Source organism: Paracoccus mangrovi, assembly GCF_042648425.1.
In the GTDB taxonomy this organism is placed as follows: domain Bacteria; phylum Pseudomonadota; class Alphaproteobacteria; order Rhodobacterales; family Rhodobacteraceae; genus Paracoccus; species Paracoccus mangrovi.
In genome coordinates this window covers 1-113,092 of record NZ_JBHRXJ010000002.1, presented here as the reverse complement: position 1 = coordinate 113,092, position 113,092 = coordinate 1, and the positions used below count along the sequence as shown (strand labels likewise).

Annotated in this window: 106 protein-coding genes and 1 tRNA gene (1 of these 107 cut by a window edge); 59 read left to right on the top strand and 48 right to left on the bottom strand. The window is 65.7% G+C overall.

Annotation, left to right across the window (positions count from 1 at the left end):
- The 4 genes in view from ACFOMH_RS02925 to ACFOMH_RS02910 are tightly spaced (at most 23 nt apart) and all read left to right on the top strand, a layout consistent with a single transcriptional unit that may run on beyond the window.
- Positions 1-1,662, top strand: the 3' portion of a protein-coding gene (locus ACFOMH_RS02925; protein WP_377742517.1) for a TonB-dependent receptor plug domain-containing protein. It extends 240 nt beyond the left edge of the window; 1,662 of the gene's 1,902 nt are visible here — the last part of the coding sequence; the start codon falls outside the window, past its left edge; it ends in the stop codon at positions 1,660-1,662.
- A 23-nt stretch (positions 1,663-1,685) separates the two neighbouring features.
- The gene (locus ACFOMH_RS02920; RefSeq protein ID WP_377742515.1) at positions 1,686-2,573 is read left to right on the top strand and encodes an ABC transporter substrate-binding protein; all 888 of its coding nucleotides are present in this window, start codon (positions 1,686-1,688) and stop codon (positions 2,571-2,573) included.
- A complete protein-coding gene (locus tag ACFOMH_RS02915) occupies positions 2,560-3,570 on the top strand; it encodes a FecCD family ABC transporter permease (RefSeq protein ID WP_377742514.1) in 1,011 nt (336 codons plus the stop codon). Before ACFOMH_RS02920 ends, ACFOMH_RS02915 begins: the two co-directional genes overlap by 14 nt.
- Positions 3,567-4,322, top strand: a complete 756-nt coding sequence (locus ACFOMH_RS02910; protein ID WP_377742512.1) for an ABC transporter ATP-binding protein — start codon at positions 3,567-3,569, stop codon at positions 4,320-4,322. The genes ACFOMH_RS02915 and ACFOMH_RS02910 overlap by 4 nt, the downstream gene beginning before the upstream one ends.
- A 59-nt stretch (positions 4,323-4,381) precedes the next feature.
- Here ACFOMH_RS02910 and ACFOMH_RS02905 read toward each other — a convergent pair whose 3' ends face one another.
- Complete coding sequence (locus tag ACFOMH_RS02905; protein WP_377742510.1) at positions 4,382-5,608, bottom strand: argininosuccinate synthase; 1,227 nt, start codon at positions 5,606-5,608, stop codon at positions 4,382-4,384.
- A 146-nt stretch (positions 5,609-5,754) separates the two neighbouring features.
- Between ACFOMH_RS02905 and ACFOMH_RS02900 the strand changes: the two genes are divergently transcribed.
- Positions 5,755-6,576 carry a hypothetical protein gene (locus tag ACFOMH_RS02900; protein WP_377742509.1) on the top strand — a complete coding sequence of 274 codons (822 nt, stop codon included), beginning with the start codon at positions 5,755-5,757 and terminating at the stop codon, positions 6,574-6,576.
- A gap of 38 nt (positions 6,577-6,614) precedes the next feature.
- Complete coding sequence (ilvA, locus tag ACFOMH_RS02895; protein WP_377742508.1) at positions 6,615-7,853, top strand: threonine ammonia-lyase IlvA; 1,239 nt, start codon at positions 6,615-6,617, stop codon at positions 7,851-7,853.
- 95 nt (positions 7,854-7,948) lie between these two features.
- On the opposite strand, the gene ACFOMH_RS02890 is transcribed toward ilvA, so the two are convergent.
- Entirely contained in the window at positions 7,949-8,293 is a 345-nt protein-coding gene (locus ACFOMH_RS02890) for an Hpt domain-containing protein (protein ID WP_374422260.1), read from the bottom strand.
- Positions 8,294-8,411: 118 nt separating this feature from the next.
- Between ACFOMH_RS02890 and ACFOMH_RS02885 the strand changes: the two genes are divergently transcribed.
- Positions 8,412-9,683, top strand: a complete 1,272-nt coding sequence (locus tag ACFOMH_RS02885) for a PP2C family protein-serine/threonine phosphatase (protein ID WP_377742506.1) — start codon at positions 8,412-8,414, stop codon at positions 9,681-9,683.
- 24 nt (positions 9,684-9,707) lie between these two features.
- On the opposite strand, the gene ACFOMH_RS02880 is transcribed toward ACFOMH_RS02885, so the two are convergent.
- Complete coding sequence (locus tag ACFOMH_RS02880) at positions 9,708-10,151, bottom strand: NUDIX domain-containing protein (RefSeq protein ID WP_377742504.1); 444 nt, start codon at positions 10,149-10,151, stop codon at positions 9,708-9,710.
- 576 nt (positions 10,152-10,727) lie between these two features.
- Here ACFOMH_RS02880 and ACFOMH_RS02875 point away from each other — a divergent pair.
- Positions 10,728-11,120 carry a hypothetical protein gene (locus ACFOMH_RS02875; RefSeq protein ID WP_377742503.1) on the top strand — a complete coding sequence of 131 codons (393 nt, stop codon included), beginning with the start codon at positions 10,728-10,730 and terminating at the stop codon, positions 11,118-11,120.
- A 407-nt stretch (positions 11,121-11,527) separates the two neighbouring features.
- Here ACFOMH_RS02875 and ACFOMH_RS02870 read toward each other — a convergent pair.
- A tRNA-Leu gene (locus tag ACFOMH_RS02870) sits at positions 11,528-11,612 on the bottom strand.
- A gap of 258 nt (positions 11,613-11,870) precedes the next feature.
- On the opposite strand from ACFOMH_RS02870, the gene ACFOMH_RS02865 reads away from it, so the two are divergent.
- The 10 genes from ACFOMH_RS02865 to ACFOMH_RS02820 all read left to right on the top strand — a co-directional run bounded on the left by ACFOMH_RS02865 (position 11,871) and on the right by ACFOMH_RS02820 (position 25,724).
- Entirely contained in the window at positions 11,871-13,454 is a 1,584-nt protein-coding gene (locus ACFOMH_RS02865; RefSeq protein ID WP_377742501.1) for a GMC oxidoreductase, read from the top strand.
- Between the two features lie 48 nt (positions 13,455-13,502).
- On the top strand, positions 13,503-14,498 hold the full coding sequence (locus ACFOMH_RS02860; RefSeq protein ID WP_374422252.1) for a complex I NDUFA9 subunit family protein: 996 nt from the start codon (positions 13,503-13,505) through the stop codon (positions 14,496-14,498).
- Positions 14,499-14,531: 33 nt separating this feature from the next.
- On the top strand, positions 14,532-15,326 hold the full coding sequence (locus ACFOMH_RS02855; protein WP_377742500.1) for an undecaprenyl-diphosphate phosphatase: 795 nt from the start codon (positions 14,532-14,534) through the stop codon (positions 15,324-15,326).
- A gap of 210 nt (positions 15,327-15,536) precedes the next feature.
- Positions 15,537-17,024, top strand: coding sequence for an NAD(P)-dependent oxidoreductase (locus tag ACFOMH_RS02850; protein WP_377742499.1), 1,488 nt, complete (start codon positions 15,537-15,539; stop codon positions 17,022-17,024).
- Between the two features lie 11 nt (positions 17,025-17,035).
- Positions 17,036-17,794, top strand: coding sequence for a hypothetical protein (locus ACFOMH_RS02845; protein WP_377742498.1), 759 nt, complete (start codon positions 17,036-17,038; stop codon positions 17,792-17,794).
- An 81-nt stretch (positions 17,795-17,875) separates the two neighbouring features.
- A complete protein-coding gene (gene gltB, locus ACFOMH_RS02840) occupies positions 17,876-22,423 on the top strand; it encodes a glutamate synthase large subunit (protein WP_377742496.1) in 4,548 nt (1,515 codons plus the stop codon).
- 78 nt (positions 22,424-22,501) lie between these two features.
- Positions 22,502-22,843 carry a hypothetical protein gene (locus ACFOMH_RS02835; protein WP_374425261.1) on the top strand — a complete coding sequence of 114 codons (342 nt, stop codon included), beginning with the start codon at positions 22,502-22,504 and terminating at the stop codon, positions 22,841-22,843.
- Between the two features lie 11 nt (positions 22,844-22,854).
- Positions 22,855-23,124 carry a hypothetical protein gene (locus ACFOMH_RS02830; RefSeq protein ID WP_377742494.1) on the top strand — a complete coding sequence of 90 codons (270 nt, stop codon included), beginning with the start codon at positions 22,855-22,857 and terminating at the stop codon, positions 23,122-23,124.
- Positions 23,125-23,214: 90 nt separating this feature from the next.
- A complete protein-coding gene (locus tag ACFOMH_RS02825) occupies positions 23,215-24,102 on the top strand; it encodes a cation diffusion facilitator family transporter (RefSeq protein WP_377742493.1) in 888 nt (295 codons plus the stop codon).
- A gap of 275 nt (positions 24,103-24,377) precedes the next feature.
- The gene (locus ACFOMH_RS02820) at positions 24,378-25,724 is read left to right on the top strand and encodes a dicarboxylate/amino acid:cation symporter (RefSeq protein WP_374425258.1); all 1,347 of its coding nucleotides are present in this window, start codon (positions 24,378-24,380) and stop codon (positions 25,722-25,724) included.
- A 74-nt stretch (positions 25,725-25,798) separates the two neighbouring features.
- On the opposite strand, the gene ACFOMH_RS02815 is transcribed toward ACFOMH_RS02820, so the two are convergent.
- The 6 genes from ACFOMH_RS02815 to ACFOMH_RS02790 all read right to left on the bottom strand — a co-directional run bounded on the left by ACFOMH_RS02815 (position 25,799) and on the right by ACFOMH_RS02790 (position 31,399).
- Positions 25,799-26,179 (bottom strand): DUF6180 family protein, encoded by a 381-nt coding sequence (locus ACFOMH_RS02815; RefSeq protein ID WP_377742490.1) that lies wholly within the window; start codon positions 26,177-26,179, stop codon positions 25,799-25,801.
- A 135-nt stretch (positions 26,180-26,314) separates the two neighbouring features.
- On the bottom strand, positions 26,315-27,325 hold the full coding sequence (locus tag ACFOMH_RS02810; protein ID WP_377742489.1) for an ABC transporter ATP-binding protein: 1,011 nt from the start codon (positions 27,323-27,325) through the stop codon (positions 26,315-26,317).
- Positions 27,326-27,350: 25 nt separating this feature from the next.
- Positions 27,351-28,190, bottom strand: coding sequence for a carbohydrate ABC transporter permease (locus tag ACFOMH_RS02805; protein WP_377742487.1), 840 nt, complete (start codon positions 28,188-28,190; stop codon positions 27,351-27,353).
- A gap of 12 nt (positions 28,191-28,202) precedes the next feature.
- Positions 28,203-29,120: a carbohydrate ABC transporter permease gene (locus tag ACFOMH_RS02800; protein ID WP_377742485.1), complete on the bottom strand. Its 918-nt coding sequence runs from the start codon at positions 29,118-29,120 to the stop codon at positions 28,203-28,205.
- 96 nt (positions 29,121-29,216) lie between these two features.
- Complete coding sequence (locus ACFOMH_RS02795) at positions 29,217-30,473, bottom strand: ABC transporter substrate-binding protein (protein ID WP_377742483.1); 1,257 nt, start codon at positions 30,471-30,473, stop codon at positions 29,217-29,219.
- Positions 30,474-30,520: 47 nt separating this feature from the next.
- On the bottom strand, positions 30,521-31,399 hold the full coding sequence (locus ACFOMH_RS02790; RefSeq protein WP_377742482.1) for an N-acetylmuramic acid 6-phosphate etherase: 879 nt from the start codon (positions 31,397-31,399) through the stop codon (positions 30,521-30,523).
- A 153-nt stretch (positions 31,400-31,552) separates the two neighbouring features.
- Between ACFOMH_RS02790 and ACFOMH_RS02785 the strand changes: the two genes are divergently transcribed.
- From ACFOMH_RS02785 to nagA, 4 genes are read left to right on the top strand one after another with little or no spacing between them, the layout of a single operon-like run.
- Entirely contained in the window at positions 31,553-32,389 is an 837-nt protein-coding gene (locus ACFOMH_RS02785; RefSeq protein ID WP_374425251.1) for a BadF/BadG/BcrA/BcrD ATPase family protein, read from the top strand.
- On the top strand, positions 32,389-33,159 hold the full coding sequence (locus ACFOMH_RS02780; RefSeq protein ID WP_377742479.1) for a GntR family transcriptional regulator: 771 nt from the start codon (positions 32,389-32,391) through the stop codon (positions 33,157-33,159). Before ACFOMH_RS02785 ends, ACFOMH_RS02780 begins: the two co-directional genes overlap by 1 nt.
- The gene (locus tag ACFOMH_RS02775; protein WP_377742477.1) at positions 33,156-34,181 is read left to right on the top strand and encodes an SIS domain-containing protein; all 1,026 of its coding nucleotides are present in this window, start codon (positions 33,156-33,158) and stop codon (positions 34,179-34,181) included. Before ACFOMH_RS02780 ends, ACFOMH_RS02775 begins: the two co-directional genes overlap by 4 nt.
- A complete protein-coding gene (gene nagA / locus ACFOMH_RS02770; protein ID WP_377742475.1) occupies positions 34,181-35,299 on the top strand; it encodes an N-acetylglucosamine-6-phosphate deacetylase in 1,119 nt (372 codons plus the stop codon). Before ACFOMH_RS02775 ends, nagA begins: the two co-directional genes overlap by 1 nt.
- A 10-nt stretch (positions 35,300-35,309) precedes the next feature.
- Here the strand turns inward: nagA and qhpG are convergent, their stop codons facing one another.
- A complete protein-coding gene (qhpG, locus tag ACFOMH_RS02765) occupies positions 35,310-36,578 on the bottom strand; it encodes a flavin-dependent monooxygenase QhpG (RefSeq protein ID WP_377742473.1) in 1,269 nt (422 codons plus the stop codon).
- Positions 36,579-36,780: 202 nt separating this feature from the next.
- On the opposite strand from qhpG, the gene peaA reads away from it, so the two are divergent.
- From peaA to ACFOMH_RS02735, 6 genes are read left to right on the top strand one after another with little or no spacing between them, the layout of a single operon-like run.
- On the top strand, positions 36,781-38,322 hold the full coding sequence (gene peaA, locus ACFOMH_RS02760; RefSeq protein WP_377742471.1) for a quinohemoprotein amine dehydrogenase subunit alpha: 1,542 nt from the start codon (positions 36,781-36,783) through the stop codon (positions 38,320-38,322).
- Between the two features lie 9 nt (positions 38,323-38,331).
- A complete protein-coding gene (gene peaB / locus ACFOMH_RS02755) occupies positions 38,332-39,801 on the top strand; it encodes a quinohemoprotein amine dehydrogenase maturation protein (RefSeq protein WP_374425245.1) in 1,470 nt (489 codons plus the stop codon).
- On the top strand, positions 39,798-40,124 hold the full coding sequence (gene qhpC, locus ACFOMH_RS02750) for a quinohemoprotein amine dehydrogenase subunit gamma (protein ID WP_374425244.1): 327 nt from the start codon (positions 39,798-39,800) through the stop codon (positions 40,122-40,124). The genes peaB and qhpC overlap by 4 nt, the downstream gene beginning before the upstream one ends.
- A 4-nt stretch (positions 40,125-40,128) precedes the next feature.
- A complete protein-coding gene (gene peaD / locus ACFOMH_RS02745) occupies positions 40,129-41,205 on the top strand; it encodes a quinohemoprotein amine dehydrogenase subunit beta (protein WP_374425243.1) in 1,077 nt (358 codons plus the stop codon).
- A gap of 1 nt (position 41,206) precedes the next feature.
- On the top strand, positions 41,207-41,881 hold the full coding sequence (gene qhpE / locus ACFOMH_RS02740) for a subtilisin-like serine protease QhpE (RefSeq protein ID WP_377742468.1): 675 nt from the start codon (positions 41,207-41,209) through the stop codon (positions 41,879-41,881).
- A 5-nt stretch (positions 41,882-41,886) separates the two neighbouring features.
- Positions 41,887-43,608: an ABC transporter ATP-binding protein gene (locus ACFOMH_RS02735; protein ID WP_377742466.1), complete on the top strand. Its 1,722-nt coding sequence runs from the start codon at positions 41,887-41,889 to the stop codon at positions 43,606-43,608.
- Here the strand turns inward: ACFOMH_RS02735 and qhpR are convergent.
- On the bottom strand, positions 43,512-44,405 hold the full coding sequence (gene qhpR / locus ACFOMH_RS02730) for an AraC-like transcriptional regulator QhpR (protein WP_377742464.1): 894 nt from the start codon (positions 44,403-44,405) through the stop codon (positions 43,512-43,514). The two genes, ACFOMH_RS02735 and qhpR, sit on opposite strands and share 97 nt — an antisense overlap.
- Positions 44,406-44,801: 396 nt before the next feature.
- Between qhpR and ACFOMH_RS02725 the strand changes: the two genes are divergently transcribed.
- On the top strand, positions 44,802-46,205 hold the full coding sequence (locus ACFOMH_RS02725) for an aldehyde dehydrogenase family protein (RefSeq protein WP_374425239.1): 1,404 nt from the start codon (positions 44,802-44,804) through the stop codon (positions 46,203-46,205).
- Positions 46,206-46,346: 141 nt separating this feature from the next.
- Here the strand turns inward: ACFOMH_RS02725 and ACFOMH_RS02720 are convergent, their stop codons facing one another.
- Genes ACFOMH_RS02720 through ACFOMH_RS02700 form a run of 5 tightly spaced genes read right to left on the bottom strand, consistent with a single transcriptional unit; the run spans position 46,347 to position 51,898 of the window.
- Complete coding sequence (locus tag ACFOMH_RS02720) at positions 46,347-47,117, bottom strand: enoyl-CoA hydratase-related protein (protein WP_377742462.1); 771 nt, start codon at positions 47,115-47,117, stop codon at positions 46,347-46,349.
- Positions 47,118-47,127: 10 nt separating this feature from the next.
- Positions 47,128-48,255, bottom strand: coding sequence for an acyl-CoA dehydrogenase family protein (locus ACFOMH_RS02715; RefSeq protein WP_374425237.1), 1,128 nt, complete (start codon positions 48,253-48,255; stop codon positions 47,128-47,130).
- Positions 48,255-49,442: an acetyl-CoA C-acyltransferase gene (locus ACFOMH_RS02710; RefSeq protein ID WP_377742461.1), complete on the bottom strand. Its 1,188-nt coding sequence runs from the start codon at positions 49,440-49,442 to the stop codon at positions 48,255-48,257. Before ACFOMH_RS02710 ends, ACFOMH_RS02715 begins: the two co-directional genes overlap by 1 nt.
- Positions 49,443-49,452: 10 nt before the next feature.
- Positions 49,453-50,220: a 3-hydroxyacyl-CoA dehydrogenase gene (locus ACFOMH_RS02705; protein WP_377742459.1), complete on the bottom strand. Its 768-nt coding sequence runs from the start codon at positions 50,218-50,220 to the stop codon at positions 49,453-49,455.
- A 10-nt stretch (positions 50,221-50,230) separates the two neighbouring features.
- Positions 50,231-51,898 (bottom strand): acyl-CoA synthetase, encoded by a 1,668-nt coding sequence (locus ACFOMH_RS02700; protein ID WP_377742457.1) that lies wholly within the window; start codon positions 51,896-51,898, stop codon positions 50,231-50,233.
- A 145-nt stretch (positions 51,899-52,043) separates the two neighbouring features.
- Here ACFOMH_RS02700 and ACFOMH_RS02695 point away from each other — a divergent pair, with 145 nt between their 5' ends.
- Positions 52,044-53,072, top strand: a complete 1,029-nt coding sequence (locus ACFOMH_RS02695; protein ID WP_374425233.1) for an AraC family transcriptional regulator — start codon at positions 52,044-52,046, stop codon at positions 53,070-53,072.
- Here ACFOMH_RS02695 and ACFOMH_RS02690 read toward each other — a convergent pair.
- Complete coding sequence (locus tag ACFOMH_RS02690) at positions 53,017-54,705, bottom strand: AMP-binding protein (protein ID WP_377742456.1); 1,689 nt, start codon at positions 54,703-54,705, stop codon at positions 53,017-53,019. The genes ACFOMH_RS02695 and ACFOMH_RS02690 overlap by 56 nt on opposite strands.
- A gap of 259 nt (positions 54,706-54,964) precedes the next feature.
- On the opposite strand from ACFOMH_RS02690, the gene ACFOMH_RS02685 reads away from it, so the two are divergent.
- Positions 54,965-56,557 (top strand): solute:sodium symporter family transporter, encoded by a 1,593-nt coding sequence (locus ACFOMH_RS02685; RefSeq protein WP_374425231.1) that lies wholly within the window; start codon positions 54,965-54,967, stop codon positions 56,555-56,557.
- 340 nt (positions 56,558-56,897) lie between these two features.
- Here the strand turns inward: ACFOMH_RS02685 and ACFOMH_RS02680 are convergent, their stop codons facing one another.
- The 3 genes from ACFOMH_RS02680 to ACFOMH_RS02670 form a co-directional block, all read right to left on the bottom strand.
- Positions 56,898-58,382 (bottom strand): NCS1 family nucleobase:cation symporter-1, encoded by a 1,485-nt coding sequence (locus ACFOMH_RS02680; protein WP_377742454.1) that lies wholly within the window; start codon positions 58,380-58,382, stop codon positions 56,898-56,900.
- 516 nt (positions 58,383-58,898) lie between these two features.
- Entirely contained in the window at positions 58,899-60,140 is a 1,242-nt protein-coding gene (locus ACFOMH_RS02675; protein WP_377742452.1) for a Zn-dependent hydrolase, read from the bottom strand.
- A gap of 893 nt (positions 60,141-61,033) precedes the next feature.
- A complete protein-coding gene (locus tag ACFOMH_RS02670; protein WP_377742451.1) occupies positions 61,034-61,474 on the bottom strand; it encodes a hypothetical protein in 441 nt (146 codons plus the stop codon).
- Between the two features lie 322 nt (positions 61,475-61,796).
- Between ACFOMH_RS02670 and ACFOMH_RS02665 the strand changes: the two genes are divergently transcribed.
- Positions 61,797-62,438 carry a TetR family transcriptional regulator C-terminal domain-containing protein gene (locus ACFOMH_RS02665; protein WP_377742450.1) on the top strand — a complete coding sequence of 214 codons (642 nt, stop codon included), beginning with the start codon at positions 61,797-61,799 and terminating at the stop codon, positions 62,436-62,438.
- Between the two features lie 6 nt (positions 62,439-62,444).
- Here ACFOMH_RS02665 and ACFOMH_RS02660 read toward each other — a convergent pair whose 3' ends face one another.
- Entirely contained in the window at positions 62,445-63,122 is a 678-nt protein-coding gene (locus ACFOMH_RS02660; RefSeq protein ID WP_377742449.1) for a L,D-transpeptidase family protein, read from the bottom strand.
- A complete protein-coding gene (locus tag ACFOMH_RS02655) occupies positions 63,119-64,333 on the bottom strand; it encodes a MalY/PatB family protein (RefSeq protein WP_377742448.1) in 1,215 nt (404 codons plus the stop codon). Before ACFOMH_RS02655 ends, ACFOMH_RS02660 begins: the two co-directional genes overlap by 4 nt.
- A 61-nt stretch (positions 64,334-64,394) precedes the next feature.
- On the opposite strand from ACFOMH_RS02655, the gene def (ACFOMH_RS02650) reads away from it, so the two are divergent.
- The 5 genes from def (ACFOMH_RS02650) to ACFOMH_RS02630 all read left to right on the top strand — a co-directional run bounded on the left by def (ACFOMH_RS02650) (position 64,395) and on the right by ACFOMH_RS02630 (position 67,339).
- Positions 64,395-64,916 carry a peptide deformylase gene (gene def, locus ACFOMH_RS02650; protein WP_377742447.1) on the top strand — a complete coding sequence of 174 codons (522 nt, stop codon included), beginning with the start codon at positions 64,395-64,397 and terminating at the stop codon, positions 64,914-64,916.
- 29 nt (positions 64,917-64,945) lie between these two features.
- Positions 64,946-65,185, top strand: a complete 240-nt coding sequence (locus ACFOMH_RS02645; RefSeq protein ID WP_377742445.1) for a DUF1272 domain-containing protein — start codon at positions 64,946-64,948, stop codon at positions 65,183-65,185.
- Positions 65,182-65,682 (top strand): peptide deformylase, encoded by a 501-nt coding sequence (gene def, locus ACFOMH_RS02640; RefSeq protein WP_377742444.1) that lies wholly within the window; start codon positions 65,182-65,184, stop codon positions 65,680-65,682. Before ACFOMH_RS02645 ends, def (ACFOMH_RS02640) begins: the two co-directional genes overlap by 4 nt.
- Positions 65,683-65,747: 65 nt before the next feature.
- Positions 65,748-66,641, top strand: coding sequence for a methionyl-tRNA formyltransferase (gene fmt / locus ACFOMH_RS02635; protein ID WP_377742443.1), 894 nt, complete (start codon positions 65,748-65,750; stop codon positions 66,639-66,641).
- A gap of 149 nt (positions 66,642-66,790) precedes the next feature.
- Positions 66,791-67,339, top strand: a complete 549-nt coding sequence (locus ACFOMH_RS02630) for an HdeD family acid-resistance protein (RefSeq protein WP_374425220.1) — start codon at positions 66,791-66,793, stop codon at positions 67,337-67,339.
- Positions 67,340-67,417: 78 nt separating this feature from the next.
- On the opposite strand, the gene ACFOMH_RS02625 is transcribed toward ACFOMH_RS02630, so the two are convergent.
- A complete protein-coding gene (locus ACFOMH_RS02625) occupies positions 67,418-67,909 on the bottom strand; it encodes an ABZJ_00895 family protein (protein ID WP_377742441.1) in 492 nt (163 codons plus the stop codon).
- A gap of 112 nt (positions 67,910-68,021) precedes the next feature.
- Positions 68,022-70,430 carry an ATP-dependent helicase HrpB gene (hrpB, locus tag ACFOMH_RS02620; RefSeq protein ID WP_377742439.1) on the bottom strand — a complete coding sequence of 803 codons (2,409 nt, stop codon included), beginning with the start codon at positions 70,428-70,430 and terminating at the stop codon, positions 68,022-68,024.
- A gap of 67 nt (positions 70,431-70,497) precedes the next feature.
- On the opposite strand from hrpB, the gene ACFOMH_RS02615 reads away from it, so the two are divergent.
- The 7 genes from ACFOMH_RS02615 (at position 70,498) to ACFOMH_RS02585 (ending at position 78,733) form a co-directional block, all read left to right on the top strand.
- Positions 70,498-71,334, top strand: coding sequence for a hypothetical protein (locus tag ACFOMH_RS02615; protein ID WP_377742438.1), 837 nt, complete (start codon positions 70,498-70,500; stop codon positions 71,332-71,334).
- A gap of 299 nt (positions 71,335-71,633) precedes the next feature.
- Positions 71,634-73,001, top strand: a complete 1,368-nt coding sequence (locus ACFOMH_RS02610) for a YcjX family GTP-binding protein (RefSeq protein WP_377742436.1) — start codon at positions 71,634-71,636, stop codon at positions 72,999-73,001.
- Positions 73,002-73,018: 17 nt separating this feature from the next.
- Positions 73,019-74,203: a YcjF family protein gene (locus ACFOMH_RS02605; RefSeq protein WP_377742434.1), complete on the top strand. Its 1,185-nt coding sequence runs from the start codon at positions 73,019-73,021 to the stop codon at positions 74,201-74,203.
- A gap of 89 nt (positions 74,204-74,292) precedes the next feature.
- Positions 74,293-76,344 carry a penicillin-binding protein 1C gene (gene pbpC / locus ACFOMH_RS02600; protein WP_377742433.1) on the top strand — a complete coding sequence of 684 codons (2,052 nt, stop codon included), beginning with the start codon at positions 74,293-74,295 and terminating at the stop codon, positions 76,342-76,344.
- 66 nt (positions 76,345-76,410) lie between these two features.
- Positions 76,411-76,842: an alternative ribosome rescue aminoacyl-tRNA hydrolase ArfB gene (arfB, locus tag ACFOMH_RS02595; protein ID WP_377742430.1), complete on the top strand. Its 432-nt coding sequence runs from the start codon at positions 76,411-76,413 to the stop codon at positions 76,840-76,842.
- Positions 76,839-77,297: an NUDIX hydrolase gene (locus tag ACFOMH_RS02590; RefSeq protein ID WP_377742428.1), complete on the top strand. Its 459-nt coding sequence runs from the start codon at positions 76,839-76,841 to the stop codon at positions 77,295-77,297. The genes arfB and ACFOMH_RS02590 overlap by 4 nt, the downstream gene beginning before the upstream one ends.
- A gap of 8 nt (positions 77,298-77,305) precedes the next feature.
- Positions 77,306-78,733 (top strand): inorganic phosphate transporter, encoded by a 1,428-nt coding sequence (locus ACFOMH_RS02585; RefSeq protein WP_377742427.1) that lies wholly within the window; start codon positions 77,306-77,308, stop codon positions 78,731-78,733.
- Positions 78,734-78,827: 94 nt separating this feature from the next.
- Here ACFOMH_RS02585 and ACFOMH_RS02580 read toward each other — a convergent pair whose 3' ends face one another.
- On the bottom strand, positions 78,828-80,489 hold the full coding sequence (locus tag ACFOMH_RS02580) for a thiamine pyrophosphate-binding protein (RefSeq protein WP_377742426.1): 1,662 nt from the start codon (positions 80,487-80,489) through the stop codon (positions 78,828-78,830).
- A gap of 101 nt (positions 80,490-80,590) precedes the next feature.
- Between ACFOMH_RS02580 and ACFOMH_RS02575 the strand changes: the two genes are divergently transcribed.
- A complete protein-coding gene (locus ACFOMH_RS02575; protein WP_377742424.1) occupies positions 80,591-81,055 on the top strand; it encodes a low molecular weight protein-tyrosine-phosphatase in 465 nt (154 codons plus the stop codon).
- Positions 81,056-81,093: 38 nt separating this feature from the next.
- Here ACFOMH_RS02575 and ACFOMH_RS02570 read toward each other — a convergent pair whose 3' ends face one another.
- Entirely contained in the window at positions 81,094-81,525 is a 432-nt protein-coding gene (locus tag ACFOMH_RS02570; protein ID WP_374425208.1) for an ion channel, read from the bottom strand.
- Between the two features lie 326 nt (positions 81,526-81,851).
- On the opposite strand from ACFOMH_RS02570, the gene smpB reads away from it, so the two are divergent.
- From smpB to ACFOMH_RS02555, 3 genes are all read left to right on the top strand, one after another.
- Complete coding sequence (gene smpB, locus ACFOMH_RS02565; RefSeq protein WP_374425207.1) at positions 81,852-82,325, top strand: SsrA-binding protein SmpB; 474 nt, start codon at positions 81,852-81,854, stop codon at positions 82,323-82,325.
- Between the two features lie 122 nt (positions 82,326-82,447).
- A complete protein-coding gene (gene sseA / locus ACFOMH_RS02560; protein ID WP_377742422.1) occupies positions 82,448-83,299 on the top strand; it encodes a 3-mercaptopyruvate sulfurtransferase in 852 nt (283 codons plus the stop codon).
- Positions 83,299-84,483, top strand: a complete 1,185-nt coding sequence (locus tag ACFOMH_RS02555) for an amino acid aminotransferase (protein ID WP_377742421.1) — start codon at positions 83,299-83,301, stop codon at positions 84,481-84,483. The genes sseA and ACFOMH_RS02555 overlap by 1 nt, the downstream gene beginning before the upstream one ends.
- A gap of 56 nt (positions 84,484-84,539) precedes the next feature.
- Here ACFOMH_RS02555 and ACFOMH_RS02550 read toward each other — a convergent pair whose 3' ends face one another.
- The 3 genes from ACFOMH_RS02550 to ubiA all read right to left on the bottom strand — a co-directional run bounded on the left by ACFOMH_RS02550 (position 84,540) and on the right by ubiA (position 88,251).
- Positions 84,540-84,872 (bottom strand): hypothetical protein, encoded by a 333-nt coding sequence (locus tag ACFOMH_RS02550; RefSeq protein ID WP_374425204.1) that lies wholly within the window; start codon positions 84,870-84,872, stop codon positions 84,540-84,542.
- A gap of 68 nt (positions 84,873-84,940) precedes the next feature.
- Positions 84,941-87,232 carry an OmpA family protein gene (locus ACFOMH_RS02545; RefSeq protein WP_377742419.1) on the bottom strand — a complete coding sequence of 764 codons (2,292 nt, stop codon included), beginning with the start codon at positions 87,230-87,232 and terminating at the stop codon, positions 84,941-84,943.
- A 62-nt stretch (positions 87,233-87,294) separates the two neighbouring features.
- A complete protein-coding gene (gene ubiA / locus ACFOMH_RS02540) occupies positions 87,295-88,251 on the bottom strand; it encodes a 4-hydroxybenzoate octaprenyltransferase (protein WP_377742417.1) in 957 nt (318 codons plus the stop codon).
- 16 nt (positions 88,252-88,267) lie between these two features.
- Between ubiA and ACFOMH_RS02535 the strand changes: the two genes are divergently transcribed.
- Positions 88,268-88,987: a 16S rRNA (uracil(1498)-N(3))-methyltransferase gene (locus ACFOMH_RS02535; protein ID WP_377742415.1), complete on the top strand. Its 720-nt coding sequence runs from the start codon at positions 88,268-88,270 to the stop codon at positions 88,985-88,987.
- Positions 88,988-89,223: 236 nt separating this feature from the next.
- Positions 89,224-89,418: a DUF1127 domain-containing protein gene (locus tag ACFOMH_RS02530; protein WP_374425200.1), complete on the top strand. Its 195-nt coding sequence runs from the start codon at positions 89,224-89,226 to the stop codon at positions 89,416-89,418.
- A 262-nt stretch (positions 89,419-89,680) separates the two neighbouring features.
- Here ACFOMH_RS02530 and ACFOMH_RS02525 read toward each other — a convergent pair whose 3' ends face one another.
- Positions 89,681-90,550 carry a 50S ribosomal protein L11 methyltransferase gene (locus tag ACFOMH_RS02525; RefSeq protein WP_374425199.1) on the bottom strand — a complete coding sequence of 290 codons (870 nt, stop codon included), beginning with the start codon at positions 90,548-90,550 and terminating at the stop codon, positions 89,681-89,683.
- The gene (gene msrA, locus ACFOMH_RS02520; RefSeq protein WP_377742412.1) at positions 90,550-91,134 is read right to left on the bottom strand and encodes a peptide-methionine (S)-S-oxide reductase MsrA; all 585 of its coding nucleotides are present in this window, start codon (positions 91,132-91,134) and stop codon (positions 90,550-90,552) included. Before msrA ends, ACFOMH_RS02525 begins: the two co-directional genes overlap by 1 nt.
- A 117-nt stretch (positions 91,135-91,251) precedes the next feature.
- On the opposite strand from msrA, the gene ACFOMH_RS02515 reads away from it, so the two are divergent.
- Together ACFOMH_RS02515 and ACFOMH_RS02510 are read left to right on the top strand one after the other, a co-directional pair.
- Positions 91,252-92,250, top strand: coding sequence for a P1 family peptidase (locus ACFOMH_RS02515; protein WP_377742410.1), 999 nt, complete (start codon positions 91,252-91,254; stop codon positions 92,248-92,250).
- 219 nt (positions 92,251-92,469) lie between these two features.
- Positions 92,470-93,942: an NAD-dependent succinate-semialdehyde dehydrogenase gene (locus ACFOMH_RS02510; RefSeq protein WP_374425196.1), complete on the top strand. Its 1,473-nt coding sequence runs from the start codon at positions 92,470-92,472 to the stop codon at positions 93,940-93,942.
- A 21-nt stretch (positions 93,943-93,963) separates the two neighbouring features.
- Here ACFOMH_RS02510 and ACFOMH_RS02505 read toward each other — a convergent pair whose 3' ends face one another.
- Both ACFOMH_RS02505 and ACFOMH_RS02500 read right to left on the bottom strand, forming a co-directional pair.
- Entirely contained in the window at positions 93,964-94,113 is a 150-nt protein-coding gene (locus ACFOMH_RS02505) for a hypothetical protein (protein WP_377742408.1), read from the bottom strand.
- A gap of 200 nt (positions 94,114-94,313) precedes the next feature.
- Positions 94,314-95,063 carry a DUF1013 domain-containing protein gene (locus tag ACFOMH_RS02500; protein WP_374425194.1) on the bottom strand — a complete coding sequence of 250 codons (750 nt, stop codon included), beginning with the start codon at positions 95,061-95,063 and terminating at the stop codon, positions 94,314-94,316.
- 158 nt (positions 95,064-95,221) lie between these two features.
- On the opposite strand from ACFOMH_RS02500, the gene ACFOMH_RS02495 reads away from it, so the two are divergent.
- Entirely contained in the window at positions 95,222-95,869 is a 648-nt protein-coding gene (locus ACFOMH_RS02495; RefSeq protein ID WP_377742407.1) for a ribonuclease T2 family protein, read from the top strand.
- A gap of 235 nt (positions 95,870-96,104) precedes the next feature.
- Here the strand turns inward: ACFOMH_RS02495 and ACFOMH_RS02490 are convergent, their stop codons facing one another.
- Together ACFOMH_RS02490 and ACFOMH_RS02485 are read right to left on the bottom strand one after the other, a co-directional pair.
- Positions 96,105-97,097: an NAD(P)H-quinone oxidoreductase gene (locus ACFOMH_RS02490; protein WP_377742406.1), complete on the bottom strand. Its 993-nt coding sequence runs from the start codon at positions 97,095-97,097 to the stop codon at positions 96,105-96,107.
- Complete coding sequence (locus ACFOMH_RS02485; RefSeq protein ID WP_377742404.1) at positions 97,094-97,777, bottom strand: COQ9 family protein; 684 nt, start codon at positions 97,775-97,777, stop codon at positions 97,094-97,096. Before ACFOMH_RS02485 ends, ACFOMH_RS02490 begins: the two co-directional genes overlap by 4 nt.
- Positions 97,778-97,897: 120 nt before the next feature.
- Between ACFOMH_RS02485 and rpsU the strand changes: the two genes are divergently transcribed.
- Positions 97,898-98,104, top strand: a complete 207-nt coding sequence (rpsU, locus tag ACFOMH_RS02480; RefSeq protein ID WP_010398727.1) for a 30S ribosomal protein S21 — start codon at positions 97,898-97,900, stop codon at positions 98,102-98,104.
- Positions 98,105-98,218: 114 nt separating this feature from the next.
- On the opposite strand, the gene ACFOMH_RS02475 is transcribed toward rpsU, so the two are convergent.
- Both ACFOMH_RS02475 and ACFOMH_RS02470 read right to left on the bottom strand, forming a co-directional pair.
- A complete protein-coding gene (locus tag ACFOMH_RS02475; RefSeq protein ID WP_377742402.1) occupies positions 98,219-99,190 on the bottom strand; it encodes an alpha/beta hydrolase family protein in 972 nt (323 codons plus the stop codon).
- Positions 99,191-99,321: 131 nt separating this feature from the next.
- Positions 99,322-99,783 carry an Lrp/AsnC family transcriptional regulator gene (locus ACFOMH_RS02470; RefSeq protein ID WP_374425188.1) on the bottom strand — a complete coding sequence of 154 codons (462 nt, stop codon included), beginning with the start codon at positions 99,781-99,783 and terminating at the stop codon, positions 99,322-99,324.
- Positions 99,784-99,914: 131 nt separating this feature from the next.
- Between ACFOMH_RS02470 and ald the strand changes: the two genes are divergently transcribed.
- Positions 99,915-101,030 (top strand): alanine dehydrogenase, encoded by a 1,116-nt coding sequence (ald, locus tag ACFOMH_RS02465; RefSeq protein ID WP_377742401.1) that lies wholly within the window; start codon positions 99,915-99,917, stop codon positions 101,028-101,030.
- Positions 101,031-101,104: 74 nt separating this feature from the next.
- On the opposite strand, the gene mscL is transcribed toward ald, so the two are convergent.
- Positions 101,105-101,542, bottom strand: coding sequence for a large conductance mechanosensitive channel protein MscL (mscL, locus tag ACFOMH_RS02460; protein WP_374425186.1), 438 nt, complete (start codon positions 101,540-101,542; stop codon positions 101,105-101,107).
- 92 nt (positions 101,543-101,634) lie between these two features.
- Between mscL and ACFOMH_RS02455 the strand changes: the two genes are divergently transcribed.
- Positions 101,635-102,336, top strand: coding sequence for a glutathione S-transferase C-terminal domain-containing protein (locus tag ACFOMH_RS02455; protein ID WP_374425185.1), 702 nt, complete (start codon positions 101,635-101,637; stop codon positions 102,334-102,336).
- Positions 102,337-102,373: 37 nt separating this feature from the next.
- Here the strand turns inward: ACFOMH_RS02455 and ACFOMH_RS02450 are convergent, their stop codons facing one another.
- On the bottom strand, positions 102,374-102,817 hold the full coding sequence (locus ACFOMH_RS02450; RefSeq protein WP_377742399.1) for a hypothetical protein: 444 nt from the start codon (positions 102,815-102,817) through the stop codon (positions 102,374-102,376).
- Between the two features lie 2 nt (positions 102,818-102,819).
- Positions 102,820-103,920 (bottom strand): agmatine deiminase family protein, encoded by a 1,101-nt coding sequence (locus ACFOMH_RS02445; RefSeq protein WP_377742398.1) that lies wholly within the window; start codon positions 103,918-103,920, stop codon positions 102,820-102,822.
- Positions 103,921-104,119: 199 nt separating this feature from the next.
- On the opposite strand from ACFOMH_RS02445, the gene ACFOMH_RS02440 reads away from it, so the two are divergent.
- A complete protein-coding gene (locus tag ACFOMH_RS02440; protein WP_377742397.1) occupies positions 104,120-104,890 on the top strand; it encodes a YoaK family protein in 771 nt (256 codons plus the stop codon).
- Here ACFOMH_RS02440 and bluB read toward each other — a convergent pair.
- Together bluB and pheT are read right to left on the bottom strand one after the other, a co-directional pair.
- On the bottom strand, positions 104,881-105,576 hold the full coding sequence (gene bluB / locus ACFOMH_RS02435; RefSeq protein ID WP_377742395.1) for a 5,6-dimethylbenzimidazole synthase: 696 nt from the start codon (positions 105,574-105,576) through the stop codon (positions 104,881-104,883). The genes ACFOMH_RS02440 and bluB overlap by 10 nt on opposite strands.
- 42 nt (positions 105,577-105,618) lie before the next feature.
- Positions 105,619-108,006, bottom strand: coding sequence for a phenylalanine--tRNA ligase subunit beta (pheT, locus tag ACFOMH_RS02430; protein WP_377742393.1), 2,388 nt, complete (start codon positions 108,004-108,006; stop codon positions 105,619-105,621).
- Positions 108,007-108,202: 196 nt separating this feature from the next.
- Here pheT and ACFOMH_RS02425 point away from each other — a divergent pair, with 196 nt between their 5' ends.
- A complete protein-coding gene (locus ACFOMH_RS02425) occupies positions 108,203-108,514 on the top strand; it encodes a TM2 domain-containing protein (protein WP_374425179.1) in 312 nt (103 codons plus the stop codon).
- Between the two features lie 24 nt (positions 108,515-108,538).
- On the opposite strand, the gene ACFOMH_RS02420 is transcribed toward ACFOMH_RS02425, so the two are convergent.
- A complete protein-coding gene (locus tag ACFOMH_RS02420) occupies positions 108,539-109,021 on the bottom strand; it encodes a hypothetical protein (RefSeq protein WP_374425178.1) in 483 nt (160 codons plus the stop codon).
- A 128-nt stretch (positions 109,022-109,149) separates the two neighbouring features.
- On the opposite strand from ACFOMH_RS02420, the gene ACFOMH_RS02415 reads away from it, so the two are divergent.
- Positions 109,150-109,374, top strand: coding sequence for a hypothetical protein (locus tag ACFOMH_RS02415; RefSeq protein ID WP_377742390.1), 225 nt, complete (start codon positions 109,150-109,152; stop codon positions 109,372-109,374).
- A gap of 243 nt (positions 109,375-109,617) precedes the next feature.
- Here the strand turns inward: ACFOMH_RS02415 and ACFOMH_RS02410 are convergent, their stop codons facing one another.
- From ACFOMH_RS02410 to ACFOMH_RS02395, 4 genes are read right to left on the bottom strand one after another with little or no spacing between them, the layout of a single operon-like run.
- Entirely contained in the window at positions 109,618-110,070 is a 453-nt protein-coding gene (locus ACFOMH_RS02410) for a DUF2513 domain-containing protein (RefSeq protein ID WP_377742389.1), read from the bottom strand.
- Positions 110,071-110,096: 26 nt separating this feature from the next.
- A complete protein-coding gene (gene pheS, locus ACFOMH_RS02405) occupies positions 110,097-111,179 on the bottom strand; it encodes a phenylalanine--tRNA ligase subunit alpha (RefSeq protein WP_377742387.1) in 1,083 nt (360 codons plus the stop codon).
- Positions 111,180-111,238: 59 nt separating this feature from the next.
- Entirely contained in the window at positions 111,239-111,583 is a 345-nt protein-coding gene (locus ACFOMH_RS02400) for an arsenate reductase family protein (protein WP_377742385.1), read from the bottom strand.
- Positions 111,584-111,587: 4 nt separating this feature from the next.
- Positions 111,588-112,952, bottom strand: a complete 1,365-nt coding sequence (locus tag ACFOMH_RS02395) for an alanine/glycine:cation symporter family protein (protein ID WP_377742384.1) — start codon at positions 112,950-112,952, stop codon at positions 111,588-111,590.
- Positions 112,953-113,092 lie beyond the last annotated feature (140 nt).

Below are 113,092 nucleotides of genomic sequence, written 5' to 3'. Positions count from 1 at the left end.
ATCGTGCCGGGCGTCGCCGTAAGTTCGGCCGGGGCATCCCAGACCCAGGTCCGCATCCGCGGCGCCGAGGGCAACCATACCCTGATCCTGATCGACGGCGTGCCGGCGACGGGCGGCAATGACGAATATTACCTCTCGGGGCTTGAGACCGCGAATATCGACCGCATCGAGGTGCTGCGCGGCCCGCAATCGGTCTTTTACGGATCGAACGCCTCGGCGGGGGTGATCAATATCGTCACCCGCCGCGCCGAGCCCGGCACCCATGCCGGCGGCCGCGTCGAGGTCGGAAACGGCTATGCCCTGTCAGGCTGGTTCAGCCAGCGCGGCGAACGCGGCGGGCTGATGTTCACGGCCTCAAAGCATGACGATCACGGCTATAACTCGGCGCTGAACGGCGACGAAAAGGACGGGATCGACCGCCGCAGCCTTGGGCTGAGCGGCGACTGGCAGGCCAGCGATGCCTTGCAGCTTGGCTTTACCCTGCGCCGCGCGCGCGAGGACATGGATTACGATTCCCAAAATTTCTCGGCCACGGGCGCCGGGACCTATCTGATCGACGATCCCGACCGGCACAGCCGGCATGACGAATTCACCGGCGCGCTTTGGGGCGAATATGTGATGGCGGACGGGCGGCTGGTCCACCGGCTGGAATATCAGGAATCGGTCTTCAAACGGCGTCAGGACAGCGACGACGAAACGCGCGGGGAAACCCGGGCGCTGAAATACCGGCTCAGCTATGGGCTGGACGGCCGGCCCGTCGCCGAGGCGCGGCATCTGCTGAACCTGATGATCGAGCGGGTCGAGGATGAAAACGACGCCGCCCCCGATTATGCCCGCGCCAACAATTCGCTGGCGCTGGAATATCGCGGCTTTCTGGAAAACGGGCTGGACATTCAGGCCGGCCTGCGGCGCGACGATTTCGACCGTTTCGCCGATTTCACCAGCTGGAATCTGGGCCTGTCGTGGCAGGTGCCGGACAGCCGCTATCGGCTGCATGCCTCGGCCGGGCGCGGGCTGGTCAAGCCGTCCTATTACGAACTTTTCGCCGATGACGCCTATACGCTGGGCAATCCCGGCCTGAGCCCGGAACGCAACAGCGGCTTTGATCTGGGCGTCGAGGCCGAGCTCATGGACGGGCGCGGCAGCATCGACGTGACCTATTTCAACGAACACATGCAGGACGAAATCAGCTATGCGGTCGGCGCCGCCCCCGATGGCCGCGCCAGCTATGTCAACCAGCGCGGCGAAAGCCGCCGGCAGGGGGTCGAGGTCGCCGGCCAATGGCAGGCCAGCGACGCGCTGTGGCTGGGCATGAGCTATACCTATCTGGACGCGAAAAACCCCGACGGATCGGTCGAGGTCCGCCGCCCGCGCCATCAGCTTGGCCTGAGCGCGCGCCACGATCTTTGGGACGGGCGCGGCTGGATCGGGGGCGACATCCGCCACGTCGCGGGCAATTACGACAGTCAGGGCTGGAACGGCGATCAGGTCCGGGAACTGCCCGATTACACGCTGGTCAACCTGTCGGGGGGCTATGACCTGACCGACCGCGTCCGCGCCACCGCCCGCGTGGTGAACCTCTTTGACAAGGAATATTCCGATGTCTGGGGTTACGGCACGCAGGGACGTCAGGCCTATCTGGGGCTTGAGGCCAAATGGTGACAGGCCCCCGGCTCGGGACCCGGGTGACGCCGAGCCTTGTCGCGCTGATCCTTGCGGCGGGGTTGATGCTGGGCGGGGCGGCAAGTGCCGCGCCGCGCCGGGTCGTATCGATGAACCTGTGCACCGATCAGCTGGCGATGATGCTGGCGGCACCGGGGCAGCTGATTTCGATCAGCCATCTGGGCCACGATCCGGCGGTCTCGCCCATGGCGGATCGGGCGCGGGCCTATGGCCGCAATCACGGCCATGCCGAAGAGCTGTTTCGCCTGCGTCCCGATCTGGTTCTGGCCGGGCGCTATTCCGGCGGGGCTGCGGTCGCGATGCTGGAACGGCTGGGGGTTCCGGTGCTGACACTCGCGCCGGCCCGCGATCTGACCGAGGTGCGCGAGAATATCCGCCAGCTGGGACAGGCCCTTGGTCAGGAGGCCCGCGCCGCGCGGATGATCGCCGATTTCGACGCGGGCCTTGCCACGCTGCGGGCCGCGCGGGATGCGGCGCCGCTGCGGGCCGCGATCTATGATCCGAACGGCTATAGCTGGGGCAACGCCTCGCTGGCCGGCCAGATCGTCACCGAGGCGGGCCTGCACAATATCGCCACCGAGTTGGGGATCACCTCCGGCGGCCAGATGGCGCTGGAAACGCTGGTGCTGAGCGATCCCGACATGCTGATCCGCAGCCCACGCTATGCCACCGCCTCGCATGCCGAAGAGGTGCTGAGCCACCCCGCGCTGACCGCGCTGTTGCGGGGCGGCACCATCGACGCGGCCAGCGGGCCGGACTGGTCCTGCGGCACGCCACAGCTTTTGGGCGCCATCGCCGCGTTGCGGGCGGCGGCCGCACAGGAGGGGGCTGCAGGGGGCGACACCACGGAAAAAAACACCACGCCGGGGCACGCCGATGCCGCCCGGTGATCGCAAGCGGATCGCCTTGCTGGCCGGGCTGGCGGCGCTGGTCGCGGCGCTGTTTCTGGTGTCGCTGGCCACCGGGCCCGGGGGCTTTGCGCCCGGCGAAAGCTGGTCTGCGCTATTGCGCGGGGAAAACGGCGACCTCATGGCCATGGTCATGCGTGAAATCCGCCTGCCGCGCGCCATTCTGGGCGTGCTGGTCGGCGCCAGCCTTGGCCTTGCCGGGGCGGCGATGCAGGGGTTTTTGCGCAACCCCCTGGCCGAACCGGGGCTGATCGGCACCTCGGGCGCGGCGGCGCTGGGGGCGGTGCTGGCGATCCAGACCGGGCTGGCCGCGGCCTTGCCCATGGGCCTGCCCCTGGCGGCGCTGGCCGGCGCGCTGGGATCGGTGCTGCTGATCCTGATGCTGGCCGGCGGGCGCGGCGGCGGTTCGCTGCACCTGATTCTGGCCGGGATCGCCATTTCGGCGCTGGCGGGGGCGCTGGTTTCGCTGGTCCTGAACCTGTCGCCCAACCCCTTCGCGGTCAGCGAGATCGTATTCTGGATGATGGGATCGCTGGCCGACCGGTCGATGCTGCATGTCTGGACCATGCTGCCGTTTTTCGGGATCGGCACGGCACTGATCCTGAGCACCGGGCGCGGCCTGAACGCCCTCACCCTGGGCGAGGACGCCGCCGCCTCGCTGGGCATCCCGCTGCGGCGGCTGCGGCTGATGCTGGTGGTGGGGACCACCATGCTGGTCGGATCGGCCACGGCGGTGGCGGGCGCGATCGGTTTTGTCGGGCTGGTGGTGCCGCATCTTTTGCGCCGCGCCTGCGGGGGCGAACCGGCGCGCCTGTTGCCGGCCTCGGCGCTGGGTGGGGCGGCGATGCTGCTGGCCGCCGATATCGCGGTGCGCCTGATCGTGCCAGAGCGCGACCTGAAGCTGGGGGTTCTGACCGCGCTGATCGGGGCGCCGTTTTTCCTGCACCTGATCTGGCGCAGCCAGAGGGACGATCCGTGATGCTGCTGAGTCTGCGCGACCTCTCTGTCACCCGCCGCAGCCGCAAGGTGGTTCAGGGCATCAGCCTTGACATCACGCCGGGCGAGTTCATCGGCCTGATCGGCCCGAATGGCGCCGGCAAGACCAGCCTGCTGCGCGCCGCGCTGGGGCTTTTGGCGCATGAGGGGCATTCCTCGCTGGCCATGCTGCCGCCGGGGAGGCGGGCGCGGATGGCGGCCTTTCTGCCGCAGGGGCGACAGATCGCCTGGCCGGTCACGGTCGAACGGCTGGTCGCGCTGGGGCGCATTCCCCATGGCGCGGCGCCGGGTGACGCCGCCGCCATCGACCGCGCCATCACGGCCCTTGGATTGGACGAGATGCGCCACCGCCCCGCGACCCAGCTTTCGGGCGGTGAACAGGCCCGCGCCCTGATCGCGCGCGCCATGGCGCAGGAAACCCCGCTTCTGGTTGCGGATGAACCCATCGCCGGGCTGGATCCCGCCGCCCAGATCGCCGCGATGCGCGTCTTTGCCGCGCGGGCCGCCGCAGGCGGCGCGGTCATCGCCTCGCTGCACGATCTGGGCTTGGCGGCGCGCCATTGCTCGCGGCTGATCCTGCTGGATCGGGGGCGCATCGTGGCCGAGGGTCCGCCGGCCGAGGTGCTGACCCCCGACCATATCGGCCGCGTCTTTGGCATCAGCGCCCATTTCGCCGATACCGCACAGGGGCCGGTCTTTCAGCCGCTGGACCTGTTGCCCGCCCGCGCACCTTAAGACATGCAAAAAGCCGCGGACAGATCGTCCGCGGCTTTGCGATAACTTGCGAAACACCCTTACTTGACGCGGGCGTTGCGGTTCGCGACCAGCTTCAGGCGCAGCGCGTTCAGCCGGATAAAGCCCGCCGCATCCTTTTGATCATAGGCGCCGGCATCGTCTTCAAAGGTCACATGCGCCTCGCTGTAAAGCGAATGATCCGACCAGCGGCCAACGGTATTCACGCTGCCCTTATAGAGTTTCAGCCGCACGGTGCCGGTGACATGTTCCTGGGACTTGTCGATCAGCGCCTGCAACATCTCGCGCTCGGGGCTGAACCAGAAACCGTTATAGATCAGTTCGGCATAGCGCGGCATCAGGCTGTCTTTCAGATGCCCCGCGCCGCTGTCCAGCGTGATCTGTTCGATGCCGCGATGCGCCTCAAGCAGGATGGCCCCGCCGGGGGTTTCATAGATGCCGCGCGACTTCATGCCGACAAAGCGGTTTTCCACGAAATCCAGCCGCCCGATGCCATGCTTGCGGCCATATTCGTTCAGATCGGTCAGAATCGTCGCCGGCGACAGACGGGTGCCGTTGATCGCCACCGCATCGCCGCGTTCGAAGGTCACTTCGATATATTCGGGCGTATCGGGCGCATCCTCGGGGGAAACCGTACGCTGATAGACGTAATCGGGCGCCTCTTCGGCGGGGTTTTCCAGCGCTTTCCCTTCGCTGCTGGTGTGCAGCAGGTTGGCGTCGACGCTGAACGGGGCTTCGCCGCGCTTGTCCTTGGCGATCGGAATCTGGTTCGCCTCGGCAAATTCGATCAGCTTGGTGCGCGAGGTCAGATCCCAAAGCCGCCAGGGCGCGATGACCTTGATCGAGGGATCCAGCGCATAGGCCGAAAGCTCGAAGCGCACCTGATCGTTGCCCTTGCCGGTGGCGCCATGGGCCACGGCATCGGCGCCGTGCTGATGGGCCAGCTCGACCAGACGCTTGGAAATCAGCGGCCGCGCAATCGACGTCCCCAAGAGGTAAAGCCCCTCATAGACCGCATTGGCGCGGAACATCGGGAACACGAAATCGCGCACGAATTCCTCGCGCAGGTCCTCGATATGGATATTCTCGGGGGCGATGCCCAGAAGCTCGGCCTTTTTGCGGGCCGGTTCCAGTTCCTCGCCCTGGCCCAGATCGGCGGTGAAGGTGATCACCTCACAACCATATTCGGTTTGCAGCCATTTCAGGATGATCGAGGTGTCCAGCCCCCCGGAATAGGCAAGGACGACTTTCTTCGGCGCGTCGGTCATGCGGTGTCCCCTTCGAATTTGCCGCAGGGATAGGACCTTTCACCCGTTGCAACAAGGGGCGCGCCAAAAGATAGTTGCCCCGAAACCCGCCAAAAAGACGACCTTTGCCCCCACGCCCCAAGCTTCAACAGACATGAGCCATCGCGATGCAAGCCCATGGAACCGTCACCACGACCGAGCTTTTGCGCATCACGCTGCAACAGATCGGCCGGTATAGCGGGCGGATCCTGTCTGTCATGGGGCTGATATGGCTGCTGCAAATGCCATCATACTTCAGCGAACGTCTTTTGCTGCCGCTCGATGCGATGGCGATGTTGGGCCTTCCGCCGGGTCCGGTCAGCCTTGCCGCCGGGAGCATCGTCATGCTGGCCACCTATATCGGCACGACCTGGAGCGCGGTCGGCTGGCACCGGCTGGTGCTGCTGGGCGAAGAACCCGCGCGGTTCCTGCCGATCTGGCATACACAGCCGGTTCTGGCCTATTTTATCGTCTCGCTGCTTTTGCCGGTGGTGACCTGGGGCCCAGCATTGGCGATGGCGGCCGCCATCGGGATGGTCATATTGAAAACGGGCGCGCCGCCCATTCTGATCGCGATACCCGCCTTTTCGGCAACGGTTTTCGGGGTCTGGCTTTCGCTGCGACTCGCCCCGGTTCAGGTCAGCCGCGCCCTGCGGGAACGGGTCGGCATTCACGGCGCCTATCTCCGCACGGCACCGCTGTCCCGCCCACTTTGGGGCTGCGCAATCATCGGCGCATTGTGCATCTGGATTCTCGTCGGGATCATATTCGCGGTCCGTTCAGTACTGATCGGAACAGACGGATCTTACTTACACGAGACGGCCATCTTTCTTGATGCCATCGCATTCTTGCTGGCCTATTTCCTGTTTTTCATCATTGCCGTGTCGGGGTTCAACACAGTCTATCTTTTGCCCGACACCGAGGACGATAAGGCGGAAGTGTTCAGCTGACCCTTGCCAAGCCCCGAAATCCGCGCCATTCGCGGAGCATGGAAAACTTTGCCGCCTCGGTCCGGCAGGCAGAGATCGCGCTGCGCGACCTCTTCGAGCCGACCCCGCTTCAGAAGAATGACCACCTTTCGGCGAAATACGGCGCCGAAATCTGGCTGAAACGCGAAGATCTGACCCCGGTGCGCAGCTACAAGCTGCGCGGCGCCTTCAACGCCATGCGCAAGGTCGCGGGCGGCGCAGCCCGGCATTTCGTCTGTGCCAGCGCCGGCAACCATGCCCAGGGCATGGCCTTTGCCTGTCGCCATTTCGGCGCCCGTGGCACCATCTTCATGCCCGTCACCACGCCGCGCCAAAAGATCGACAAGACCCGCATTTTCGGCGGCGACGCGGTCGAGATCGTGCTGATCGGCGATTATTTCGACCAGACGCTGGCCGCGGCCCAGGACTATGCCGGCGAACAGGGCGCAAGCTTTCTGTCGCCCTTTGACGATGCCGATATCATCGAAGGTCAGGCCACGGTCGGGCTGGAACTTCTGGATCAGCTGGGCGGTGCGCCCGATCTGATCGTGTTGCCGGTAGGCGGCGGCGGGCTGTCGGCCGGGATCACGCATTTGCTGGCGGATCTCGCGCCCGGAACCCAAGCCGCCTTTGCCGAGCCGGAAGGCGGCGCCAGCCTGCGGGCCGCGCTGATCGCCGGTCACCCTGTCACGCTGCCCCAGGTCGACAACTTCGTCGATGGCGCCGCCGTGGCCCGGATCGGCGCGCTGCCCTTTGCCGAGCTTGGCCGTTTCGCCCCGGATCAGGTCTATCTGGCCCCCGAAGACCGCATTTGCGCGACCATGCTGGAAATGCTGAACATCGAGGGAATCGTTCTGGAACCCGCCGGCGCGCTGGCCGTGGATGTGTTGCAGGATATTCCCGATCTGGCCGGCAAACGCGTGGTCTGCATCTGTTCGGGCGGCAATTTCGATTTCGAACGCCTGCCCGAGGTCAAGGAGCGCGCGCAGCGATTTTCCGGGCTGAAACGCTATTTCATCCTGCGCATGCCCCAGCGTCCCGGCGCATTGCGCGAATTCCTGCAATTGCTGGGCCCCGAGGACGATATCGCGCGCTTTGAATATCTCAAGAAATCGGCGCGCAATTTCGGCTCGATCCTGATCGGGATCGAAACCAGCCAGCCCGGAAACCTGGATCTGCTTTGCGAAAGGCTGGAACAGCACGGGATCGGCTATCGCGATATTACCCGTGATCCGGTGCTGGCCGAATTCCTGATCTGACCGGGCGCTGGCCCGGTCATTCCGGCGCCGTCATCCGAAAGCAGACGCCGATTGCGGGCGCCGGCCAGCACAAAAGGGCTGCCGCAAGACTGGCCCTATTGCGCCCGCCGCAGCGGATGCAGCGCTGCATCCAGCCCCTGCATCAGCATCTTCTTGGATTCCGAATAGCAGGTCATCACATCGGCAATAGAAATCTGCGCGCTGCGGTCTTCCCCGATCTGACGCTCGCCCTCATCGCACAGCCCGCCAAAGGCCGAGAATCCCAGATTCCAGGCACAACCCTTCAAAAAATGCAGATCCGTTTCCAGCCGTACGGGATCCTCGGACGACAGGCGCATCATCACCCCTTCGACCTCATCAAGAAACATTTCCAGAATCAGCTGGAATTCGGCATCGCCGACCTCCCCGCGCAATTCATTGATCCGGTCCCAGTCCAGCATACCCAGCCTTTGGCAGATTCGTCCTGAGACAATATCAGGCAATTCCCCTATATCCGGTTAATCGCGAAAATTGTCTGGATTAACGGAACATTCAACCAATGCGGGATAGTAATCGCGCATGAGCATTGTCGATGTCCAGGCCGTGAAAACCGTACCGCGAAGTTCGCGGCTGGTTTTGCTTGTCGATGACAGCCGCGCACAGCGGCGGACGCTGGCCGTCCAATTGATCCGCGCCGGCTATCACGTCGTCGAGGCCTCGAACAGCGATGAGGCAATGGCAATCTGTGTTGAGCGACGACCCGATATCGTCATTTCGGACTGGATGATGCCCGGGCAAAGCGGGCTGGATTTCTGTCGTGATTTCAGAAGCATGCAATCGGATCGCTATGGCTATTTCATCCTTCTGACCTCGCGCAACGATAAAAAGGACATTGCCGCCGGCCTGCGTGCGGGCGCGGATGAATTTCTGACCAAGCCGGTTTCGGGGGCCGAGCTGCTGGCGCGGCTGTCGGCCAGCGAACGCATCCTGCGGATGGAACAAAGCCTGCGCAAAACCAATGCGCAGCTCAGCGAAACCCTGACCCAGCTGCGTGAAACCCAGGCGGCGATCGAACGCGACCTGCGCGAGGCGCGCAATCTGCAACAAAGCCTGGTGCGCGACCGACACGGCCGCTTTGGCGAATTCGACCTGTCGCTGTTGATGCGGCCGGCGGGTCATATCGGCGGCGATCTGGTCGGGTTCTTCCCCATCAACGCACGCCGGGTCGGGCTGTTTGCGCTGGATGTGTCGGGGCACGGGGTTGCGGCGGCCTTGCTCAGCGCGCGGCTGGCGGCGCTGTTATCGGGCGCGACCGACCACAATATCGCGCTCAAGGTGACCGATCTGGGGCTATATGACGCCCGCCCCCCGGTCGAGATTCTGCGCGAACTGAACGGGCTGATGCTGGATGACCTGCGCACCGACAGCTATTTCACCATGGTCTATGCCGATCTGGATTTTCTCAGCGGGAAGCTGCGGCTGGTACAGGCGGGACACCCCTATCCCGTGCTGCAACGCGCCGATGGCACCATCGAGGCGATTGGACGCGGCGGCTTGCCTGTGGGGATATTCGCCCATGCCGAATATGACGAGGTGCAGCTAACGCTGAATCCCGGCGACCGGCTGTTCATCACCTCGGACGGGCTGACGGAAACAGAGAATCAGCGCGGCGAAACCCTGGGCGATGACGGGTTGCAGGCGATCTTGCGCACCAATGCCTCGCTCAAGGGCGATGCCTTGCTGGAATCGATCTGCTGGTCGGCCGCGCATTACAGCCAGGGCCGCCCCAATGACGATATATCCGCCGTTCTGATCGAACGCAGCCGCGAGGCTCAGACCGAATGGGACTAATCGGCGCCGGCCGGCCCGATCCGGTCACCCACCTTGCCGCAGCGCAAGACGCAGATGCGCCCGCGCGCCCGGTTCCGGCAACAGCGCGGCGGCGCGCGACAAGGCGACCCAATGCGCCTCGTGCCCCGGCTCGCTGGGCGCGGACAGGCGCGAAATCGGTCGTGCGACCCAGATCGAGCAAAGCTTTTCGGCCCAGAAACCATATTCCGGCATATAGCAATAGCGCCGATAGACGCCCAGCCGGCGCGCGCCCCCGATCGTCCAGCCTGTTTCCTCGCGCACCTCGCGATGCAGCGCGGCCAAGGGCGATTCCCCCGGATCGATGCCGCCGCCGGGCAACTGAAATTCGGGCTCGGGCTGATGCTGGAAGGTCAGCAGGGCTTGCCCGTCGCGGATCAGCACCGCATAGGCGCCGGGTCTTAGCCGATAGGGATGCCGCCCGGGCGGCGGGCCGAAACGCCGGATCATCGCAACCTGCCTTTGCCTTGCAGCCATCGCGGCACGGAACGCCGCGACCTGTGTCATATCCCGGGTTGCATAGCCCCGGCGGACGGGCGCCGCAACGCGAACCGGCAACCGGACTTCGGTGGAAAAGACCGTGGCGCGTCGCGGGGACGTTTCTTTTTGGCGTTCGCATCCGTCCAAGCCGGCAAAGGCATCGCGCATTCCATGCAGGCTTTGCGCCGACGCGGGAAAACGCGGGGCCGATCACGGCCTCGGGGGAACGGAACGGCCCGATGATCGGGGCCACGTTTGTCGGGCCTGCGGTCGGCGCGGACAGCATGGCAGGCGATCCGCGGACAGGGGCGGATATGACCTTGATCAGTTTCAGCAAAGGCGGGGCATCGGCGGGGCCGGTCACCAAGGGGCGGGACCGTCCCCTGTGGTCTGGCACGACATTTCATATGTCACGCCGCCGGATTCGTCAGAATGCCATTCACGGCACGGAGTATCATCCCGGCGCCATCTGTGACGCCGGGCATGCGACTAGCACGGGCAACAGGTGCGCCCTGCGCCAAGCCTCGCATCCGGGCGGATCGCAGCATGCGAATTGACCGGATTTTTCGTCAAAGCTTGCTCCGGGCGGCCGGCAATCGGCGTCATCACTGTCCGGGATGCGGCGGCGTCACCTTTTCCGATCATGATGAAGAATGGGGCTATTTCGGCAGCCGCCACTGCACCGAATGCGATTGGGAAGAGAACAGGCGCGGCGTTCCCCCGTCGCCAAGGGAAATCAACGGCGATCCGCGTCTGCCCTTGCTGGGGCACGAACTGACCGCGCAATTGCTGATGGTGGAACAATCCGGCGACGCCTATTCGCCATTTCAACCGGAACGGATCGCGCGCTGCGAAAAGCTTAGCGCACTTGGCTATCTCGTTCCGCATCAGGATGAAAACGACATGCCCTATTTCATGCCCGCACCACCACCCGATTGACCCGGAAGCGCGGCGCCGGACAGTCGGATTTGGGGGAAGCCACGGCGGAACGGCATGCCCCGTTCGGTGAGCGGCCTTTCGACGATAGACTCTTTCAAGATCGGGCGCTTCAAGATCGAGCCGTTCGGTGATCGGTCGCAGAACCTCGCGCCCCCGATGACGCGGGCCGGCAGGGATCAGGGATCAGGGATCAGGGATCAGGGATCAGGGATCAGGGATCAGGGATCAGGGATCAGGGATCAGGGATCAGGGATCAGGGATCAGGGATCAGGGGACATCACCGCATGGGCAAGGCACAAGAAGAAAATCACAACACACTGCAAATAAAAGCAAAAATCAGACGCCACCATCCACGACAAAGGTGCGAATTGAAAAACCCCGCCCCTCAGAGAGGAGCGGGGTTTTTATGGTGCCCAGGAGAGGACTCGAACCTCCACGCCTTGCGGCACACGGACCTGAACCGTGCGCGTCTACCAATTCCGCCACCTGGGCAGGTGGTGTGAGCGGGGTGATTAAGGCCAGCCGCGGGGGGTGTCAACGGGGGGTCGCAAAGAATCTTTGCGGCAGTGAAAAATTTTTCATCGCACATCGCAAACTTGCGTCACGGCCCCCTTGCACGGCATCGGAACGCATGCGCGCAAGACCCCTGTCCATATGGCCAGCTTGCCTATTATCCGGGCGGACTCATATCAAGACTTTGACAAACATGGCTTTGCCGGTGTTCACTTCGGCAAGCGTGATGAGTTGGATATGGACCATCTGATTTCACGCGAATGGGACGCGATCGTCATCGGAACGGGCATCGGCGGGGGTTCCGTCGGCAGAGCCCTGACCGAGGCCGGATTGTCGGTTCTGTTCGTCGAAAAGGGGCCGGATCTGGGCGATGCCGCATTGCCCGCGATCCAGATCGCCGACCCCGCGCCGGCGGCGCGCCTTGCCAATGGCAGCTGGCCGCGCCTGCTTGAGGCGGAGCTGGACGGCCAATGGTTCGAACTGGACGGCATGGTCGGCGCGGGCGTGGGCGGAACCTCAGCCTATTACGCCGCCACGCTGGAACGGCCCGAACGTCACGATCTTGACGAAACCGACACCCAGCCGCATCCGATAGGCGGCTGGCCGGTCGGATATAACGAGTTCCAGCCATGGTTCGCCATGGCCGAAAACTATTTTCAGATCAACGGAGAGGTGGATCCGCTGGCACCCGAGGGCGCGGTTCTGCCGCCGCCGGCCACGCCCCTGCCCGCCTCGGACGCCTTGTTGATGGAGGATCTGCGCCGGGCCGGCATGCATCCTTATCGCACGCATATGGCGGCGCGTTTCGTACCCGGCTGCGAAAGCTGCTTTGGCCGCCGCTGCCCGCGCCGCTGCAAGATGGACGGGCGTTCGGCGGGGGTGCTGCCGGCGCTGGACACCGGGCGCGCCGCGCTGCTTGACGATTGCAGCGTCACCCGGATCGAGGCCGATGCCGGCACCGTGACCGGCCTGAGATGCCGCCGTGGAGACCAGGAATTCACCCTGCGCGCGCGACGCTATGTGCTGGCGGCCGGGGGGCTGGGTTCGCCCACTCTGCTGTTGCGGTCGGCCAGCGAAATCTGGCCCCAGGGCCTTGGCAATCGCAGCGGGCTGGCCGGGCGCAACCTGATGTTCCATCTAAGCGAGATCATCGCGATCTGGGCCGGGCGCACCCGGGGCGAAAGCGGCGCTGCACGCTCGATCAGCATGCGCGATCTCTATTCGATGGACGGTCAGCGTTTCGGCACCGTGCAATCCATGGGCCTGACCGCCGGTTACGGCGAGATCCTTTATGCGCTGCACAAGAAATTCGCACGCTCGCCCCTGCGCAACATCCGTCCGCTGCGGCACGGGCTGCGGGTGCCGGCCTGGCTTGCCGCGCGGACGCTGGGTCAGGCCAAGCTGTTTGTCGGCGTGCTTGAGGATCTGCCCTATATCCACAACCGGGTCTTGCCCGACCCCGAGGATGGCGACCGGCTGCGCTTTCACTATGACATCTCGCAAGAATTGCAGGATCGCCGCGCCGCCTTTCGCAAGGCCATGCGCCAGGCGTTCCGCCCGCATCGCGCCATGTTCACCAGCGTTGCGCCGGAACTGAACTTTGCCCATCCCTGTGGCACGCTGCGCTTTGGCGACGATCCGGCGACCAGCGTGCTGGACCGGGATTGCCGCATGCATGGTCTGGACAATCTTTATGTCACCGACAGCTCGTTCATGCCGACCTCGAACGGGGTGAACCCCAGCCTGACCATCGCCGCCAACGCGCTTCGGGTGGGTGCGCGAATTGCCGCGCAGATGCAGCCACGGCTTGCCGCTGTCTGAAGCCTTGGCTATTGAACGTGGAGGTACGCCAGTAAGGGGATGACCGCCATGTCCGCAGCCAAGCTTGTCACCATTTACGGGGGCTCGGGTTTTCTGGGCCGGCAGATCGCGCGGGTCATGGCCGCACAGGGCTGGCGCGTGCGCGTCGCCGTGCGCCGCCCCAACGAGGCCGGCACCGTGCGCACCTATGGCGCCCCCGGACAGATCGAGCCGGTCCCCTGCAATGTCCGCGACGACCTTTCCGTCACCGCCTGCATGGCCGATGCCGATGCCGTGGTGAACTGCGTGGGCATTCTGGTGCGCGAGGGCAAGAACACCTTTGACGCCATCCACGAAGAGGCCGCCGGCCGCATCGCCCGCATCGCCGCCCGGACGGGGATCCGCCATTTCGTGCATGTCTCGGCGCTGGGTGCGGATGCGAATTCGGAAAGCCGCTATGCCGCCTCAAAGGGCCGGGGCGAGGCTTTGGTGCTGGAACATCGCCCCGATGCGGCGATCCTGCGCCCCTCGATCATCTTTGGCGCGGACGATCAATTCTATAACCGCATCGCCTCGATGGCGCGGCTGGGGCCGTTCCTGTTCGTCCCCGGCGCCAATACCCAGGTTCAGCCGGTCCATGTCATGGATGCGGCGCATGCGGCGGCGATGGCCGCCTCGGGTCAGGCGGGGCCTGGCATCTATGAGCTGGGCGGTCCCGATGTGCTGACCATGCGCGAGGTGGCGCGGCAGGTGCTGAAATCGACTGACCGCCGCCGCGCGATCATCGGCATCCCGCATTGGATGGCCGGCGTGATGGGATCGGTGCTGGATGCCGGGCAGGTCGTGACCGGCGGGCTGTTGACGAACCGCATCCTGACCCGCGATCAGGCCCGCAGCCTGCGTTATCCGAACCGGGTCGGCGAAAGCGGCGTCAAGACCTTTGCCGATCTGGGGATCGAGCCGGTCGCGGCGGCTGCGGTCATCGACGGATATCTGTGGCGCTTTCGCCCCTCGGGGCAATATGAGGCGATCACCGCATCGGCCAAGAACCTGCGCGACAACTGAGCCGCCGGCTCGGGCCTTTGAGGGGATTGCGGCTTGTCCTATCTGAACGATGTCCTGCTTGGCGTGATCGAGGGGATTACCGAGTTCCTGCCGATCTCAAGCACCGGGCACCTGCTTTTGGCCGAACAGGTGCTGGGTGCGCGCTCGGACGCCTATAATATTGTCATTCAGGCGGGCGCGATCCTTGCCGTCACGCTGATCTATTGGCGGCGTCTGGTCGGGCTTATCACCGGCTGGGGCGACCCGGCCAATCGCGACTATCTGCTGAAACTGCTGACCGCCTTTGGCATCACCGCCGTGCTGGGGCTGGTGGTCAAGAAGCTGGGCTTCGAGCTGCCTGAAACCGTGACCCCGATCGCATGGGCGCTGGTGATCGGCGGCATCTGGATGATCTGGGCCGAAAGCGTCGCCGAGAAACAGCCCGACCGCGTGGCCATCACATGGCGCGTGGCGATCGCCGTCGGCATCGCCCAGATCATCGCCGGGATGTTTCCGGGCACCTCGCGTTCGGCGGCGACGATTTTCGCGGCCATGCTTCTGGGCACTTCGAACCGCGCGGCGGCGACGGAATTCGCCTTTCTGGTCGGCATTCCGACCATGTATGCGGCCAGCGGCTATGCCCTGCTCAAGGAATTCAAGGACGGCGCCGGGACCGAGGACTGGACCGGCATGGGCATCGCCTTTGTCGTGTCGATGGTGACGGCCTTTGTCGCGGTGAAATGGCTGCTGGGCTATATCCGCACCCATCGCTTTACCGCCTTTGCCGTTTACCGCATCGTCTTTGGTGCGATCCTGCTGGGGCTGGGCTGGGCGGGAATCGTTCAGTGACCCCGGCCCTTTCGGAGGCCGAATCGCATGGATTTGCTGGGGCGGAATGCATTTAGGTAAACTAAACTGACCTAAAAATTGCCGCTATGCCGCGGCGAAAGCCCGCGCAGCACGAAAAATCGTCAAATAGGTCAACCGTACTGACTTTTCATTGCGCGCGCCCTGTCCTATCAGGCTTTGGACACCCTCGTTAGCGAAGGACGCGCAGCCATGGCCACGCAAAAGATGCTCAAATTCGTCAACCTTGGGCGCGAGATGCCCGAGAAACGCGATGCAGCATCCCGATCCGAGGATTTCCACGAGATCTATCGCGAATTCGCCGATGCCAAGGCCAAGGAACAGGCCAGCCGGTGCAGCCAGTGCGGCGTGCCCTATTGCCAGTCGCATTGCCCGCTGCACAACAACATCCCCGACTGGTTGCGCCTCACCGCCGAGGGGCGCACGCAAGAGGCCTATCTGCGCAGTCAGGAAACCAACACCTTCCCGGAAATCTGTGGCCGCATCTGCCCGCAGGACCGTCTGTGCGAAGGCAATTGCGTCATCGAACAATCGGGCCACGGCACCGTCACCATCGGCGCCATCGAGAAATACATCACCGACACCGCGTGGGAGGAAGGCTGGGTCCAGCCCATCGCCCCGGTGGTCGAACGCGCCGAATCCATCGGCATCATCGGTGCCGGCCCGGGCGGGCTTGCCGCCGCCGACCGGCTGCGCCGCATGGGCTATCAGGTCACGGTCTATGACCGCCACGACCGCGCCGGCGGGCTGATGATCTATGGCATCCCCGGCTTCAAGCTGGAAAAGCATGTGGTCGAACGCCGCAACGCGCTGCTGGCCGATGGCGGCGTCGAATTCGTGCTGAACGCCAATGTCGGCGAGGATATCAGCTTTGACGCCATCCGCGGCAAGCATGACGCGGTGCTGATCGCGACCGGCGTCTACAAGACCCGCGATCTGGATATCGACAATGCCGCCGCGCGTGGCGTCGTGCGGGCGCTGGACTATCTGACCGCCTCGAACCGGGTCGATCTGGGCGACGAAATCCCCGATTACGAGGATGGCGAGTTGAATGCGCGCGGCAAGCGCGTCGTCGTCATCGGCGGCGGCGACACCGCCATGGACTGTGTGCGCACGGCGATCCGCCAGGGCGCGCAATCGGTGAAATGCCTTTACCGCCGCGACCGCGCCAATATGCCCGGCTCGCAGCGCGAGGTGCAGAACGCCGAGGAAGAGGGCGTCGAATTCGTCTGGATGTCCGCGCCCGGCGCCTTTGCCGGCCATGTCACCGGCGAGGCGATGATCGCGCAGGAAGTGGACGTTGACGGCGACCCCATCGCCATCGCCTCGGTCCGGGTCCAGAAGATGCGTCTGGGCGCGCCGGACGTGTCGGGCCGCCAGTCGCCCGAACTGATCGAGGGCGCCGATTACGACGAACCCGCCGATCTGGTCATCAAGGCACTGGGGTTTGAGCCCGAGGACCTGCCCCGCCTTTGGGGCGTCGAGGGGCTTGAGGTCACCCGCTGGGGCACGATCAAGGCCGATTATCAGACCCATTCGACCAGCCTGCCGGGCGTCTATGCCGTGGGCGACATCGTGCGTGGCGCGTCGCTGGTGGTCTGGGCGATCCGCGACGGGCGCGAGGCCGCCGACAGCATCGCGAACTGGCTGTCCGACGCCGCCCGCGTCGCGGCGGAATAGGGGGGCAGGCCATGTCGCATCATGCGCAAACGCATCCGATCCCGGCCCGGCCGCCGCGCCTTGCCGCCCGGCTGAGCCCGGCCATGGCGGCGGCGGCTCTGGTTCTGGCCGGCCTGCCGGTTCAGGCGGCGAATTTCACCCCGCCCCAGGGCTGCACCCTGGAAATGACGGTGCAGAACCGCGGCTGCACCGTGTCGCAGCATTACCGCTGTGGCAGCGATGCGGCGGGCGATCAGCGGGTGAGCATCTTTACCCCGGATGGCCCCGTCTATCAGTCGCATATCGACAAGGAAACGCGCTGGCTGGAAAGCACCAACCTGACCAATGGCATCCGCGACGAACTTGTGCCCGATGCCGAAGATCACGCGTCCTTTTCGACCCTTCTGGCGACCGGGCGGGACGATTTCGATTTCTGGACCCGCGCCAATGACGGCCAGCGGCTGCATCATGTCGGCTTTGACGTGCTGCCCGGCGAAAAGGTGACCATCGACGGGGTGCCGCTGGAAATCACCCGCTTTGAGCTGACGACCTATAGCGAGGCGGGCGATGTCCTGATCCAGCGCAAGGGCCAGCAATTCATCAGCCGCGCCCATGGCCGTTTCTATGGCGGCATCGAAGAATCCACCGATTGGACCGGCGCGGCCCAGCAAAGCAATGACAGCCCGGTGACCTTTGCCTTTCCCGGCCAGCCCGGTTTCGGCGTCACCCGGCCCGAATATGACTGTGACCTGCAAATGGTCAAACTGCGCCGACCCGCCAATGGCGGCTGACGGCGCGCCCCGGAATTTCTCTTTCGCAGGGCCGCACGGCCGGCCCCGCAACAACGCTTCTCTGTTTCAGGAGACCATGCTGTGACCGAATTTTCCCAAGACTGGCAAGCCATCGAAGAAGCCCGCCGCGCATGGATGGCGGAAAACAGCCTTTACCGGACCGAGGATGAGCATTCGTCCTGTGGCGTGGGCCTTGTGGTCAATATCGATGGCCGCGCCAGCCGCAAGGTCGTCGAGGCCGGGATCAGCGCGCTGAAAGCGATCTGGCATCGCGGCGCGGTGGATGCGGACGGCAAGACCGGCGACGGCGCGGGCATCCATGTCCAGATCCCGGTGCCCTTCTTTTACGATCAGGTCCGCCGCACCGGCCATGAGCCCGACCGCGAAAAGCTGATCGCCGTCGGTCAGGTATTCCTGCCGCGCACCAATTTCGCCCAGCAAGAGGCCTGCCGGACCATCGTGGAATCCGAGGTCCTGCGCATGGGCCATTACATCTATGGCTGGCGCCATGTGCCGGTGAACACCGCCGTTCTGGGCGAAAAGGCCAATGCCACCCGCCCCGAGATCGAACAGATCCTGATCCGCTGCGACAAGGAGATCGACGAGGAACGGTTCGAGCGCGAGCTGTACATCATCCGCCGCCGCATCGAAAAAGCGGCCATCGCGGCCCAGATCCCGGGGCTTTATTTCGCCTCGCTGTCGTGCCGGTCGATCATCTACAAGGGCATGATGCTGGCCGAGCAGGTCGCGGAATTCTATCCCGACCTCAAGGATGAGCGGTTCGAAAGCGCCTTTGCCATCTATCACCAGCGCTATTCGACCAACACCTTCCCACAATGGTGGCTGGCGCAGCCGTTCCGCATGCTGGCCCATAACGGCGAAATCAACACGCTGAAAGGCAACTCGAACTGGATGCGCAGCCATGAAATCCGCATGGCGTCCAACACGTTCGGCGAGATGGCCGAGGATATCAAGCCGATCATCCCGGCCGGGTCGTCGGATTCGGCGGCGCTGGATGCGGTGTTCGAGGTGATGGTGCGTTCGGGCCGCTCGGCGCCGATGACCAAGACCATGCTGGTCCCCGAAGCCTGGTCCAAGGCCACCACCGACATGCCCAAGGCATGGGCCGACATGTACGCCTATTGCAACGCGGTGATGGAGCCGTGGGACGGTCCCGCAGCGCTGGCCATGACCGATGGCCGCTGGGTCTGTGGGGGGCTGGACCGCAACGGGCTGCGCCCGATGCGCTATGTCGTGACCGCCGACAACATGCTGATCGCGGGGTCCGAGGCCGGCATGGTCCCGGTGAACGAGGCCGAGGTCCGCGAAAAAGGCGCGCTTGGCCCCGGCCAGCTGATCGCCGTCGACATGAAGGAAGGCCGGCTTTACCACGATCTCGACATCAAGAACCGTCTGGCCAACAGCCAGCCCTTTGGCGAATGGATCGAAAAGGTCGTTCAGCTGAACGAGGTGATGCGCGATTTGCCCGAAAAGCTGAGCTTTACGGGCGACGAGCTGCGCCGCCGCCAGATCGCGGCCGGCTATACGGTCGAGGAAATCGAAACCATGCTGGCCCCGATGGCCGAGGATGGCAAAGAAGCCTTGGCCTCGATGGGCGATGACACGCCGCCCGCCGTGCTGTCGGGTCAATACCGGCCCATGTCGCATTTCTTCCGCCAGAATTTCAGCCAGGTGACCAACCCGCCGATCGACAGCCTGCGCGAAACCCGGGTGATGAGCCTCAAGACCCGGTTCGGCAACCTCAAGAACGTGCTGGACGAATCGTCCTCGCAAACGGAAATCCTGCTGCTGGAAAGCCCGTTCGTCGCCAATGGCGAATTCGTCGAGATGATGCGCATGTTCGGCGAGGCGGTGACGCAGATCGACTGTACCTTTGCCGATGGCGCCGGCCCCGAGGCCATGGGCCAGGCGCTGGCCCGCATCCGCGCCGAGGCCGAGGATGCCGTGCGTTCGGGCGCCGGTCATCTGGTGCTGACCGATGAACGGATCGGGCCGGACCGGATCGGTCTGCCGATGATCCTTGCGACCAGCGCCATCCACAGCTGGCTGACCCGCAAGGGGCTGCGCACCTTCTGTTCGCTGAACGTGCGTTCAGCGGAATGCGTCGATCCGCATTATTTCGCGGTGCTGATCGGCTGCGGCGCGACCACGGTGAACCCCTATCTGGCCCAGGACACCATCGCCGAACGGATCGAGCGCGGCTTGCTGCCCGGCAACCTGATCGACAATATGCGCAACTATCGCGACGCCATCGACGCCGGTCTGTTGAAGATCATGGCCAAGATGGGGATTTCGGTCCTGTCCTCGTATCGGGGCGGGCTGAACTTTGAGGCGGTCGGCCTGTCGCGCGCCATGGTCGCGGAATATTTCCCCGGCATGCAGTCGCGGATTTCCGGCATCGGCCTGCACGGGCTGCAAGCCAAGCTCGAGGATGTCCATCACAAGGGCTTCCACGCGCCGGCGACCGAATTGCTGCCCGTGGGCGGTTTCTACAAGGCGCGCCGTTCGGGCGAAAAGCACGCCTGGGAAGCCAACACCATGAAGCTGTTGCAGGTCGCCTGCGAAAAGGCGTCCTATGACGTCTGGAAACAGTTCACCGCCACCATGCGGGCGAATCCGCCGATCCACCTGCGCGACCTTCTGGACATCAAGCCGCTGGGCAAGCCCGTGCCGCTGGAAGAGGTGGAATCGATCACCTCGATCCGCAAGCGGTTCGTGACGCCCGGCATGTCGCTTGGGGCGCTTTCGCCCGAGGCGCATATGACGCTCAACATCGCGATGAACCGGATCGGCGCGAAATCCGACTCGGGCGAGGGTGGCGAGGATCCGGCGCATAGCCACCCCCTGCCCAATGGCGACAACCCCTGCGCCAAGATCAAGCAGGTGGCGAGCGGCCGGTTCGGCGTCACCGCCGAATATCTGAACGCCTGCGAAGAGCTGGAAATCAAGGTGGCCCAGGGCGCAAAACCCGGCGAGGGCGGCCAGCTGCCTGGCATGAAGGTCACCGACCTGATCGCCCGGCTGCGCCATTCGACCAAAGGTGTCACCCTGATCAGCCCGCCGCCGCATCACGACATCTATTCGATCGAGGATCTGGCGCAGCTGATCTATGACCTGAAACAGATCAACCCGCGCGCCAAGATCACTGTGAAGCTGGTGGCATCATCGGGCGTCGGCACGATTGCGGCGGGCGTCGCCAAGGCAAAAGCCGATATCATCCTGATTTCCGGCCATAACGGTGGCACCGGCGCCAGCCCGGCGACCAGCATCAAATTCGCCGGCCTGCCCTGGGAAATGGGTCTGACCGAGGCGCATCAGGTGCTGGCCATGAACCGGCTGCGCGACCGGGTCACGCTGCGCACCGACGGCGGCCTGCGCACCGGCCGCGACATCGTCATGGCCGCGATGATGGGGGCCGAGGAATACGGCATCGGCACCGCCGCCCTGATCGCCATGGGCTGCATCATGGTCCGTCAGTGCCAGTCGAACACCTGTCCGGTGGGCGTCTGCACCCAGGACGAAAAGCTGCGCGCCATGTTCACCGGCTCGGCGGACAAGGTGGTGAACCTCATCACCTTCTATGCCACCGAGGTGCGCGAGATTCTGGCCAGCATCGGTGCGCGTTCGCTGGACGAGGTAATCGGCCGCGCCGACCTGTTGACCCAGGTCAGCCGGGGCGACAAGTCGTTGGACGATCTGGACCTGAACCCGCTTCTGATCACGGTCGATGGCAGCGAAAAGATCGTCTATGATCGCTCGAAGCCCCGCAACGCGGTGCCCGACACGCTGGACGCGGAAATCATCCGCGACGCCGAACGCTTCTTCAGCGACGGCGAAAAGATGCAGTTGAGCTATGCGGTGCGAAACACGCTGCGCACCATCGGCACGCGGACCAGCTCGATGATCGTGCAGACATTCGGCATGCGCAACAAACTGCAACCCGACCACCTGACGGTGCGTCTGACCGGCAGCGCCGGCCAGTCGCTGGGGGCGTTCGCCGCGCCGGGCCTCAAGATCGAGGTTTCGGGCGATGCCAACGACTATGTCGGCAAGGGCCTGTCGGGCGGCACCATCACCGTGCGCCCGCCCATGGCCAGCCCGCTGATCGCCGATCAGAACACGATCATCGGCAACACCGTGCTTTACGGCGCCACCGACGGGCATCTGTTCGCCGCCGGCCGCGCGGGCGAACGCTTCGCGGTCCGCAACAGCGGCGCCAAGGTGGTGATCGAGGGCTGTGGCTCCAACGGTTGCGAATACATGACCGGCGGCGTCGCCGTGATCCTTGGCCGCATCGGCGCGAATTTCGGCGCCGGCATGACCGGGGGCATGGCCTATCTTTATGATCCCGACGGCATGGCGCGCGACTATATCAACGCCGAGACGCTGGTCCTGTGCCCGGTCACCCAACCCCATTGGGAGGCGCAGCTGAAAGGCCTGATCGAGCGCCATCACAAGGAAACCCTGTCGCGCAAGGCCGGGGACATTCTGCAAAACTGGGACGAGGAAAAGGCGAACTTCCTGCAAGTCTGTCCCAAAGAGATGCTGCCGCATCTCAAGCACCCGATCGCCGAGGTCGAGGACATGGCCGCCGTTCCGGCCGAATAGGACGCCCAGACAATGTCACGGCCGCAACCCACCCGGTTGCGGCCGTGATCCATTTCAGCAAGCAAGCGTGTTTGAACGATGAAATCCCTTTTCCTGATCCCGGCGCTTCTGGCGCTGACCCTTCTGCCCGGATGCCGCGACGAAGAGGGCCCGATGCAGCCCGGCATCTATGAAACCACCGTCCCCGGCGGCGCCACGAACCGCGTCATCTTCAACAAGGATGGCACCCTTGCCGAGATGGAGGATTACAAGCCCAAGCCCATCGATGAGGGCAAATGGTGGCGCAAGGACGGCAAGCTCTGTCTGGAAACGCAACTGCTGGGCGGGAAGTTGTGCTTTGACGAAAAGCCGCTGCCCGATGGTGGATTCAGCCTGACCGCCGGGGACCGCGTCACCGAATTCCGGCTTTTGGCCCGCTAGGGGGACCGCGCGTGACCAACGAGGCGATGGGCTTTTTCATGTTCGTGCTGATGGTCGCGCTGGGTGGCCCGGCGATGGCGCTGGCTTACCGGCTGCCGCCGGCGCGGCGAAGCTTTGAAAAGCGCAAGGCGATGTTCGCCGAGGGGCGGCTGAAGCGTGATCCCGAACAGGAACCCATGGGCCCGCACAGATCGTTTCTGCGCAATATGATCGGCGGCTTTGTGCTTTTTGCCGCCATATCCGGGGCCATGCTGGCCGGGATCCGCATCGCCGCGGGCTAGGGTGCGACCCCGCGTGCAGACAAAAGCGATTGGCGCGACCGGCCCGACGGGCTAGAACGCCCGCGCAACTGCCAAGCAACGGGACGCGCCATGACCGGGACCGAAAAGATCGCCACGGGCAGCATTCTGATCGGTCTGATCGTGCTGGGGCTGAAGACATTCGCATGGTGGCTGACCGGATCGGTCGCGCTGATGTCGGATGCGATGGAAAGCATCGTCAATGTGGCGACCGCCATCGCCGCGCTGATCGCCATCCGCATCGCCGCCCGCCCGGCCGACCGCGATCACCCCTATGGCCATCACAAGGCGGAATTCTTCAGCGCCGTGCTGGAAGGGGTGATGATCATCGTCGCCGCACTGCTGATCCTGCGCGAGGCATGGCACGCGTTCCAGGCCCCCCGCATGCTGGACGCGCCCCTTGCGGGGCTGTTGATCAACGGCTTTGCCGGCGTGCTGAACGCGGGCTGGTGCTGGGTGCTGATTTCGCGCGGGCGGCGGCTGCGGTCGCCGGCGCTGGTCGCGGATGGCCATCACCTGTTGTCGGATGTGATCTCGTCGGGCGGGGTCGTGCTGGGGGTGGCGCTGGCCGTCGTGACCGGCTGGGCGGTGCTGGATCCGGCGCTGGCGGCGCTGGTGGCGGTGAATATCCTGTGGTCGGGCTGGAAAGTGATCGCAAGCTCGGTTTCCGGGCTGATGGACGAGGCGGTGGACAACGACACGCTTGCGGATATCCGCACCACCATTTCCGACAACGCAACCGGCGCGATCGAGGCGCATGACCTGCGCACCCGCCATGCCGGGGCGCGCACCTTTATCGATTTTCACCTTGTGGTGGACGGCCAGACCACGGTCGATGCCGCCCATGACATCTGTGACCGCATCGAACAGGCGCTGAAAGCGCAGGTGCCGGGCTCGATGATCACCATCCATGTCGAACCCGAACACAAGGCCAAGCATTCGGGCGTTCTGGTGATCTGAGGCGCGCCGCACCCGGCCCGGATCCGATTCGCCGCAGCGCCGCAAAGCCGGTCACAACCGGCCCGCATCTAGGCAGGATTACCTATTTTGGGCGTCTCGGGGACCGGAATCCGGTCTCGGGGCTTGACGCATGCCCCCCACAGCCTGTGCAATTAACCCAGGGAGAAGGCGAAGCACCGGTTTTCACGCGAAAGCTGAGCCGGCCGGTTCCGGTCGGCGCGGGCTTTCCACAACAAGCCGGACCACATGAAATGCCAAGAGGAGGGAACCGGCTGATGGCAGACAGTCTACCAAAGCGCGGCGGCATGTCGCTGACCACCAAGATCGTGATCGGCATGGCCGCTGGCCTGATCACCGGCACGATCCTGAACATCATTGGCTCGGCCGGGGTGAATTCCTGGCTGGTCGACGGACTTTTCGCCATGATCGGCACCGCATTCGTCAACGGGCTCAAGATGCTGGTGGTGCCGCTGGTGGTGTTTTCGCTGTTATGCGGGGTGCTTGGGATCGGCGATATCCGCATGCTGGGGCGCGTCGGCGGCAAGTCTTTTGCGCTTTACATCGCCACCACCGCCATCGCCATCGCGACGGCGATCTTGCTGGGCCTGTTGATCGGCCCCGGCGAGGGCTTTGTGATGGAGGGGGTGGACACATCCGGCGTCACCGCCGCCGAGGCGCCGACCGTCTGGCAGGTATTTGCCAATATCGTGCCCTCGAACCCGGTCGCGTCGCTGGCCAATGGCGATATGCTGCAAATCATCTTTTACACCATCGTGGTCGGCATCGCCGCGCTGATGCTGGGGGAACAGTCGACCGGCTTTGCCAAGGCCTGCGAATACATGAACGAACTGATGATGAAGGTCGTCAGCATCGTCATGGCCTTTGCCCCCTATGGGGTCTTTGCGCTGATCGCCCGGGTCTTCGCCAAGGAAGGGATCGAGCTTTTCATCCCGGTTCTGGCCTATGTGATGACCTTGACCGGGGCGCTCTTCCTGCATCTTTTCGTGACCTTGATGCTGATCCTCAAGCTGATGTCGGGGCTTAGCCCGATGACCTTTATCGCCAAGATCCGGCCGGCACAGATTTTTGCCTTTTCCACCGCAAGCTCGAACGCGACCATTCCGATCACCTATCGCTGCACGACCGAACGCATGGGCGCGGACAATTCCGTGGCCTCGTTCACCGTGCCCTTTGGCGCCACGATCAACATGGACGGCACCGCGATCATGCAGGGCGTGGCGACGGTGTTTCTGGCCAATGTCTATGGCGTCACGCTTGGCCTTGGTGGCTATCTGACGGTGATCGCCATGGCGGTTCTGGCCTCGATCGGGACGGCGGGGGTGCCGGGGGTCGGGCTGGTCATGCTGACCATGGTGTTGACCCAGGTCGGACTGCCGATCGAGGGGATCGCCCTGATCCTTGGGGTCGACCGGCTGATGGACATGATCCGCACCGCGGTCAATATCACCGGCGACGCGGTGGTCACACTGATCGTCGCGAAATCCGAGGGCAAGCTGGATCAGGCCGTCTATGACGACCCCTATGCCGGCCTGACCACCGACGAGCTGGAAATCGACCCTGCGGCCGAGGCCAAGCTGGCCGCGCTGGCCCATCACGGCTAGGCGGCGCACCATGACAAAGGCCCGGCGCATCGATATGCGCCGGGCCTCATCTGATCGCCGCAATCGGCCCGAACCTAGTTCGCAGCCGCCGCCAGATCCTGCGCCAGCTGATCGGCAAAAGCCCCCAGCGGACCCTTTTCCTGACGATAATCGATGCCCTGAACGACGCTGACGGTCTTGTCGTCGACGGTAATGCACTGCACTACAAAAGCGCCCTTGCCCGTTTCGCCGCCGCTGACCGTCACCAGCTGTCCCGGAAAGGCGGTCACGGTCGCGCTGAGGCCGGCGCCCTTGGCCGCATCGGCCACCGTCTCGCCACAGGTCTCGATGCTGAGCTGCGCGGCGGGCGTGCGCTCAACGTGATAGGTCAGGTTGAAATCCACATCCTGCGCGAATGCAGGAACCGACAGCGACAAAAGGCCGGCGGCGGACAACCAGATCGGGAAACTCTTCATTTTTCAACTCCGTTAACCAAAAGATACCGGCTTTGCTTATCCCACGCGGCCGATTTTCCAAGCCGGATTCACGAGGCATTCCCGGCCCCTTGACCTTGCGGCAGGAAATCGCCGAACGCGTTGCGACGGCGCCGGTTACCGGATCCGCCGGCCTTCGGCATCGAAATGAAAGCCGCGCGCCGGATCGATCCGCAACGTCACCGCCCCATCCACGGCGAAATCATGCTCGCCGAACATGCGCACCGTCAGCAAGCCGTGATCCTGCGTATTGACATAGACCAGCGTCTCACCGCCCAGCTTTTCGACATGGCTGACCCGGCCCGGAATGCGGTCCGTCCCGGCCGAGGCGCCATGGTCCAGCCCCAGATGCTCGGGTCGGATGCCCAGCTTGTCCGAGGACAGGCCCAGCCGCCCGGCATTGAGGAAATTCATCTGGGGACTGCCGATGAAACCGGCGACAAAGGTATTGTCGGGATCGTTATACAGGTCCATCGGCCGGCCCACCTGTTCGACCCGCCCGGCACGCAGGACCACGATCTTGTCGGCCAGCGTCATCGCCTCGACCTGATCATGGGTGACATAGATCATCGTCGCGCCCAGGTCCCGATGCAGGCGCGCGATCTCGATCCGGGTCTGGACCCGCAGGGCGGCATCAAGGTTCGACAAGGGCTCGTCGAACAAAAACAGCTTGGGCGTCCTGACGATGGCCCGGCCAATGGCCACGCGCTGACGCTGCCCGCCCGAAAGCTCGGCCGGCCGCCGCTCCATCAACGCATCCAGCGCCAGCATGGCCCCGGCGCGGTCGGTCGCCTGCGCGATCTCGGCCTTGGCAACCCCGGCCTGTTTCAACGCCAGCCCCATATTGTCGCGCACGCTCAGATGCGGGTAAAGCGCATAGCTTTGAAAAACCATGGCAATCTCGCGCCGGGCCGGCGGCAGGTCGTTGATGCGCACCCCGTCCAGTGCAACCTCGCCCGAGGTCACATCCTCAAGCCCGGCGATCATCCGCAAAAGCGTCGATTTCCCACAGCCCGAGGGGCCGACAAAGACGCAGAACTCGCCCTCGTCGACATTCAGATCGACCCCCTTGATGACATCGGTCTTGCCGAATGACTTGGTAACTTGGCTCAGCGTCAGCGCGCCCATGGGTGGCTCTCCTTGAAGGGGGCGATCATTTCACGGCTCCGGCGGTGATGCCGCGGATCAGCTGGCGCGAAAAGATCAGATACAGGACCAGAACCGGCACGATTGCCAGGCCAAGCGCGGCCAGAACGGCGTTCCAGTTGGTGACGAACTGGCCGATGAACACCTGACTGCCCAGCGTGATGGTCTTGGTCGCCTCGGATGGCGCAAGGATCAGCGGGAACCACAGATCGTTCCAGATCGGGATCATGGTAAAGACGGCAACCGTCGCCATGGCGGGCCGCACCAAAGGCAGCACCAAGCGGAAAAAGATGCGATATTCCGACAGCCCGTCAATGCGCCCCGCATCCTTCAGATCGGCGGACACCCCGCGCATGAACTCGGACAGGATGAACACCGCCAGCGGCAGCCCCTGCGCGGTATAGACAAGGATCAGCGCCGTCAGCGTGTTGACCAGCCCCGACGCCACCATCAATTGCAGGATCGCGACCGTGCCCAGCCGGATCGGGATCATGATCCCAAGCGCCAGATAGAGCCCCATCAGCATATTGCCGCGAAACCGATATTCCGACAGCGCGAATGCCGCCATCGCCCCGAACAACAGAACGAAAAACAGGCTCGCGACCGTCACCGTCATCGAGTTCAGGAAATATTGCAGGAAATCCCCCTGCGCGAGCACGGTCTTGTACCCGATCAGATCAAAGGTCCCCGCGCTCGGCAAAGCCAGCGGATCGGCAAAGATCGCGCGCCGGTTCTTGAAGCTGTTCACGACGATCACGAAAACCGGGAACAGCGCGATCAGCGTATAGGCCAACAGCACGGCATGGGCGGCGATGCTGCGCGGGGCGGAATGGCGGGCAAGGCTCATCGTCTCACTCCCTCAGAACTGATAGCGGCGCAGACGGCGCTGGATCGCGAAAAGATAGAAGCAGACGCCCAACAGGATGATCCCGAACATCGCCGTGGCAATGGTCGCCCCCATATGCGGATCGCCGATCTGCAACTGGAACCCAAAGAAGGTGCGATACAGGAACGTGCCCAGAATATCGGTCGAGAAATCCGGCCCCGCCAGGGCCCCCTGCGTCACATAGATCAGGTCAAAGGCGTTGAAATTCCCCACAAACGTCAGAATCGAGATGATCCCGATCGCCGGCAGGATCAGGGGCAGCTTGATCTTCCAGAACTGCGCCCAGCCGGTGACCCCGTCCATTTCGGCCGCCTCGATCACCTCGTCGGGAATGGACAGCATCGCGGCATAGATCAGCATCATCGGAATGCCCACGAACTGCCAGACCGAAATCAGCGCCAGCGTGGTCAGCGCATATTCCTCTTTCCCCAGCCAGGGCGCGAACAGGCTTTTCAGCCCGACGGCATCCAGCATCCCCGGCGCAATCCCCCAGATCGGCGACAGGATCAGCTTCCAGACAAAGCCCACGATGACGAATGACAGGATCGTCGGGATAAAGATCGCGGTCCGGTAAAACGCCGCCCCCCGCAACCGCGGCGACGACAACAGCGCCGCCAGCATGACCCCGATGGGGTTCTGGACCAGCATATGGACGACAAAGAACCAGGTATTGTTGCCCAGCGCGTTCCAGAACGCCTCGCTCCAGCGCGGATCGCCAAACAGCGTGGCGAAATTCCGCATCCCCACGAACACCCGGTTGCCCTGTTCCAGGTTGAACAGCGACAGGTTCAGCGTCCCGAACAGCGGCACGATCATGATGGCGGTATAGACCAGCACCGCGGGGGCAAGAAATACCGCGATATGCCAGCGAATCTGTTTTCGCTGTGCCATGACGCCTCCCTCATTCTTCCATGGGAAAATATCCTCGGGGGGTGCGGGGGGCCGACAGCCCCCCGCCATCGCCGGGCCGTCAGGCCCGGCAAAAGATCACTTCTGCGGCTCGTACCAGCTGGCCAGACCTTCCTGCAGACGCTTGGCGGCATCCTCGGGCGTCTCGGTGCCCTTGATGACATTGGCGCTGGCGTTCCAGGTCTCGTTTTCCAGGTTCGGCGTGCCGCGCGACAGGATCTGATAGGTCGAGCGGATCGTCGGCTCACAGGTCTCGCGCCAGCTGACGAACTCTTTCGCCAGCGGGTCCTGCATCTCGACCGGGGCCGAGTTCAGCGAAAAGAACCCCGGCAGGGCATTCGCGTAAAGCGTGGCGAATTCGGACGAGCCGACCCATTCCAGAAACTTCTTCGCCTCTTCGGGATGCTTGGTCGCGGCATTCATGCCCATGGCGATGTCGGTATGGTCGCTGATATAGCATTTGTCGCCATCGGCCGGGACGGGCGGCGGGAACGCCCCCATCTCAAAGGCGCCGCCGATCTGCGGACCAAAGACGCCGATCTCCCAGGATCCGGTCGGATAGATCGCGGCACGGCCCAGCGTGAACAGGTTCTGGCTGTCGGGATAGGTCTGCGCCTCGAACCCGTCGCCCAGATAATCCTTCCATTTCGCCAGCTGGCGGAAGGGCGCGACCCAGGGCTCGTCGGTCAGCTTTTGCGTCCCCGCGATCAGCGCCTTGCGCCCCTCTTCGCCATGCCAGTAATTCGGGCCGATATTCTGGTACCCCATGGTGGCGGCTTCCCATTGGTCGTTGGTGCCCATCGCCATCGGGATATAGGTGCCGTCTTCCTTGATCTTGTCCAGCACGGCAAAGAACTCGGCCTCGGTCTTGGGCGGGGTCAGGCCCAATTGCTCGAACGCCGCCTTGTTATAGATAAAGCCATGGATGACCGAGGCCATGGGCACGCAGAACGTCTTGGCCGCGTCATCCGTCTGCCAGGCCGATTTCGCCACATCCGAGAAATTGGCCATCGCCGCCATGTCGCTCAGATCGGCAAGCTTGCCCTTGTTGAACAGCTCGAGCGAGGCGTCGAACGGCCGGCAGGTCACCAGATCGCCGGCCGAACCCGCATCCAGCTTGGAATTCAGCACGGCATTGTATTCCGCCGGGGCCGAGGGCGCGAAAACGATCTTGATGCCGGGATTGGCCGCCTCGAATGCCGGAATGATCTTTTCCTGCCAGATCGCCAGATCGTCGTTGCGCCAGCTTTCGATGGTCAGCGTGACGTCCTGCGCGAATGCCGCACCGGTCATCAAGGTGCTGCCCAAAAGCGCCAGCCGAATGGTCCTGATCATGCTTCTCTCCCTGTTGCAGGGGCGATTTTCCGCCCCTTTGGTTGTCGTCAAAGATTGGGGGCCAGATGCCCGTCGCTGCGTTCCAGCGCGCGGCGCGCATCTGCCGTGTTCATGCCGCGCGCGACCAGAATGGCGGTCTTGACCTGTCCATCGCTTTGGGACAGCGCGGTCTCGGCGGCGGCGCGGTCGACGCCGGCAATGGCGGCCACGATGCGGGCCGCACGATCCATCAGCTTGAGATTGTCGGCCACCACATTGACCATATAGCCGTCATGGACATGGCCCAGCCGCAGCCCGATCAGCACCGACAGCATGTTCAGCGCCACTTTCTGCGCCGTCGCCGCCCCCATCCGGGTCGAGCCGGACACCACCTCGGCCCCGGTTTCGATCAGCACCGGAATATCGGCGATCTCCAATAGCGGCGAGCCGGCCACATTGGCCAGCCCGATCACCGCGACCTGCCGCGCCTTGGCCGCCCGCGCGATGGCCAGCGCATAGGGCGTCCGCCCGGATGCCGACAGGCACAAAAGCGCATCCCCCGCCACCAGCCCGGCACGGTCCAGATCGGCCAGCGCAAGCGCGGGATCGTCCTCGACCCCGCCGCGCAGATGCAAAAGCGAATCCACGCCCCCCGCCATCATCATCGGCGTCGCTTCGGGCGGCAGACCGAAGGTGCCGGCCAATTCAAGGCAATCGGCCATGGCCATCAACCCCGAGGACCCCGCCCCGGCATAGCCCAGCCGGCCGCCCGCGCGCAGCGATTGCGTCGCCACATGCGCCGCCAGTTCCAGCGCCGGCAACACCCCGTGCAGCGCCGAGACGGCGGCAATCTGGGCCTCCAGCAGCGCGGTCAGCACCGCGCGGGCCGGAAGGTTGTGCAGCCCCGCCGACGCCGGATGAAATGCCTCGGTACTGGAATGGTCCATCTGATTCCCCCTGTCCCGCATATAATGCCAAACTGATACCACTTGTAAAGACCATTCTTGAAACCCGGTCATGATGGCGAATTTTTCCCCTAAATTAAAATACACCTTCCCTTTTGGTATTCATTTGGTATCTTCACTTCAAACGGAGGCACCATGTCACTTTTCCTGGGCATTGATGGTGGGGGCACGGGATGCCGCGCGGTTCTGGCGGATGCACAGGGCCGGCAGCTTGGGCTGGGCGCGGCCGGGCCGGCCAATATCTCGATCGAAACGGAAAGCGCCTGCGCCAATATCGTGGCCGCCGCGCGGGCGGCGCTGGATCAGGCCGGGCGCGGCAATCTCGATGAGCTGACGGCGGTGCTGGGGCTGGCGGGCGCCAATGTCACCGCCTCGGCCCGGCGGTTACAGGCGATGCTGCCGTTCCGCCACACGCGCATCGTCACCGATGCCGTCACCGCCGCCGCCGGCGCCTTGCAGGGCACCGATGGAATCGTCGCGGCCATGGGCACCGGCTCGGTCTTTGCGGTGCGGATCGGCGACGAGACGCGGCAATATGGCGGGCGCGGCTTTCTTCTGGGGGACGAAGGCAGCGGCGCGGTGCTGGGCCGCGCGCTCTTGACCGAGGCCCTGCGCGCCGAGGACGGCTTTGCACCGATGACGCCGCTGCTGCGGGACGTGCTGCGCGAACTGGGCGGGATCGAGGGGGTGATTTCCTTTGGCCTGCACGCCAAACCATCCGAATTCGGCATCTTTGCCCCCCGCATCGTCACCAGCGGCGACCCGGCGGCCGAGCGCATCTTTGCCGCCGCCACCGACCAGATCCGCGAAATGATCGAGGTGCTGCAACAGGGGCGCGACCTGCCGGTGGTGTTTCTGGGCGGGCTTGGCGCGCATTACGCCCGGCGGCTGGCCGGGTTGTGGGACATCCGCCCGGCACAGGGATCGGGGCTGGACGGGGCGCTGTTTCTGGCCCTGCGCGAGGGGGTGTGATGACAGAGCTCTTCACCCCCGGCGCGTTCGAGGATAGCGGCGGCGGCCCGCTTTACCTGCAATTGCAGCGGCTAATCGCCGGGGCCATCGCCTCGGGCCAGCTGAAGCCGGGGGCGAGCCTGCCGTCGGAACGCGAACTGGCGGCGATGACCGGGCTGTCGCGGGTCACCGTGCGCAAGGGCGTGGCCGAGCTGGTCGCGACCGGCCAGCTGGTGCAGCGGCGCGGATCGGGCACATTCGTCGCCCCCCGGGTCGAGCGGCTGGAACAGGCGCTGTCGCTGCTGACTTCGTTCACCGAGGATATGGAGCGGCGCGGCAAGACCGTCGAAAGCCGCTGGATCGCGCGGGGCCTGCACGCCCCCGCCCCCGAAGAGGTGATGGCGCTGGGGCTGCGCACCGATGACCGGGTGGCGCGGCTGGAACGGGTGCGCAGCTCGGACGGGGTGCCGCTGGCCATCGAACGCGCCTCGCTGCCCCGGGACGTGCTGCCCGATCCGATGGCGGTCACCGATTCGCTTTACGCGATGCTGGAAAGCCTGGGCCAGCGCCCGGTACGCGCCGTTCAGCGCATCTCGGCCGCCAATCTGGATCCGCGCGACGCCGAATTGCTGGGCGTGGGGGCGGGCGTGGCGGGGCTGCGCATCGAACGCATTTCCTATCTGCCCTCGGGCAAGGTGGTCGAATTCACCCGCTCGCTTTATCGCGGCGATGCCTATGATTTCGCCGTGGAATTGAAACTTGCGCCGGATGGCGAAAGGAAGCCCGAATGACCCAGACCCACATGGCCCGCGAAGTGGCCGAGATCCCCGAGGCCGCCGCCCGCTTTCTAGACCAGTCGCGCGAGGCGGTGCTTGAGGCCGCCGCCGCGCTTCGCCGCAAGGATCCCGATCTGGTGGTGACGGTGGCGCGCGGCTCGTCCGATCATGCCGCCACCTATCTGAAATACGCCTTCGAGCTTGAGGCCGGCGTGCCGGTGGCCTCGGTCGGGCCCTCGATCGCCTCGATCTATCGCCGGCCGCTGCGGCTGGGCAAGGCGGCCTGTATCGGCATTTCGCAATCGGGCCGCAGCCCGGACGGGGTCGAAATGATGCGCGCCTCGGGTCAGGGCGGCGCGCTGTCCATCGCCATCACCAATGTCGAAGACAGCCCCATGGCCCAGGTTTCGGCCCATTGCCTGCCCCTGCGCGCGGGCGAGGAAAAAAGCGTCGCCGCCACCAAGACATTCGTCTGTTCGGTGCTGGCGGGCCTTTCGTTGCTGGCGGAATGGCAGGACGATCACGCCCTGCGCGACGCCCTGTCGGCGCTGCCCGACACGTTGGAACAGGCGGTCGGGCTGGACTGGTCGCCGCTTTCGGCGCGGCTGGCGCGGGCCAGTTCGGCCTATGTGCTGGGGCGCGGCCCCGGCTTTGCCATCGCCAGCGAGGCGGCGCTGAAATTCAAGGAAACCAGTGGCATCCACGCCGAGGCCTATTCGGCGGCCGAGGTTCTGCACGGCCCCGCCGCCATCGTTCAGGCGAATTTCCCGGTCCTTGCGCTGGGGATCGGGGACGCCGCGCTGCCACAGCTGACGGCCACCGCCCGACAGCTGGCATCGCAGGGGGCGGATGTGTTTCTGACCGGGGCCGAGGTCGAGGGGGCGGTCACCCTGCCATCGGTTCAGGGGCTGCATCCGCTGGTCGCGCCGTTGGTCATGATGGCGGGGTTCTATGCCTTTATCGAGACGCTGGCGCGGCGGCGCGGCTTTGACCCCGACACGCCGCCGCATCTGCGCAAGGTCACGGAGACGGTCTGATGGCACGCGAAATCCTGAGCGGGGCGCGGCTGTTTGACGGCACACGCTTTATCGATGGTCATGCGCTGGTGATCGAGGATGGCGAAATCACCGCCATCCTGCCCGCGGACAAGGCCCCGGCCGAGGGCCGGCGCGAGATCGCCGGCATCATCGCGCCGGGCTTTCTGGATCTGCAAGTGAATGGCGGCGGCGGGCTGATGGTGGACGGAACCACCGATCTGGCGGCGCTGCGCCATATCTGCGCCGCCCATCGCGGGCTGGGCACGGCCGCCATCCTGCCGACGCTGATCACCGACACGCCCGAGGCCACCGCCAGCGTCATCGCCGCCGGCATCGCCGCCGCCGGGGCGGGCGTGCCCGGCTTTCTCGGCCTGCATCTGGAAGGGCCGCATCTGGACCCGCGCCGCAAGGGCGCCCATGATTCCGCGCTGATCCGGCCGATGACCGGCGAGGATCTGGCGCGGCTCTGCGATGCGGCGCGCCGCCTGCCCGCGCTGATGGTGACGCTGGCCCCCGAGGCCGCGACGCCAGAACAGATCGCGACCTTGTCCGGGGCGGGCGCGATCGTCAGCCTTGGCCACAGCGATTGCGATTACGACACCGCCCGCGCCGCCTTTGAGGCCGGCGCAAGCTGCGCCACGCATCTGTTCAACGCCATGAGCCAGCTGGGCCACCGCACGCCCGGCCTGGTCGGTGCGATCCTGTCCGGCCATGCCAGGGCGGGGCTGATCGCCGACGGCATCCATGTCCATCCGGCGGCGATGCGCACCACGCTGGCCGCCCGCACCGAGGGGATATTCCTGGTCACCGACTGCATGGCCTTTGCCGGCACCGACCTGACCGAGATGGAGCTGAACGGGCGGCAGGTGCTGCGCCGCGACGGCCGGCTGACCCTTGCGGATGGCACGCTGGCCGGGGCGGACCTGATCCTGCCCGACGCCATCGCATTGCTGGTCACGGAACTGGGCATCACCCCCGGGCGCGCGCTGCGCATGGCCACCGCCGAACCCGCACAGCTTTTGGGGATCGAGGATCACCACGGCCGGCTGACCCCCGGGCGCAAGGCCGATCTGATCCGGCTGGGGCCGGATTTCCAGGTGATCGAGCATTGGCTTTAGGCCGGCGGGCCTAGCCCGCGATCGCGGCGGGCGTCATCTCGGCCTGCAATTGCCGCGCAAGCCGTGCGGCCGCCGGCACGCCCCAGCGCACGCCCAGCGCCGACCCGCCCCCGGCCCGCCACAACCGCCATGCCTCGGGCGCGGGCACCGCGCCGAACCACCCGATCCCATCGGGTGAGCGCGGGGTATGAAGGATGTCGCGCCGCGCCAGAAGCCCGTCCTCGATCACGATGGCGGGGCGGATTTCGGGCGCCGCCAGATGCCGCGAGGCGGGCAGGTCGTCGGGAAATTCCCGCCGCGCCCGCCAGAAGGGCGCGCCCTGAAAGCGATCTTCGAGCCGGATGAAATCGCGCCCGATCCGGGCCTGATGCAGGCTGGTTTCGCGGGCGCGCCGGTTCAGGAACTGGCGACAGATATCCGCGCTGTCGGGATCCGCGGCCAGCGTCCGGCGCACGGCGGCCACCGCCAGCGCGCTGGACACGGCCCAGAACTGGCCATGCCCGGACAGCGGATCGATGGCGGCAAAGGCATCGCCCACGCGCAGAACCGAAAGGTCATCGACCGGATCGGGCAGCCGCGCCGCCGCCTCGCGCACCAGAACTTCGCCGGCAAGGGCGGCGCCCGCCAGCGCCGGCTCACCCTCGGCCATGGCCGCGCAGAGGCGTTCGGCCGGGGAACCGGGGCCGGCCGCATCCAGCATGACCTGCACCCAGACGCGGCCATCGGGCAAGGCCGCCCGCCAGAGCCAGCCGCCCGGAAACGCGCCCAGTCGGATACCGGGCGGCAGGTTCGCCGCGATCCATCCCGACAGGGCCAGCGTCGCGGGCGCACGCGTATCGGGCGCGGGCGTACCGCGTCCGCGCGCGTCGATGACCATCGCCGCCGCAATCCTGTCCCCGCCCGCCAACAGCGCGCCACCCGGCGCCGGCCGCCCGCTGCCCTGTACCAGCCGCGCGAAGGCATCCGTGGCGGCCCGGCGCAGATGCCGGTCCAGCGCCGCGCGCTCGACCAGATATTCACCGTTGCGGCCGCCGGCATCGCCGCCCAGCCCCGCCCAGTCGACCCGCCGTCCCAGGGGGCCGATCACCCCGTCAAAGCCGTGCAACAGCCCCTGCCCCGCCAGCCAGCGGTGAAGACGCGGCCCCAGCCCCTCGATCCGGGGGCGCGGGCGGATGGGATCGACCAGTACCACGTCAAGACCGTCGCGCGCGGCCAACCATGCCGAGATCGCCCCCGCAGGCCCGCCCCCCAGCACGATCAGATCGACCTGTTCCGGCATGGCACCTTCCCCCCGATTGCCACGATTTTGACCAGCCTGCACGCCGCACAGCAGCAATTCATGACATTTCCGGCCAGATCTTTCCGCCGCGACGACATGCCGCGCAGCTTGGCCGGGAATGACAAGAATGCGCGGCCCCGGCGCGCTTTCCTGAGCGTCATCGCCATCGGGCCCCGCGCCCAGACCGCCAGAGGAAGCCGTAATGAAGCCACTGACCCGAACCGCGCTGGTCTCTGCCGCAGCCCTGCTGACCGCCCTGCCCGCATGGGCCGTTTCGGGGCAGGATGTGCTGGAAAACACCTGCGCCGCCTGCCATGTCCAGCGCCCGGACGGGGGCTGGGAACGCATCGACGCCGCGCGCAAGACGCCCGAGGGCTGGGACATGACCGTGACCCGGATGATGCACAATCACGGGGTCGCGCTGACCCCCGAGGAACGTGCCGCCGTCGTGCGCTATCTGGCCGATACGCGCGGCCTGACCGTCGCCGAAACCGAGGGCCGCCGTTATATCCTGGAACGCGAGCCGGTGGCCGTCGACGAGGGTCCGAACACGCAGATGACCCAGACCTGCGGGCGCTGCCATTCCTATGCCCGCGTGGCCTTGCAGCGCCGCACCCCCGAGGATTGGGCGCATCTGGTGAACTTTCACCTCGGGCAATTCCCGACGCTGGAATATCAGGCGCTGGCCCGGGACCGCGACTGGTGGGGGATCGCACAGGCCGAGATCATCCCGTTTCTTGCCAAGACCTATCCGCTTGGCGATGCGCCGGCGCCCTTTGCGGGCGATGCCTCAGGCGAATATGTTCTGGCCGGGCGACAGCCGGGCGTCGGGGACTATAGCGGCAAGCTTGTGCTGGCGCGCAACGGCGCGGATTACGACGTGACCATGACGCTGGATTTCGCCGATGCCAGCCGCAGCTTTACCGGCACCGGGCGCATCCTTGGCGCGGGCGAATGGCGCGCCACATTGACGGATGGGACCACCACAATCCGTCAAGTCGCCAGCCTGACAGAGGGGGGCCATGTCTCGGGCCGCTGGTACGAGGCGGAAAGCGATGTGACCGGCGGCCGGATCGAGGCCCTGCGCCGCGACAGCGCGCCCCAGATCATCGCCGCCTTTCCCAGACGCCTCAAGCTGGGCGAGGAAACCCGGGTCACGCTGGCCGGCGCCGGGCTTTCGGACCAGCTGACCCTGCCCGAGGGCGTCAGCGGCAGCGTCGAAAGCGTCAAGGACGGCGTCACCACGCTGAAGCTGACGGCCAAGGGCGCGCCCGGTCCGGTCGCGATCGGTCTGGGCGGTCAAAGCATCGATTTGATCGCCTATGAAAAGCCCGACCGCATCACCATCGTCCCCGACATGGCGATGGCGCGGATCGGCGGCAATGGCGGCCCGATCCCCAAGACCCCCGCCCAGTTCGAGGCGATGGGCTGGCTGAACGGCCCCGATGGCCAGCCCGCGACCGATGACGACATCGCGCTTGGCGTCTTTCCGGCGCAATGGCGCACCGACAATTTCAACGAAGAGGCGGTAAAGATGGAGGATGCGAAATATGCCGGCAGCATCAGCGAAAGCGGCCTGTTCATGCCCGCCGATGCCGGCCCGAACCCCGAACGCCCGATGATGACCAACAATGCTGGCAACCTGAAGGTCATCGCCACCGTCGATGCCGGCGACGCGCCGCTGACCGCCGAGGCGCATCTTTACGCCACGGTCCAGCGCTTCGTCGACGCCCCGATCCGCTGAGGTGCCGCGATGTCTGCCCTGACGCTTATCCGCCACAATGCCCATCGGGTCGATGTCGATGGCCATGCCATGCTGATGCATGTGCCGACGACAAGCCTGTTCGCGCTCGATGGTGTGGCGCGCGATGTCTATGACCTGTTCCGTCGCGAACCCGCCATCGATGCCGAACTGCTGCGCGCCAGACTTGGCGCGCAGCATGACCCCGAAACCCTGAGCGATTGTCTGCAAAGCTTTCTGGCGCTGGATATCCTGCGCGACGCGGATGCGCCCGAAACCCCGCGCCCCATCGCCAAGGTTGACGAGATCCCGCTGTCCACGATCGTTCTGAACGTGAACACCGGCTGCAACCTCGCCTGCACCTATTGCTACAAAGAGGATCTGACCACGCCCGCCAAGGGCCAGAAGATGGGCTTTGAAACCGCGCGCGCCAGCTTTGAGCTGTTGCTGAAACAGGCCCATGCCCGCGACCGCGTGAACGTGGTCTTTTTCGGCGGCGAACCCTTGTCCAACATGCCGCTGATCCGCGAGGTCGTGGCCTATGCCGTGCCGCGCGCCGCCGAGCTGGGCAAGACGGTCGATTTCTCGCTGACCACCAACGCGACGCTTCTGACCCCGGAACTGGTCGATTGGTTCGACGCGCATCGCTTTGCCCTGACGGTCAGCATGGATGGCCCCAAGGCGCTGCATGACGCCAATCGCAAGACCGTGGGCGGCAAGGGCAGCTATGACCTTGTGGCGCGCAATGTGCGGATGCTGCTGTCGCGCTATCGCGCGCGCCCGGTGGGGGTGCGGGTCACGCTGACGCGCGGGGTGACCGACGTGATCGGCATCCACGACCATCTCAAGAACGATCTTGGCTTTCACGAGGTGGGCTTTGGCCCGGCGACCTCTGGTCCCATCGCGGTCTTCAACCTTGATGACGGCGCGCTGAAAGCGGTGTTCGAGGACATGAAAACCCTTGGCCGCCGCTATGTCGAGGCCGCCTGCCGGGGCGAGAATATCGGCTTTTCCAACATGCACCAATTGCTGACCGACATCGCCCAGGGCACCAAGAAGGCCGTGCCCTGTGGCGCCGGGCTGGGCATGCTGGCCGTGGACCGACAGGGGGACCTGCATCTGTGCCACCGCTTTGTCGGATCAGAGCAGCCGACCTATGGCAATGTCGCGGATGGCATCGACGTGCCGAAACTGGCCCGCTTTATCGAGGGCGCGCAGGACCGCAGCAGCTATGGCTGCCGCACCTGCCGGATCCGATCGATCTGTGCGGGCGGATGCTATCACGAAGCCTATGCCCGCCAGGGCGATCCCTATGCCCCGGTCTGGCATTACTGCGACCTGATGCGCGACTGGGTCGATTTCGGCATCGAGGCCTATGTCCGCATCATGCAGGCCAATCCCGCATTCTTCCGCACCCAGCTTGAGCCGCGCACGGCGCGCCCCGCCGCACCCATGGCCGCAACCAAGGAGGTTATCCAATGAAACACCTGACCCCCGCAAACGCCAAGGCCAAGGCCTTCGCCGAGGCACAGGCCGAGGGCCGCGAGGACGAGGTCGTGGCGATGAACTCGCTGGTCGGCTGCACCACGTCCTTTGATCCCGGCTGGGAGGTGGACGCCTTTGGCGCCGTCTCGAACCTGTGCCAGCCGATGGAGGCCGATCTTTACGGCTGCGCCGATCCCTGCTGGTGGCCGGCGCAGGTCGCCGACACGCTGCAAACCTATCCCGAATGGAGCGCGGGCGCCGATGACGTCATGCAGGACTGGCGCAAGCTGCAATCCGTCTTTCCCGAAAGCAAGGGCTGACACCATGCACAAGACGCTGATTTCGCTGGCAGCCGTGATGGCGACCCTGGCCATGCCGGCGCTGGCCAAGGATTACATCCTTGCGCCCGCCCGCCCCGACAAGCTGGTCGTGGTCGATACCGAAAAGATGGCGGTGGAAAAGGTCATCACCATCAAGGATGCCGGCCCCACGCCGATGGTGCCGGTCGTCGCACCCGGCGGCAAGATCGCCTATACCTCGGTCAACAAGACGGAAAGCATCGTCAAGCTGGACCTTGCGACCGGCGAGACGCTGGCCCGGGTCGACCTGTCCACGCCCGAGGAACGGGTCAAGACGCTGTTCGGGCTGGCGCTGTCGCCCGATGGCAAGACGCTGGCCGCCTATCAGACGCCGGTGCGGCTGCTGCCCACCCATTTCGAGGTGCAGCCGACGCGCATCGCGCTTTACGATGCCGATACGCTCAAGCTGCAAAAGACCTTTGAGGCCCCGCGACAGGTGACGCTTCTGGCATGGTCGCGTGACGGCGGCCGTCTTTACGGGCTGGGCCGCGCGCTTCACGTCATGGACCCGGTCGCCGGCAAGCTGGTCGAGGATCTGCCCATCCAGAGCTGGAAGCCCGAGACCTATCTTCAGCCCGACGTTCTTGCCGTCTGGAGCCAGCACGAAAGTTCGGGCGTGATGGCGGTGCCCTTCTATACCATGCGCAAGGACAAAGAGCCGACCGACCCCGAGGCCCCGCGCACCGGTCTCTTGACCATGGATCTGGACAGCGGCCAGATGGTGATGCGCGACGTGCGGGCGATGGATGTGTTCTATTTCTCGACCGCGGTGAACCCGGCCAAGACACGGGCCTTTGGCGCCTATAACGTGCTGGAAAGCTTTGATCTGGAAAAGGGCGCCTCGGTCAAGCGGGTGCCCCTGCCGCACAGCTATTATTCGGTCAATGTCTCGACCGATGGCAAGACCGTCTGGCTGGGCGGCGCACTTGGCGATCTGGCCGCCTATGACGCCGAAACACTTGAGAAAAAGGGCCAGGTCGATCTGCCGGGCAATGCCTCGATGTCGCTGGCATCGGTGCGGCTGTTCACCCGGGACGACTGAGGTGATCCGGGTCGGCGTGATCGATAGCGGCGGTCCCGCCGACGATCCGCCCGGCGAACGGGCGCTGGCGCGCGCCTTCGCGCCCGATGGCTCGGCCCAGCCAGCCGAACCCGACCGGCTGGGCCATGGCAGCGCCGTGGCCGGCATCATCCGCCGCGCCAGCCCCGGCGCGCGGATCGTGCATGCACAGGTCTTTGACGCGCGCCCGGTGACCAGCGCGCTGCGCGTCACCGCCGCCCTGCGCTGGTTTGCGGGGCTGGCGCCGGACGAACGGCCCGACCTGATCTGTCTCAGCCTCGGGCTCGCCGCCGATCGCGCGCCCTTGGAACGCGCCTGCGCCGCGTTGGTCGAGGCCGGCGCGGTGCTGGTCGCGGCCCATCCCGCACGGGGGCCGGTCTGCTATCCCGCCGCCTATCCCGGCATCATCGCCGCCACCGGCGATGCGCGCTGCGGCTGGGACGAAATTTCGCAACTTGGGCCGGCGCTTTTCGGGGCCTGGTGCAATTCGCCCGAACATGGCGCGCGCGGCATGGGCGGCGCCAGTCTTGGCGCGGCGCGGATCGCGGGCCATCTGGCCGCGATCATGGCCAGCGAGGGGCGGCTGAGCGGCCCCACAGCCATCGCCACGCTGAGCGCCCGCGCCCGCCATCACGGTCCCGAGCACAAGCATGGATAGGCGGCATGGATAGGTTGGCCCCCCGCCTTGCCCGGCTGATCTTTGGCGCGGATGCCGCGCGCTGGCTGGCGCCGGTGATGGCGCGCGCGCTGCCGGGCGCGGGGCTGGTGCTGGTGGCATCGCTGTCGGCGGCGGCGCTTGGGCTGGCCATGCCGATGCTGACCCGACAGGTGATCGACGCCGGCATCATGGCCCGCGACATGGGGGCGCTGGTCTTTTGGGCGGCGCTTTCATTCGCGCTCGGGCTGGGGGCGGTGGGTTTTGGCATCGTCAATTCCATGCTGCATCTGCGGGTTTCGGCGGCGATGCTGGCCGATCTGCGCGGGCGGCTTTTCGGTGCGGCGCTGGCGCGCGATCCGGCCCGGCCCGACCTGCCTCTGGGCGAGGCGATGGCGCGGCTGGACGGCGATTGCGCCGAGATCCAGAGCTTTGCCTTTGACACCGTGCTGATCGCCATCGGCGCGGTCTTTCGCCTTGCCGGGGGGCTGGCGTTGATGGTGGCGCTGGACTGGCGGATGGCGATGCTGCCGCTTTTGGCGGCGCCCTTTGAGCTTTGGTTTCTGTCCCGCGCGCGCCCCCGCACCCAGCGCCTTGCCGAAACAACCCGCGAATTGCGCGGCGCGCTGAGCACCCAGATGGCCGAGACGCTGTCGGCGCGCGCCACCCTGCGCGGCCTCGATGCGCTGGACCAGCGCGGGGCCGGCTTTGCCCGCGCCCAAGGCGATCAGATCGCCAGCCTGCTCCGCCAGCGGATCTGGTCGGAAACCGTGGGCGCAGTCAGCCAGATCATCACCGCCATCCTGCGCGGCGCGATCCTGTTGGTCGGCGGCTGGCAGGTGGTGCGCGGCGAATGGCAGATCGGCACGCTGGTCGCGTTCCTTGCCTATGCCGGGATGATGTCGGGGCCGTTGCGGAACCTGCTGGGGCTTTATCACGCGCAGGCCCGCGCCCGCGTCGCCACCGACCGGCTGGGCGGCGTCATCGACAGCGCCCGCCCCGATGACGGCGCCCCGCCCCCGCCCGGGTCCGCGACCCTGACCCTGCGCGGGGCGCGGGCCGTGGGCGGCATCCACGATCCGCTCGACCTGACGATCCCGCCGGGCCAGCGGGTCTTGCTGGACGGTCCCTCGGGCATCGGCAAGTCGCGCCTGATGGCGGCGCTGACCCGCGACGCGCCGCTGGCCGAAGGTGCGGCGCTGTTTTCAGCGGCGGATATCGCCGGGCTGCGCGCGCGGGCGCTGATCGCGCGCATCGCGCATCTGGCACAGCGCCCCGCGATCCTGCGTGGCACGCTGGCGGGGAATTTGCGCCTTGCGGCGCCGGATGCCGATGACGCGGCCTTGTGGCGGGTGCTGGCGGATGCGGATCTGGTCGATTGGGCGCGGGGCGCGGCCGGGCTGGACACGCCCGTCGCCGAAACCGGCGCCGATCTGTCGGGCGGTCTGCGCCAGCGCATCGCCATTGCCCGCGCGCTGCTGCGCCCCGCCGATGTGATGATCTTTGACGAGGCGTTTTCCGAAATCGACGATGCCGCATGTCGCCGCATTCTGGCCGCCATTGACGCGCATTGTCCCGGGCGGACGCGGATCTTTATCGCCCATAGCGGCCCGGCGCGCGAAGGCCGCTTTGATCAGCGGATCACGCTGACCTCTTCGGTGGCCATCTTTCTGAGCTCGCGCGGCGAGGCGCCGTACCAGCGCGAGAATGCCCGCGAAAAGGCGGTCTGATCGGAATAGCCCAGCAACAAGGCGATTTCCCCGAACAGCCGGTCGCTGCGCACCAAAAGCGCGAAACCATGGGCGCGGCGCGATTCTTCGAGAATGGCGTTGAAGGGTTGCCCCTCGGCCGCCAGCGCCCGGCGCAGCGAGCGTTCGGACATGCCCAGTTGGGCGGCGATTTGGGCCTGATGGACCTGACCGCGATCCTTCTGCGACAGGATCAGCGCATGCACGCGCTGCGACACCGGCGTCTGGCGGCGCAGCTCGACCAGCGCCTCGTCCAGCTTTTTCGCACAGCTGAGGGCATCGCCTTCGGGTTCGTGGCACAGCGTATTCGCAAGGCTTCGGGCCGAGATGGTGATGCGGTTCTCATCCTGTCCGAAACGCGGGGTCCGGCCCAGATACTGGGCCAGCGCGCGCAGGTCGCGGTCGGGCTGATGTTCAAAGCACATGTCCCGGATCGCGTCGCGCGGCACACCGTAGCGCGTGCAGATGCCATGGATCAGGCCCAGCGTAAGTTCCGCATCCGCGCGGCGCGGCCAGATGCGCGGGTCAAGGACACGATATGAGATATGGGCCTCGTCCCCGGTCACCTCAAAGGTGACCGAGCTGTTGGATTGCAGCACCGGGAACCCGCGGGCAAAGATGCGCAACGCCTCGCCCAGGGTGCGGCGCGGGGCGATGGCATCGCCCAGAACCCCGATGGTGGTCAGAGGCAGCGTTTCGCCCGACCGCCATGACCGCAGGCTGTCGGCGCTTGCCGCGCGCTCGTCCTCGATCCGGGCGATAAAGCTGTCCAGGGACATCGGCGATTCCGTCGCCGCATGTGCGGCTTCGGCTTCGGGCCCAAGAACCAAAAAGGCGACGGCTCCGCGAATCCATGAACTTTGCATGGTGTTTCCCGTGGCTGGTGCGGGCTGGCAATCCTGTCGCGCCTTGGCCCGGCGATTTCCCTGTTGCGACAAATTGTAGCACAAGCCCGGCCGGTTTTCGCAAACCCGCACGAAATTCGGGGGAAAGTCGCCGAACGGACATGAAACATATGTATAACATATACTTACGCGTCACAATCTCGGCCCCCGACAGCCCGGCGGATTTGACATTTCCGGCCAGATTTCCGGCCCCCGCCACCTTTGGCCGGAACTGGCAAGAATCGCCCGGCCCCATGGCGCAGGATTTTCCGATCCACAGGGGAGGCAGGAATGACCGAATACCGACTTCTGATCGATGGCAGGCTGGTCGCGGGCGATATGACCATGGAGGTCGTGAACCCCGCCAATGAACAGGTGCTGGCGCTGGCGCCCCGCGCCTCGGGCGCACAGCTGGACGCGGCGGTGGCGGCCGCCAAGGCGGCTTTCCCCGCCTGGGCCGCGCGCCCGATCGAGGACCGCCGTGTGCTGATCCTCGGCATTGCCGACCGCATCGAGGCCGAGGCCGAGGGGCTGGCCCGCCTGTTGACGCAGGAACAGGGCAAGCCCCTGCCCGAGGCGCAGGCCGAGATCCTTTATACCTGCGCCTTCATCCGGCATCTGGCCGGGTACGACCTGCCGGTGAAGGTGATCGAGGATAACGAAAGCCGCCTTGTGCGGCAGTTCCGCAAGCCGCTGGGCGTGGTGGGCGCGATCATCCCGTGGAATTTCCCGGTGCTGATCGTGGCGTTCAAGATGCCGCTGGCCCTGCTTGCGGGCAATACCATGGTGATCAAGCCGGCGCCGACCACGCCGCTGACCACGCTGCGGCTGGGCGAGATCATGGCCGAGCTTTTGCCGGCCGGGGTCGTGAACATCGTCACCGATCAGAACGATCTGGGCGCCGCGCTGACCGCGCATCCCGATGTGGCCAAGATTTCCTTTACCGGATCGACCGCGACCGGGCAAAAGATCATGGCCAGCGCCGCCTCGACCATCAAGCGGCTGACGCTTGAGCTGGGGGGCAATGACGCGGCCATCGTGCTGCCGGGGGCGGACCCGGCCAAGGTGGCGCCGGGGATCTTTGCCGGGGCTTTCATGAATGCCGGGCAGGTCTGTCTGGCGATCAAGCGCGCCTATGTCCACGATTCCATCTATGAAGAGGTATGCGAGCGGCTGGCGCAGCTGGCGCGCGAGGCCGTCGTCGGCGACGGGCTTGAGCAGGGCGTGACCATCGGTCCGCTGCAAAATCGCATGCAATTCGAAAAGGTGCAGACCTATCTGGCCTCGGCGCGCGATGACGGCCGCATTCTGGCCGGGGGCGAGGTGCCCGCCGGGCCGGGCTATTTCATCACCCCCACCATCGTTGCCGATGTGAAGGATGGCGACCGCATCGTCGATGAGGAACAGTTCGGGCCGATCCTGCCGGTCATCCGTTTCGACGATGTCGAGGCCGCCGTGGCCAGCGCCAACGGGCTGGATCTGGGTCTGGGCGGATCGGTCTGGGGCGAGGATCGCGATCTGGCGCGTCAGGTCGCCGAGCGGATCGAAAGCGGTACGGTCTGGATCAACAAGCATCTGGATTTCGGCCCCAACATGCCCTTTGGCGGTGCCAAGCAATCCGGGTTGGGGGTCGAGTTCGCCGAAGAGGGTCTGGCCGAATTCACCCAGATCCGGGTGGTGAACGAGGCCCGATAAAAACGAGGCCCCGATAAAGATGCGCCGCGCGTCCCCCGGGCGGCGCTGTCGCCGGGGGCTCTGCCCCCACGCCCCGCCAGCCCCCCGATGGGGCCGGCGAGGCGTTCCCCCGGGATATTTGGGCATGAAAGAGGCGGCGGATCAGTCCGGGTGAAAGCGGGGTTTGCGCTTTTCGACGAAAGCCTGCATGCCCTCGCGTTGGTCGGGGGTGCCGAACAGGCGCTGGAACATGCCGCGCTCCCAGGCCACGCCTTCGACCAGCGACAGTTCCTCGGCGCGCATCACCGCCTCGCGCGCGAGGCGGGTCGCGGGGCGCGAATAGCCGGCGATGGTATGGGCGGCGGCCATCGCCTGAGCGACCACCTGATCGTCGGGGACGACGCGGGCGACGAGGCCGGCGCGCAGGGCCTCGGCCGCGTCCATCATCCGCCCGGTCAGATGCATGTCCATGGCAAGCGCCCGGCCGATCAGTTTCGTCATCCGCTGGGTGCCGCCCATGCCGGCGATGACGCCCAGCTTGACCTCGGGCTGGCCGAATTTCGCGCCTTCGCCGGCAATGGCGAAATCGCACATCATCATCAGCTCGCACCCGCCGCCAAGGGCAAAGCCGTTCACCGCCGCGATCTTTGGGATGCGGGTCGCGGCGAAGCGGTCCCAGACGGCGAAGATGTCGGTCTCGATCATTTCAGCCGCGGTTTTTCCGGCCATTTCGGCGATGTCGGCGCCGGCCGCAAAGGCGCGTTCGGATCCGGTGATCACCATCGCGCCGATATCGCGGTCGGACTCGAGTTCGAGCGCGGCGGCGGCCAGTTCCGCCGCCAGCGCCCCATTCAGCGCGTTGAGCACCTCGGGACGGTTGAGCCGGATCAGGGCGACGCGCCCCTCGCGGGTGATCTCGATCAGCTTTGCCATGATATGTCCCCTAAAGCCCGCGCGCGATGACCAGACGCTGCACCTCGCTGGTGCCTTCATAGATCTGGCAGACGCGGACATCGCGATAGATGCGTTCGACCGGATAGTCGCGCAGATAGCCATAGCCGCCATGGATCTGAATCGCGTCCGAGATCACCCGCTCGGCCATTTCGGATGCGAAAAGCTTGGCCATCGACGCCTCGGTCAGGCAGGGCTTTCCGGCCTCGCGCAGGGTGGCGGCGCGCAGCACCATCAGGCGCGCGGCGTCGATCTGGGTCGCCATATCGGCCAGTTTGAAGGCCACCGCCTGATGTTCGATGATCGGGCGGCCAAAGGTGATGCGGTCGCGCGCATAGGCAAGCGCCGCCTCATAGGCGCCGCGCGCCATGCCGACCGCCTGGGCGGCGATGCCGATGCGGCCGCCTTCGAGGTTGGCCAGCGCGATCTTGTAACCCTGTCCCTCGTCGCCCAGGCGATTTTCGGCGGGCACGCGCATATTGGTGAATGCCAGCGCGCAGGTGTCGGACGCATGCTGGCCCAGCTTGTGTTCGACCGAAACCACCTCATAGCCGGGGGTATCGGTGGGCACGATAAAGGCCGAGATGCCTTTCTTGCCGGCATCGGGGTCGGTCACGGCAAAGACGATCACCACCTTGCCGTTCTTGCCCGAGGTGATGAACTGTTTCGCGCCGTCGATGACATAGTGGTCGCCATCGCGCCGGGCGCGGGTTTTCAGCGAGGATGCATCCGATCCGGCCTGCGGTTCGGTCAGGGCAAAGCCGCCGATCCATTCGCCCGAGGCAAGGCGCGGCAGAAAGCGCGCCTTCTGATCCTCGGTGCCGTATTTCAGGATCGGCACGCAGCCGACGGATGAATGGACCGACATGATGGTCGAGCAGGCGCCATCGGCGGCCGCGATTTCCTCAAGCGCCAGCGCATAGGCGACGATGCCGGTTTCGGAACCGCCATGGGCCTCGGGGACCAGCATGCCCAGAAAGCCCAGCTCGCCCATCTGGGTCAGTTCCGCGCGCGGAAACGCGTGGTCGCGGTCGCGCGCGGCGGCGCCGGGGGCCAGCACATCGCGGGCGAAATCCCGCGCCATGTCGCGGATCTGTTCCTGTTCCTCGGTCAAGATCATCAGTTCAGCCTTTCGATGGCGATGGCCGTGGCCTCGCCCCCGCCGATGCAGAGCGAGGCGATGCCACGGTTCAGCCCATGGTGTTCCAGCGCGTTCAACAGCGTGACCATGACGCGGGCGCCCGATGCGCCGATGGGATGGCCCAGCGCGCAGGCGCCGCCATTCACGTTCACGATGTCATGGCCAAGCCCAAGATCGCGCATCGCCGCCATGGCGACGACGGCGAAAGCCTCGTTGATTTCCCACAGGTCGATATCGGCGATGGAAAGGCCGGTCCGTTCCATCAGCTTTCTGACCGAGCCGATGGGCGCGGTCGGAAACAGGTTCGGCTTGTCGGCGAAGGTCGCATGGCCAAGGATGCGGGCGCGGGGCGTCAGTCCGCGACGCTCGGCCTCGGACGCGCGCATCAGGATCAGCGCCGCCCCACCGTCCGAGATGGACGAGCTGTTCGCCGCCGTGACCGTGCCCCCTTCGCGGAAGGCGGGGCGCAGGGTGGGGATCTTGTCCAGCCGCGCCTTGCCGGGCTGTTCGTCGATCGTCACCACCAGCTCGGCCTTGCCGGCGCGGATGGCGACGGGCGTCACCTCGGCGTCAAAGCGGCCCTCTTTGATGGCCTTTTGCGCCCGGGTCAGCGAGGTGATGGCATAGTCGTCCTGGGCCTCGCGGGTGAATTGATAGGCCTCGGCGCAATCCTCGGCGAATGTGCCCATCAGGCGGCCCTTGTCATAGGCGTCCTCAAGCCCGTCAAGGAACATGTGATCCATGACCTGACCGTGACCCATCCGGTAGCCGGCGCGCGCCTTGGGCAAGAGGTATGGCGCGCTGGACATGCTTTCCATGCCCCCCGCGACGACCACATCGGCCGAACCCGCAAGGATCAGGTCGTGACCCAGCATCGCGGCCTTCATCCCCGATCCGCACATCTTGTTCACGGTGGTGGCCCCGGCGCCCAGCGGCAGCCCGGCGGCCAGTGCCGCCTGACGGGCAGGGGCCTGACCCTGACCGGCGGGCAGGACGCAGCCCATGATGATTTCCTGCACCGCGTCCGGGGCAAGCCCCGCACCCTTCAGCGCGCCGGTGATGGCGGCGGCGCCAAGGGTCGCGGCCGGGGTGCTGGCGAAATCGCCCTGAAAGCCGCCCATGGGCGTGCGCGCGGCGCCGACGATGACGATGGGATCGTGTTCCATGGGATATTCCTTATTTCGGGGCCATGCGGATGGCGCCATCCAGACGGATGACTTCGCCATTCAGCATCTGGTTCTCGACGATATGGCGCACAAGGGCCGCATATTCGGCGGGTTGACCCAGACGCGGCGGGAACGGGACCGAGGCGCCAAGGCTGTCCTGAACCTCTTGCGGCATCGCGGTCATCATCGGCGTGGCAAAGATGCCGGGCGCAATGCTCATCACCCGGATGCCCAGCCGCGCCAGTTCCCGCGCGGCCGGCAGCGTCATCGCCGCGACCCCGCCCTTGGAGGCCGCATAGGCCGCCTGCCCGATCTGGCCGTCAAAGGCCGCGACGGATGCGGTGTTGATGATCACGCCGCGTTCGCCATCTGGCGCGGGCTCGTTTTTCGCCATGGCGTCGGCGGCAAGGCGCAGGATGTTGAAGGTGCCGATCAGGTTGATGCCGATGGTGCGGGCAAAGCTGTCCAGCGCATGCGGACCGGCGCGGCCGACGATGCGTTCGCCCGGAGCGACCCCGGCGCAATTGACCGCCACGTCCAGGCGGCCAAAGAGGTTCAGCGTGGTCGCGACCGCCGCCGCGCCGTCATCGGCGCTGGTCACATCGGCCTTGACGAACGCCGCGCCATCGCCCAGCTCGTGGGACAGCGCCTCGCCCGCGGGCTGGTTCACATCGACCAGCACGGCTTTCGCGCCGGAATCGACCGCCATGCGCGCCACCGCCGCGCCAAGGCCCGAGCCCGCGCCGGTGATCAGGAAAACCTTGTTCTTGAGCTGCATGTTCTGGTCCTTATGCTCGCGCCAGTTTCTCGACCTCGGCCTTGCGCAACAGGAAACGTTGCACCTTGCCGCTGGGCGTTTTCGGCAGGTCGGCGACGAAATCGATCAGTTTCGGATAGGCATGCGCCGACAGGCGGCGCTTGACATGGGCGCGCAGTTCCTCGGCCAGCTCGGGGCTGGCCTGATGGCCCTTGCCCAGAATGACAAAGGCCTTGACCACCTCGGTGCGTTCGGGGTCGGGCACGCCGATCACCGCCGCCTCGATCACCGCCGGATGTTCGATCAGCGCGCTTTCCACGTCGAAGGGCCCGATCCGGTAACCCGACGAGGTGATCACATCGTCCGAACGCCCGATAAAGCTGACCGAGCCGTCGGGTTCGAATTCCACGCTGTCGCCGGTGCGATAATAGCCGCCCGCCAGCGCCGGCGTCGCCTGATTCAGATAGCCCGAAAACCACATCAGCGGCGATTTCGTCATGTCGATGGCCAGCACGCCGGGCTGGTTCGCGCCAAGCTCGCGCCCCTCGTCATCCAGCACGACGACGCGATAGCCCGGCATGGCCAGACCCGAGGATCCCGGCCGCACCGGATGGTCCAGCCCGTGATGGTTGTTCACGCACATGCCCATTTCGGTCTGGCCATAGTGGTCATGGATGGGCACGGCGAGATGCGCGTCGAACCAGCGCATGATTTCGGGGTTCAGCGGCTCGCCGGCCGAGCTGACGACGCGCAGCCGGCCCTTGATGCCGGCGACCGTCTCGGGGCCGGCGGCCATCAGCAACCGATAGGCGGTCGGCGATCCGGCAAGGCTGGTCACGCCCAGCCGCTCGATGATGCGACAGGTCGATTCCGCCGTGAACCCGCCCTCGTAAAAGATCGTCGCCTGACCCAGCAAAAGCGGGCCGGTCAGCGCATAGTAAAGCCCATAGGCCCAGCCCGGATCGGCGATGTTCCAGAACACGTCGCCTTCGTTCAGATCGATGGCGTCGCGCATATAGGCACCGAACGCCAAAAGCGCGCGCAAAGGCACCGGCACCCCCTTGGGCAGGCCGGTGGTCCCCGATGTGGACATCATCATGAAGAGATCCTCGCCCCGGCGCAGGACCGGCTCGAATTCGGTCCCGGCCTCGGCAAGGGCTGCGCGGAAATCGACATCGCCGGCGGGCAGCGGCTCGTCATCCGCGCGGATCAGGGCGACGGTCGGGCAATCCTCGACCTCGGTCAGCTTGGGGCGCTGGCTGGCATTCGTCACCACCAGCTTGGCGCCGCTGGTCTTGAGCCGGTGCTCGATCGCCTTGGGGCCGAATGCGGTGAAGAGCGGCTGATAGACCGCGCCCAGCCGCCATGCGCCCAGCACCGTCGCCATCAATTCGACCGTGCGCGGCAAAAGCCCCGCGATCACGTCGCCCGGGCGGATGCCCTGCGCGGCAAGGACATTGGCCGCGCGCGCCGACAGTTCGCGCAGCTCCTCGAACGTGTATTCGCGCAGCACCTCGTCGGGCGACAGACAGCGCAGCGCCACCCGGTTCGCGCCGGTATGACGGTCGCAGCATTCGACACAGGCGTTCAGCCCGGTTTGCAGATCGCCCCGCAGCATGGTCATCGCCTCGTCGATGCTGAACCGTGCCACGGCGTCGTGATATCCGGGCCGCGCGCGGCCCCCGCTTGTCGCAGTCATGATCGCTTTCCCCCCGAAACGCCTTTCCCCGACTCGCCGCGATGGCGGTCCCACTCCAACTCGGCAACAGGGTAGCGCGGGATGCATTGCAGACAATGACATTCCCGGCCAGAATGACTGATCGGTTTTGCAATACGGGCGGCATATGGAACGGGCGCTCATCTCACCCGGATTTGTCGAGGATGCGCTGGCCAGCCTGACACGGGCGGGGCTGGACCGGGCGCCGGTACTGGCCAGCGCGGGCATCGCCGATCCCGACCAGCCGGTCACCAACCTGCAATATGGGCGGATGTGGCTGGCCATCACCGAACGCATTCAGGACGAATTTTTCGGCATGGGCGGGCGGCCGATGCGGCCGGGCAGCTTCAACCTGCTGGTCCATGCGGTGATGCATGCGCGCACGCTGGAACATGCGCTGCACCGCGCGCTGAGCTTTCTGACCGTGGTGCTGGACGATCCGGCCGGCGAATTGCGCCAACAGGGCGGGATGGCCGAAATCGTGCTGAGCGACCGCGACGGCCCGCGCCCGGCATTCGCCTATCGGACCTATTGGCTGATCCTGATGGGGGTGGTCTGTTGGCTGATCGGGCGGCGCATCCCGTTGATACAGGTCGATTTCGCCTGTCCCGAGCCGGAAAACCGCCGCGATTATCACCAATTCTTTGGCGCGCCGGTGCGCTTTGACCAGCCGCAAAGCCGGCTGATCTTTTCGGCGCATTACCTTGGGCTTGCGCCGATCCGGGGCGAAAAGGCGTTGCAGATGTTTCTGCGCGGCGCGCCGGGCAATATCCTGCTGCGCTATCGCCACGATCAGGACCTGACGGCGCGGATCCGCACACGCCTGCGCCAGACCGCGCCCGAGGACTGGCCGGATTTCGACCGCCTCGCCGCCGATCTGCGCCTGTCGCCCGCCACCCTGCGCCGCCGTCTGCGCGGCGAAGGGCAAAGCTTTTCCGCCATCCGCGACGAGATGCGCGAAAGCGCGGCCCGGATCCTGCTGACCCGCTCGGCCGCGCCGGTGGCCGAGATCGCGGCAAGGCTGGGCTATGCCGAACCCAGCGCCTTTCACCGCGCCTTTCTGAAATGGACCGGCACCAGCCCGGCCGCGTTCCGCGCCGCTAACCCGCCTGCGCCTCGGGAAAGATCCGCAGCACCATCTGATCGCGCAGAATGAATTTCTGGACCTTGCCGGTCACCGTCATCGGAAATTCATCGACGAATTCGACATAGCGCGGCACCTTGTAATGCGCGATCTGGCCCTTGCAGAAAACGCGCAGCTCTTCGGCGGTCAGGCTGGGATCGCGGGCCATGACGCAGGCACAGATTTCCTCGCCATAGCGGTCGTCGGGGATGCCGATGACCTGAACCTCGCGCACCTTGGGGTGGCGGTACAGGAATTCCTCGATCTCGCGCGGATAGACGTTTTCGCCGCCACGGATCAGCATGTCCTTGCTGCGCCCGACAATGCTGCAATAGCCATCGGCATCGATGGTGGCCAGGTCGCCCGTATGCATCCAGCCCTCGGCGTCGATGGCCTCGGCGGTTTTCTGGGGCTCGTTCCAATAGCCGCGCATGACCGAATAGCCGCGTGTGCACAGCTCGCCCACGGCGCCGGTGGGGACGATATGGCCCTGCGGATCGACCAGCTTCACCTCAAGATGCGGGTGGATATGGCCCACGGTCGAGACGCGCTTTTCGACCGGATCGTCGGTCATCGACTGAAACGACACGGGCGAGGTTTCGGTCATGCCATAGGCGATGGTGACCTGTGACATGTGCATTTCGGCGCGCACGCGTTTCATCACCTCGATGGGGCACGGCGCGCCGGCCATGATCCCGGTGCGCAGCGTGGACAGGTCGTGATGGTGGAAACGCTCGCTTGCCAGCATGGCCGAGAACATGGTCGGCACCCCGTAAAGCGCGGTGCAACCTTCCTCGGCCACGCATTCCAGCGTGACGTCGGGATCGAACCCCTCGCCCGGAAAGATCATGGTGGCGCCCTTGGTCACACAGCCCAGAACCCCCATCACCATCCCGAAACAATGATAAAGCGGCACCGGAATGCAAAGCCGGTCGCGGTCGGTAAAGCCCATGCGCGCGGTGACGAAATTGGCATTGTTGACGATGTTGCGATGGCTGAGCGTGGCGCCCTTGGGCAGGCCGGTGGTGCCGGATGTGAACTGGATGTTGATCGGATCGCCGGGATCCAGAACCGCCGTCAGCCGGTCCAGCCGCGCCGTATCGGCCGGCGTCGCCGCGACATCGTCAAAGCGCAGCATCCCGGGCACCGCGGCCCCCATGGCCACCACCGCGCGCAGATCGGGCAGGTTCGCCGCCGCAATCGCGCCATCGGCCGGCGGCGGCGGCAACAGCTCGCACAGCATGCCGACATAATCCGAGGTCTTGAACCGGTCCGCCGTGATCAGCACCCGCACGCCCACATGGCGCAGCGCATATTCCAGCTCGGCCAGGCGATAGGCCGGATTGACATTGACCAGAATCGCCCCGATGCGGGCGGTCGCAAACTGCGTCAGCACCCATTCCGGCCGGTTGGGCGACCAGATCCCCACCCGGTCGCCGCGCCCCACGCCCAACCCAAGCAGCCCCGTGGCCAGCCGGTCCACCGCCTGCGCGAATTCCCGCCAGCTCAGCCGCAGCCCGTGTTCGCGAAACACCAGCGCCTCGGCATCGGGGCGCGCCGCCACGGTGCGGGCCAGAAGCCCCGCGATGCTGTCTTCGAGCAGCAGGGCGCTGTCATCGCCGCGCAGGCGCGATTCCTCGGGCCGAGGCCGGTCGTCATAGGTCATGAAATCCCCCTTGCAATATGGCCCGCCCCCCCGGGCCGCAGGGGCGAGTATGGCCCGGATGACCAAACAGGTCTTGCCAATTCCGGCCAAGAAACCGGGGCCCCGCCCGGACGGCGCGTGATTTCGGCGATTGCCACGCCGGCCGCTCATGGCGCAGGCTGCGAATCCGATTGTCTCACCACGGCTTGTCTCAGCACGACCGTTTGCGCTAACGGGTCAATATTCTGTTCACGATTCATTTTGCGTAGGAGGAAGCACGATGTCGGTTCTGAACATTCTTTCCTTTGTCGGCTTTACCGCCCTTGTCGCGATCCTGTCCTATTACTGGACCAAGGGCACCGACGAGCACCATTCCGAGGGCTATTTTCTGGGCGGGCGGTCGCTGACCGCGCCGGTGATCGCCGGCTCGCTTTTGCTGACCAACCTGTCGACCGAACAGATGGTCGGCCTGAACGGTCAGGCCTATTCCGAGGGCGTGCTGGTCATGGCCTGGGAAACGCTGGCGGCGATCGCGATCGTGGTCACCGCGCTGATGCTGGTGCCGCGCTATCTGCGGACGGGCATCAGCACGATCCCCAGCTTTCTTGAGGAACGCTATGACGAACAGACCAAGATCATCACCTCGATCCTGTTCCTGTCGGGCTATGTGATCGTCTTGATGCCCATCGTGCTCTATTCCGGCGCGCTGGCGCTTTCGACGATGTTCGACGTGCCGGGCCTGTTCGGCATCTCGCAGACGGCGGCCTTGTGGATCACGGTCTGGGCCATCGGCATCATCGGGTCGATCTATGCGATCTTTGGCGGGCTCAAGGCGGTGGCGGTGTCCGACACGATCAATGCCGTCGGGCTGATGATCGGGGGGGTGCTGATCCCGCTCTTTGGTCTGATGGCCATCGGCGATGGCAGCGTGACCGAGGGGCTTGCCACGCTTTTCCGTGAAAACCCCGAGAAATTCATCGCGGCGGGCGGGCCGGACAGCTCGATCCCGCTGGCGACGATCTTCACCGGCATGATGCTGGTGCAGCTGTTCTATTGGGGCACCAATCAGGCGATCATCCAGCGCGCGCTGGGGGCGAAATCGCTGGTCGAGGCGCAAAAGGGCCTGCTTTATGCCGCCAGCTTCAAGATCCTTGGCCCGATCATCGTCGTGCTGCCCGGCATCATCGCCTGGCACCTGTTCCAGGGTCAGCTCGAGGTGGCCGATCAGGCCTATCCCCGGCTGGTGAACGAGGTGCTGCCCGGCTGGTTGCGCGGCTTTTTCGCCGCCGTGCTGTTCGGGGCGATCCTGAGTTCCTTCAACTCGGCGCTGAACAGTTCGGTGACGCTGTTCGGGGTCGACATCTATCGCCGCTTTTTCCAGCCCGCCGCCCGCGACGCCGAGGTGGTCCGCGCCGGCAAAATCTTTGGCACGGTGCTGGCCATCGCCTCGATGATCATCGCCCCCTTTATCGCCAATGCGCCGCAGGGCCTGTTCGGTTACCTGCAAGAGGTGAACGGCTGCTATTCGATCCCGATCCTGACTATCATTCTGGTCGGCATCTTTTCGAAACGGGTGCCGCCGGTCGCGGCCAAGGTCGGGCTGGCCTCGGGGGTGGTGCTTTATATCCTCAGCCAGTTCGTGCTGAAACCGGCGATGGGGGATGCGGGCTATCCGCATTACCTGCATGTGATGGCGATCCTGTTCGTGCTGAACGCCTGCATCATGCTGTTGATCGGGCGGTTGCGCCCGATGGCGCGGGAATGGGCGCCGCGCGGCGATGCGCCGGTGGACATGACGCCCTGGCCGCTGGCCAAGCCCTGGGGCGCGGCGGTGGTGCTGATCGTGCTGTCGACCTATCTGATCTTTCGCTAGGCGAAAGCCGGGATGCGGGCGGCAGCGCCGCCCGTGCCGGTCCCCCGGTCACCGCGCCTTGTGGCGCAGCGCCTGTTCCAGCCGGGGGGCGGTCATGGCACGGTCCTGTGCCAGTGCCCGGAAAAAGCCGCGAAGGCGCGGCCAGATGGCGAAATTGCCCGTCATGATCTGTCTCTCTGCCTGATGGCGGTTGGTGGTTATCGGGGCGGGATGCCCTGATAGCCCTAACATAAGCCGCCTTTCACGCGGTGAAACCGCCTTCGCTGCAACGCAGCATCCCGCAGGGGACAAGGCTTGGCCGGGGGCTTCCACGCCCCCGGCCAAGGTTTTTCCAGCCTTTTCAGCGGTTCATCGCCTTCGACAAGATCAGATAGGCGATCCCGGCGACGAACAGCCCGACGAACCACGCATAGGTATAGACCGAGGCAAAGAACGGCGACGTGCCCGAGGTCACCCCCACCGCCGCCAGAAAACCGGGAATATTGGGCAGGATCCCGATCACCAGCGCAAGCACCCCGGCCCAGTTGGTGCCATTCGCACCCTCATAGATACCGCCACGCCGGAACAGATCCGTCACCTTGAGCCGGGTGCCGCGCAGCAGATAGTAATCGGCCAGCATGACCCCCGCGATCGGCCCCAAAAGCGCCGAATAAGCGATCAAAAGCGATACGATATGGTTGATCAACAGCCACGGGAACATCGCCAGCCCGATCCCGGCGGTGATATAGCCGCCCCGGCGCAGGTTGATCTTGTTGGGCGCAAGATTGGCGAAACCATGCGCCGGCGCCACCACATTCGCCGCCAGATTGGTGGTCAGCGTGGCGATGATCAGCGCCACCAGCGCGATGATGATGCCGAAACCGCCCATGCGTTCGCTCAGCTGGATCGGATCCCAGATCGGTTCGCCATAGATCACCACCGTGGCCGAGGTCACGGCGGCCGAAATGAACGCAAACAGCGCCATCGGGATCGGCAGGCCGATCAGCTGGCCGATGAACTGATCCCGCTGGCTGCGGGCATGTCGGGTGAAATCGGGAATGTTCAGCGCCAGCGTCGCCCAATAGCCAATCATGCCGGTCAGGCTGGGCCAGAACACCATCCAGAACTTGCCCTCTTGCGGCTGGCCGGGATCGAACTGGCTGGGCGTGGAGAGCATCGGACCAAAGCCGCCGGCCTTGACCCAGGCCCAGCCCAAAAGCGCGAAGCCCATCGCCAACAGGAACGGCGCCGACCACGTCTCAAGCCAGCGGATGGATTCGGTGCCGTGCTTGATAAAGTAAAGATGCAGGCCCCAGAACGCGAGGAAGCACAGAAACTGGGTCAGGTTGATCCCCAGCACCGGCAGCACGTCGGCCGTGAACATGCCCCCGGTCAGCGTGTTCAAAATCACATAGATCGCCGAACCGCCGACCCATGTCTGGATCCCGAACCAGCCGCAGGCGACGATGCCGCGCGCCACCGCCGGGATTTTCGCCCCGATCGGGCCGAAGGACGACCGCAACAGCACCGGAAAGGGAATGCCATATTTCGCCCCGGCATGCCCGACCAGCACCATCGGGATCAGCACGATGGCATTGGCGACCAGAATCGTCAGCACCGCCTGCGACCAGTTCATCCCGGCCCCGATCAGATAGGATGCCAGCATATAGGTCGGAATACAGACCACCATGCCGATCCAGAGCGCGGCAATGGAAACCCAGGTCCAGGTCCGTTCCTCGGCCGTGGTGGGCAACTGGTCCTCGTTATACAGCTCCGGGTCGAGGCCGGCGGCCTGCAACTCGCTGCGGGACGGGGCGTCATAGGCCCCCATATCGGTCTGGGTCATTCACCTTACTCCCTGTTTGATATGATCTTTGATTTTTTTGGCTTTCCTGCAAGAGACTTCATCGGAAAGCGGGGCACGACCGGAACGGATGCGCGTTTCGGGGCAGGGATTCAGACGCTGCCCGGCATATGCGACGCCTTTGGGCAGCGTAAGCGCCCTCGATGCCGAAAGCGCGCCGGGCGGACAACGGGTAAAACGCCCATGCCGGGGCGCGATGCCCCCGCGCCACCGCGCCACCGTCCCGCGACAGGAACAATCCGCACAGACGCGCCGCGCCTTGGCATCCCGTTTCCCGCATGCACCCAGCGGCGCCCGGTGCGGGAAAGCGGAAATCCCCTATGACGCCCCCGGCAAGCCCGTCGCGGCCGGCCGATTCGGAATCGCCGACTGGAAACCCGCCGATGATTGGCATTTTGCCGATGCCGGCCGACCCCGCCTAGGGTCATACAAGAGCCGCCGGCATCCCGCCTGGGGTCAGCTTTGGACCGATCCCGGGGGCGAGATCGGCCCGCCCTCTCATTTCACCACTTCGGCGGTCATCAGCACGGCATGCAACAGCACATCCGCCCCGGCCGCGGCCCAGTCACGGCTGATCGCTTCGTCCTCGTTATGGCTGAGCCCGCCGGCACAGGGGCACATGATCATCGCCGTCGGCGCAACCTGATTGATCCAACAGGCATCATGCCCCGCCCCCGAGACGATATCGCGATGCGAATAGCCAAGCCCATCGGCCGCCGCGCGCAGGGTGGCGATGCAATCCGCGTCAAAGCTCACCGGGTTGAAATGACCGGCCAGCCCGATTTCGATCCCCAGCCCCAGATCGTCGGCGATCCGCACCGCGCCATCCTCGATCCGGCGCGTCATCGCCCTTAGCGTCGTCAGGTCGGGCGAGCGGATATCGACGGTGAACACCGCCCTGCCCGGGATGACGTTGCGGCTGTTGGGATAGACGTCGCAGTGACCGACCGCACCCACGGCATCGGGCTGGTAATCCATGGCCACGCGATGAACCAGATCGGTGATCTGCGCCGCCCCAAGCCCGGCATTCCTGCGCATCGGCATCGGGGTCGAGCCGCTATGCGCCTCTTGTCCGATCAGGGTGATCTGCAACCAGTACAGGCCCTGAGCATGGGTGACGATGCCGATATCCTTACCCTCGACCTCAAGGATCGGGCCCTGTTCGATATGCAATTCGTAATGCGCATGAATGCGGCGCCTGCCGACCGGCTCGCTGCCGCGATAGCCGATGCGGCTGAGCTCATCGCCGAACCTGCGGCCCTGGGCATCCTCGCGGGCATAGACCCAGTCCTGGCGATGCACACCGGCAAAGACGCCACTGGCCAGCATGGCGGGGGCGAAACGCGTGCCTTCCTCATTGGTCCAGTTCACCACGATGATGGGGCGGCGGGTGCGAATACCCATGTCGCGGATGGTGCGCACCACCTCAAGCCCGGCCAGCACGCCCAGAACGCCGTCATAGCGGCCGCCGATGGACTGGGTGTCCAGATGGCTGCCGGTCATCACCGGGTCAAGATCCGGCTCGCATCCTTCGTGACGGGCGAACATATTGCCCATGCTGTCGATGCCGACGATCATGCCGGCGTCCTCGCACCAGCTGCGGAAAAGATCGCGGCCCTCGCGATCGGCATCGGTCAGGGCCTGTCGGTTGTTGCCGCAGCGCAGGCCGGGGCCGATCTCGGCCATATCCATCAGGCTTTGCCACCGGCGCGCGCCATCCACGCGACGGTTGCTTGGCATTTCGTTCATCGGGCTTGCCCCCATTGGCAATATCGGTTCATGGGGAAATGCAGCCCGCCCTGGCGCAAGGCATGCGCCCGGTCCGGCCGCTGGCCCGCGATGATCGCGGCGCGGAAATTTCGACTGCACCTCCCGGTGTCGGGGACAGGTTTCCTCCTCCGGTCCCGAACGGCCGGGACCATTAGATAATTTTATTAACTAGTCAATAAATTAATAACGCATTGGTGTAATTCATAATTTTCAATCAATAACTATGGGATGATTTGGGTAAATCAAAAATCCTCCATTTTGATTTTGACTAATTGGTCAATTTATTTGCTCGACGGTTCAACCCGGCCGATCCCTGCTTACCCGGCAGGTAGAGGATTGCCATATGCCCGAACCCCCAGAGGGCTGAATGCGCTTTCAACTCATCATGCCACTCTGGAAAGCCAGGTTGGCTTCTGGCCAATATCATGGCACCGCTCATGCCTGTTGATCCGAAAGGGTGATCATCCCCCTAAAGACCGCAAGACCAGATCCCGGCATCCCGGCAATGGGCGCCTGCGGTCGAAAGCGACCGGATCGACCACGTCCCGAAATAGCCAAAACGATCAATACGATCCCGGCGACCATGTTTCAGATCATGGCAATCGTCACATCGCTCGATGAATATTCGACCCCGCCCAAATATCGGAATATCGCGCATCCGACCGGCGCAGTCCGGGGGCTCTGCCCCCGACCCCGGGATATTTGAACATGAAAGATGGGGGCCGGAAAAGCGCCCGCCCATCTCTTTCATGCCTAAATATCCTGGGGGAGCGCGGAACGCGCGGGGGCAAAGCCCCCCTTTTTCCCTTACGCATCCCGGCACGGGGGAATATGCCTGCCCTCACGGGATAGCGTGGCCCGGATCATAGCCGGATGGACCAGTGACGGCTTTCCCCCCTGCTGTCACGGTGGATATATCCGGGAATCTCGATGCGCAGCCGGTCACCCATACGGGTAAAGGTGACAATGCCCATGCGAATATCGGTACCACCCCAGCAATGCCCGAAAAACGCCCTCATTTCGCCAGAGGGCTGTTCACTATAGTCGGTGATCTTGCGATTGCCGCAGATCTGGGCCAGCCCTTTTTGCACATCCTCTGAATCATACGCTCTGGGATCATAAACCCCGGTCAGGTTCTCCTGCGCCAGCCGGGCATGAAAGACATTCGGGTTGGCGCTTGTCCGTGGTCCGACGGCCGTGGCGGGCGCGCAAGCGGCAAGCCCAAAGCTTGAAACGATCAGCGCCGCAAGCAAGGCGACGGGACGGCGCAATCTGATCGCGCCTGTTGCTGTCAAGGACGTCATATTGCACCTGTCCGTCATGAAAGGCCGGTGGCGAGGGAGCCATCGCAAGGCCCAGACAAGCCCCATTGCCGCCATTTGTCAAATAGGGCCACCCGGCCCGTTGGCCCGAATCCAAGACTGGAAGGCCTTGCCCCCATTTCCCCAGCACGGCCCAAACAGGCGAAAGCGGGGCTGCATGCGAGCGCGGCCACTGCCCCCCGCATCGCCGGCAGATGGGGACAGGAGCGGCGCGCCGCTGGGCGAAACACCGAACTGGCCCCCTGCGCCCGCTTGTGCAAAATAGGGGATAACCGTCAATTGGCCGGAACAGGAACCGTCCCCGATGACCGCCAAGCGCGATCCCGCCTCTCGTCGCAAGACGCGCATCCAGCGTGAAAAGACCGAGCAGATTCTGGCCTCTGCGCTGGATGTCTTTGCGGCACACGGGTTTTCGGGCGGCTCCATCAACGCCATCGCCAAGGCCGCCGGACTGACCACGCCCAACCTGCTTTATTATTTCAAGAGCAAGGACGACATCCGCCGCGAATTGATGGAACGCACGCTGCAACTCTGGACCGCGCCGCTGAGCATGCTGAACCCCCATGGCGATCCGGTCGAGGAAATCTGTCTTTATATCGGTCGCAAGCTGGAAATTTCGCAAAAATTCCCCAAGGAAAGCAAGATCTTCGTCTATGAGATCCTGAACGGCCTGCCGCAGTCGCGCGAACAGATCTTCAGCGCGCTGAAGGCGGTCTATCACAACAAGATCGGCGTGATCGAGGATTGGATGCGGAGCGGCCGGATCAACGCCGTCTCGGCCCGGCACCTGATCTTTTCGATCTGGGCCACGACCCAGCATTATGCCGATTTCGAAACCCAGATCGACGAGCTGGCGCCCGAAGATCCAGACAGCCGCTTTGCCGAGGCCGAGGCGTTTCTGACCGGCATGTATCGCCGGCTGTTGACCCCCGACGATGCGGATTAGCGGGCGCTAGGGCCGGATTTCGACTTCGGTGCCGATGGCGGCATGGGCAAAGATTTCCTCGATCTCGGCATTGGTGACGGCGATGCAGCCGGCGGTCCAGTCGCCCTTGACCTTGAAGCCGTCGGGGATCTGGTTCGGCTGGCCGTGGATCATGATGTCGCCACCGGGGCTGTGACCGGCGCGGCGTGCGGCGTCGCGGTGGCGCTTTTTCGGATAGTCGATGCCCAGCGACAGGTGATACCCGCTTTGCCGGTTCAGCCGGTCGATGCGAAAGATCCCCTCGGGGGTGCGGCCGTCGCCTTCGCGCGATTTGTCGCCATCGGGCGAAAACCCGAGCGCGATCCGGAAACTGCGCGGCGGTCCGTCCTTTTGCCAGACCGTCATGCGGCGGGCGGATTTTTCCACCAGGATGCGGTCGACGGGCGAGCTGATGGGGATTTCGGGGCGGGCGCTTGGGCGCGGCTGGGGAAATTCCGGCAGACGGATATCAGGCAGGTCGAAATCAGGCAAGCGCGGCCAGCGCCAGCCGGTGCCAGTCCCGGTTTCCGGCGCGGTCCCGGATCCCGGGGGCGCGCTCGGCAAGGCGGGCGGAACGGGGGCGGATTCAAACCGCCAGACCATCACCAGCCCGCCCACCAGCGCCGCAAGGCACAGCGTCGAAAAGAGGCCCGCCAGTCGCTTCATTGCAGGTCGCTAAATGCCTTTTGCAGCCGGGCAACCGCCTCGGCCACGCGGGCGCGGGGCGTGGCAAGGTTGAAGCGCAGAAACGTCTCGCCGCCGCTGCCGAAGGTGGGGCCGTGATTGGCGGCGATGCGCGCGTCCTTTTCGACGCGGGCGGTGAATTCGTCCCGCGTCATGCCGGTGCCGGAAAAATCGACCCAGGCCAGATAGGTCGCCTGCAATGGCATCGCGCGCAGGCCCGGGATCGCGTTCACACCGTCATCAAAGAGCCGCCGGTTGCCATCCAGATAGGCGACCAGTTGATCGACCCATGCCGCGCCCTCGGGCGAATAGGCCGCCGCGACCATGCCCAGCCCGAACAGCCCGGGCGAAATCCCCAGCGCCATCATCCGCCCCTGCAACCGCTTGCGCAGCTCGGGGTCGGCGACGATCAGATTGCCGATATGGGCGCCGGCGATATTGAAGGTCTTGGTCGCCGCCGTCAGCGTGATCAGACGCGGCGCGATATCGAGCGCGGCCTTGGCCATGACGGTGTGGCGCGGCGCGCCGGGCATGACCAGATCGTGGTGGATCTCGTCCGAGATCAGGATCAGGTCATGGGCGGCGCAGAAATCGGCCACCTCGCGCAGTTCATCGGCCGACCAGACCCGCCCACCGGGATTATGCGGCGAGCACAGGATCAGCATTTTCTCGCGCCCGGTCAGGCGGCTGGCCCAATTGTCCCAATCCATGCGATATTGGCCATCCCGCAGGGCCAGCGGAAATTCGACCACCTCGCGGCCCGCCGCGCGGGTGACGCGGGCGAATGCGTGATAGACAGGCGTCATCAGGATGACCCCGTCGCCCGGTTCGGTCAGCGCGTCGACACAGATGGCGGTGCCGTTGACCAGCCCATGCGCGGTCAGGATCCAGTCCGGCGCGACGTCCCAGCCGTGGCGGTTCGCCATCCACCAGCGGATCGCGTCGACATAGGCGGCATTGGCGCCCGGATAGCCATAGATGCCATGGGCGGCCATGCCTTCCAGCGCGCGCTGGACGCTGGCGGGGGGGCGGAAATCCATATCGGCCACCCACATCGAGATGCCATCGCCGGGCGCCACGCCATAAGCCGCCTGCATGTCGTCCCATTTGGAACAGGCGGTGCCGGTGCGGTCGATGATCTCGTCGAAATCAGGCTGGGCGAAATCGGGGGTGGCCATCGCGGGTCCTTTCATCTTGATGCGCCGAGCATAGCGACTTGTTGCGCAAGGCCAAGGCTTGCCCTAGATCACGGTCATGACATTGCGCAGCATCATCCTTCATCCCGATCCGCGGCTGAAAAAGCCTTGCGAGCCCATTGCCCGCATCACCCCCGAGATCGAGACTTTGGCCGCCGACATGCTGGCCACCATGTATGACGCGCCGGGCGTGGGTCTGGCGGCGCCACAGGTGGGCGTGCTGTCGCGGCTTTATGTCATGGATTGCGAAAAGGACCCCGAGGCCCCGCCCCAGCCCATCGCCATGATCAACCCGGAAATCACCTGGAGTTCCGAGGCGTTGAACACCTATGAAGAGGGCTGCCTGTCGATCCCCGATCACTATGCCGACGTGACCCGGCCCGCCGAGGTGCGCGTGCGCTGGCTGGGGCTGGACGGCAAGACGCATGAGCGCGATTTCGACGGTCTCTGGGCGACCTGCGCCCAGCACGAGATCGACCATCTGGATGGCAAGCTGTTCATCGATTACCTCGGGCCGATCAAGCGCCAGATGATCACCCGCAAGATGGTCAAGCTGAAGCGCGAGCGCGGGCGTGCCTGAGGTCATGTCCACCCAGCAGGAGATGAGCGATGCTTGAATTGCGCCCGAATTGCGAGTGCTGCGATCGCGATCTGCCGCCCGATGCGGCGGCGATGATCTGCACCTTCGAATGCACCTTTTGCCCCGATTGCGCGGCCGGCGTTCTGAAGGGGGAATGCCCCAATTGCGGCGGCAATTTCGCGCCACGCCCGATCCGGCCGGTGCCGATGCTGGAAAAATATCCGGCATCGACGCGCCGTGTCGTCAAGACGGGCGGCTGCGCCGCATGACGGCGCGCGCCACGCTGCCCTATGCCGACCGGCGGCTGCATATGCCCGCCGAACCGGTACCCGCCATCACCGAAACCGTGCGCATGATCTGGGACGACATGATCGACACCATGGAGGCGATGCCCGGTGTCGGGCTGGCCGCGCCGCAGATCGGGATCATGCAGCGGCTGGCCGTGGTCGATGCCTCGGAAAAGCGCGGACAGGCGGTGCGCATGGCCAATCCCGAGGTGCTGCATGCCAGCGTGCAGATGCGCGCCCATGAAGAGGCGAGCCCCAATCTGCCCGGGGTTTCGGCCCGGATCGAACGGCCGCGCGCCGTCACCGTGCGATTCCTGAACGATCAGGGCGAGATCGAGGAGCGCGATTTCGTCGGGCTCTGGGCGACCAGCGTGCAGCATCAGATCGACCATCTGAACGGCAGGCTTTATGTCGATCATCTGTCGCCCCTGCGCCGCAAGATGCTGGTCGCGAAATCGGCCAAGCTGACGCGGCGTTGAAAAGACCGGGGGCGCTTCGCCCCCCGGACCCCCCGAGGATATTTGGACATGAAAGAGGCCGGGACATGCGCGTGATCTTCATGGGGACGCCCGATTTCTCGGTTCCAGCGCTGCGCGCCATTGCCGCGCGGCATGAGGTGGTGGCGGTCTATTCGCAGCCGCCGCGCGCCGCCGGGCGCGGTCAGAAGTCGCGTCCCAGTCCGGTGCAGCGCGCGGCCGAGGAGCTTGGCCTGTCGGTGCGGGTTCCCGAGCGGTTGAAATCGCCCGAGGATCAGGCGGATTTCGCGGCGCTGGGGGCGGATGTGGCGGTGGTTGTGGCTTACGGGCTGATCCTGCCGCAGGCGGTGCTGGATGCGCCCCGACAGGGATGTCTGAACATCCACGCCTCGCTTTTGCCGCGCTGGCGGGGGGCGGCGCCGATCCACCGCGCGATCATGGCGGGGGATGCGGAAACCGGCGTCGCCATCATGCAGATGGAGGCCGGGCTGGATACCGGGCCGGTTCTGGCCGAGGCGCGGACCGCCATCGGATCCGGGGACACCACCGCCGATCTGCACGACCGGCTTGCCGGAATGGGCGCCGGGCTGATCGTCGATGTGCTGGACCGTTTGCCCCTGACCGCCACGCCGCAGGCGGTCGAGGGCGTGACCTATGCCACCAAGATCGACAAGGCCGAGGCGCGGATCGACTGGACCCGGCCGGCCGCCGAGGTGGACCGTCAGATCCGGGGGTTGTCGCCCTTTCCCGGGGCCTGGTGTCTGGTGGGGGATGAGCGGGTCAAGCTGTTGCGGTCGCGTCTGATCGCCGGGTCGGGAGAGCCGGGCGCGGTGCTTTCGGGCTTTTCCGTCGCCTGTGGCACGGGTGCCATCGAGGTGCTTGAGGCGCAGCGCGAGGGCAAGCGGCCGATGCCCGCGGCCGAGATCCTGCGCGGCCTGTCCCTGCCCCCGCAGCTGGGTTAGGGCCCGGGTCGCCGCCCGCGTTGCTGTGGCCGAAATGGCACGGCCGGCGCGCAAGCGTCACCGGCCTTGCGCCGCCGGGCCAATGCCAGAGTATTCTTTGCCCGGGATCTGCATCCCCTGTTCGTTTTGATCATTTGAAAAGGTGCGCGATGGATAATCTTGTTCGTGTCATGGCCGATAACTGGTGGGTTGCGCTGTTGCGCGGCATCGCCGCCATTCTCTTCGGGCTGATGGCACTGATCTGGCCCGGGCTGACCGTTTATGCTCTGCTGATCGTTTTTGGCGCCTATGCGGTCTTTGACGGGGTGATGGCGATCATCGTCGGCTTTCAGCGCAAATCCGACGATGACAGCTGGTGGAGCTGGGCGCTGGACGGTTTCCTGTCGATCGTGATCGGTCTGATGGCGCTGTTCTGGCCCGAGGCGACGGCGCTGGCCTTTGTCATCTGGATGGCCGCCTGGGCCGTGGTGGCCGGCATCTTTCGCATCATCGCCGCGATCCGCCTGCGCAAGGAGATCGAGGGCGAATGGGCGCTGGGTCTGAGCGGGCTTTTGATGGTGATCTGGGGCGTGCTGATGGCGCTGATCCCCGCCGCCGGCCTGCTGAGCCTGGCCTGGCTGATCGGGGTCTTCGCGCTGTTGATCGGGGGGGTGATGGTGGTGCTGTCGTTCCGCCTGCGCGGCATGCGCGACGCCTGAACCCGCCGCCGAACCCACTGCCGAACCCGCCGCGCCCTGTCCGGGCAGGGGGGCGCGGCCACATGGAATTGCGGCGCGTTATTTCCGCGCCGCCCTTTCGGCCAGCTGCCGGGCCTGTTTCTCGGCGATCTTGATGCCCAGCCCCAGCCCCAGCCGGATCATCAACACCTGCACCAGCGCGGCCAGCGCCAGAGCGGCGGCAAAGATCGCCACCTCGGATGCGCCTGGCGATTGGTGATGCAGCGCATCGTCCAGAAGCCCGGTCACATAAAACAGCAGCATCAGGCCGATCTGAAGCCCCAGCGTGACCAGCGCACAGCGCAGCGTCAGCGCCCAGATACGGCTGCGCGCGGGGCGTTGCTTTTCGCCGTTATACCATTGCATCGCCGTGGCCATGGCCGCCACCATCGGCACCACCAGCCCCGATGAGCCGCCATCGACCGTCACCCCGGCATAGGCCTCGAGCGCCCAGACCATGGCAAAGACCAGCACCATCGCCCCGACCAGAAACAGCGCATATTGCAGGATCAGGCGCCGGTTGGGGACAGTGACGGTGGTATCGGTGGACATGGGCATCCCTGTGGCATCCCTTGTTGTGGTCATCATGCGATCATTGCCTGCATTTTGATAGCTTTGCGCCACGGGGCCGGCAAGCGCGCCATCGTCGCGGCCATGCTGCGGATCAGGTGCCGCGAGGTTTCGCCCGCGTGGTCGGATCGGCCTCAAGCGGGTTTTCGGGCCAGGGGTGGCGCGGATAGCGGCCGCGCATGTCCTTGCGCACATCGCCATAGCTGCCGGCCCAGAAACCCGGCAGATCGGTGGTCACCGCGATGGGCTTTTGCCCCGGCGACAGCATGGTGATGCGCAGGGGGCGATTGCCCACGACCGGATGGCGCGCGACGCCGAACAGCTCTTGCAGCTTCAATTCGATCGACGGGGTTTCATGGTCATAATCGATGGGCACCTTGCGGCCCAGCGGCGTCACGAAATGCGCCGGTGCCGCCTGATCCAGCCGTTGCTGACCGTCCCAGCCGATGCGGGCGCGCAGCGCCTCGGTCAGGTCGAGGCCGCGCAGATCGGCCAGCGTCCGCGCCCGCCCCAGCCAAGGCAGCAACCAGCCCGGATCGGCCAAAAGGCTGTCATCGTCGACCGGCCCCAGATCCGGGATCAACGCGATGCGCGCGCGCAGGCGGGCGGCGCCGGGCGTCCAGTTCAGGCCGTTCGCCCGCAACCCCTCGACCGCCGCGCGGGCCAGCGCCTGCGGATCGGGATCGTCCAGTGCCCGCTCGGCCAGAACCAGCGCGCCCAGCCGTTCCTGACGCCGGGCGATGATGCGGTTGTCGCGGCGCGACCATTCCACCGTCTCGACGGTTTCGATGCGCTCGGCAAAAAGCCCGCGCAGCTCGGCCTCATCCAGCTGCGCGGCCATGCGGATGCGCGCCTCGCGCGTGTCGCCGTCCAGATCGGTCGCCACGATCAGGCGCGCGGCGGCCAGCGCGTCGCCTTCGGGCAGGATCGCGCCCTTGCCGCCGGACAGGATATAGCGCGGCTGATCGCCCTTGCGCCGCAGGCCGATGCGGTCGGGATAGGCCAGCGCCGCCATCGCGCCCGGGGTCAGGCCCTGCCCGGCCGGGGCCAAGCGGCGCAGGCGGCGGGCCTCGTCGCGGATGCGGTGCAGCGTGCCGGGATTGGCCGGCCAGGGATGGCGGTCCTGATAGGCGCGCAGGTCGCGGATGGCGCGCAGGCGCAGGGTCATGTCGGCGGGCGCCCCGCTCAGCGGGTCGCGTTCCGCCATCAGCGCCGCCAGATCGGCGGCATCGCCCCCCGCCCGTATCAGCATATGCGCCAGACGCGGATGCAGCGGCAGACCGGCCAGCGCCCGGCCGTGGGGCGTGATCCGGCCATCCCCATCCAGCGCGCCCAGATCGCGCAAAAGCGCGCGCGCCTCGGCCAGGGCGGCCTCGGGCGGGGGGGTCAGAAACGCCAGATCGCCGCCGTCCGAACCCCAGTTCGCGAGTTCCAGCGCCAGCCCGGCAAGGTCGGCCACGGCGATTTCGGGGGGCGCGAATGCGGGCAGCGCGCCTTCTTCGGCGCGCGCCCACATGCGGTAACAGATGCCCGGCGCGACCCGGCCCGCGCGGCCCCGGCGCTGTTCGGCCTCGGCCCGGCTGACGCGTTCGGTGACCAGCCGCGACATGCCGCTTCCGGGATCGAAACGCGCGCGCCGGGCGCGGCCGGCATCGACCACCACCCGCACATCCGGGATGGTCAGCGAGGTTTCCGCGATCGAGGTCGCCAGCACGATCCGCCGCCGCCCCTGCGCGGGCTGCATCGCGGCGCGCTGCGTCTTGAAATCCATGGCGCCGTAAAGCGGCACCAGATCGGCATCGACATCGAGCGCGGCGGCGACGCGGCGGATCTCGCCCTCGCCGGGCAGAAAAGCCAGGATGGTGCCGCCGGTGTCGCGGGTCTCGGCCTCGGCCTGCGCGATCAGCCGCGCCGCCTCGGGGATCAGGCGGCTGCCCGCGGGCAGGGGCCGGTCCAGCCAGCGGGTGTCCACCGGAAAGGCGCGCCCCTCGCTGCGGATCATCGGGGCGGCGTCCAAAAGCGTGGCGACCGGTTCGGCGTCCAGCGTCGCCGACATCACCAGCACCGCCAGATCCGGGCGCAGCGCCTGTCGCGCCTCATAGGTCAGCGCAAGGCCCAGATCGGCGTTCAGGCTGCGTTCGTGGAATTCGTCGAATATCACGCAGCCGATCCCGTCCAGCGCGGGATCGGACTGGATCATCCGGGTCAGGATGCCCTCGGTCACCACCTCGATGCGGCGGCCGGCCACCGCCTCGCCCCGGATGCGATAGCCGACGGTCTGGCCGACCGTCTCGCCCAGGGTTTCGGCCATGCGCTCGGCGGCGGCGCGGGCGGCAAGGCGGCGCGGTTCCAGCATCAGGATGCGGCCCGCGGCGACCGGCAACAGCGCCAGCGGCACCCGCGTCGTCTTGCCCGCGCCGGGCGGTGCCATCAGCACGGCGCGGCCATGCGCGGCCAGCGCGGCGGTCAATTCGGGCAAAATGGCGTCAATGGGCAGCTTCATTCCGGCCTTATGGCAAATGCGCCAGCAATCGTCACGGGTCCGGTTGCGACACGGACGCATCATTGACATGAACGGTTGGCTGCTTCTTTTTCTGGTTCCCCTTGGCACTGCCACACGGGTCAGCCTGTTTGACGACAATGACGATGACCGTAACGCCGATAGCGACGGTGGTGAGGGTGGCGGCGAGGATGGCGGCGATCAGGTGCCGGTGGCCGATAATCTGGATGGCGCGCTTGCCGGAACCGAAGGGGACGACACCATCACCGCAACGCGGGACGAGGTCGGCGCCACCGCCGAACCCAACGAAACCGAGGGCTTTTTATGGGATTATTCCGGCAATGACGAAATCTGGGACTGGGATACCCGGTCCGACTATCCGGGGGATGAACCTCTGCCCGGGCTGGCCGTGGTCGACGCCGGCGCGGGCAATGACGACATCACCTCGGGCCTGTCGACCCATGTCGATGCCGGAACCGGGGATGACACGATTTCGGTCGACACGACCGGCGCGGCCGAAGGCACGTTCCGCGACCTTGCCGCCACCGTAGAGGCGGGGGATGGCGACGACGTCGTCACCGCCACGGACCCGACCGAGACCGGCCGCGCCTCGACGCTGGATGGCGGTGCGGGCGATGACACATTGATCGGCGGAACCTATGAACAGGTCACGACTTCGGGCTCGCATGGCGAAAACCGCTGGGGTCGGGGGGACAGCGACTATCTGTTGCTTGGCGGCGACGGCAATGACACGATCTGGTTCGACCGCGCCGATACGGTCACCGGCGGCGCGGGCCGTGACAGTCTGGTCTATTCGGGCGATGCCAATTCCTCGGCCAGCGTGACCGATTTCACCGCTGGCGCGGATGTGATGACCATCTCTCTGAACCCGAAGATGTCAGCCTGACCCACGCCACACTGGACAATCCGGGCGAAATCTCGGTCTCGGAAAACGATGGCAAGACCACCATCAGCCTGTCCGGCTCCGAGATCATCAGCCTTGATGGCACCGGGCTGAATATCGGCTTTTGCCACACCAATCCCGAACTTGACGGGCCCGACACCTGGACCGATCTGAACGGGAACGTGGTCGATCCCGCCACGCTGGATGTCAGGATCGACGCCTGTGAAGGGGAAAACTTCTGACCCCTGTAAATCCGTGCCGGGTCTGCATATCTTGACCCGACGCGACTGAACGGGGGCGTGATGAATATTGCCGACGATCTGATGCAGGGGCTGGGGCTGTCCGATCCGGTGATCCGGCTGGGCGTGACGGGCCTGTCGCGGGCGGGCAAGACCGTCTTTATCACCTCGCTGGTCGCCAATCTGCTGGATCGGGGCCGGATGCATGCGCTGCGCGCCGCCGCCGATGGTTCGATCAAGGCGGCGTGGCTGCAACCCCAGCCCGACGATACCGTGCCGCGTTTCGATTACGAACGCCATCTGGCCGCGATGACCGGCCCCGACCCGCATTGGCCCGAAGGCACCCGCCATGTCAGCCAGCTGCGCCTTTCGATGCGCATTCAGCCGCGCGGAATGATCGCCGGCTGGCGCGGCCAGCAGGTGCTGCATCTGGATATCGTCGATTACCCGGGCGAATGGCTTTTGGACCTGCGCCTGATGGAACGGGATTTCGACGAATGGTCGCAAGAAGTGCTGGACCGGATGCAAGGCCGCCCCGGTGCCGATCTGTTCCGGGCCGCGCTGGCCGAGACCGATCCCGCCAGCTTCAGCGAAACCGCCGCCCAAACCCTGGCCGAGGCCTATACGCGGCATCTGCATCTGGCCCGCGATGCCGGCTGGTCGGATTGCACCCCGGGCCGTTTCCTGATGCCGGGCGAGCTTGAAGGCTCGCCGGCGCTGACCTTTACCCCCCTGCCCCATGAGATGCGTCAGGGCGCGCTGGGGCGCGAATTCGCCCGCCGGTTCGGCGCCTATAAGTCGCGGGTGGTAAAGCCGTTTTTCCGCGACCATTTCGCCCGCATCGACCGGCAGGTGGTGTTGATGGACGTTCTGGGCGCGATCCATGCCGGCCCCCCGGCGGTCGAGGACATGCGCCGCGCCATGGCCGATATCCTGACCGCGTTCCGTCCCGGCCGCGCCGGCTGGCTGGCGCAGCTTTTGGGTTCGCGCCGGGTCGAACGCATCCTGTTCGCGGCCACCAAGGCCGATCACCTGAACCGGGTCCAGCATCCGCGCCTGACCGCAATCACCGGCGCCATGCTGCGCGAGGCCCGCGACCGCGCCGATTTTTCCGGCGCCCGGACCGAGGCCATGTCCATCGCCAGCCTGCGCTGCACCACCGAGGATGTGATCCGTCAGGATGGCGAGGATCTGCCTGCCGTGCGCGGCACGCTGATGGATGGCCGGCAAGCGGCCTTTTATCCTGGCGAACTGCCCGCCAACCCGGCCGAATTGCTGGTTCCCGCCAGTCAGGGCGCGACACGCTGGCTGGATGGCGATTATGCGATCATGGATTTCGCCCCGGCGCCCAACACGATGCGTCCCGGCGACGGGCCGCCGCATATCCGTCTGGACAGCGCCGCCGAATTCCTGATCGGCGACAGGCTTTAACGCATAAGGAGCGGCCGATGACCGACCCGACCCCGAAACGGCGTGGCCCGGTATTGCAGGAAATGGGCGAGGCCGCGCCACGCCCGCCACAGGACGCCGCGACCGATGACGCGGGCGCGCGGGGCCTTGATCCCGGCACCGCAACCAATGGCGCCGTGAATGGCGCCCCGACTGGCACCCCGACGGGCGACCGGCGCGAACGAAAGCCCCCCCGCGCCGAAATGCGCGAAACCGATGCCGGACCCTCGCCTGCCGATGCGCCCGCGATCGAGGAAGGCGGGCTGAGCGCCCTGCCGCAGGCGCGCACCATGCAGATGGTCGCCCGGCTTGTCGGGCGTCAGCCGTCGCGGTTGACGCGCTTTTTCATCAACAGCGGCGTGGCGTTTTTCACCTTTCTTCTATCGGTGGCGGCGCTGCGATATCTGACCGGGCTTTTGAATGCCTATCCGCTGCTGGGCTGGATCGGGATCGCGCTGATGGCGATTTTCTGTCTTGCCGCGCTGGCGATGGCCTGGCGGGAATACCGGGCCTGGTCGCGTTTCGCCGCCATCGACAGCATCAATCGCGATGCGGTCGCGGCGCTGGCCTCGGGCGATCTGCGGGCGGCGCAGGGGGTGACCCATCGGCTGGAGCGGCTTTATCGCGCAAGGCCGGAACAGGAATGGGGTCTCAACCGTCTGCGCGAGCGTCAGGGCGATGCCTATGATCCCCAGACCCTTCTGGCGCTGGCCGAGACCGAGCTTTTGGCCGATCTGGACCAGCAGGCCCGGCGCGAGATCGAGGCCGCCGCCCGCACCGTCGCGGCCGCAACCGCGCTGATCCCGCTGGCGCTGGCCGATGTCGTGGCGGCGCTGGCCGCGAATTTGCGCATGATCCGGCGCATGGCCGAGATTTATGGCGGGCGTGCGGGCGCGGTCGGCGGCTGGCGGCTGGCGCGCACGGTGATGACGCATCTGATCGCCACGGGCGCGGTCGCGGCGGGCGACGATCTGATCCATACCGTGGCGGGGGGCGGGCTTTTGGCCAAGGTGTCCAAGCGGTTCGGCGAGGGGGTCGTCAACGGCGCGCTTACCGCCCGCGTCGGCATCGCCGCGATGGAGGTCTGTCGGCCGCTGCCCTTTATCCATCAGCCCCGGCCCCGGGTCGGCAATCTGATCGCGCGGGGTTTGAAGGGGCTTTTCGGCGAAGACGAGGCAAAGTGATCGCCCGGCCGCGCGGTCGCATGGATATTTGAACATGGAAGATCGCAAAGCCCGTTCTGTCGCGGCGATGTCTCGCGTATGGATGGGCCATGATGTCGCGCCGCCTTGCCCTGTTTCTGATGGTTCTTGTGCTGGTCCTGGGGATCGGGGCCGGGGCGCGCGACCGGTTTGACGATTGGGTGGCGGCGACGCCGCTGCCGCATCTGGATGTGCCGGTGGGCGCCGAAGTCGTGGCGCGGGACGGCACCTTGTTGCGGGCGTTTCAGGTCGCGGACGGGCGCTGGCGGCTGGATGCCGGGCCGGTCGATCCGCTGTTTCTGGATATGCTGACGCTGTGGGAGGACAAGCGTTTCCGGCGTCATGCCGGGGTCGATACCCGCGCCATGCTGCGCGCGGGCGGTCAGGCGCTGCGCCATGGGCGTGTGGTGTCGGGGGGATCGACGCTGACCATGCAGGTGGCGCGGCTTCTGGAAGAGGGCACGACCGGCGAATGGGGTGGCAAGCTGCGGCAGATGCGGCTGGCCCTTGCGCTTGAGCGGCGGCTGGACAAGGCGCAGATCATGGCGCTGTATCTGCGCCTTGCGCCCTATGGCGCCAATGTCGAGGGGGTGCGCGCCGCCAGCCTGCAATGGTTCGGCAAGGAGCCGCGCCGCCTGACCCCGGCCGAGGCGGCGCTGTTGGTCGCGCTGCCGCAAGCGCCCGAGCGCCGGCGACCCGACCGCTTTCCCGATGCCGCCCGCGCCGCGCGCGACCGGGTCTTGGCGCGCGCCGTCGCGGCCGGGCTGTTGTCGCAGGCCGATGCCAGCGCCGCCATGACCGAGCCGGTGCCGCGCATGCGCCGCACCTTTCCGGCGCTTGCGCCGCTTTTGGCGGCGCGGCTGGTGCGCGAACATCCCGGGGCCACCCGGATCGAGACGACGCTGGACGCGCGCCTGCAACGGCGGGCCGAACAGCTTGCCTCGCGGGCGGTCCGGGGTGCGGGGCGGCGGCTTTCGGCGGCGATCGTGCTGGCCGATCATCAGAGCGGCGAAATTCTGGCCGAGGTCGGGGCGGCGGACTGGACCGATGGCGCCTCGGCGGGTTTCGTGGACATGACGCGGGCCTGGCGCAGCCCCGGCTCGACGCTGAAGCCCTTTGTCTATGGGCTGGCCTTTGACGACGGGCTGGCGCATCCCGAAACCCTGATCGAGGATCGGCCGACCGCCTTTGGCCTGTGGCAGCCCCAGAATTTCGACCATCAGTTTCGCGGCACGGTCAGCCTGCGCAATGCGCTGATCTGGTCGCTGAACATTCCGGTGGTGAAGCTCGCCGATACTGTCGGCCCGAACCGCATCGCCCAGGTCCTGCGGCGGGGCGGGGTCGAGCTGCGTCTGCCCGGGGATGTGCCGGGGTTGGCGATCACGCTGGGCGGGGCCGGCACCACGCTTGAGGGGCTGGCCGAGGGCTATGCCGCATTGGCCCGGGGGGGGCGTGGCATCGCGCTGTCGCCATTGCCGGGCGGGGCGGCACCACGTCCGGCCGCCATGCTGGGCGCCGTCGCGGCCTGGCAGGTGGGCGACATCCTGGCCCGGAACCCGGCGCCGCAAGGCGCGCGACAGCGGGTGCTGGCCTATAAGACCGGGACCTCATATGGGCATCGCGACGCGCTGGCCGTGGGCTATGACGGCGCGCATGTCGCCGCCGTCTGGCTGGGCCGGCCGGATGGCACGCCGGTGCCGGGCGCCTTTGGCGGCGATCTGGCCGCGCCGGTCTTGTTCGACCTCTTTGACGCGCTGCCGGCGGTGCCCTTGCCGCCGCCGCCGCCACAGACGCTGACCCTGCCCAACAGCGCGCTGCCGCTGCCGCTGCGCCGCTTTGCCCCGGCGGGCGCGGTCAGCGCCGCCGCGATCAGCCCGGCAAGCCCCGACGCGCTGCGCATGACCTTTCCGCCCGATGGGGCCGAATTGCGCATGACGGGCCCCTTGACGGTCAAGGCGCGCGGCGGGCGTGGACCATGGACATTCCTGTTGAACGGGGCGCCCGTCGCGATTGCGCAAAAACAGCCGATTGCAACCATGAATGATGTTGGATTAGGATTTAATCAACTTATGGTTGTTGACGCCGAAGGTGCCTCGGCAATTGCGACAATACGGTTGCAGTAGAATTTATTCGCAGGCACAAGGTCCGCTTGATCTTTTCTTAACCTGTAAATGCGACATATTCGTCTCATGCTGCGCATCGACGACCATATCGAGATCCAGGAATGGGAGCTTTCCGAACAATTCACCCGGTCGCAGGGACCGGGGGGACAGAATGTGAACAAGGTCGAAACCGCCGTTGAATTGCGTTTCGAAGCCGAGCGTTCGCCAAGCCTGCCGGCCCCGGTCAAGACCCGGCTGCGGCGACTGGCGGGGCGGCGCTGGACGCAGGACGGCGCCGTGCTGATCCGGGCCGAGGAAACCCGCAGTCAGGCCCGGAACCGTGAAATCGCCCGCGAAAGGCTGGCCGAACTGATCCGGCAGGCTTTGATCGCACCGCGCAAGCGCATCGCAACCCGCCCGACCCTGGGCAGCCAACGCCGCCGTCTTGCCGCCAAGACCCAGCGCGGCACCGTGAAATCCATGCGCGGACGCATCCGCGACGCCGAGGGACCAGAGTGATCGTCGAATTCCGCAACAAGTTGGGGCGCATCATCGGCAAACGGCCTGCCGAAATGCAGGTGGCCGCCTTGTGCCTGGATGACGCGACCGGCAATGTGCTTTTGATCACCAGCCGGGGCACCGGGCGCTGGATCGTGCCCAAGGGCTGGCCCATGCCCGGCCGCACCCTGGCCGAGGCCGCCATGCAAGAGGCATGGGAGGAAGCCGGCGTCAAAGGCCGCATCGTTCAGGCCGAGATCGGCCGCTATCACTATGACAAGGAACAGGAACGCGGCTTTGCCGTGCCGATCGAGGTCCGCGTCTTTCCGCTTTATGTCGACGATCTGGACGACCGCTTTCCCGAGCGGGGCGAGCGCAAGCGACGCTGGTTCCCCCCGCATGAGGCCGCGCAGCTTGTCGCAGAAGCCGGGCTGAAACGGATCCTGCAAGGCCTGCCCGGGGCAGAGGGGCGGTAAATCTGACCATGGGCCGCGGGACGCGTGAATTCCACACGCTGGACAAGGATCTGCAACGCGTCACGAATACCGAACGCGCGATCATGCATTCGGCGCGCCCGGTCTTTCGGCTGGGGATCGCGCTGATCTTTGTGGCGGCAGCGACGTTGGCTGCGACCGAATTCTTTGCCGGCCAGCCCTCGGCCAGCATCATCGCGGCCGGGGTGGCGGTCGCGGCCTATCTGGCGCTGTCGATCGGGGCCAATGACGTCTCGAACTCGCTCGGTCCGGCGGTGGGGGCGGGGGCGATCGGCATGACCACCGGTCTGGTACTGGTCGCGGTGATGGAGGTCGCCGGCGCCGTCATCGCCGGCAGCGCCATCACCACCACCCTGACCGAGGGGTTGGTGGGCAATGCGCTGGGTCAGGGCGCGGCGACCGCGTGGATGATGTTGGCGGCGCTTTTGGCGGCGGGGATCTGGATCAGCCTTGCGACCTGGGTCAACGCGCCGGTCAGCACGACCCATTCCGTGGTCGGCGCGATTGCCGGGGCGGGGCTTGCCACCTTTGGCATGCAGGCGGTCAACTGGCCGGCGATGGGCATGATCGCTTTGGGCTGGGTCGCATCGCCGGTGATCGCCGGGCTGATCGCGGCGGGATTGCTGGCCGCGCTGCGCAACCGGGTCATGGACCGGCCCGACCGGGTCGCCGCGGGCCGGCTTTGGCTGCCGGTCATGGTCGCGCTGAGCACGGGGCTTTTGGGTGCGGTCGGCGCGCTGGCCTGGCACGGGCTTGAGGCGATCACGATCCTTGGCATCGGCTTGGTCGCGGGTGCGCTTGGCTGGCTTTACGCGCATATCCGCATCGACCGCCTGATCCGCATGGAACATGGCGAAGGCTTGGCGATGAAGCGGTTGCTTGGCCTGCCGCTGGCGGCGACGGCGCTGGTGCTGGGCTTTGCCCATGGCGCCAATGACACCGCCAATATCGCGGCCCCCTTGACCATCATCCTCAACAGCACTGCTGAGGGTACGGGCGGCGGGGTGCCGCATGCGCGGCTGGTGCTGCTTTTGGCGGGGCTCGGGATCGCGCTGGGGATCGTGCTCTTCGGGCGCAGGCTGGTGCAGATGGTCGGCAGCCGCATCACCCGGCTGAATCCGGGGCGGGCGCTGTGCATATCCCTGGCGACCGCGATCACGGTTCTTGGGTTTTCATCGCTGGGCCTGCCGGTATCGACCACGCATATCGCGGTGGGTGGTGTCTTTGGCGTCGGCTTTTATCGCGAATGGCGCGACCGTCGGCTGGCGAAAAGCCGCGACCCGCTACCGGTCGAGGAACGCCGCCGCCGCCATCTAGTACGCCGTTCGCATGTGCGCACCATTCTCGGCGCATGGCTGGTGACGGTGCCGGCGGCCGCGTCGCTGGCCGCGCTTTTGGTGTGGTTGTCGCGGCTCTGACCCGGATGCGCGTCCGCTCCGGACAGGGAACCGGATCCGCACCATCCCCCGATCAGTTGCCGGACCCGGTTCGGGTGCCGCATCGCCCCCCTGCTCAGGCGCGGCGCTGGCTGGCCTCGCCCATGGCGCGGGTCTGATCAAGGGTGGCGCCGGTGCTTAGCGCCTGTGGGTCAAGCACCAGTTCCAGCAAACTAAGCCCGCCGAAATCGCGGGCGCGGGCAAAGGCCGCGGCGAAATCCTCTTGCCGGGTCACGGTTTCGCCATGGCCGCCATAGGCGCGCGCCAGCCCGGCGAAATCGGGATTGGCCAGATCGGTTCCCGAGACGCGACCGGGATAGCTGCGTTCCTGATGCATGCGGATGGTGCCATAGCGGCCATTATTGGCGACCAGCACGATCACCGCCGCACCATGCTGGGCGGCGGTCGAAAGCTCGTTCACGGTCATCTGCAAACAACCGTCCCCGGCAAGGCAAACCACCACCCGCCCCGGATATTCCAGCTTGGCCGCAATGGCCGCCGGCAGGCCGTAACCCATCGACCCCGAGGTCGGCGCAAGCTGCGTGCCCCAGCGCCGAAAGCGGTAATAGCGATGCAGAAAGGCCGCGTAATTGCCCGCGCCATTGGTGATGATCGCATCCTCGGGCAGGTTGTCCGCAAGCCATGTGACCACCTCTTCCATCCGCAGCGCGCCCGGCGTGGGTCGCGGCATCTGCCAATCCAGATAGGCGGCGCGCAGGCCGGCGGTCCAATCGTCCCAGCGGCGCGGCGCGGGCGCGTCGGCCAATCGCCGCGTGACCTCGCGCGGGTCGGCGACAAGACCGGGATCGGGGCGCCACAGGTGGCCCAGCTCATCGGGATCGGGATGGACATGGATCACCCGCGCATGCGGCCGGGTCGGATCCATCAATTCATAGCCCCGGGTCAGGGTGTCGCCCAGCCGCGAGCCCAGCGACAGGATGCAATCCGCCCGTTCCAGCGCCTGTCCCAGCGCGGGGTTCATGCCGACGCCCAGATCGCCGACATAGTTCGGATGGGCGTTGTCCATATGCCCCTGACGGCGAAAGGGCACGGCGACCGGCAGACCCCAGCTTTCGGCGAACCGCGCCAGATCGGCGGCCGCCGCCTGCGACCAAAGCGTGCCGCCCGGCACCACCAGCGGCCGTTCCGCCCCGGCCAGCGCATCGGCAATCGCCGCGACCGAGGCCGGCGCGACATCCGAAAGCGGCGCGGCCCATGGGCGCTGGTCGCGAATCTCGGCATGGGCGGAAAGCATATCCTCGGGCAGGGAAAGCACCACCGGACCCGGGCGCCCCGACATGGCCAGATGAAAGGCGCGCGACAGATATTCGGGGATCCGCTCGGTCTGATCGATCTGGGCCACCCATTTCGCAAGCGGGCCGAACATGGCGCGGTAATCCACCTCCTGGAAGGCGTCGCGGTCGCGGTCGGCGCGGGCGATCTGGCCCACGAACAGGATCATCGGCGTCGAATCCTGACGCGCGACATGCACGCCGGCGCTGGCATTGGTCGCGCCCGGCCCACGGGTGACAAAGGCAATGCCCGGCCGCCCGGTCAGCTTGCCATGCGCCTCGGCCATCATGGCGGCGCCGCCCTCGTGCCGGCAGACGACATTCTGGATGCCGGACGTATATAGCCCGTCCAACACCGCCAGAAAGCTTTCGCCGGGCACGGAAAACACCCGCCCGACCCCGTTCGCCACCAGCGCGTCGACCAGAATCCGCCCACCATGCCGCATATCATCCCCCCGTTACGTCGCCTCTTGCGTCCCTTGCAGACAGGGGTAGCCTGCCCGGACCGGCCAAGGCAACGCCTGCCGCAAAAGGGGGGAAACTGGGAATGCCATCCGTTCTGTTCGTCTGCCTTGGCAATATCTGCCGCTCACCGCTGGCCGAGGGCGCGCTGCGGGCCGAGGCCATGCGGGCCGGGTTGGCGCTGGATGTCGATTCCGCCGGCACCGGCGCGTGGCATTCGGGCGAGCCCCCCGATCCGCGTGCACAGGCGGTGGCCGCCCGGCATGGCATCGACATCTCTGGCCAGCGCGCGCGCCAGATCCGGCCCGAGGATTTTCAACGCTTCGACCATATCATCGCCATGGATCACCAGAACCTGAGCAATCTCAGAAAGGTCGCGCCCGCCGATGCCCGCGCGCGGCTGTCGTTGTTGCTGGATCACGTTCCCGGGCATGAGGGACAGGCCGTCGCCGACCCCTATTTCGGCAATGACACCGGCTTTGACGCGACCTGGAACGATGTCCGGGCGGGCGCGCGCAACCTTGTGGCCGCGCTGGCGCGGGTGGAATAGCCCCCCGATCAGTGCGGCATGCCCGGGTGCGGCAGGGTCTAATGCGGCGGCCTGCTGCGCAGCGCGCGGACGGTTTCGATCAACAGCGCCGTCAGCACGCCGATATTCAGCATCCCGTTCACCGCCGCCATACCGCCCATGATGCGCATCGACTGGGGCAACAGCACATCGCCATAGCCCAGCGTGGTAAAGGTGACCAAGGTGAAATAGACCGCCTCTTCCATCGTGGCAAAGGCGTTCAGGTGATAGAATGTCACCGCCCAAAGCCAGACGCCGCCCGAAATCGTCGCCAGCGACCAAAGCGACATGCACATCACCGCCAGAACCAGCTTGATCCGGCGTGGCTCGCGCCGAAACCACGGCGCATGCCGTTCGGCGGCCAGCTCAAGCAGCCAGACGGTGATCCCCGCCAGCACGATCGTCCCGGTCATCAAGACCGAGCCAAGCGCGATCTGGTACAACATCGGCATCGCCCCGGCCCCCTTTTGACCCCGCACCCCTTGCGATGGCGATCCTAGCGGCCCCGGCGCGGCCGGACAATTGCTTGCATGGGGGCCAGTCGTCGCACCCGTCTTCGCGACCCTTTCATCGGGAGTCTCTGCTTTCAGAACAGAAAGCTGACATGAACCGATTTCTGATTGCTCTGACCCTTATGCCGGGACCGTGGTTCTGCCCCACCCGCACCGTGCTGCGCCGTTTCAACCGCGCTTGGCCGCGCCGCCCGCCGGGCCGGCCATCACGCGTTGATGCGCATAATCTTTACTTCACGCATCCGCGCACTTATCTCGGGGCCATCATGGCCACGAAATCCGACCCCAATTACAAAGTCATTGCCGAAAACCGCCGGGCGCGGTTCGATTACTTCATCGAGAGCGATCTTGAGGTGGGCATCGTGCTGACCGGGTCCGAGGTCAAAGCGCTGCGCACCGGCCAGGCGAACATCGCCGAAAGCTATGCCTCGATCGAGGGGGGCGAGTTGTGGCTGATCAACGGCTATATCTCGTCCTATAAACAGGCGGCGCTGTTCGGGCACGAGGAACGGCGGCGGCGCAAGCTTTTGGTGTCGCGCAAGGAACTGGCGCGGTTCTGGCAGGCCATCGGCCGGCAGGGGATGACGCTGGTGCCTTTGGTGATGTATTTCAACCATCGCGGCATGGTGAAGCTGAAGATCGGGCTGGCCAAGGGCAAGAAGGCCGCCGACAAGCGCGAAACCAGCGCCAAGCGCGACTGGAACCGCCAGAAACAGCGGCTGTTGAAACAGGGCGGCTGATCCCCGCCCGCGCGCCCCTGGCTTGGCCGCATTTCCGGGCCGGGCGCGCCCGCGACATGCACCCGGCCATTGCAGCCCCGTGACAGCGCGGTTACATCGGGGCAACTCAGCAGGGCAAAGCGATGACCGACAATCCCGGGATTTTGGTGTCAACCGACTGGCTGGCCGCGCATCTGGCCGACCCGGATCTGCGCGTGATCGACGCAACCTGGTTTCTGGGCGGCGACCGCGATGCCCATGCGGAATACCGCGCGGCCCATATCCCCGGCGCCCGTTTCTGGGATCTGGATGCGATCGTCGACACCCGCAGCGCGCTGCCGCATATGGCCGCCCCGACCGAGCTGTTCGTCAGCCGGGTCCGCGCCATGGGCATCGGCGACGGCCACCAGATCGTGGTCTATGACAATTCGCCCGTGCATTCTGCCGCGCGGGTGTGGTGGAATTTCCGCCTGATGGGCCATGACAGCGTCGCCGTTCTGGACGGCGGCCTTGGCAAATGGCGGGCCGAGGGGCGCCCGCTCGACAATGCCCCGCCCCAGATCCGCGACCGCCATTTCAGCGTCCGGCGCCGGCCCGAACTGGTGCGCGACGTCACCCAGATCGCCGCCGCAAGCAAGCTTGGCGATCATGAAATCGTCGATGCCCGCGCCGCCGAACGCTTTCGCGGCGAGGTCGCCGAGCCGCGTCCCGGCCTGCGTTCGGGTCACATCCCGGGCTCGAAAAACCTGCCCTTTGGCCTGCTTTATGCCGCCGATGGCACGCTCAAACCCGTGGACGAGCTGCGCGCCGCCTTTGAGGCCGCCGGCGTCGACCTGTCCCGACCGGTCATCACCACCTGCGGGTCGGGGGTGACGGCGGCATCGCTGTTTCTTGCGCTTGAGTGCATCGGACAGCACGACCATTCGCTTTACGACGGAAGCTGGGCCGAATGGGGCAGCTTCCCTGACCTTAAAATCGCAACCGGAGACGCGTGATGCTGGGCAATCTGAAACCGCAGGCCCCCGACAAGATCCTGGCCCTGATGGGCGAGTTCAAGGCCGATCCCCGCCAGGGCAAGATCGACCTTGGCGTGGGTGTCTACAAGGATGCCGATGGCCACACGCCGATCATGCGCGCCGTGCTTGAGGCCGAGCGCCGGATGCTGGACAGCGAAACGACCAAGACCTATTCGGCGCTTTCGGGTGAGCCGGACTTTCTGAAAGCCATGGGCGAGCTGGTTCTGGGCGCAGGCTACAAGCCCGAGCTGACCGCCGGGCTGGCCACGGTCGGCGGCACCGGGGCGATCCGGCAGGCGCTGGAACTGGCGCGCATGGCCAATCCCGACCTGCGGATATTTGTCAGCGATCCGACCTGGCCAAACCACGTCTCGATCATGAATTTCATGGGCCTGCCGGTAGAGACCTATCGCTATTTCGACAACGCGACCCGCGGCGTCGATTTCGAGGGCATGAAGACCGATATCGCCCGCGCGAAAAAGGGCGATGTGGTGTTGCTGCATGGCTGCTGTCACAACCCGACCGGCGCCAACCTGACCATCGAAGAATGGGCCGAGGTCGCGGATATTCTGGAAAAAACCGGGGCGCTGCCGCTGATCGATCTGGCCTATCAGGGTTTTGGCGACGGGCTTGAGGCCGATGCCGCCGGCACCCGTCTGATCGCAAGCCGCATCCCCGAGGTGCTGATCGCCGCATCGTGCAGCAAGAATTTCGGCATCTATCGCGAACGCACCGGTTGCCTTTTGGCGCAATGCAAGGATGCGGCGACGCGCGATCTGACGCAGGGGGCGATGGCCTTTCTGAACCGCCAGACCTATTCCTTTCCGCCCTTTCACGGCGCCAAGATCGTGGCCACCGTGCTGAATTCGCCCGATCTGCGCGCCGACTGGATGGCCGAGCTGGAAGAGGTGCGCGGCGGCATGCTGCGCCTGCGCGAACAGCTGGCGTCGGAATTGCGCGCGCTGTCGGGGTCGGACCGTTTCGATTTTATCGCCTCGCATCGCGGCATGTTCTCGCGTCTGGGCGCGCCGGCCGACAAGGTTCAGCGCCTCAAGGAGGAATTCGCGATCTACATGGTGGGCGATTCGCGGCTGAACATCGCGGGGCTGAACGATTCGACCGTGCCGATCCTGGCCCGCGCCATCGTCGAGGCCGGCATCTGAACCCGCCCTGAGCGATCACGCAAAAGGCCCGGCTATACCGCCGGGCCTTTTCGCATTCAGCCGTTCCGGGCCAGCTTTTGATTGATATAGCTGCGCAATTCCTCGATCTCGGCATGGGTTTCGCGCAGCTCGTCGCGGGCGGCATGCAGATCCGAGGCGGTCTGCGAGAGCCGCGCGATCAACGCGGCCTCGCGTTCCTCAAGCTGGGTGATGGCGCTGTCGCGGGCCTCTTCGGCGTCATGCAGCTGTTGGGCCATATGTTCCAACTCGCCCATCTCGGCACGGGTGACGCGGGTCAGGCGATGGATCAGCCAACAGGCGAACCAGCCCAGCACAAAGGCCACGAACAGGATGACAGCGGTGGCAATGATGAATTCGGTACGGTTCATGCGCGACAGGTTTCAGAGCAAGGGGCTATGGGTCAAGGCCGAAATGCCGTGCCGTACCGGGATGCGGATCATGGCGCGTCCCCGGATGCGTTTTCGGACGCGTTTCCGGCGGCATCCCCGGCTGTGGGCCGGGGCGGCGGGCGCAATTCGCCGGCCACATCGGGCGGCGACATCGGCGTGATGGCGGGAATGATCGCCCCGGGCAGGTCGGGCACGATCCCGACCCCGGTTTGCGCGGGTCGCGTCCCGGCGCGCGCCGCCGCGCCCTCGGGCGTCGTCGGATCGGCCAGCGCCCGCAGCACCGGATCCCGACCGATGGCGCCAAGAGCCGGGCGCGTGGCGGCGGCGATGGCGGCCAGATTGGCCCCCTCGGTCCCCGAGGCCTGGGCCTCGATCAGGTCGCCGACCGCCGGCATCAAGGCCCCTGTGGCGGCGCCCGTCGCGACGGCCTGCACCTTTCCGGCCAGAATCTCGGGCGAATCGGTCACACCCTTGACCAGCTCGGCCGGGCGCGGCACCTCGGCCATCACCGGATCATCGGCCAGCAGGGTGAATTCGATGCGCCGGTTCGCCTCGCGCCCCGCATCGGTATCGTTGTCGGAAACCGGCTGGCTTTCGCCATAGCCTTTGGCGGTCAGATAGCGGGTGTCGATGCCGGCCGCGGTCATCGCCTCGACCACGGCCTGCGCACGGCGGCGCGACAGTTCGGCGTTAAAAGCCTCGGAGCCCTGCGCATCGGTATGGCCGCCGGCCTCGATGCGGAAATCGGCGCAATTCTTCATCGTTTCGGCCAGCCGCGCCAGCGTCGGCCCGGGATCGCCCGCGATGACGGATTTGTTCGGCTCGAACCCGATTTCGGATTCGCGCATCGTGGCGTTCAGCTGATCCACGCATTCCACCCCCGAGGGCAGCCCCAACAGCGGATCCAGCCGCCGGTCATAACGGATCGCCAGCTCATAGCGCGCACCCGGCCCCAATTGCTGTGACAGCCGCGCCGCCGTGGTGTCCGATGCGGTCTGATTGCCCGACACGCCGGTGATCTTGATCAGCGCGGGCGTCACCGTGACCATGCCACGGCTCAGCCCCTGCATGGCCTCAAGCCCGGCGATCGCGCGCAGGGTCCAGCCCTCGGGCGCCTTGTCGTCGATGCGCAACGAACTGTCGACCTCGCCAAAGCGGGACCGGGCCAGGCTTTCGACGACGCCGCGCATGCGCTCATCGGCAATGCGACCGCGCAGGGACACGCCGCCGCCATCGACCACGGCGGAAAACTCGACCGGGCCGGCATCGCGGTCGCGCGCGCTTTCATGTTCGGCCGTCAGCTTGAAGACCGGAGGCAGCGCCCCTTCAAGCCGGCCGACCACCTCGTCGAACCGCGCGGCCTCGACCTCGGCCGGGGCGAACAGCGCGATATCGGTATCGGAAAGCGTGACCGAACCCACGCCCAGCGTTTCGATGGCGGCAATGCCCGCAACCGCCGCATCCGCCCATTTCGGCGAGGGCACGCCAAGGCCCAGCTGGCATTGCGCCGCATCGGACACGCCGGCGTCGCGGCCCTTGGCCAGAATGCGGGCGCGGGCGGCATCGGTATCGGCGGCGCAGGCGTCGAACCTCGCGCCGGCCACATCCTTGACAAAGCGCAGCGTAAAGGGCGCGATCAGCGGCCGTGGCGCGGTCACATCGGCCATAAGCTCAACCCCCTTGGGCCGGGCGCGGTTCAGCGCCGTCTCAAGGCTGAGTTTTTCGGCGGGACTGTCGGTGATGGCGCGGACCGTCACCTCGCCCGCGCGGACCGAGATCTTGGCATGGGGCGCCAGCTGTGCGGCGCGCAGGCCCAGCGCAAAGGCGTCCTGCCAGCCCTTGGGCACCGGGTAATCGGCGGTTTCCAGCAGGTCGGACACGCTGCTGCCGCCGGTCTGGCGCTTGAGCGCATCGACCATGGCCTTGCGGTCCAGATCGGCGGGGACCAGCCCGATGATCGAGATCCCGTCATCGTTGCGCAGCAGCTCGACCTCGAAATCCGGGGGCTGCTGGGTCTGTTGGGCGGTGATCTGAATGTCGTCGACGATGCGGGCGGCATCGACGACCGCCTCGGCCTGGGCAAGGACGCGATAGCGCTGCACCTCGTCGGGGGCGGTCCCGTTCAGATGCACCCGCAGCCCGTCGGTGCGCACCCTCACCCAGTCATAGGGCGCCAGCGCCGTGCCCAGCTTGCGCGAGGCACTGTCTTCCAGAAAATCGGCCGCCGCCCGCGCGCCCAGAAAGGACAGCCCGCCCGCGGCAAGAATGGCGATCAGGCTGACGGCAAGGATCTTTCCGCGACGCGCCGGGCGGGCTGCGGAACGTTGGGGATTGGCCATCCGGGGGACCTTCGGGCTGTTTCCGACCCGCACGGTGTAATCCGCGCGGCGGGAATTCGCAATTACACGATCCCGGCAACAGCAAGAAACAGCGCGACAATCAGCCCCGCATCGCGATTGGCGCGAAACAGCCGCAGGCAGCCGGCGCCGTCATGCATGTCGAATCGACCGAGCTGCCAAAGCAGATGCCCGGCAAACCCCGCCACCCCCAAAAGCGCGATCAGCGCCTGCGACCAGCTTGGCCCCGTCGCCAGAACCGCCAGCGTCAGGAACAGGACCGAGGCCGCGCCAAAGACCGCAAGCCAGCGCGGCGTATCGGTGCCAAACAGCCGCGCGGTGGATTTGACCCCGATCAGGGCGTCGTCCTCGGCATCCTGATGGGCATAGATGGTGTCGTAAAAGATCGTCCAGGCGATCCCCGCCAGATAGGCCAGCACCGGCGCGGGCGCCAGATTGCCGGTATGCGCCGCCCAGGCCAGCAGCACCCCCCAGTTGAAGGCAAGGCCCAGAAACACCTGCGGCCACCAGGTGAACCGCTTGGCGAAGGGATAGATCGCAACCAGCGCCAGCGAGGCGATGCCCAAAAGGATCGCCGCGCCCCCCAGCGTCAACAGGATGACGAAACCGGCCAGCGCCTGCGCCGCCAGCCAGACCAGCGCCCCGGTCACCGTCACCTGCCCCGACGGGATCGGCCGCGACCGCGTCCGCGCCACCTTGTCGTCGATATCGCGGTCGGTGATGTCGTTCCATGTGCAGCCCGCGCCGCGCATCAGAACCGCCCCCGCGCCACAGGCGACCGCGATCCAAAGATCGTGCCATTGCGGATGATCGGCAATCATCGCCAGCCCGATCCCCCACCAGCAGGGCAAAAGCAAAAGCCAGGTGCCGATCGGCCGGTCGGCGCGCGACAGCCGCAGCCATGGCCGCCAGTCGGGCGGCGCGTAACGGTCGACCCAGTTGTCTGGGGGCGCGTCGGCGACGGTGCTCTGGCCCTCTGGCGTCTGGTGGTCGGTCTGCATTAGGCTGCGCCCCATCATGGCGAAAATCAGACTTTACATAGATCACCCGCTGGCCGAGGGACAAGGCATCGCGCTGAATCCCGATCAGGCGCATTACCTGAATTCGGTGATGCGTCAGGGGCCGGGCGACGAAATCCTTGTCTTCAATGGCCGGGACGGCGAGTGGCGGGCGCGGATCGAGCGGCTGGCCAAGCGGGGCGGCGATCTTTTGGCCCTTGACCGGACCGCGCCGCAGCTGGATCCGCCGGACCTGTGGCTGATCTTTGCCCCGATCAAGAAGGCGCGCACCGATTTCATCGTCGAAAAGGCCGCCGAGATGGGCGCGGCCCGCATCCTGCCGGTGCAGACCGACCACACCAATTCCGAACGCATCCGCCAGGACCGCCTGCAAGCCCATGCCGTCGAGGCGGCCGAGCAATGCGGCGGCACCTTTGTCCCCGAGGTCGTCGATCTGGCGGTGCTCGCGCGCCTGCTGGATGGCTGGGATCCGGCGCGGCGGATTCTTTGGGCGGATGAGGCGCTGGCCGGGCCGGCGCAGCTGTTGGCGGGTCTGCCGCGCGGCCCCTGGGCGATTCTGATCGGCCCCGAAGGCGGCTGGTCCGAATCAGAGCGGCGCCGGCTTCGGGCCATGGAATGCGTCACGCCGATCGCTTTGGGGCCGCGAATCCTGCGCGCGGACACGGCTGCCGTGGCGTCACTTGCGCTGTGGCAGGCCGCGATTGGCGACTGGTGTTGAACAATCCGCCGATGATGGTGCAATCTTTTTCCAGAAACCCCCACCCGCGCGGGAGAAAATTGCGCCGCAGTGCAGAAATTCGTTGATTTCTGCAAAAAGTAAATAAAAACCGTGCCTTATGCAGGCGCTGCATAGCGGGAATGCCGGGATATGCGTGGTTTTTGCGCATTGCCTGCTTTATATCCACAGCATCAACGCAGCGCCCGACGAGCGGGCAGAACATTTAAGGTGATAACATGTCGGCGATTGACACGAACCGCGTCCATGGCGGTGCGGGCTCTATCGGTATTGGTTCGAAAATCTGGGCGGCGCTGACCGCTTGGAACGATGCGCGCGTGACGAAAAACGCGCTGAACCGCCTGACCGACCGCGAGCTGGACGATATCGGTCTGAACCGCGGCGATATCGAACGGATCGCATACCTCCGCTGATCAAGGCGGTTTCTGCGCAAGGCTTGACCCCCGGTCGCCCGGCGCAGTCACAAGACCCGCAAGCCGGGTCCGATATTCAGGCGGCCCAAGGGGCCGCCTTTCGTATTTCGGGACGTTCGTTTTCCGGGACTTTCGCATTCCGGCATCGACGACTTGGCGCGCACCCCTTTGCGACAGGTCCTGACAAGGGCCGCGATCCTGCCCGGCCCCTGCCTTGCGCGTCCCGGACTTGCCGGCCCCACTCCGAAAAGCCGCCCCGCGATCAGGCGCGCGTGACCACCAGCGTCGACCATTCGCCCAGATCGTCGCGACGCTCCAGCGCAAGACCGCCGGCGGCATAGGCCGCGACGACCTCATCGGCCTGGGTGGTCAGAATCCCCGACAGGATCGCCCGCCCGCCATGCGCGACATAGCGCGCCATATCCGGCACAAGGTCGATCAGCGGCTGTTTCAGGATATTGGCAAAGACAAGGTCATAGGGCGCCGCGCCCTCGATCAGGGGTTGGTCGAACCCCACGGCCTCGACGCATTCCACCCGCCCGTCCAGTCCGTTGGCCAGCACATTGGCGCGCGCGACATCGACCGCCATCGGGTCGATATCCCCGGCCAGCACGGTGACCGGAAAGACCCGCGCCGCCGCCATCGCCAGAACGGCGGTGCCACAGCCGATATCGACGATGCGCTGCGGCGCGATCCCGGCACCGATCAGCCGGTCCAGCGCCAGCAGACAGCCCTTGGTGGTGTTGTGATGGCCGGTGCCAAAGGCCATCGCCGCCTCGATCAACAGCGCCTCGGCGCCCTCGGGGATCTTGTCGGCATCATGGCTGCCATGGACAAAGAACCGGCCGGCCTCGACCGGGCTGAGTTCGCGTTTCACATGCGCGACCCAATCCACCTCGGGCAATTCCGAGATGACAAAGGGCTCGGCGCCCCAGGCCGCCGCCAGCAGCGCCAGCGCGATCTCGTCGGGGCGTTCGGTAAAGTAGAGCCCCACCTCCCAACGGTCGCTGCCGTCCTCGATCTCGAAGACGCCGCTGCCGACGGGTTCGGGGGTCATGCCCTCGGCCAGTTCGCAAAGCGCCTCGGCCGCATCGCGTCCGGCGGTATGGGTCAGCGCGGTCCAGGTCGACATCAGCTATCCTCGGCAAAATCCCTGAGATGGGCCTGTATGCCCGTCCCGCGCAGCCCGCAATAGCCATCGGGATAACGGTCCAGATATTGCTGATGATCCTCTTCGGCGGGATAGAAGGGGCCGGCGGCCACGATCTGGGTGGTGATGTCGGGATAGCCCCCCACCGCCAGCCGGTTGCCGTAATCCACCTTGCTGCGTTCCGCCGCGATACGCTGGCTGTCGTTGAAATACATGATGAGCGAGCGGTACTGATCGCAGATATCATTGCCCTGGCGATTGCCCTGGGTCGGGTTGTGGTTTTCCCAGAAGACCTGCAACAGCCGCTCATAGCTGACGCGCGAGCTGTCATAGATCAGGCGCACCACCTCGGCCTGACCGGTGCCGCCGGCGCAGACCTGCTTATAGGTCGGATTGGGCACGGTCCCGCCGGCAAAGCCCACCTCGGTCAGCCAGACCCCGTCCTGCTGCCAGAACAGGCGCTCGACACCCCAGTAACAGCCCATGCCAAAGATCGCCTGATCAAAGCCCTTGGGCATCCCGGCATCCAGCGGGCGGCCATAGATCCGGTGAAGTGGCGCGGTCATGGTGGCATCCTTTCGAAAGCGGTTGCGGCAAATCTAGGTACGCGACTAGCCTGTTGCAACGCCGCGACCGGCCCGCCGGTTCTCTGGGCCGGACATCAACAGGACGGGATCGACGCCATGCGACAGGGGACACGGAACCTGATCACCGATATTGCCGGCCTGCGCGTCGGCAATGCCCGCGACGACGGCCTGCGCTCGGGGGTGACGGTGCTTTTGGCGGATCGGCCGCTGGCCTGCGGGGTCAATGTCATGGGGGGCGCCCCCGGCACGCGCGAGACCGATCTGCTGGCCCCCGACAAGATGGTGCCGGCGGTCGATGCGCTGGTCCTGTCGGGCGGCTCGGCCTTCGGGCTTGCGGCCTGCGATGGCGTCGCCGAGGGGCTGCGCGCCATGGGCCGGGGGTTTCAGGTCGGCCCGGTGCGGGTGCCCATCGTGCCGGGCGCCATCGTCTTCGACCTGCTGAACGGCGGTGACAAGGATTGGGGCGCGAATCCCTATCCGGGGCTGGGACGCGCCGCGCTTTCCGCCGCCGCGCCCGATTTCGCCATCGGCAGCGAAGGGGGCGGGACCGGCGCGCTGACTCATCGCTGGAAGGGCGGGCTGGGTTCGGCCTCGGCGGTGCTGGACTGCGGCATCACCATCGGCGCGCTGGTGGTGGTGAACGCGCTGGGTTCGGTCACCGCCGGCAGCGGGCGGCAATTCTGGGCCGCGCCATATGAGCTGGGCGACGAATTCGGCGGCCTTGGGTTGAACGGGCCCTATGATCCCGGGCATGAACCGCAAGCCACAAAGCGGCTGGGCGAGGCGACGACCATCGCCATCGTCGCGACCGACGCGGCGCTCGACAAGGCCGGGCTGACCCGGCTGGCCACGGCGGCACAGGACGGCATGGCGCGCGCCATTCTGCCCAGCCACACCCCCTTTGACGGCGATCTGGTCTTTGCGGTTTCGACCGGGGCGCGCCCCCTGCCCGATCCGGCGATAACGCCCTTTGCGCTTGGCCATGCGGCTGCCTGTGTGCTGGCGCGGGCGATTGCGCGCGGCGTCCATGCCGCAAGCCCGCGCCCCGGCGACCTGCAACCCTGCTGGTCGGGTGCGGGGACCGACCCGCGCTGATCCACGACGGAAAAGGGGTCCCCCGAAAAAAAGCGGCGCGCCAGGCGCGCCGCAGTTCGAGATCGCCAAGAGGGAATACCTGACGATTGACCGTCCAACGCGCGGCGCGGCCCCCCGGATCCATCACGTTTCGATGATGCGGCCGCAAACGGGCTTTCGCTTGCTTTGTCACGGCAAAAGCGCAAGTTTGCCCTGGTCATGCCGCGAAGGAGTCCGATCATGAACAAACAGCCGACCGACCTGAGGATGCTTCTGAAAGATCCCTCGCTGTTGCAGACCCGCGCCTATGTCGCCGGCGAATGGATCGACGCCGATGACGGCACGACATTCCCCGTGGTGAACCCCGCGCGCGGCGACATCATCGCCGAGGTCGCCGATCTTTCGCGCGCCGAGGTGGCCCGCGCCATCGCGGCCAGCGCCGCCGCGATGAAGGAATGGGCCGCCCGCACCGGCAAGGAACGCGCGCAGATCATGCGCAAATGGTTCGATCTGATGATGGAAAATCAGGACGATCTGGGCCGCATCCTGACCGCCGAAATGGGCAAGCCCCTGCCCGAGGCCAAGGGCGAGATCGCCTATGGCGCCAGCTTCATCGAATGGTTCGGCGAAGAGGCCAAGCGCATCTATGGCGAAACCATCCCCGGCCATATGCGCGACAAGCGTCTGACCGTGATCAAACAGCCCATCGGGGTCGTGGCCTCGATCACGCCGTGGAATTTCCCCAATGCGATGATCACCCGCAAATGCGGCCCCGCGATCGCCGCAGGCTGCGGCTTTGTCGGCCGCCCCGCCGCCGAGACGCCGCTTTCCGCGCTGGCTCTGGCGGTGCTCGCGGAACGCGCCGGCATCCCCAAGGGGCTGTTCAGCATCGTCACCTCGTCGCGATCCTCGGATATCGGCAAGGAGTTTTGCGAAAACCCGCTGATCCGCAAGCTGACCTTCACCGGCTCGACCCAGGTCGGGCGGATCCTGCTGCGTCAGGCCGCCGATCAGGTGCTGAAATGCTCGATGGAGCTGGGCGGCAACGCGCCCTTCATCGTCTTTGACGACGCCGATCTGGATCAGGCGGTCGAGGGCGCGATGGCGTCGAAATTCCGCAATAACGGCCAGACCTGCGTCTGCGCCAACCGCATCTATGTGCAGGCCGGCGTCTATGACGCCTTTGCCGCCAAGCTTGCGGCGGCGGTCGACAAGCTGCGCGTCGGCGACGGCTTTGCGGATGGGGTGACCACCGGCCCGCTGATCACCGAAAAGGCCGTCGAAAAGGTCGAAGAGCACATCCAGGACGTTCTGGCCGGCGGCGGCAAGGTCGTCACCGGCGGCAAGCGCAAGGACGGGCTGTTCTTTGAACCGACCGTCGTCACCGGCGTGACCGATGACATGCTGGTCGCGACCGAGGAAACCTTTGGCCCGCTTGCCCCCCTGTTCCGGTTCGAAACCGAGGAAGAGGTGATCGAGAAAGCCAATGCCACGATCTTTGGCCTTGCCAGCTATTTCTATGCCCGCGACATCGGCCGCATCACCCGCGTGCAGGAAGGGCTGGAATACGGCATCGTCGGCGTGAACACCGGCATCATCTCGACCGAGGTCGCGCCCTTTGGCGGGGTCAAGCAATCGGGCCTTGGCCGCGAAGGCTCGCATTACGGGATCGAGGATTATCTGGAACTGAAATATATCTGCCTGTCGATCTGATCGATCTGATCGGGCGGCAGGTCAGGCAATCGGCGCGGCCCGGGCTTCCTCGGGCCGCCGCAGATAAAGCCCGCCCATCATCGGCGCGACGCCGCACCGCCAGGCCAGCAGCGCAAGGACAACCGCCGCGTGACCGTCATTCGCGCCGGGGCCCGCGGATTCCAGAAGCATCGGCGCCTCATTCCGACCGGACGGGACACCACGCGCCGCATGCCGTCAATCCGGCCTGCGGCTGCATATTGTGCTGAAACGGATCAAGGATTTCAGCCGGAATACCGGCGGCGCGCAGCAGGCCAGCGGAAAGCTGCGCCTCGTGCCGGCGATGGGCATGGGCGGCCACCACCGGACCGCCCGATGCCAAGGCCGTGGCCTTAGTTGTCGTCGTCGTCCTCATCATCCGCGTCGGGCAGATTGAAGAAGCTGTCGGCGTCCAGATTGTCGTCCCGGGCCGGCTTATCGTCGTCATCGCGGCTCAGGCTGAAGTTTTCCAGCCCGGCGATGGCGCTCGGCAGGCGCGGCTCGTCCGACATCGCAAGCGAGGTCTCGGTGGACAAAAGCTTGCGACGGTCGTCATCGGTCATCGCACCACCCTCGGCCGCCTTGCGTTTGGCGGCCTTTTGCACGGCGGCGTCCAGCTCGGACTGTTTGGCAAGGCCAAGCGCGACCGGGTCGATGGGCTGGATGTTCTGGATGTTCCAATGCGTGCGGTCGCGGATCGAGGCGATGGTCGGCTTGGTCGTGCCCACCAGCTTGGCGATCTGCGCATCCGCCAGTTCGGGGTGGAACTTGACTAGCCACAGGATCGCCGCCGGGCGGTCCTGACGCTTGGACAGCGGGGTATAACGCGGGCCGCGACGCTTTTCCTCGCCTTCGGCGGCGGGGTTGTGCTTGAGCTTCAGCTTGTAGCGGGGATCCTTTTCGCCCTTCTGAATCTCGACAGCGTCAAGCTGGTTCGAGGCGATCGGGTCGAAACCCTTCACACCCGCCGCCACATCGCCATCCGCGATGCCCTGCACTTCCAATTCGTGCATGCCGCAGAAATCGGCGATCTGCTTGAAGCTCAGCGTCGTGTTATCGACCAGCCAGACTGCGGTGGCCTTGGCCATCAGCGGCTTGTTCATGACCTTCTCCTTAACAATACTCTACCGGCCGGGGAAAACGGCTTTCGGCGGATGCCATCCATTTTCAGGGGATTGGCGGGGTATATATGCCGGTCAGGGCGCAAAATAAAGCCTGAATCTCGTGGCGCGGGGAATCGTGGCGCGATAGGGTCGCGACCATGAGAACCCTCGCCCTGCTCGCCGCCCTGCTGCTTTTGTCCGTTTCCGCGACCGCCCAGTCGGTAGCCCGTCAGTCCGCGGCCGGTCAGTTCGATTACTATGTCCTGTCGCTGAGCTGGTCGCCGAGCTGGTGTCGCGCCGAAGGCAAGGATGGCGATCCCGGCCAATGCGCATTGGGTCGCCGCACCGATTTCGTCGTGCATGGACTCTGGCCGCAATATGAACGCGGCTGGCCGCAGGATTGCCGCAGCGCGGCCCGCGACCCCGCGCGCCGCGAGACCCGCGCCATGGCCGATGTCATGGGCTCATCCGGTCTTGCCTGGTATCAATGGAAAAAACACGGACGCTGTAGCGGACTTTCGGCGCAGGATTATTTCAAGCTGGTCCGGGACGCGGCACAGACAATCACGATCCCCGATGTGCTGCGCGGGCTCGACCGCGATGTGCGGCTGCCCGCCAAGGTGATCGAAGACGCGTTCATCGAGGCGAATCCCGGCCTGACCCGGGATGGCATCACCGTCACCTGCCGCGACCGCGCACTGCAAGAGGTGCGCATCTGCATGACATCCGATCTGGAACCGCGCAGCTGCGCCCCGGATACGAGCCAGGATTGCACGGGCAGTTTTCTGATGCCTGCGCCGCGATGATGGCACGGGCCGGACTGCCTCCGGCGGGGATATTTGAACATGGAAGAGGGCATTAACCGAATCTCAATGTTTCGCGGCCATTCTGGCATTGCGGAACAGGCGGGGACGCCGATGGCCGCCATGGAAGACGCCACACCCCGGCCCTTTGCTCCGGCGGGCGGGGTGTGTGCGCCCTTCTTTCATGTTCAAATATCCCCGCCGGAGGCATCCTGAGGGATCGGCTCGCACCCCCGGCCTAGTTCACGGCCGAGACCTGCAACAGGATATTGCCGATATGCCCGCTGCTTTCCATGCGCCGATGGGCGTCGACCGCGTTCAACAGGGCAAAGCTGCTGTCGATCACCGGACGCACCGCACCGCCGACGATCAGCGGCCACAGCTTTTCTTCGAGTTGGCGCGCGATGCGCGCCTTGGCGCGTTCCGATTGCGGGCGCAGCGTCGATCCGGTCAGCGTCAGACGCCGCGCCATCACCTGGGCAAAGTTGATCTCGGCCTTGGCGCCGGCCAGAAAGGCGATCATCACCAGCCGGCCGTCATCTGCCAGACTTTTGATATTGCGGGCGATATAGTCGCCCCCGACCATGTCGAGGATCAGATCGGCGCCGCCGGCCTTGCGCATGACGGTGACGAAATCGGCCTCGCGATAGTTGATCGGATGCGCGCCCAGCTCGGCGCAGGCCGCGCATTTCTGTTCCGATCCGGCGGTGGCCCAGACCACGGCGCCCAGCGCATGCGCCACCTGGATCGCCATGGTGCCGATCCCGGACGAACCGCCATGGACCAGAAAGCGTTCGCCCGCCCGCAGGCGGCCGCGCATGACCACATTGGACCAGACCGTGAATGCGGTTTCGGGCAAGGCGGCGGCGCTGCGCAGGTCCAGTCCCGCAGGAACCGGCAGGGCATGATCGGCGGCACAGATCGCGAATTCGGCATAGCCGCCTCCGGGCAGCAGCGCACAGACCGGATCGCCCGGCCGCCATCGGCTGACCCCGGGGCCGACGGCGGCCACCACACCCGAACATTCAAGCCCCGGCAGATCCGAGGCGCCGGGCGGCGGCGCATAGGATCCCGCCCGCTGCAAGACATCCGGCCGGTTCACCCCGGCCCAGGCCACCCGGATCAGGATCTGGCCATGCCCGGCGACCGGCACGGGGCGGTTCACCGGCCTGAGAACCTCGGCGCCGCCGGGGGCCGAGATCTCGATGGCCTGCATGAGATCGGGGATCATCCATCCCCTCCCTCGGTGGCGGCGGGGCCGGGCGCGCGGCGGGATCCGGGATCACGGGCTCCGGGACGGCGGATCCAGCCCGTCGCCGCCTGCGTCAGCGCCGAAACCCCGGGCACCTTGGAAATCCGGGCCTTGGCCGTTTCGAACCGCATCACGCCCTCGATCCGCCGATCCAGAAAGGCCCGCGTGTCCCCGGCATCGGGGGAATCGTCGCCCAGCCAGTAAAGCACCGTGGCGCCATATACCGCCGACAGGGTGGTCCGCTTGGAATACCAGTTCACGTCCTGCGAGCGATCGCCCAGCCCGTCCCAGATCGCATCGACGGTTTCCCAGACCAGCCGCGCGCCCAGCCCCATGTTCTGCGGCAGCGCCAGAACGGTGGCGCCGGCCCGGGCCAGTTCGCGATTGCTCAGCGACAGGCGCTGCATCACCGCCTGCGAGATGCGGTCGCGGAAACGTCCCTCGGGCGGGGTGCGGGCCAACCACTCGCGCAGCGCGGCATCGCCCCGCCGGTGATAGGCCGCGGCCAGATCCGCGCCGCCGCGCGGCAGATAGACCCGGGCGAGGTCGCGCCCCATGCCGATATCCTGCGCGCCCGCGGCGATCGCGCGATCGCCCATGCCGTCGAACACGACATGGTTCAGCGCCGCATCGATCAGGCGCTCTTTGTCGTCCACCATGCAGTTTCCCCTCATGCCAAAGCAGAACCCGGAAAATCTGGACAAAAGCGATTCGCCCTGCTAGAAGGCCGCGTCCTGCAATTCAGCTCAACTTTAACCTAGGAAGGTGGTGACAACCACATGCAGGTAAGTGTTCGCGACAATAACGTCGAACAAGCGCTTCGCGCCCTGAAGAAGAAACTTCAGCGCGAGGGGGTGTTCCGTGAAATGAAGCTCAAGCAGCATTTCGAGAAACCCTCGGTCAAGAAGGCCCGTGAAAAGGCCGAGGCCATCCGCCGCGCCCGCAAGCTGGCGCGCAAAAAAGCGCAACGCGAAGGCGCGCTGTAAGACAAGCGACCACATTCGGTTCAGAAAACCCCCGCTTGCCGGGGGTTTTCTTTTGCCATGCCAGGGCGCGCTGCGGACCGCTGCGCCGCCCTTGGCCGATGATCGGCGGCGGCGCTATTTTCCACCATCCATGAGGAATGCGGTGATTGCCCCGGATAGCGCCTGATGGATGTCTGCGCGAGCCTGTGCCGACCCGCCACAAAGCGACGCATCGCCCTCATCTTCGCGCAGGATATCCGGCCCGGCCTTGGTGCAAACCGCGAATGCATCGAAAACCGAGGCATTGGGAAAGGCGATGTCTTGATCGACCGAAAGTACGCCGGCATTGCCGTCCGGCTTTCCCAGCGAAATCAGCATCGTGGCAGCATCCGGCCTGGCCGCCACGAAAGCAGGGATATATTCCGGGGCGATGGCAACGACAGAGGTGACACGGGGATCCGGGATCAGCCGCGCCAGCCCCTGGCGGCTGGTTTGGGTCATGGCTACGCCTTGCGCCGCATACCAACCGCAATCCGCGCCCTGTTTCGCGCCATCCGCGTCGCAGGATCGCATATATCGGTCGACATCCATTTTTGCGCCGCCGACGGACAGGGCCGAGGTCGCACCAAGCGCAAAGCCCACAACGGAAATCCCGTCCTGATTGATCCGGGCGCGCCACCCCTCATCACCCAGCATCAGGTCAATGGCACGGCTGATATCTGCCGGTCGCCGCCATATTTCATCCAGCGCGGCGACCCCATCTTTCGGGCGCGGCGCATTCACCTCGACCACGACAAAACCCGCGCGGGCAAGGGATGCACCAAGCCATGCCCCGGAATCGGCGGCCGACCGCAGGCCGCCATGCGACAGCACCACCAGAGGCAGGCGCGTTTCCGGCAAGGCGGCACCCAAAGCGGCAGGCGCACCCTGAAAAACAGCGTTTCCGCCAATGGTCGCCGATGCCGGTTCAGCCGTCGGATACCAGATCGACAGTGCAAGCGGCCGCGCGTCATCCGAAGCGCCGGAAAGATAGGCGATACCGGCCGATGTGTCGGCAATGGCAGGCCCGGCGGTCAGGATCAACGCCAGAAAATGACCGAGTTTCATATCATGGCTCCGTAACGAAAGATGGACAGCGCAGGCAATCCTGCGCCCGGGGCAATGACGACGCCATCCCGCGAAAACCCTGCCGGCATGGGTGAAGGACGCCGCCTTTTTCACGCGCCAGCCCTTGCCCCCTAAACCGGCAGCGCGGTCGTGAACGCCACCGTGCGCAGCGAAAAGGACGAATGCATCTGTGCGACGCCGGGCAGCTTCGCCAGCCGCTGGCGATGGATGCGGGCGAAATCGTCGGTGTCCCGGGCCACCACCTTCAACAGATAGTCGGCCGACCCCGCCATCAGATGGCATTCCAGCACGTCGGGAATGGTGCGGACCGCGCGCTCAAAGGCCTCAAGCAGTTCATCGGCCTGACCCGCAAGGGTGATCTCGACAAAGACCGTGGTCGGACGTTCCAGCTTGCGCGCATCCAGCAGCGCGACATAGCCCCGGATCACGCCCACCTCCTCCAGCCGCTGAACGCGCCGGTGACAGGCGCTGGCCGATAGCCCGACCGCCGAGGCCAGATCGGCATTGGTCATCCGGCCATCGCGTTGCAGCACGGCCAGAATGCGGCGATCCGTTGCGTCGATTTCAATCATTGACGAATATCCCTGCGTATTATTCCGAATTATCGGTGATTTATTCGAACATAGCCATGACCGGCGCACGGTTTAAGAAAAAATGCGATCCGCACTGTGTCACCATCGCATCACATGTGAGGAGGAACACAATGAAAATCGGATGTCCCACAGAAATCAAACCGCAAGAGTTTCGCGTCGGCCTTACGCCCGAGGCGGCACAAGAGATCGTGTCGCGCGGTCATGAGGTGCTGATCCAGGCCGGCGCGGGCAACGGATCGGGCTTTCCCGATGCCGATTACATGGCCGCCGGCGCGCGCATCCTGCCCGATGCGAAGGCCGTTTTTGATCAGGCGGACATGATCGTCAAGGTCAAGGAACCGCAGGCCCCCGAACGCGCCATGCTGCGCAAGGGGCAGATCCTGTTCACCTATCTGCATCTGGCCCCGGACCCCGACCAGACCCGGGACCTGCTGGCCAGCGGCGTCACCGCCATCGCCTATGAAACCGTGACCGATGCGCGGGGCGGTCTGCCGTTGCTGGCGCCGATGTCCGAGGTGGCGGGCCGGCTTGCGCCGCAGATGGGCGCATGGACCCTGCAAAAGGCCAATGGCGGCTCGGGCGTGCTCATCGGGGGTGTGCCGGGCGTGCGGCCGGCCAATGTGCTGGTCGTCGGCGGCGGTGTGGTCGGCACGGCGGCGGCGCGCGTCGCGGTCGGCATGGGCGCGAATGTCACCGTGCTGGACCGCTCGATCCCGCGGCTGAGCTATCTGGACGATGTGTTCATGGGCCGGCTGACCACGCAATACGCGACCAAGGGCGCCATCGCCGAATTGCTGCCCAGTGCGGATATGGTGATCGGCGCGGTACTGGTCCCGGGGGCCGCGGCGCCCAAGCTGGTGACGCGGGCGCAGCTTTCGCTGCTCAAGCCCGGCTCGGCGCTGGTGGATGTGGCCATCGATCAGGGCGGCTGCTTTGAGACCTCGCGCCCGACCACCCATCAGGACCCGGTCTATGCGGTCGACGGCATCATGCATTACTGCGTGGCCAATATGCCCGGCGCGGTGCCGCAGACCTCGACCCGGGCGCTGGGGAACGCCACGCTGCCCTTCGTGCTGGCGCTGGCGGGCAAGGGCTGGCGTCAGGCGCTGCGCGACGACGCGCATCTGCGCGCGGGGCTTTCGACGCATGAAGGCGTGCTGACCTCGGGGCCGGTGGCCGAGGCGCTGGGGCTGGACTGGACCGCGCCCGAAGCGATCATCGGCTGACATGAAAAGACCGGCGCGGGGATGGCCCGCGCCGGTCAGTTTGCATTCCGTGACGATGATCAGGCGCGATGGGATCAGGCGCGATGGGCGCGCAGTTCGTCGCGGATCTGAACCAGCAGCTCTTCCTGGGTCGGGCCGGCGGGCGGCGCGGCCTCTTCCTCTTTTTTCTTGGTGGTGGCCGACTGGACGCGGTTGACCGCCTTGACCAGCAGGAACACCGCCCAGGCGATGATCAGGAAGTTGATGACGGCCGACAGGAACGAGCCATAGGCAAAGACCGAAGCACCGGCATCGCGTGCGGCCTGCAAGCTGGCGCCGGCCGGCACCTCGCCCTTGAGCACCAGATAATGGGCGCTGAAATCCGTACCACCGGTCAGCAAACCGATGATCGGGTTGATCAGATCGGCGACCAGCGAATTCACGATGGCCGTGAACGCAGCACCGATGATGATACCGACAGCAAGGTCGATGACATTGCCGCGGGCGATGAATTCCTTGAATTCCTTGAACATGGTCTTACCTATTCCAACCTGTTGCGCGTGTTCTTGCGACAGTTGCCATATCACGCCCACCTCATGCAAAGAAAGAGATTTCAGGAGCGAACATGACGGCACTTTCCGACTTTCCGATCACCCGCCGCTGGCAGCCCAAGCGCCCCGACGTGATCCAGCTTTACACGCTGAACACGCCCAATGGCATCAAGACCTCGGTCATGCTTGAGGAATGCGGACTGGACTATGACGCCCATCGCATCAGCATTTCCGACCCCGAGGACCAGTTTACCCCGGAATTCCTGTCGCTGAATCCCAATAACAAGATCCCCGCGATGCTGGACCCGAACGGGCCGGACGGTGCGCCCATCGGCATCTTCGAGACCGGCGCGATCCTGATCTATCTGGGCGACAAGACCGGCAAATTCTTGCCGAAATCGGGCGCCGCGCGCTATCACACCCTTCAATGGCTGATGTGGCAGATGGGCGGGCTGGGGCCGATGTTCGGTCAGGTCGGCTTTTTCCACCGCTACAAGGGCAAGGAAATCGAGGATCCGCGTCCCCGCACCCGCTATTACAACGAGGCGCGGCGTCTGCTGGGCGTGCTGAACAAACAGCTTGAAGGCCGCGACTGGATCACCGGCGAATATTCCATCGCCGACATGGCCGTGGGGCCGTGGCTGCGCACCGTGCGCGTGAATTACGAGGCCGAGGCCGAAACCGGCATGGACGGCATGGCCAATGTTCAGGCCTATCTGGACCGTTTCCTGGCCCGTCCCGCCGTTCAGCGCGGCATTCTGGTCGGCGCGGCCTGAGCCACGCGGCGCGCGGCCCGAATCGGGGCCGCGCCGCCTATCCGCATTGATCCCCGGGCGTGCAGATCACGCCCAGTTCGGCGATCAGCGCGGCCATGCCGTCATCGCGGCCCTGGACCGCCGGGCCGCACAGATAGCTGGTGTGATCGGCCAGATAGGCCGCCATGGGTTTGCGCCAGTCGTCCGATATCCCCACCATCTGTTCGGCGGTATAGACCATATATTCGACATAGGCCGAATAGGCCGTCCGCTGGGTTTCGTCGCGGATCGCGCAGTAATCGGCATTGGCCAGTTCCGGTTTCTGCACCGTCAGATTCAGGAATTCGCGATAGATTTCCCGCCCCGTCTGATCGCGCTGGATCAGGTCGGCCTGACCGACCTGATAGGGAATGACCACCAGCGCGGTCAACGCGGCAAAGGCGGTGGCGATGGCGCCAACCGCGCCCAGCGCCTCGGAATTTCGGGTCAGCCAGTCGCGCAAGATCACACCTTTGGCTGTTCGTGGGTGGCGCAATGGATGCCGCCGCCGACCTCGCCCACGGCATCGATGTTCAGCATCACCACCTCGCGGCCGGGATAAAGCTTGCGCAGGATCCGCGCCGCCTCGCGGTCGGCATCGCGGTCGCCGAACTGCGCGGCGATCACCCCACCGTTGCAGACATAATAATTGACGTATGAGGATACGAAATCGTGGCTGTCCACGCGAATATCATAGGGCTCGGGCAGCTCGACCAGTTCCAGCTTCTTGCCCCGGGCGTCGGTCGCGGCCGCCAGAATGTCATAGGTCCGGGCCGCGGCGACCGACCAGGGATCGTCGGGATCGACCTTTTCGCCGATCTGGATCAGCACCTGCCCCGGTTTGACGAACCGCGCCAGCGCGTCGATATGGTAATCGGTGATGTCGGCGCCCTTGATCCCCGGCGCCCAGATCGTCTTTTTCGCCCCCATGGTCGCAAGCAGCATCGCCTCGACCCGGGCCTTGTCGCCCTTGTTGCGGTTCTTGTTGATAAAGGTGCTTTCATGGGCGATCAGCGTGCCGTGACCGTCGGTCTCGACGCCGCCGGCCTCGCCCACCAGCCCGGCGTCGAACACCTTAAGGCCCATCCGTTCCGCCACACGGGCCGCGATCAGGCCGTCATTGCCATGGACCTGTTTGCCGCCCCAGCCGTTGAAATTGAACTGCGTCACCGCCAGCCCGCCCTTGCCGTCGATCACGAACGAGGGGCCGGAATCGCGGCACCACAGATCATCGGTCGGGATGTCCCACAGCTCGACCGCGCCCGAGACCAGCTTGCGGATCGCCTTGTGATGATCCTTGGCGGCCAGCATCACCACCGGCTCGAACTCGGCGATGGTATTGGCGATATCGGCGATCGTGCCTTGCAGATCGGCCAGAAAATCCGGGTCGTCATGGACTTTGCGGTTCACCGGCCATTGCATGAAGGTGCGTTCATGCGGATCGGTTTCCTCGGGGTACCAGAAACCGGCGCTGGCGGCGGATTGCGCGCCAAGGGCGCTGCCGCCCCAAAGCGACATGCCGCCGGCGGCGGCGGCGGAACGAAACAGGCTGCGGCGGGACATCATCGAAAAAACCTCACATCGGGAACACCGCCATCTAGAGCGGGCGGCGCGGGGCGACACAATAGGTGACCTGCGCGCCCAACCGGCCCGCGCGCCGGGTGCCCGCGACCCCGGGCGCCTTGTTCAAGCACCTTGCACGGCACCGCGCAGGGCGCAATAGTGGGTCGAAACCCAGAAAAATCATCGCATTGGCCCCGATACAATGGTTCGCCGCAAACGTCTGTTCCAGCCCGCCAACTCGGCCCGCATTCTGGTCGGGCATCGGCGCAGCCCGGCAAGCGACTATCTTTTGGCGACGATTCTGGCCTTTGTCGCGGGGGCGGCCAATGCCGGCGGCTTTTTCGCGCTGGGGCAATATACGTCGCATATGACCGGCTATCTGTCACAGATCCCCGACCATCTGGTCGGCGGCGATCTGGCCATTGCCGGCATCGCCGCGCTGGCCATCGGCGCCTTTGTCGCCGGGGCGGGGTTCAGCAGCCTGTTGATCAACTGGCTGCGCTGGCGCAGCGGGCGGCGCCATTACGCCGCCGCCATCGCCGTGCAGGGGGTGTTTCTGTTGTGCTTTGCCTCGGGCGGGCTGTTCACCGGCCCCTTGGGGCGGCTTTGGGCGCTGGCCTGTCTGTGCTTCATCATGGGCATGCAGAACGCCACCATCACCAAGATTTCCCATGCCCGCGTGCGCACCACCCATGCCACCGGCATGATCACCGATATCGGGATCGAGCTGGGCCGGGCGCTGTGCCATCGGCTGTGGCCCGGATCGGGCGTGCGCCCCGACGCGGTCAAACTGCGCATCCTGTGGACGCTGGTCGGCGCGTTTCTGACCGGCGGCATTGTCGGCGCGCTGGGTTATGCCACCATGGGTTTTCTGTTTTCGCTGCCGCTGGCGTTCATCCTGTTGGGGATCTCGGTCCCCGCGCTGCCGGCGATCAAATGGCGCGCGCGGGGCCCGCGCGGCGGTCAGTCCTGAGCCCAGCTCTCGTGAAAGATCATCTGCTCCAGGGGATGGCGTTTCGCCCAGCCGCGCGCCTGCAATTCCGGCTGATCGTAAAGTTCGCGGACATGGCCAAGACAGAGATAGGCCACCGGCACCACATGATCCGGGATGTTCAGAATGGCGCGCAGATCGGCGTCGCGGATTATGCTGACCCAGCCAACGCCGATGCCTTCGGCGCGGGCGGCCAGCCACAGGTTCTGGACCGCGCAGGCCGTCGAATACAGATCCGTGTCGCGGTCATGCGTGCGCCCCAGCACCACCGCACCCCCGCGCGTGCGGTCGCAGGTGATGCACAGATTGACCGGCGCCTCGGTGATGCCTTGCAGTTTCAGCTGTGAATAAAGCGCCTGTCGTTCGGGCGGGAACATCGCCCGCGCCTCGTCATTGGCGCGGTCAAAAGCGGCACGGATGTCGCGCCGCACCGCGTCGCTGCGGATGACGATGAAATTCCACGGCTGCATCAACCCGACCGAGGGCGCGGCATGCGCGGCCCCCAAAAGCCGCATCAGCACCTCGTCGGGGATCGGATCGGGCAGGAATTGCCCGCGCACATCGCGCCTTTCGTGAATGGCGCGGTAAACCGCGTCGCGTTCGGCCCCGGAAAAGGGGCGGGCGGGACCGGGCTGCGGGGGATTGGGGTGGGATATGTCATCGCTCATGTCCCCATTCCTGCCCTTTCTGGTTCCGCCCGGCGATGCGGCCTAGGCGCGCAGCACGCCGCCCGTGGCCTTGCCGACCTTTTCGACGATCTTCGCGGCCACGGCCTCGATCTCGGCATCGGTCAGGGTCTTGTCCCGGGGTTGCAGCCGCGCGGTGATGGCGATGGATTTCTTGCCACCTTCCAGCCCGGTAAACTGATCGAACACGGTCACCCGCTCGATCAGCGCCTTGTCGGCGCCGGCGGCGGCATTGACGAGCGTCAGCGCCTCGACATTCGCATCGACGACAAAGGCAAAGTCACGCTCGACCGCCTGCAAATCCGACAGCATCAGCGCGGGCCGCGACGGCGTGCGGGTTTTCGGCAGGGGCACATTGGCAACATGGATGGTAAAGCCGACCGCCACGCCCTTGATGCCGAAATGGCGCAGGACGCGGGGGTGGATCTCGCCGAAACTGGCCAGCAGGTTCGGCCCCAGCGCGATATTGCCCGCCCGCCCCGGATGCCACCAGCCGGCCAGCTTGCGGTTGATCTGGGCCTTGGCGGGCGCGCCGATGGCGTTCAGGATCGCCTCGGCATCGGCCTTGGCGTCATAGATGTCGACCTTGCGCCGCGAGGCATAGGGATCGCGCGCGGCATTCGAGCCGACCAAAAGGCCCGACAGATGCAGGTCCTGTTCGCCCGGCTCACCGCCCAGAAAGACCGGCCCGCATTCAAACAGCGCCAGATCGGCGAAACCGCGCGCCTGATTGCGCGCCGCCGCCGCCAACAGACCGGGCAGAAGGTCGGGACGCATATGCGTCATCTCGCTGCTGATCGGGTTTTCGATGCGCACGGCATCCGCGCCGCCGCCAAAGAACGCGGCCGAGGGCTGGTCGATAAAGCTGTAGGTCACGCATTCATTGTAACCCAGACCCGCCGCCATCCGCCGGGCGATGCTTTCGCGCCGTTGCAGGGGCGTCAGCACCGGTTGCGGCACGCCCGGGCGCGGGCGCGGCAAAGGCTGGCCCTGCAATTTCGTCAGGCTGGCGATGCGGGCGACCTCTTCGACCAGATCGGCGCTGCCCTGCACATCGGGGCGCCAGCTGGGAACAAAGGCCTGATCCCCCTCAAGCCGGAAACCCAGCGCGGTCAGCGTGCGGCGCTGTTCGGCTTCGGGGATGTCCATGCCGACCAGACTGATCACGCGGGCCGGGTCCAGCGCATAGCTGCGCGCGGTATCGGGGACGCGGCCCGCGGTCACCACCTGAGACGCCTCGCCACCGCAGAGATCAAGGATCATCCGCGTCGCCAGTTCCAACCCGGGCTGGGTGAATGCCGGGTCCACGCCGCGTTCGAACCGATAGCGCGCATCGGAATTGATTTTCAGCGCGCGCCCCGTCGCCGCGACCGAAATCGGATCCCAATAGGCGCTTTCCAGAAACACGTTCACCGTGTCCTCGGTACAGCCCGAAACCTCGCCGCCCATGATGCCGGCAATGCTTTCGGGGCCGGTCTCGTCGGCGATGATCATGGTGCCGGGGGCAAAGGCATAGGTCTTGCCATCCAGCGCCAGAAGCGTCTCACCCTCGGCCGAGGGGCGCACGACCAGATCGCCCTTGACCTTGTCCGCGTCAAAGACATGCAGCGGCCGGTTCAGGTCATAGGTAAAGAAATTGGTGACATCGACCAGCGCGTTGATCGGGCGCAGCCCGATCGCCCTGAGCCGCTTTTGCAGCCATTCGGGCGAGGGGCCATTCCTGACGCCACGGATCACGCGGCCGGAAAAGAACGGCGCCTTTTCGGCCAGTTCCGGGGTGATGCGGATGCCGATGGACGAGGGGAAACCGCCCGCCACCACCGTATCCGCGACCGGCTTGAGCACACCCAGACCGCGCGCCGCCAGATCGCGGGCAATGCCATGGACCCCCAGCGCATCGGGGCGGTTCGGGGTGATCTTGATCTCGATCACCGGGTCGATGGAATCGGGGCGGTTCGCTGCCAGCCAGTCGACGAATTTCTGCCCGACCTCGCCCGAGGGCAGTTCGATAATGCCGTCATGTTCCTCGGACAGCTCAAGCTCGCGTTCGGATGCCATCATGCCGTGGCTTTCGACGCCGCGGATCTTGCCCACGCCCAGCGTGACATCGATGCCGGGGACGTAATCGCCGGGCTTGGCCAGCACCACGGTGATGCCTGCGCGGGCGTTCGGGGCGCCGCAGACGATCTGCTTTTCGCCCTCATCCGTCATCACGCGACAGACCCGCAGCCGGTCGGCATCGGGGTGCTGTTCGGCATGCAGAACCCTGGCCAGGGTAAAGGTCGCAAGCTTTGCCGCCGGATCGGTCACGCCCTCGACCTCAAGCCCAAGATCGGTCAGCGCCTCGGTGATCTGCGCAAGCGTGGCGGTGGTGTCGAGATGCTCCTTGAGCCAGGAGAGGGTGAATTTCATGTCTGCGGCCCCGTGACGTTTGGCGTCCCATAACCCATGGCGCGGCGGAATGGTAGGGTGGCGCGGCCCGCAGCCGCCCCCGCTATGCCGCCGTCAAGGCGCCCGTTCCGGCGGCCGCAAATATCCTGCCCGCCCGGTCTTGTCGGCGGTCCCGGGCGCCCCATATGTAAATGGCATTAACATGGACAAGGGGCCAATGGACACGCAACGGGAAATCCTGATCGAACAGCGGGTGACGAATGACGCGAAATCGCCGCTGGTCGCCTATCTGCTGCTGATCTTTCTGTGGGGGCTGGGCGTACACCGGATGTATCTGGGCCGCTGGATCAGCGGCATCCTGATGGCGGTGCTGTGGGGTCTGGGCTGGTTGACCGCGCCGATCCTGATCGGCTGGCCGATCCTGGGGCTGGTCTGTCTGTGGGTGATCATCGACATGTTCCTGATCCCCGGCATGATTCAGGATGACAAGGACGATATCCGCCGCAGGCTTGGCTCCGAGCTGTGGTAGGGGCGCGGGCGGCCCCCGGGCCGCCTAGCCGGTGAACAGCCCGACGGTCACGAAGAGCGCGCCCGCCACCAGCCAAGCCGGCTTGTGGCGCGGCCCAAACGCCGCGAAAAGCAGGCAGGGCAGCGCCAGAAACCACGGCCAGAACCGCGCCATGGCCGGCCCCGCCCCCGTCAGCCATGCCGGCGCGAACAGCGCCAGCACATAGCTGATCAGCGCCAGCAGTCCGAAATAGGCCGCCGTCGCCAACCCGACCTCAAGCACCACATGTTCGGCCCGGTCGCTGTTCCAGCGATGGGGTCGCCGCAGATAGCTGCGCGACAGAACGATGATGGTCGCGGCCAGAAAGCTGGCCGTGGTCAGCCCCAGAATCGGCAAGAGAAACACTTGCGTGATGGCGGCCGCGACATGGCCAGAGCCATCGACGCGCCCGACATCGACAAGGCTGAACAAGCTGATTGAGGCCATGAAGGCCGAGGCATAGGTGGTAAGCTTGGTGAGGTCGGACATGCTGGCCCCTTGGCTGGCGTGGCGGGCTGGGATTCTGTGGGCCACAATAGCCGGGGCGCGCGGGACTGTCATCCGAGAGCGGCGCGGACCGGCGGCATGCGGCGAAACTTGGCACAGGGGGAAATGGGGTGGAAACGGCGATGGTCGTCCCGGGGGTCGTGCTGATCTGTGGCACGGCGCTGTGGCTGTGGGAACTGGCGCGCGGAAAGATCGCCGCGCGACTGATGATCGTCGCGCTGTGGCTGGTGCTGCCGGCGATGAGCATCATCACCGGGGTGCCATGGGTTCATGTCATGGGCGCGGCGACGGTGATGATGGGGTTGTGGGTTTATGCGCGCGGGGGAGGGTGGTGATCGGTATAGCGGCTTTGGGTCATGCCAGGGCAAGACCTGCCCGATCCGCCCCGCGAAATGCGGCGCTCGTCAGGATGCCGGGACTTACGGATGTGCTGAAAGATCAAGGGCAGCGCCCGACCGAGGTGGGGGCAAAGCCCCCGCCGTGGGGGCGGGCGGGGGCTGCCCGTCGTGCCGACGGGCCGGATGGGAGTGGCGGTAAAGTAACAACTTAATCTTTGATCCGCCCCGAAACCGTAGTATCTAGGGGATAGGAAATCCGCGAGATTTTACCTCTGCTTTAGCGTAATCCATGGCGGTTTCGAAAAGCATACGAAGGGCCATTCCACCGGCAACTCCCGCCGCTTCTTTAGTTTTCTTCCAGATAGAATTAGTGCGAGTAACCTCTAGGAATTCATGACCGCTCATGGTGATCCTAGCAAATCTGACTTCCAGATCATCCCCATCGAGATATGGGCCATCATACGCTGATGAAATTTCAATAAACTGACCATCGCGCAAGGCTAAAATAGTTGCAACCTCTTGCTCGGAAAGGTCCGCTGGTTTGTTATCAAGAGGTATACCTGAGAGAGGCGCCTTTTCCTCTATTGAATACTCTTGAAGCGCCCATCTTTCATTTTTGTTGCCATACTCATCTTGTTGAACGCGACAAATCTCAACATAAACCAATGGCACCTTCTCAAGACGGCGCATCATATCCCGATAATTGTCGGGAGTGAGCCTCACCTGCTCAGCCCCCCCGCCACACTCGGCACATCGCCCGCCGCAAACCCGTAATGCCGCAGCCAGCGCAGGTCGCTTTCAAAGAACGCGCGCAGATCGGGGATGCCGTATTTCAGCATCGCGATGCGGTCGATGCCCATGCCAAAGGCAAAGCCCTGCCATTCGCTCGCATCGATCCCGCCGGCGGCCAGAACCTTGGGATGGACCATGCCGGAACCAAGGATTTCCAGCCACGAATCCCCCTGTCCGATGGTCAGCTTGCCGCCTTCCCATGAACAGCGGATATCGACCTCGGCCGAGGGTTCGGTGAACGGGAAATGCGATGCGCGGAACCGCAGCTCGACCTCGTCGATTTCAAAGAACGCGCGGCAGAATTCCTCAAGCGTCCATTTCAGGTTCGCCATGGAAATGTCGCGGCCAAGCGCCAGCCCCTCGACCTGATGGAACATGGGGGTATGGGTCTGATCCATGTCCATGCGATAGACGCGGCCCGGACAGATGACGCGGATCGGCGCGCCGCTGGCCTGCATGGCGCGGATCTGCACCGGGCTCGTGTGCGTGCGCAGGACGTGCGGCGGACGCAGATCGCCCTCAGCGCGGGCCATGAAAAAGGTGTCATGCTCTTGCCGGGCGGGGTGTTCGGGCGGGATGTTCAGGGCGTCGAAATTGAACCAGTCGCTTTCGATCTGCGGCCCTTCGGCCACCGAAAAGCCCATATCGGCAAAGATCGCGGTGACTTCCTCGGTCACCTGGCTGACCGGATGGATGCTGCCCATGGGGCGCGGACGCCCGGGAAGGGTCACGTCCAGCCATTCGTCCTTCAGCCGGGCGTCCAGCGCCGCATCCTCAAGCCCCTGTTTGCGGGCGCGCAGCGCGGTGTCGATCTCGTCACGCAGGCGGTTCAGGGCGGCGCCGGTGGTCTGGCGTTCCTCGGGCGTCATGCGGCCCAGTTCCTTCATCATGCCGCTGATCTCGCCCTTCTTGCCAAGGGCGGCAAGGCGCACCTGTTCCAGCGCATCGGTATCCGGGGCGGCCGAAACGCGGCTGAGATAGGACTGGCGAAGGGTATCGAGGTCGGACATGGGCGGCTTTCCTTGCGGTTCCCGCGCGGATTAGCACGCGCGGGACGCCGGGAAAAGCCTCAGCGGGCCAGCGTGTCCGCGACCAGCTCGGCCGGGCGGCACAGACGCACGCCACCCGGACCGCAGACGATGGGCCGTTCGACCAGAACCGGATTCTCGACCATGGCGGCCAGGATGGTTTCGTCATCGGTGCCGATCAGCCCGCGCTCAGCGGCGTCGGTGCCCTTGGCCCGCAAAGCCTGCGCGGGCGTGACGTCGGCCGCCGCGAACAGGCCCAGCAATTGCGCCCGGGTCCAGCCGGCGACCACATAGTCGATGACCACGGGATCATGTCCAGCATCGCGGATCATTTGCAGCACCTTGCGAGAGGTGCTGCAAGTCGGTTTGTGATAGATGGTGATCAAGGCTTCATTTCCAGATGGTTCTGCTGACGCCCGGGGCGATTTCCGGGTGCTCGGACAGGTGGAAAGTGGGGTTTTTCCCCTCGCGCCGCTGGCGCAGATAGTCCTGCGTCACATAGGCGACGGTTCCCGACAGCGCGACGATGGCGATCAGGTTGATCGTCGCCATCAGCCCCATCGAGGCGTCGGCGAAATCGAACACCGTCTGCACCTGCTGGATCGCGCCCCAGACCACCATGGCCAGCACGCCCGCGCGCAGCGCCAGCACCGGCCCCTGGCTGCCATGGCCCAGGAAGATGATGGCGTTTTCCGCATAGGCGTAGTTGCCGATGATCGAGGTGAAGGCGAAGAAAAAGATCGCGATGGCGACGAAGTAATGGCCGAAGCTGCCGAAATGCTCACCCAGCGCCGCCTGCGTCAGCACCACACCGGTGTTGGTTTCCGACGGGATCGCCCCCGACAACAGGATCATGATCGCCGTGGCGGTACAGACCAGAATCGTGTCGATGAACACGCCCAGCGCCTGCACGAAGCCCTGGCTCGACGGGTGATGCGGATCGGGCACCGCGACCGCGGCGATATTGGGGGCCGAACCCATGCCGGCCTCGTTCGAGAACAGGCCGCGCTTGACGCCGTTCAGCATCGCCGCGGCCATGCCGCCCATGACGCCGCCCGCCGCCTCTTGCAGGCCAAAGGCCGAGGCGATGATATGGCCCAGAACGCCCGGAACCTCGGTGATATTGGTGATCAGCACCCAGATCGCCGCCAGCAGATAGGCGCCGGCCATGAAGGGCACGACGATTTCCGCCACCCGCGCGATCTGCGGGATGCCGCCAAAGATGATGATCGCGGTCAGCACGGCGATGCCGATGCCCACCCAAAGCTTGCTGATGCCAAAGGCCCCGGCCGCCGCCTCGGCGATCGAATTCGACTGCACGGCGTTGAAGATCAACCCGAACGCGATGATCAGCGCCACGGCAAAGATCGCCGCCAGCCACCCCTGCCCCAGCCCCTTCTTGATGTAATAGGCGGGACCCCCGCGATACATGCCGCCGGGACCGTGTTCCTTGTAAAGCTGGGCCAGCATCGATTCCGAATAGGCCGTGGCCATGCCGACCAATGCCACCATCCACATCCAGAAGATCGCCCCCGGACCGCCCAGCGTGATCGCCACAGCGACCCCCGCGATATTGCCGGTCCCGACACGGCTGGCCAGCGACACGGTCAGCGCCTGAAAGGGCGAGATGCCGTCCTTGTCCACCTCGCGCGAGCCGATGACGCACCGGAACATTTCGCGGAAATGGACGAACTGGATGAACTTCAGCCGAACGGTGAAATAGATGCCGACGGCCAGCAGGCCATAGATCAGCACATATCCCCAGAAGATCGTATTCAGGAAATTGATCCGACATTCTCCAAGTGGCCTGCCGCTTGACTTCAAGATCGCCTGATTTTGCTCGCTGGGCAAGCGTTTTTCGCCCCGAGCGGTGTCTGTCGTCGCGCAAACGGCCG

Bases quoted from the DNA above. Each gene is read 5' to 3' on its own strand.
- ACFOMH_RS02915 (WP_377742514.1), top strand. From the start codon at position 2,560: ATGCCGCCCGGTGATCGCAAGCGGATCGCCTTGCTGGCCGGGCTGGCG.
- ACFOMH_RS02905 (WP_377742510.1), bottom strand. From the start codon at position 5,608: ATGACCGACGCGCCGAAGAAAGTCGTCCTTGCCTATTCCGGGGGGCTG.
- ACFOMH_RS02900 (WP_377742509.1), top strand. From the start codon at position 5,755: ATGCAAGCCCATGGAACCGTCACCACGACCGAGCTTTTGCGCATCACG.
- ilvA (WP_377742508.1), top strand. From the start codon at position 6,615: ATGGAAAACTTTGCCGCCTCGGTCCGGCAGGCAGAGATCGCGCTGCGC.
- ACFOMH_RS02890 (WP_374422260.1), bottom strand. From the start codon at position 8,293: ATGCTGGACTGGGACCGGATCAATGAATTGCGCGGGGAGGTCGGCGAT.
- ACFOMH_RS02885 (WP_377742506.1), top strand. From the start codon at position 8,412: ATGAGCATTGTCGATGTCCAGGCCGTGAAAACCGTACCGCGAAGTTCG.
- ACFOMH_RS02880 (WP_377742504.1), bottom strand. From the start codon at position 10,151: ATGATCCGGCGTTTCGGCCCGCCGCCCGGGCGGCATCCCTATCGGCTA.
- ACFOMH_RS02875 (WP_377742503.1), top strand. From the start codon at position 10,728: ATGCGAATTGACCGGATTTTTCGTCAAAGCTTGCTCCGGGCGGCCGGC.
- ACFOMH_RS02865 (WP_377742501.1), top strand. From the start codon at position 11,871: ATGGACCATCTGATTTCACGCGAATGGGACGCGATCGTCATCGGAACG.
- ACFOMH_RS02860 (WP_374422252.1), top strand. From the start codon at position 13,503: ATGTCCGCAGCCAAGCTTGTCACCATTTACGGGGGCTCGGGTTTTCTG.
- ACFOMH_RS02850 (WP_377742499.1), top strand. From the start codon at position 15,537: ATGGCCACGCAAAAGATGCTCAAATTCGTCAACCTTGGGCGCGAGATG.
- ACFOMH_RS02845 (WP_377742498.1), top strand. From the start codon at position 17,036: ATGTCGCATCATGCGCAAACGCATCCGATCCCGGCCCGGCCGCCGCGC.
- ACFOMH_RS02835 (WP_374425261.1), top strand. From the start codon at position 22,502: ATGAAATCCCTTTTCCTGATCCCGGCGCTTCTGGCGCTGACCCTTCTG.
- ACFOMH_RS02825 (WP_377742493.1), top strand. From the start codon at position 23,215: ATGACCGGGACCGAAAAGATCGCCACGGGCAGCATTCTGATCGGTCTG.
- ACFOMH_RS02820 (WP_374425258.1), top strand. From the start codon at position 24,378: ATGGCAGACAGTCTACCAAAGCGCGGCGGCATGTCGCTGACCACCAAG.
- ACFOMH_RS02815 (WP_377742490.1), bottom strand. From the start codon at position 26,179: ATGAAGAGTTTCCCGATCTGGTTGTCCGCCGCCGGCCTTTTGTCGCTG.
- ACFOMH_RS02810 (WP_377742489.1), bottom strand. From the start codon at position 27,325: ATGGGCGCGCTGACGCTGAGCCAAGTTACCAAGTCATTCGGCAAGACC.
- ACFOMH_RS02805 (WP_377742487.1), bottom strand. From the start codon at position 28,190: ATGAGCCTTGCCCGCCATTCCGCCCCGCGCAGCATCGCCGCCCATGCC.
- ACFOMH_RS02800 (WP_377742485.1), bottom strand. From the start codon at position 29,120: ATGGCACAGCGAAAACAGATTCGCTGGCATATCGCGGTATTTCTTGCC.
- ACFOMH_RS02795 (WP_377742483.1), bottom strand. From the start codon at position 30,473: ATGATCAGGACCATTCGGCTGGCGCTTTTGGGCAGCACCTTGATGACC.
- ACFOMH_RS02790 (WP_377742482.1), bottom strand. From the start codon at position 31,399: ATGGACCATTCCAGTACCGAGGCATTTCATCCGGCGTCGGCGGGGCTG.
- ACFOMH_RS02785 (WP_374425251.1), top strand. From the start codon at position 31,553: ATGTCACTTTTCCTGGGCATTGATGGTGGGGGCACGGGATGCCGCGCG.
- ACFOMH_RS02780 (WP_377742479.1), top strand. From the start codon at position 32,389: ATGACAGAGCTCTTCACCCCCGGCGCGTTCGAGGATAGCGGCGGCGGC.
- ACFOMH_RS02775 (WP_377742477.1), top strand. From the start codon at position 33,156: ATGACCCAGACCCACATGGCCCGCGAAGTGGCCGAGATCCCCGAGGCC.
- nagA (WP_377742475.1), top strand. From the start codon at position 34,181: ATGGCACGCGAAATCCTGAGCGGGGCGCGGCTGTTTGACGGCACACGC.
- qhpG (WP_377742473.1), bottom strand. From the start codon at position 36,578: ATGCCGGAACAGGTCGATCTGATCGTGCTGGGGGGCGGGCCTGCGGGG.
- peaA (WP_377742471.1), top strand. From the start codon at position 36,781: ATGAAGCCACTGACCCGAACCGCGCTGGTCTCTGCCGCAGCCCTGCTG.
- peaB (WP_374425245.1), top strand. From the start codon at position 38,332: ATGTCTGCCCTGACGCTTATCCGCCACAATGCCCATCGGGTCGATGTC.
- qhpC (WP_374425244.1), top strand. From the start codon at position 39,798: ATGAAACACCTGACCCCCGCAAACGCCAAGGCCAAGGCCTTCGCCGAG.
- peaD (WP_374425243.1), top strand. From the start codon at position 40,129: ATGCACAAGACGCTGATTTCGCTGGCAGCCGTGATGGCGACCCTGGCC.
- ACFOMH_RS02735 (WP_377742466.1), top strand. From the start codon at position 41,887: ATGGATAGGTTGGCCCCCCGCCTTGCCCGGCTGATCTTTGGCGCGGAT.
- qhpR (WP_377742464.1), bottom strand. From the start codon at position 44,405: ATGTCCCTGGACAGCTTTATCGCCCGGATCGAGGACGAGCGCGCGGCA.
- ACFOMH_RS02725 (WP_374425239.1), top strand. From the start codon at position 44,802: ATGACCGAATACCGACTTCTGATCGATGGCAGGCTGGTCGCGGGCGAT.
- ACFOMH_RS02720 (WP_377742462.1), bottom strand. From the start codon at position 47,117: ATGGCAAAGCTGATCGAGATCACCCGCGAGGGGCGCGTCGCCCTGATC.
- ACFOMH_RS02715 (WP_374425237.1), bottom strand. From the start codon at position 48,255: ATGATCTTGACCGAGGAACAGGAACAGATCCGCGACATGGCGCGGGAT.
- ACFOMH_RS02710 (WP_377742461.1), bottom strand. From the start codon at position 49,442: ATGGAACACGATCCCATCGTCATCGTCGGCGCCGCGCGCACGCCCATG.
- ACFOMH_RS02705 (WP_377742459.1), bottom strand. From the start codon at position 50,220: ATGCAGCTCAAGAACAAGGTTTTCCTGATCACCGGCGCGGGCTCGGGC.
- ACFOMH_RS02700 (WP_377742457.1), bottom strand. From the start codon at position 51,898: ATGACTGCGACAAGCGGGGGCCGCGCGCGGCCCGGATATCACGACGCC.
- ACFOMH_RS02695 (WP_374425233.1), top strand. From the start codon at position 52,044: ATGGAACGGGCGCTCATCTCACCCGGATTTGTCGAGGATGCGCTGGCC.
- ACFOMH_RS02690 (WP_377742456.1), bottom strand. From the start codon at position 54,705: ATGACCTATGACGACCGGCCTCGGCCCGAGGAATCGCGCCTGCGCGGC.
- ACFOMH_RS02685 (WP_374425231.1), top strand. From the start codon at position 54,965: ATGTCGGTTCTGAACATTCTTTCCTTTGTCGGCTTTACCGCCCTTGTC.
- ACFOMH_RS02680 (WP_377742454.1), bottom strand. From the start codon at position 58,382: ATGACCCAGACCGATATGGGGGCCTATGACGCCCCGTCCCGCAGCGAG.
- ACFOMH_RS02675 (WP_377742452.1), bottom strand. From the start codon at position 60,140: ATGCCAAGCAACCGTCGCGTGGATGGCGCGCGCCGGTGGCAAAGCCTG.
- ACFOMH_RS02670 (WP_377742451.1), bottom strand. From the start codon at position 61,474: ATGACGTCCTTGACAGCAACAGGCGCGATCAGATTGCGCCGTCCCGTC.
- ACFOMH_RS02665 (WP_377742450.1), top strand. From the start codon at position 61,797: ATGACCGCCAAGCGCGATCCCGCCTCTCGTCGCAAGACGCGCATCCAG.
- ACFOMH_RS02660 (WP_377742449.1), bottom strand. From the start codon at position 63,122: ATGAAGCGACTGGCGGGCCTCTTTTCGACGCTGTGCCTTGCGGCGCTG.
- ACFOMH_RS02655 (WP_377742448.1), bottom strand. From the start codon at position 64,333: ATGAAAGGACCCGCGATGGCCACCCCCGATTTCGCCCAGCCTGATTTC.
- def (WP_377742447.1), top strand. From the start codon at position 64,395: ATGACATTGCGCAGCATCATCCTTCATCCCGATCCGCGGCTGAAAAAG.
- ACFOMH_RS02645 (WP_377742445.1), top strand. From the start codon at position 64,946: ATGCTTGAATTGCGCCCGAATTGCGAGTGCTGCGATCGCGATCTGCCG.
- def (WP_377742444.1), top strand. From the start codon at position 65,182: ATGACGGCGCGCGCCACGCTGCCCTATGCCGACCGGCGGCTGCATATG.
- fmt (WP_377742443.1), top strand. From the start codon at position 65,748: ATGCGCGTGATCTTCATGGGGACGCCCGATTTCTCGGTTCCAGCGCTG.
- ACFOMH_RS02630 (WP_374425220.1), top strand. From the start codon at position 66,791: ATGGATAATCTTGTTCGTGTCATGGCCGATAACTGGTGGGTTGCGCTG.
- ACFOMH_RS02625 (WP_377742441.1), bottom strand. From the start codon at position 67,909: ATGTCCACCGATACCACCGTCACTGTCCCCAACCGGCGCCTGATCCTG.
- hrpB (WP_377742439.1), bottom strand. From the start codon at position 70,430: ATGAAGCTGCCCATTGACGCCATTTTGCCCGAATTGACCGCCGCGCTG.
- ACFOMH_RS02615 (WP_377742438.1), top strand. From the start codon at position 70,498: ATGAACGGTTGGCTGCTTCTTTTTCTGGTTCCCCTTGGCACTGCCACA.
- ACFOMH_RS02610 (WP_377742436.1), top strand. From the start codon at position 71,634: ATGAATATTGCCGACGATCTGATGCAGGGGCTGGGGCTGTCCGATCCG.
- ACFOMH_RS02605 (WP_377742434.1), top strand. From the start codon at position 73,019: ATGACCGACCCGACCCCGAAACGGCGTGGCCCGGTATTGCAGGAAATG.
- pbpC (WP_377742433.1), top strand. From the start codon at position 74,293: ATGATGTCGCGCCGCCTTGCCCTGTTTCTGATGGTTCTTGTGCTGGTC.
- arfB (WP_377742430.1), top strand. From the start codon at position 76,411: ATGCTGCGCATCGACGACCATATCGAGATCCAGGAATGGGAGCTTTCC.
- ACFOMH_RS02585 (WP_377742427.1), top strand. From the start codon at position 77,306: ATGGGCCGCGGGACGCGTGAATTCCACACGCTGGACAAGGATCTGCAA.
- ACFOMH_RS02580 (WP_377742426.1), bottom strand. From the start codon at position 80,489: ATGCGGCATGGTGGGCGGATTCTGGTCGACGCGCTGGTGGCGAACGGG.
- ACFOMH_RS02575 (WP_377742424.1), top strand. From the start codon at position 80,591: ATGCCATCCGTTCTGTTCGTCTGCCTTGGCAATATCTGCCGCTCACCG.
- ACFOMH_RS02570 (WP_374425208.1), bottom strand. From the start codon at position 81,525: ATGCCGATGTTGTACCAGATCGCGCTTGGCTCGGTCTTGATGACCGGG.
- smpB (WP_374425207.1), top strand. From the start codon at position 81,852: ATGGCCACGAAATCCGACCCCAATTACAAAGTCATTGCCGAAAACCGC.
- sseA (WP_377742422.1), top strand. From the start codon at position 82,448: ATGACCGACAATCCCGGGATTTTGGTGTCAACCGACTGGCTGGCCGCG.
- ACFOMH_RS02555 (WP_377742421.1), top strand. From the start codon at position 83,299: ATGCTGGGCAATCTGAAACCGCAGGCCCCCGACAAGATCCTGGCCCTG.
- ACFOMH_RS02550 (WP_374425204.1), bottom strand. From the start codon at position 84,872: ATGAACCGTACCGAATTCATCATTGCCACCGCTGTCATCCTGTTCGTG.
- ACFOMH_RS02545 (WP_377742419.1), bottom strand. From the start codon at position 87,232: ATGGCCAATCCCCAACGTTCCGCAGCCCGCCCGGCGCGTCGCGGAAAG.
- ubiA (WP_377742417.1), bottom strand. From the start codon at position 88,251: ATGCAGACCGACCACCAGACGCCAGAGGGCCAGAGCACCGTCGCCGAC.
- ACFOMH_RS02535 (WP_377742415.1), top strand. From the start codon at position 88,268: ATGGCGAAAATCAGACTTTACATAGATCACCCGCTGGCCGAGGGACAA.
- ACFOMH_RS02530 (WP_374425200.1), top strand. From the start codon at position 89,224: ATGTCGGCGATTGACACGAACCGCGTCCATGGCGGTGCGGGCTCTATC.
- ACFOMH_RS02525 (WP_374425199.1), bottom strand. From the start codon at position 90,550: ATGTCGACCTGGACCGCGCTGACCCATACCGCCGGACGCGATGCGGCC.
- msrA (WP_377742412.1), bottom strand. From the start codon at position 91,134: ATGACCGCGCCACTTCACCGGATCTATGGCCGCCCGCTGGATGCCGGG.
- ACFOMH_RS02515 (WP_377742410.1), top strand. From the start codon at position 91,252: ATGCGACAGGGGACACGGAACCTGATCACCGATATTGCCGGCCTGCGC.
- ACFOMH_RS02510 (WP_374425196.1), top strand. From the start codon at position 92,470: ATGAACAAACAGCCGACCGACCTGAGGATGCTTCTGAAAGATCCCTCG.
- ACFOMH_RS02505 (WP_377742408.1), bottom strand. From the start codon at position 94,113: ATGCTTCTGGAATCCGCGGGCCCCGGCGCGAATGACGGTCACGCGGCG.
- ACFOMH_RS02500 (WP_374425194.1), bottom strand. From the start codon at position 95,063: ATGAACAAGCCGCTGATGGCCAAGGCCACCGCAGTCTGGCTGGTCGAT.
- ACFOMH_RS02495 (WP_377742407.1), top strand. From the start codon at position 95,222: ATGAGAACCCTCGCCCTGCTCGCCGCCCTGCTGCTTTTGTCCGTTTCC.
- ACFOMH_RS02490 (WP_377742406.1), bottom strand. From the start codon at position 97,097: ATGATCCCCGATCTCATGCAGGCCATCGAGATCTCGGCCCCCGGCGGC.
- ACFOMH_RS02485 (WP_377742404.1), bottom strand. From the start codon at position 97,777: ATGGTGGACGACAAAGAGCGCCTGATCGATGCGGCGCTGAACCATGTC.
- rpsU (WP_010398727.1), top strand. From the start codon at position 97,898: ATGCAGGTAAGTGTTCGCGACAATAACGTCGAACAAGCGCTTCGCGCC.
- ACFOMH_RS02475 (WP_377742402.1), bottom strand. From the start codon at position 99,190: ATGAAACTCGGTCATTTTCTGGCGTTGATCCTGACCGCCGGGCCTGCC.
- ACFOMH_RS02470 (WP_374425188.1), bottom strand. From the start codon at position 99,783: ATGATTGAAATCGACGCAACGGATCGCCGCATTCTGGCCGTGCTGCAA.
- ald (WP_377742401.1), top strand. From the start codon at position 99,915: ATGAAAATCGGATGTCCCACAGAAATCAAACCGCAAGAGTTTCGCGTC.
- mscL (WP_374425186.1), bottom strand. From the start codon at position 101,542: ATGTTCAAGGAATTCAAGGAATTCATCGCCCGCGGCAATGTCATCGAC.
- ACFOMH_RS02455 (WP_374425185.1), top strand. From the start codon at position 101,635: ATGACGGCACTTTCCGACTTTCCGATCACCCGCCGCTGGCAGCCCAAG.
- ACFOMH_RS02445 (WP_377742398.1), bottom strand. From the start codon at position 103,920: ATGATGTCCCGCCGCAGCCTGTTTCGTTCCGCCGCCGCCGCCGGCGGC.
- ACFOMH_RS02440 (WP_377742397.1), top strand. From the start codon at position 104,120: ATGGTTCGCCGCAAACGTCTGTTCCAGCCCGCCAACTCGGCCCGCATT.
- bluB (WP_377742395.1), bottom strand. From the start codon at position 105,576: ATGAGCGATGACATATCCCACCCCAATCCCCCGCAGCCCGGTCCCGCC.
- pheT (WP_377742393.1), bottom strand. From the start codon at position 108,006: ATGAAATTCACCCTCTCCTGGCTCAAGGAGCATCTCGACACCACCGCC.
- ACFOMH_RS02425 (WP_374425179.1), top strand. From the start codon at position 108,203: ATGGACACGCAACGGGAAATCCTGATCGAACAGCGGGTGACGAATGAC.
- ACFOMH_RS02420 (WP_374425178.1), bottom strand. From the start codon at position 109,021: ATGTCCGACCTCACCAAGCTTACCACCTATGCCTCGGCCTTCATGGCC.
- ACFOMH_RS02410 (WP_377742389.1), bottom strand. From the start codon at position 110,070: ATGATGCGCCGTCTTGAGAAGGTGCCATTGGTTTATGTTGAGATTTGT.
- pheS (WP_377742387.1), bottom strand. From the start codon at position 111,179: ATGTCCGACCTCGATACCCTTCGCCAGTCCTATCTCAGCCGCGTTTCG.